The organism is Rhizobium sp. FG113, from assembly GCF_057809895.1.
This window is the reverse complement of sequence record NZ_JBMDKV010000001.1, coordinates 287,626-402,968: the sequence shown is the minus strand read 5'-3', so window position 1 is coordinate 402,968 and position 115,343 is coordinate 287,626. Positions and strand designations below refer to the sequence as shown.

The 115,343-nt window shown below is 61.9% G+C and carries 99 protein-coding genes, 1 pseudogene and 2 riboswitches (2 of these 102 only partly in view); of the genes and pseudogenes, 54 read left to right on the top strand and 46 right to left on the bottom strand.

All coding sequences use genetic code 11. The annotated features are described in order from the left end of the window. Window positions 1-485, top strand: the 3' portion of a protein-coding gene (gene dhaL / locus ACODTZ_RS01620) for a dihydroxyacetone kinase subunit DhaL (protein ID WP_489023271.1). Its footprint begins 160 nt before the window's first position; only the last 485 of its 645 coding nucleotides appear in the window; its start codon lies off the left edge, out of view; its stop codon occupies window positions 483-485. Between the two features lie 28 nt (window positions 486-513). Here the strand turns inward: dhaL and ACODTZ_RS01615 are convergent, their stop codons facing one another. After that, entirely contained in the window at window positions 514-1,713 is a 1,200-nt protein-coding gene (locus tag ACODTZ_RS01615) for an ROK family protein (RefSeq protein WP_489023270.1), read from the bottom strand. A gap of 232 nt (window positions 1,714-1,945) precedes the next feature. Between ACODTZ_RS01615 and ACODTZ_RS01610 the strand changes: the two genes are divergently transcribed. The 5 genes from ACODTZ_RS01610 to ACODTZ_RS01590 all read left to right on the top strand — a co-directional run bounded on the left by ACODTZ_RS01610 (window position 1,946) and on the right by ACODTZ_RS01590 (window position 7,713). Continuing rightward, window positions 1,946-3,184, top strand: coding sequence for an ABC transporter substrate-binding protein (locus tag ACODTZ_RS01610; protein ID WP_037185902.1), 1,239 nt, complete (start codon window positions 1,946-1,948; stop codon window positions 3,182-3,184). A gap of 99 nt (window positions 3,185-3,283) precedes the next feature. Then, window positions 3,284-4,180, top strand: coding sequence for a carbohydrate ABC transporter permease (locus ACODTZ_RS01605; RefSeq protein ID WP_132668223.1), 897 nt, complete (start codon window positions 3,284-3,286; stop codon window positions 4,178-4,180). A 5-nt stretch (window positions 4,181-4,185) separates the two neighbouring features. Continuing rightward, a complete protein-coding gene (locus ACODTZ_RS01600; protein ID WP_245206634.1) occupies window positions 4,186-5,067 on the top strand; it encodes a carbohydrate ABC transporter permease in 882 nt (293 codons plus the stop codon). Window positions 5,068-5,103: 36 nt separating this feature from the next. Next, on the top strand, window positions 5,104-6,624 hold the full coding sequence (locus tag ACODTZ_RS01595; protein WP_489023267.1) for a DUF5060 domain-containing protein: 1,521 nt from the start codon (window positions 5,104-5,106) through the stop codon (window positions 6,622-6,624). A 24-nt stretch (window positions 6,625-6,648) separates the two neighbouring features. Next, window positions 6,649-7,713: an ABC transporter ATP-binding protein gene (locus ACODTZ_RS01590; RefSeq protein ID WP_489023265.1), complete on the top strand. Its 1,065-nt coding sequence runs from the start codon at window positions 6,649-6,651 to the stop codon at window positions 7,711-7,713. A 319-nt stretch (window positions 7,714-8,032) separates the two neighbouring features. Here the strand turns inward: ACODTZ_RS01590 and ACODTZ_RS01585 are convergent, their stop codons facing one another. The 8 genes from ACODTZ_RS01585 to ACODTZ_RS01550 all read right to left on the bottom strand — a co-directional run bounded on the left by ACODTZ_RS01585 (window position 8,033) and on the right by ACODTZ_RS01550 (window position 18,032). After that, window positions 8,033-8,242 (bottom strand): hypothetical protein, encoded by a 210-nt coding sequence (locus tag ACODTZ_RS01585; RefSeq protein ID WP_489023263.1) that lies wholly within the window; start codon window positions 8,240-8,242, stop codon window positions 8,033-8,035. A 169-nt stretch (window positions 8,243-8,411) separates the two neighbouring features. Next, window positions 8,412-10,229 carry an allophanate hydrolase gene (gene atzF / locus ACODTZ_RS01580; protein WP_489023261.1) on the bottom strand — a complete coding sequence of 606 codons (1,818 nt, stop codon included), beginning with the start codon at window positions 10,227-10,229 and terminating at the stop codon, window positions 8,412-8,414. A gap of 1 nt (window position 10,230) precedes the next feature. Further along, the gene (gene uca, locus ACODTZ_RS01575; RefSeq protein ID WP_489023259.1) at window positions 10,231-13,770 is read right to left on the bottom strand and encodes an urea carboxylase; all 3,540 of its coding nucleotides are present in this window, start codon (window positions 13,768-13,770) and stop codon (window positions 10,231-10,233) included. Between the two features lie 3 nt (window positions 13,771-13,773). Further along, window positions 13,774-14,424 (bottom strand): urea amidolyase associated protein UAAP2, encoded by a 651-nt coding sequence (locus tag ACODTZ_RS01570; protein ID WP_209235963.1) that lies wholly within the window; start codon window positions 14,422-14,424, stop codon window positions 13,774-13,776. A gap of 12 nt (window positions 14,425-14,436) precedes the next feature. Next, on the bottom strand, window positions 14,437-15,258 hold the full coding sequence (locus ACODTZ_RS01565) for an urea amidolyase associated protein UAAP1 (protein WP_489023257.1): 822 nt from the start codon (window positions 15,256-15,258) through the stop codon (window positions 14,437-14,439). Further along, the gene (locus tag ACODTZ_RS01560; protein ID WP_111560670.1) at window positions 15,255-16,079 is read right to left on the bottom strand and encodes an ABC transporter ATP-binding protein; all 825 of its coding nucleotides are present in this window, start codon (window positions 16,077-16,079) and stop codon (window positions 15,255-15,257) included. Before ACODTZ_RS01560 ends, ACODTZ_RS01565 begins: the two co-directional genes overlap by 4 nt. Further along, window positions 16,076-16,894, bottom strand: coding sequence for an ABC transporter permease (locus ACODTZ_RS01555; RefSeq protein ID WP_489023255.1), 819 nt, complete (start codon window positions 16,892-16,894; stop codon window positions 16,076-16,078). Before ACODTZ_RS01555 ends, ACODTZ_RS01560 begins: the two co-directional genes overlap by 4 nt. Before the next feature lie 64 nt (window positions 16,895-16,958). Next, the gene (locus ACODTZ_RS01550; protein WP_313760268.1) at window positions 16,959-18,032 is read right to left on the bottom strand and encodes a putative urea ABC transporter substrate-binding protein; all 1,074 of its coding nucleotides are present in this window, start codon (window positions 18,030-18,032) and stop codon (window positions 16,959-16,961) included. A 73-nt stretch (window positions 18,033-18,105) separates the two neighbouring features. Then, window positions 18,106-18,215, bottom strand: a riboswitch (guanidine-I (ykkC/yxkD leader). A gap of 182 nt (window positions 18,216-18,397) precedes the next feature. Here ACODTZ_RS01550 and ACODTZ_RS01545 point away from each other — a divergent pair. The 9 genes from ACODTZ_RS01545 to ACODTZ_RS01505 all read left to right on the top strand — a co-directional run bounded on the left by ACODTZ_RS01545 (window position 18,398) and on the right by ACODTZ_RS01505 (window position 27,713). Beyond that, entirely contained in the window at window positions 18,398-19,201 is an 804-nt protein-coding gene (locus ACODTZ_RS01545; RefSeq protein WP_489023253.1) for a potassium channel family protein, read from the top strand. An 84-nt stretch (window positions 19,202-19,285) separates the two neighbouring features. Next, complete coding sequence (locus tag ACODTZ_RS01540; RefSeq protein ID WP_489023251.1) at window positions 19,286-20,056, top strand: SDR family NAD(P)-dependent oxidoreductase; 771 nt, start codon at window positions 19,286-19,288, stop codon at window positions 20,054-20,056. A gap of 228 nt (window positions 20,057-20,284) precedes the next feature. Further along, the gene (gene hisD, locus ACODTZ_RS01535; protein ID WP_489023249.1) at window positions 20,285-21,613 is read left to right on the top strand and encodes a histidinol dehydrogenase; all 1,329 of its coding nucleotides are present in this window, start codon (window positions 20,285-20,287) and stop codon (window positions 21,611-21,613) included. 4 nt (window positions 21,614-21,617) lie between these two features. Next, window positions 21,618-22,631 carry a zinc-dependent alcohol dehydrogenase gene (locus ACODTZ_RS01530; RefSeq protein ID WP_489023247.1) on the top strand — a complete coding sequence of 338 codons (1,014 nt, stop codon included), beginning with the start codon at window positions 21,618-21,620 and terminating at the stop codon, window positions 22,629-22,631. A 49-nt stretch (window positions 22,632-22,680) separates the two neighbouring features. Further along, on the top strand, window positions 22,681-23,418 hold the full coding sequence (gene hutC, locus ACODTZ_RS01525) for a histidine utilization transcriptional repressor HutC (protein WP_489023246.1): 738 nt from the start codon (window positions 22,681-22,683) through the stop codon (window positions 23,416-23,418). Between the two features lie 41 nt (window positions 23,419-23,459). Then, entirely contained in the window at window positions 23,460-24,752 is a 1,293-nt protein-coding gene (locus ACODTZ_RS01520) for a hypothetical protein (protein ID WP_489023244.1), read from the top strand. Between the two features lie 278 nt (window positions 24,753-25,030). Then, entirely contained in the window at window positions 25,031-26,047 is a 1,017-nt protein-coding gene (locus ACODTZ_RS01515) for an ABC transporter substrate-binding protein (RefSeq protein WP_489023242.1), read from the top strand. Between the two features lie 24 nt (window positions 26,048-26,071). After that, entirely contained in the window at window positions 26,072-26,929 is an 858-nt protein-coding gene (locus tag ACODTZ_RS01510) for an ABC transporter permease (protein WP_489023241.1), read from the top strand. A 1-nt stretch (window position 26,930) separates the two neighbouring features. Beyond that, window positions 26,931-27,713: an ABC transporter ATP-binding protein gene (locus ACODTZ_RS01505; protein WP_489023239.1), complete on the top strand. Its 783-nt coding sequence runs from the start codon at window positions 26,931-26,933 to the stop codon at window positions 27,711-27,713. On the opposite strand, the gene ACODTZ_RS01500 is transcribed toward ACODTZ_RS01505, so the two are convergent. Further along, window positions 27,710-29,716, bottom strand: coding sequence for a N,N-dimethylformamidase beta subunit family domain-containing protein (locus ACODTZ_RS01500; protein WP_489023237.1), 2,007 nt, complete (start codon window positions 29,714-29,716; stop codon window positions 27,710-27,712). The two genes, ACODTZ_RS01505 and ACODTZ_RS01500, sit on opposite strands and share 4 nt — an antisense overlap. Window positions 29,717-30,064: 348 nt before the next feature. On the opposite strand from ACODTZ_RS01500, the gene ACODTZ_RS01495 reads away from it, so the two are divergent. Continuing rightward, a complete protein-coding gene (locus ACODTZ_RS01495) occupies window positions 30,065-30,292 on the top strand; it encodes a hypothetical protein (RefSeq protein ID WP_489023235.1) in 228 nt (75 codons plus the stop codon). Window positions 30,293-30,338: 46 nt separating this feature from the next. On the opposite strand, the gene ACODTZ_RS01490 is transcribed toward ACODTZ_RS01495, so the two are convergent. Beyond that, window positions 30,339-30,953 (bottom strand): biliverdin-producing heme oxygenase, encoded by a 615-nt coding sequence (locus ACODTZ_RS01490; RefSeq protein WP_489023234.1) that lies wholly within the window; start codon window positions 30,951-30,953, stop codon window positions 30,339-30,341. 283 nt (window positions 30,954-31,236) lie between these two features. On the opposite strand from ACODTZ_RS01490, the gene ACODTZ_RS01485 reads away from it, so the two are divergent. Both ACODTZ_RS01485 and ACODTZ_RS01480 read left to right on the top strand, forming a co-directional pair. Continuing rightward, a complete protein-coding gene (locus ACODTZ_RS01485; RefSeq protein ID WP_113177276.1) occupies window positions 31,237-31,944 on the top strand; it encodes a GntR family transcriptional regulator in 708 nt (235 codons plus the stop codon). Window positions 31,945-32,070: 126 nt separating this feature from the next. Further along, window positions 32,071-33,012 (top strand): dihydrodipicolinate synthase family protein, encoded by a 942-nt coding sequence (locus ACODTZ_RS01480; RefSeq protein ID WP_111560683.1) that lies wholly within the window; start codon window positions 32,071-32,073, stop codon window positions 33,010-33,012. Window positions 33,013-33,077: 65 nt separating this feature from the next. Here ACODTZ_RS01480 and ACODTZ_RS01475 read toward each other — a convergent pair whose 3' ends face one another. Continuing rightward, the gene (locus tag ACODTZ_RS01475) at window positions 33,078-36,020 is read right to left on the bottom strand and encodes a hybrid sensor histidine kinase/response regulator (protein WP_489023231.1); all 2,943 of its coding nucleotides are present in this window, start codon (window positions 36,018-36,020) and stop codon (window positions 33,078-33,080) included. A 283-nt stretch (window positions 36,021-36,303) separates the two neighbouring features. Here ACODTZ_RS01475 and ACODTZ_RS01470 point away from each other — a divergent pair, with 283 nt between their 5' ends. After that, the gene (locus ACODTZ_RS01470) at window positions 36,304-36,450 is read left to right on the top strand and encodes a hypothetical protein (protein WP_018896790.1); all 147 of its coding nucleotides are present in this window, start codon (window positions 36,304-36,306) and stop codon (window positions 36,448-36,450) included. Between the two features lie 103 nt (window positions 36,451-36,553). Here ACODTZ_RS01470 and ACODTZ_RS01465 read toward each other — a convergent pair whose 3' ends face one another. From ACODTZ_RS01465 to ACODTZ_RS01455, 3 genes are all read right to left on the bottom strand, one after another. Further along, the gene (locus tag ACODTZ_RS01465; RefSeq protein ID WP_489023230.1) at window positions 36,554-38,746 is read right to left on the bottom strand and encodes a TonB-dependent siderophore receptor; all 2,193 of its coding nucleotides are present in this window, start codon (window positions 38,744-38,746) and stop codon (window positions 36,554-36,556) included. A 171-nt stretch (window positions 38,747-38,917) separates the two neighbouring features. Beyond that, entirely contained in the window at window positions 38,918-39,802 is an 885-nt protein-coding gene (locus tag ACODTZ_RS01460) for a helix-turn-helix domain-containing protein (RefSeq protein WP_489023228.1), read from the bottom strand. Between the two features lie 115 nt (window positions 39,803-39,917). Beyond that, complete coding sequence (locus ACODTZ_RS01455) at window positions 39,918-40,931, bottom strand: LacI family DNA-binding transcriptional regulator (RefSeq protein ID WP_489023226.1); 1,014 nt, start codon at window positions 40,929-40,931, stop codon at window positions 39,918-39,920. A 215-nt stretch (window positions 40,932-41,146) separates the two neighbouring features. Between ACODTZ_RS01455 and ACODTZ_RS01450 the strand changes: the two genes are divergently transcribed. From ACODTZ_RS01450 to ACODTZ_RS01425, 6 genes are all read left to right on the top strand, one after another. Beyond that, window positions 41,147-41,947: an inositol monophosphatase family protein gene (locus ACODTZ_RS01450; protein ID WP_489023224.1), complete on the top strand. Its 801-nt coding sequence runs from the start codon at window positions 41,147-41,149 to the stop codon at window positions 41,945-41,947. 126 nt (window positions 41,948-42,073) lie between these two features. Continuing rightward, the gene (locus ACODTZ_RS01445; protein ID WP_489023223.1) at window positions 42,074-42,991 is read left to right on the top strand and encodes a DnaJ C-terminal domain-containing protein; all 918 of its coding nucleotides are present in this window, start codon (window positions 42,074-42,076) and stop codon (window positions 42,989-42,991) included. Window positions 42,992-42,993: 2 nt separating this feature from the next. Further along, window positions 42,994-43,323, top strand: coding sequence for a chaperone modulator CbpM (locus ACODTZ_RS01440; RefSeq protein WP_209235908.1), 330 nt, complete (start codon window positions 42,994-42,996; stop codon window positions 43,321-43,323). Between the two features lie 54 nt (window positions 43,324-43,377). Next, window positions 43,378-43,872, top strand: a complete 495-nt coding sequence (locus ACODTZ_RS01435) for a cupin domain-containing protein (RefSeq protein ID WP_489023221.1) — start codon at window positions 43,378-43,380, stop codon at window positions 43,870-43,872. A gap of 445 nt (window positions 43,873-44,317) precedes the next feature. Then, window positions 44,318-44,467 carry a hypothetical protein gene (locus ACODTZ_RS01430; protein ID WP_162741282.1) on the top strand — a complete coding sequence of 50 codons (150 nt, stop codon included), beginning with the start codon at window positions 44,318-44,320 and terminating at the stop codon, window positions 44,465-44,467. A 4-nt stretch (window positions 44,468-44,471) separates the two neighbouring features. Then, entirely contained in the window at window positions 44,472-44,870 is a 399-nt protein-coding gene (locus ACODTZ_RS01425; RefSeq protein ID WP_018896782.1) for a helix-turn-helix domain-containing protein, read from the top strand. A 25-nt stretch (window positions 44,871-44,895) separates the two neighbouring features. Here ACODTZ_RS01425 and ACODTZ_RS01420 read toward each other — a convergent pair whose 3' ends face one another. From ACODTZ_RS01420 to ACODTZ_RS01395, 6 genes and pseudogenes are all read right to left on the bottom strand, one after another. Then, window positions 44,896-45,165, bottom strand: coding sequence for a hypothetical protein (locus ACODTZ_RS01420; RefSeq protein WP_018896781.1), 270 nt, complete (start codon window positions 45,163-45,165; stop codon window positions 44,896-44,898). Window positions 45,166-45,244: 79 nt separating this feature from the next. Next, the gene (locus ACODTZ_RS01415; protein WP_489023218.1) at window positions 45,245-45,988 is read right to left on the bottom strand and encodes a TfuA-like protein; all 744 of its coding nucleotides are present in this window, start codon (window positions 45,986-45,988) and stop codon (window positions 45,245-45,247) included. Then, the gene (locus tag ACODTZ_RS01410) at window positions 45,985-47,241 is read right to left on the bottom strand and encodes a YcaO-like family protein (protein ID WP_489023216.1); all 1,257 of its coding nucleotides are present in this window, start codon (window positions 47,239-47,241) and stop codon (window positions 45,985-45,987) included. Before ACODTZ_RS01410 ends, ACODTZ_RS01415 begins: the two co-directional genes overlap by 4 nt. Before the next feature lie 11 nt (window positions 47,242-47,252). Next, on the bottom strand, window positions 47,253-47,378 hold the full coding sequence (locus ACODTZ_RS01405) for a hypothetical protein (RefSeq protein ID WP_280637067.1): 126 nt from the start codon (window positions 47,376-47,378) through the stop codon (window positions 47,253-47,255). A 120-nt stretch (window positions 47,379-47,498) separates the two neighbouring features. Then, window positions 47,499-49,313: pseudogene (locus tag ACODTZ_RS01400) on the bottom strand (AfsR/SARP family transcriptional regulator). 395 nt (window positions 49,314-49,708) lie between these two features. After that, on the bottom strand, window positions 49,709-50,749 hold the full coding sequence (locus ACODTZ_RS01395) for a glutamine synthetase beta-grasp domain-containing protein (RefSeq protein ID WP_111560694.1): 1,041 nt from the start codon (window positions 50,747-50,749) through the stop codon (window positions 49,709-49,711). A gap of 481 nt (window positions 50,750-51,230) precedes the next feature. Between ACODTZ_RS01395 and ACODTZ_RS01390 the strand changes: the two genes are divergently transcribed. After that, window positions 51,231-51,434, top strand: a complete 204-nt coding sequence (locus ACODTZ_RS01390) for a DUF2735 domain-containing protein (protein WP_047504555.1) — start codon at window positions 51,231-51,233, stop codon at window positions 51,432-51,434. Window positions 51,435-51,574: 140 nt separating this feature from the next. Continuing rightward, window positions 51,575-52,783 (top strand): TIGR03862 family flavoprotein, encoded by a 1,209-nt coding sequence (locus ACODTZ_RS01385; protein WP_489023213.1) that lies wholly within the window; start codon window positions 51,575-51,577, stop codon window positions 52,781-52,783. Here ACODTZ_RS01385 and ACODTZ_RS01380 read toward each other — a convergent pair whose 3' ends face one another. From ACODTZ_RS01380 to panC, 5 genes are all read right to left on the bottom strand, one after another. Next, window positions 52,784-55,867 (bottom strand): efflux RND transporter permease subunit, encoded by a 3,084-nt coding sequence (locus ACODTZ_RS01380; RefSeq protein ID WP_489023211.1) that lies wholly within the window; start codon window positions 55,865-55,867, stop codon window positions 52,784-52,786. It abuts the gene before it with no gap. After that, window positions 55,864-56,940, bottom strand: coding sequence for an efflux RND transporter periplasmic adaptor subunit (locus tag ACODTZ_RS01375; protein ID WP_489023210.1), 1,077 nt, complete (start codon window positions 56,938-56,940; stop codon window positions 55,864-55,866). The genes ACODTZ_RS01380 and ACODTZ_RS01375 overlap by 4 nt, the downstream gene beginning before the upstream one ends. Continuing rightward, a complete protein-coding gene (locus tag ACODTZ_RS01370) occupies window positions 56,940-58,013 on the bottom strand; it encodes an efflux RND transporter periplasmic adaptor subunit (protein WP_489023208.1) in 1,074 nt (357 codons plus the stop codon). Before ACODTZ_RS01370 ends, ACODTZ_RS01375 begins: the two co-directional genes overlap by 1 nt. A gap of 320 nt (window positions 58,014-58,333) precedes the next feature. Beyond that, entirely contained in the window at window positions 58,334-59,155 is an 822-nt protein-coding gene (panB, locus tag ACODTZ_RS01365; protein WP_489023207.1) for a 3-methyl-2-oxobutanoate hydroxymethyltransferase, read from the bottom strand. Continuing rightward, window positions 59,155-60,024 carry a pantoate--beta-alanine ligase gene (panC, locus tag ACODTZ_RS01360; RefSeq protein WP_489023205.1) on the bottom strand — a complete coding sequence of 290 codons (870 nt, stop codon included), beginning with the start codon at window positions 60,022-60,024 and terminating at the stop codon, window positions 59,155-59,157. The genes panB and panC overlap by 1 nt, the downstream gene beginning before the upstream one ends. Before the next feature lie 350 nt (window positions 60,025-60,374). Here panC and ACODTZ_RS01355 point away from each other — a divergent pair, with 350 nt between their 5' ends. Beyond that, window positions 60,375-61,046, top strand: a complete 672-nt coding sequence (locus ACODTZ_RS01355; RefSeq protein WP_112436634.1) for a J domain-containing protein — start codon at window positions 60,375-60,377, stop codon at window positions 61,044-61,046. Window positions 61,047-61,070: 24 nt separating this feature from the next. Here the strand turns inward: ACODTZ_RS01355 and ACODTZ_RS01350 are convergent, their stop codons facing one another. The 3 genes from ACODTZ_RS01350 to ACODTZ_RS01340 form a co-directional block, all read right to left on the bottom strand. Further along, entirely contained in the window at window positions 61,071-62,105 is a 1,035-nt protein-coding gene (locus tag ACODTZ_RS01350) for a Tim44 domain-containing protein (protein WP_489023203.1), read from the bottom strand. A gap of 107 nt (window positions 62,106-62,212) precedes the next feature. Next, window positions 62,213-62,671: a YbaK/EbsC family protein gene (locus tag ACODTZ_RS01345; protein ID WP_489023202.1), complete on the bottom strand. Its 459-nt coding sequence runs from the start codon at window positions 62,669-62,671 to the stop codon at window positions 62,213-62,215. Window positions 62,672-62,714: 43 nt separating this feature from the next. Next, window positions 62,715-63,506: a DeoR/GlpR family DNA-binding transcription regulator gene (locus tag ACODTZ_RS01340; protein ID WP_489023200.1), complete on the bottom strand. Its 792-nt coding sequence runs from the start codon at window positions 63,504-63,506 to the stop codon at window positions 62,715-62,717. A 513-nt stretch (window positions 63,507-64,019) separates the two neighbouring features. Here ACODTZ_RS01340 and ACODTZ_RS01335 point away from each other — a divergent pair. Beyond that, window positions 64,020-65,513 carry a DegQ family serine endoprotease gene (locus tag ACODTZ_RS01335; protein ID WP_489023198.1) on the top strand — a complete coding sequence of 498 codons (1,494 nt, stop codon included), beginning with the start codon at window positions 64,020-64,022 and terminating at the stop codon, window positions 65,511-65,513. An 84-nt stretch (window positions 65,514-65,597) separates the two neighbouring features. Here the strand turns inward: ACODTZ_RS01335 and ACODTZ_RS01330 are convergent, their stop codons facing one another. Beyond that, complete coding sequence (locus ACODTZ_RS01330; protein WP_489023196.1) at window positions 65,598-66,764, bottom strand: dihydrodipicolinate synthase family protein; 1,167 nt, start codon at window positions 66,762-66,764, stop codon at window positions 65,598-65,600. A gap of 271 nt (window positions 66,765-67,035) precedes the next feature. Here ACODTZ_RS01330 and ACODTZ_RS01325 point away from each other — a divergent pair, with 271 nt between their 5' ends. From ACODTZ_RS01325 to ACODTZ_RS01270, 12 genes are all read left to right on the top strand, one after another. After that, window positions 67,036-68,082 carry a LacI family DNA-binding transcriptional regulator gene (locus ACODTZ_RS01325; RefSeq protein WP_489023194.1) on the top strand — a complete coding sequence of 349 codons (1,047 nt, stop codon included), beginning with the start codon at window positions 67,036-67,038 and terminating at the stop codon, window positions 68,080-68,082. Beyond that, on the top strand, window positions 68,079-69,083 hold the full coding sequence (locus ACODTZ_RS01320) for a Gfo/Idh/MocA family protein (RefSeq protein WP_489023192.1): 1,005 nt from the start codon (window positions 68,079-68,081) through the stop codon (window positions 69,081-69,083). The genes ACODTZ_RS01325 and ACODTZ_RS01320 overlap by 4 nt, the downstream gene beginning before the upstream one ends. 5 nt (window positions 69,084-69,088) lie before the next feature. Continuing rightward, window positions 69,089-70,702 carry an acyl CoA:acetate/3-ketoacid CoA transferase gene (locus tag ACODTZ_RS01315; protein WP_489023190.1) on the top strand — a complete coding sequence of 538 codons (1,614 nt, stop codon included), beginning with the start codon at window positions 69,089-69,091 and terminating at the stop codon, window positions 70,700-70,702. Beyond that, window positions 70,695-71,474: an enoyl-CoA hydratase/isomerase family protein gene (locus tag ACODTZ_RS01310; RefSeq protein ID WP_489023188.1), complete on the top strand. Its 780-nt coding sequence runs from the start codon at window positions 70,695-70,697 to the stop codon at window positions 71,472-71,474. Before ACODTZ_RS01315 ends, ACODTZ_RS01310 begins: the two co-directional genes overlap by 8 nt. After that, on the top strand, window positions 71,474-72,982 hold the full coding sequence (locus ACODTZ_RS01305) for an aldehyde dehydrogenase family protein (RefSeq protein ID WP_489023186.1): 1,509 nt from the start codon (window positions 71,474-71,476) through the stop codon (window positions 72,980-72,982). The genes ACODTZ_RS01310 and ACODTZ_RS01305 overlap by 1 nt, the downstream gene beginning before the upstream one ends. 104 nt (window positions 72,983-73,086) lie before the next feature. Then, entirely contained in the window at window positions 73,087-74,349 is a 1,263-nt protein-coding gene (locus tag ACODTZ_RS01300; protein WP_018896757.1) for an ABC transporter substrate-binding protein, read from the top strand. A gap of 85 nt (window positions 74,350-74,434) precedes the next feature. Next, window positions 74,435-75,388 (top strand): carbohydrate ABC transporter permease, encoded by a 954-nt coding sequence (locus tag ACODTZ_RS01295; RefSeq protein WP_112436635.1) that lies wholly within the window; start codon window positions 74,435-74,437, stop codon window positions 75,386-75,388. Then, complete coding sequence (locus ACODTZ_RS01290) at window positions 75,385-76,320, top strand: carbohydrate ABC transporter permease (RefSeq protein WP_489023183.1); 936 nt, start codon at window positions 75,385-75,387, stop codon at window positions 76,318-76,320. The genes ACODTZ_RS01295 and ACODTZ_RS01290 overlap by 4 nt, the downstream gene beginning before the upstream one ends. Before the next feature lie 4 nt (window positions 76,321-76,324). Next, window positions 76,325-77,440: an ABC transporter ATP-binding protein gene (locus tag ACODTZ_RS01285; protein WP_489023182.1), complete on the top strand. Its 1,116-nt coding sequence runs from the start codon at window positions 76,325-76,327 to the stop codon at window positions 77,438-77,440. 20 nt (window positions 77,441-77,460) lie between these two features. Further along, window positions 77,461-78,966, top strand: a complete 1,506-nt coding sequence (locus ACODTZ_RS01280; RefSeq protein ID WP_489023180.1) for an FAD-dependent oxidoreductase — start codon at window positions 77,461-77,463, stop codon at window positions 78,964-78,966. Next, window positions 78,963-79,742, top strand: a complete 780-nt coding sequence (locus tag ACODTZ_RS01275) for a 3-ketoacyl-ACP reductase (protein WP_489023179.1) — start codon at window positions 78,963-78,965, stop codon at window positions 79,740-79,742. The genes ACODTZ_RS01280 and ACODTZ_RS01275 overlap by 4 nt, the downstream gene beginning before the upstream one ends. A gap of 13 nt (window positions 79,743-79,755) precedes the next feature. Beyond that, complete coding sequence (locus ACODTZ_RS01270; RefSeq protein ID WP_489023178.1) at window positions 79,756-81,411, top strand: GMC family oxidoreductase; 1,656 nt, start codon at window positions 79,756-79,758, stop codon at window positions 81,409-81,411. A gap of 6 nt (window positions 81,412-81,417) precedes the next feature. Here ACODTZ_RS01270 and eutC read toward each other — a convergent pair whose 3' ends face one another. From eutC to ACODTZ_RS01215, 11 genes are all read right to left on the bottom strand, one after another. Beyond that, window positions 81,418-82,203 (bottom strand): ethanolamine ammonia-lyase subunit EutC, encoded by a 786-nt coding sequence (gene eutC, locus ACODTZ_RS01265; protein ID WP_489023176.1) that lies wholly within the window; start codon window positions 82,201-82,203, stop codon window positions 81,418-81,420. Then, window positions 82,196-83,581, bottom strand: coding sequence for an ethanolamine ammonia-lyase subunit EutB (locus ACODTZ_RS01260; RefSeq protein WP_489023175.1), 1,386 nt, complete (start codon window positions 83,579-83,581; stop codon window positions 82,196-82,198). The genes eutC and ACODTZ_RS01260 overlap by 8 nt, the downstream gene beginning before the upstream one ends. A gap of 237 nt (window positions 83,582-83,818) precedes the next feature. After that, window positions 83,819-84,607, bottom strand: coding sequence for a class I SAM-dependent methyltransferase (locus ACODTZ_RS01255; RefSeq protein ID WP_489024755.1), 789 nt, complete (start codon window positions 84,605-84,607; stop codon window positions 83,819-83,821). 12 nt (window positions 84,608-84,619) lie between these two features. After that, window positions 84,620-85,390: an ABC transporter ATP-binding protein gene (locus ACODTZ_RS01250; protein ID WP_489023173.1), complete on the bottom strand. Its 771-nt coding sequence runs from the start codon at window positions 85,388-85,390 to the stop codon at window positions 84,620-84,622. After that, the gene (locus tag ACODTZ_RS01245) at window positions 85,387-86,382 is read right to left on the bottom strand and encodes a FecCD family ABC transporter permease (RefSeq protein ID WP_489023171.1); all 996 of its coding nucleotides are present in this window, start codon (window positions 86,380-86,382) and stop codon (window positions 85,387-85,389) included. The genes ACODTZ_RS01250 and ACODTZ_RS01245 overlap by 4 nt, the downstream gene beginning before the upstream one ends. Window positions 86,383-86,423: 41 nt before the next feature. Next, window positions 86,424-87,455 (bottom strand): ABC transporter substrate-binding protein, encoded by a 1,032-nt coding sequence (locus ACODTZ_RS01240; protein ID WP_489023169.1) that lies wholly within the window; start codon window positions 87,453-87,455, stop codon window positions 86,424-86,426. Window positions 87,456-87,700: 245 nt separating this feature from the next. After that, a riboswitch (cobalamin riboswitch) is annotated at window positions 87,701-87,939 on the bottom strand. 48 nt (window positions 87,940-87,987) lie between these two features. Then, the gene (locus ACODTZ_RS01235; RefSeq protein ID WP_489023167.1) at window positions 87,988-88,374 is read right to left on the bottom strand and encodes a c-type cytochrome; all 387 of its coding nucleotides are present in this window, start codon (window positions 88,372-88,374) and stop codon (window positions 87,988-87,990) included. Between the two features lie 152 nt (window positions 88,375-88,526). Next, complete coding sequence (locus ACODTZ_RS01230; protein WP_489024754.1) at window positions 88,527-89,759, bottom strand: ABC transporter substrate-binding protein; 1,233 nt, start codon at window positions 89,757-89,759, stop codon at window positions 88,527-88,529. A 23-nt stretch (window positions 89,760-89,782) separates the two neighbouring features. Next, window positions 89,783-90,835, bottom strand: a complete 1,053-nt coding sequence (locus ACODTZ_RS01225) for an aldo/keto reductase (RefSeq protein WP_489023165.1) — start codon at window positions 90,833-90,835, stop codon at window positions 89,783-89,785. A gap of 10 nt (window positions 90,836-90,845) precedes the next feature. Further along, window positions 90,846-91,196 (bottom strand): TIGR04076 family protein, encoded by a 351-nt coding sequence (locus tag ACODTZ_RS01220; RefSeq protein ID WP_489023163.1) that lies wholly within the window; start codon window positions 91,194-91,196, stop codon window positions 90,846-90,848. After that, window positions 91,189-91,947 (bottom strand): GntR family transcriptional regulator, encoded by a 759-nt coding sequence (locus ACODTZ_RS01215; protein WP_489023161.1) that lies wholly within the window; start codon window positions 91,945-91,947, stop codon window positions 91,189-91,191. The genes ACODTZ_RS01220 and ACODTZ_RS01215 overlap by 8 nt, the downstream gene beginning before the upstream one ends. 100 nt (window positions 91,948-92,047) lie before the next feature. On the opposite strand from ACODTZ_RS01215, the gene ACODTZ_RS01210 reads away from it, so the two are divergent. The 5 genes from ACODTZ_RS01210 to ACODTZ_RS01190 are packed head-to-tail and all read left to right on the top strand — an operon-like array spanning window position 92,048 to window position 96,935. Beyond that, window positions 92,048-92,857 (top strand): ABC transporter ATP-binding protein, encoded by an 810-nt coding sequence (locus ACODTZ_RS01210; protein ID WP_489023159.1) that lies wholly within the window; start codon window positions 92,048-92,050, stop codon window positions 92,855-92,857. Beyond that, window positions 92,854-93,594 carry an ABC transporter ATP-binding protein gene (locus ACODTZ_RS01205; protein WP_489023158.1) on the top strand — a complete coding sequence of 247 codons (741 nt, stop codon included), beginning with the start codon at window positions 92,854-92,856 and terminating at the stop codon, window positions 93,592-93,594. Before ACODTZ_RS01210 ends, ACODTZ_RS01205 begins: the two co-directional genes overlap by 4 nt. Then, a complete protein-coding gene (locus ACODTZ_RS01200) occupies window positions 93,591-94,502 on the top strand; it encodes a branched-chain amino acid ABC transporter permease (RefSeq protein ID WP_489023156.1) in 912 nt (303 codons plus the stop codon). Before ACODTZ_RS01205 ends, ACODTZ_RS01200 begins: the two co-directional genes overlap by 4 nt. Beyond that, window positions 94,499-95,470, top strand: coding sequence for a branched-chain amino acid ABC transporter permease (locus tag ACODTZ_RS01195; protein ID WP_113235991.1), 972 nt, complete (start codon window positions 94,499-94,501; stop codon window positions 95,468-95,470). The genes ACODTZ_RS01200 and ACODTZ_RS01195 overlap by 4 nt, the downstream gene beginning before the upstream one ends. A 4-nt stretch (window positions 95,471-95,474) precedes the next feature. Then, entirely contained in the window at window positions 95,475-96,935 is a 1,461-nt protein-coding gene (locus ACODTZ_RS01190) for an aldo/keto reductase (protein WP_489023154.1), read from the top strand. 60 nt (window positions 96,936-96,995) lie between these two features. On the opposite strand, the gene ACODTZ_RS01185 is transcribed toward ACODTZ_RS01190, so the two are convergent. Next, window positions 96,996-97,523: a hypothetical protein gene (locus ACODTZ_RS01185; protein WP_489023152.1), complete on the bottom strand. Its 528-nt coding sequence runs from the start codon at window positions 97,521-97,523 to the stop codon at window positions 96,996-96,998. 162 nt (window positions 97,524-97,685) lie between these two features. Continuing rightward, window positions 97,686-97,943, bottom strand: coding sequence for a YMGG-like glycine zipper-containing protein (locus tag ACODTZ_RS01180; RefSeq protein WP_111560741.1), 258 nt, complete (start codon window positions 97,941-97,943; stop codon window positions 97,686-97,688). Window positions 97,944-98,132: 189 nt separating this feature from the next. Here ACODTZ_RS01180 and ACODTZ_RS01175 point away from each other — a divergent pair, with 189 nt between their 5' ends. Continuing rightward, the gene (locus tag ACODTZ_RS01175; RefSeq protein WP_489023151.1) at window positions 98,133-99,668 is read left to right on the top strand and encodes a phospholipase D-like domain-containing protein; all 1,536 of its coding nucleotides are present in this window, start codon (window positions 98,133-98,135) and stop codon (window positions 99,666-99,668) included. Here ACODTZ_RS01175 and ACODTZ_RS01170 read toward each other — a convergent pair. After that, window positions 99,618-100,589 carry a lysylphosphatidylglycerol synthase domain-containing protein gene (locus tag ACODTZ_RS01170; RefSeq protein ID WP_489023150.1) on the bottom strand — a complete coding sequence of 324 codons (972 nt, stop codon included), beginning with the start codon at window positions 100,587-100,589 and terminating at the stop codon, window positions 99,618-99,620. The two genes, ACODTZ_RS01175 and ACODTZ_RS01170, sit on opposite strands and share 51 nt — an antisense overlap. Before the next feature lie 45 nt (window positions 100,590-100,634). Between ACODTZ_RS01170 and ACODTZ_RS01165 the strand changes: the two genes are divergently transcribed. The 3 genes from ACODTZ_RS01165 to treZ all read left to right on the top strand — a co-directional run bounded on the left by ACODTZ_RS01165 (window position 100,635) and on the right by treZ (window position 105,851). Then, a complete protein-coding gene (locus ACODTZ_RS01165; RefSeq protein ID WP_489023149.1) occupies window positions 100,635-101,411 on the top strand; it encodes an endonuclease/exonuclease/phosphatase family protein in 777 nt (258 codons plus the stop codon). An 85-nt stretch (window positions 101,412-101,496) separates the two neighbouring features. Further along, on the top strand, window positions 101,497-103,962 hold the full coding sequence (gene treY, locus ACODTZ_RS01160; protein WP_489023148.1) for a malto-oligosyltrehalose synthase: 2,466 nt from the start codon (window positions 101,497-101,499) through the stop codon (window positions 103,960-103,962). Window positions 103,963-104,075: 113 nt separating this feature from the next. Beyond that, window positions 104,076-105,851, top strand: a complete 1,776-nt coding sequence (gene treZ, locus ACODTZ_RS01155; protein ID WP_489023146.1) for a malto-oligosyltrehalose trehalohydrolase — start codon at window positions 104,076-104,078, stop codon at window positions 105,849-105,851. A gap of 43 nt (window positions 105,852-105,894) precedes the next feature. Here treZ and ACODTZ_RS01150 read toward each other — a convergent pair whose 3' ends face one another. Together ACODTZ_RS01150 and ACODTZ_RS01145 are read right to left on the bottom strand one after the other, a co-directional pair. Further along, entirely contained in the window at window positions 105,895-106,953 is a 1,059-nt protein-coding gene (locus tag ACODTZ_RS01150; RefSeq protein WP_489023144.1) for a DNA topoisomerase IB, read from the bottom strand. A gap of 358 nt (window positions 106,954-107,311) precedes the next feature. Continuing rightward, on the bottom strand, window positions 107,312-107,839 hold the full coding sequence (locus ACODTZ_RS01145; protein WP_489023142.1) for a hypothetical protein: 528 nt from the start codon (window positions 107,837-107,839) through the stop codon (window positions 107,312-107,314). A 25-nt stretch (window positions 107,840-107,864) separates the two neighbouring features. Between ACODTZ_RS01145 and ACODTZ_RS01140 the strand changes: the two genes are divergently transcribed. The 4 genes in view from ACODTZ_RS01140 to ACODTZ_RS01125 are tightly spaced (at most 34 nt apart) and all read left to right on the top strand, a layout consistent with a single transcriptional unit that may run on beyond the window. Next, on the top strand, window positions 107,865-112,529 hold the full coding sequence (locus tag ACODTZ_RS01140; protein WP_489023141.1) for a DUF4082 domain-containing protein: 4,665 nt from the start codon (window positions 107,865-107,867) through the stop codon (window positions 112,527-112,529). 8 nt (window positions 112,530-112,537) lie between these two features. Further along, window positions 112,538-113,758, top strand: coding sequence for a GTP-binding protein (locus ACODTZ_RS01135; protein WP_489023139.1), 1,221 nt, complete (start codon window positions 112,538-112,540; stop codon window positions 113,756-113,758). A gap of 34 nt (window positions 113,759-113,792) precedes the next feature. Beyond that, window positions 113,793-114,086, top strand: a complete 294-nt coding sequence (locus ACODTZ_RS01130; protein ID WP_018896722.1) for a hypothetical protein — start codon at window positions 113,793-113,795, stop codon at window positions 114,084-114,086. Window positions 114,087-114,116: 30 nt separating this feature from the next. Next, window positions 114,117-115,343, top strand: the 5' portion of a protein-coding gene (locus ACODTZ_RS01125; protein WP_111560748.1) for a peptidase domain-containing ABC transporter. Its footprint extends 909 nt past the window's final position; only the first 1,227 of its 2,136 coding nucleotides appear in the window; the start codon lies at window positions 114,117-114,119; its stop codon lies off the right edge, out of view.

The window sequence follows — 115,343 nt, the reverse complement described above, 5'->3', positions numbered from 1 at the left end:
CCGACGCGCTTGACCCCGCCGCTACAGACCCCACCACGCTGTTCAACACGGCTGCCAAGGCGTTCCTAAATGCTGTCGGCGCCTCTTCCGGCCCGCTTTACGCGACCGCCTTCATGCGCGCCGGCGCAGCGGTGAAGGGCAAGGCTACTCTTAGCGATGAGGATCTGCTCGACGTCTTCGCCGCGCTGGCAAAAGGTATTCAGGACCGCGGCAAGGCCGAGATCGGCGAGAAGACGATGGTGGATGCCTGGGCACCGGCCGCCGCGGCTTGCGAAGAGGCCAGAGCACGCGGCGACAGCTTGCGGCAATGCCTTTCGCAGGCGTTGCAAGCGGCCGAACAGGGACGCGATGCGACCAAGGATATGGTTGCGAGCAAAGGGCGCTCGGCGCGGCTGGGCGAGCGGTCGCTCGGCCATATAGACCCCGGAGCGGCATCAGCCACCATGGTCATATCGAGCATCCGAAACACCCTATCGGCGGAATAAGGCATGCGCCGAACCGCCGTTTCGGCAATCAGGAAACGGGCGACGCTTCGTTGGTGATGCGTCCGTGTTGCCGCAACACGAGCGCCACCGCACCCATGACCGTGTCGTCATTGCCGCGGAAAGTGCCGACGACGAATCGAGGCCTGCGCTTTTCCGGCGAATGGGCGGGCGGCGCGACGGAGTGGCGGGCGAAACTTCGCTCGAGGCCATCGATGAAACTCTCCCCCACCTCCGCCAGCTTGCCGGCGATGATGAACAAGGGGGGATTGAGGATGGTGAAGGCGATCCCCATTCCCCAGCCCGCCATCTCGGCCGCGTCATCGACAAGCCGCGCATATCCTGGATCGCCATTGCGCGCGCGTTCGACAAACTGTTCGATGCTGACGGGCGCACCAAAAGATTGCTCGGCGTATCTCAGCAGCTGGAACCCACCGGCGAAGGTCTCCAGACAGCCGCGATTGCCACAGCGGCACAGCGGCCCGCGCGGATCGAGCGACATGTGGCCGAACTCGGCGGCATATCCATGAGCGCCGCGCTGCACCGTGCTGTCGATGACGATGGCGCCGCCGATGCCGAGATCGAACTTGAAGAGGACGAAATTCGTCTCCCCGACCGCGGCTCCCCAGGTCATTTCCGCAAGCGCGCCGCAATGGCTCTCGTTTTCGACATGGATCGGGCAACCGAGCTGCTCGGAAAACACATTGGCGATATTGGTGCCGCACCATGTCGGCAAGATCGAACCGTTGAGGATTTCACCGTCATAGGAGACGGGCGCGGAAATCGCCAAGCCCACGCCCAGTAGCTCGGACATATCCACACCGAGCAGAGCGCATTGCTGCTCAAGGCTCGCGCGCACGCATCTGGCGGCGTCATCAGGCGTATAGTCCGTATCCATCGCGAACCAGATGTCAGACAGCACGGTGTGCGCGAGGTCGCAGATCGCGATCCGAATTTCGCCGAGCCCGAGGAGCACGCCGGCGCAGCGACCCGCCGCCGGGTTCAGCGACAAGAGCTGCGACGGTCGCCCGAAGCCATTGCTCTTCGTGTCAACGTCCAGAACGACGCCACTGTCCTTCAACTCGGTGAGAAGCGTGGAGACGGTCGACCGCGCCAACCCCGTCGACTTCACCAGTTGCGTCGCGGTCGCCGACCCAATTGCCGCGATGGCGCGCACGATGCGCCCCGCCGGCGCGGTCTGATCCTCGAAAAGTTCCCTGATGCCAACCATTCATAGCTCCTCTCCATGAAATAGGCCTGACTCGCCACTCGGCGGCAACATATTTCTGATCAGAAAATAATCGCGCCTATTTCGTAAGCGATATCCGCCGTTTCGAAATATTAAGCCCGACTGTGGCCACTTATGCAATCGACTTTGTTCATTTACGAAATAAGTATTGACTCCAATCGGAATTTTCGAGAGTGTACACATTAGCGGAGAGGACCGCACAAGGGAGGGTTTAATGACGATCAAGACTACACTCATGGCCACGCTATCCGTGCTCGCGATCACTGCGACGAGCCTGAAGGCGGAAGACCTGACGCTCTGGACGCTGAACTTCGACAACAACGCCGCCAACGTCGCGCTCAAGAAGGTCGCAACCGACTTCGAAGCTGCAAATCCCGGCACCAAGGTTGAAATCGTTCAGCGCGCCATCGATGAGCACAAGACCGCGCTGCGTGTCGCGGCCGGCTCGAACAAAGGCCCCGACATCTACTTCAGCTGGGCAGGCCTTGGCCTGGGCGGCGAATATGTGAAGGCCGGCCTCTCGGCGCCGCTCGACAAGTATTACACCGAATACAAGTGGAACGATGAGCTGCTGCCGGCAGCCGCCGCATTCGCCGACCTCTATCCGGGTGGCAAGCACGGCGTTCCCTTCACCTTCAAGGGCGAAGCCGTCTATTACAACAAGAAGCTGTTCCAGCAGGCCGGCATCACCGAAGAGCCGAAGACCTATGAAGAATTTCTGGCCGACGCTGAAAAGCTGAAGGCCGCAGGCATTCCCGCTTTCACCTTCGGCGGATCGGTCAACTGGCATGTCATGCGCCTGATGGACGTCATCCTGGAAACGAAGTGCGGTGCCGAAAAGCACGACGCGCTGAAGGCCATGAAGGCGGATTGGTCCACGGAGCCTTGCGCCACCGACGCCTTCACCGAATTCGCCAAGTGGACGAAGGATTACACGCTGCAGCCTTTCATGGGCATCGACAACAAGCAGTCCTATAGCCTGTTCACGGCAGGACGCGCGGCGATGATGCTCGAAGGCGACTGGCTGGTCAGCCAGCTGGAAACCAGCGGCGCCAATCTGGACGACTACGGCATGTTCCCGTTCCCGACCAACACGCAGCGCCTCTACGGTTTTGCCGAGTATAACTACATCAGCACCAAGAGCCCGCATCCGGATCTCGCTGCGAAGTTCCTCGACTACTTCCTGTCGACCAAGGTCCAGCAGGATCTCGTCGGCCAGATCAGCTCGACATCGGTCAACAAGAATGTCCAGTACGCGAACCAGAAGCCGCTGGAAGCCGAATGGCTCGATGTCTTCAAGACCTACGGTAAGGTCTACATGAACGGCGACCAGGCCTTCCCGCTTGACGTTACGACCGAGTATTTCCGTGTGATCAACGACGTCGCCGCCGGCAACACCGAACCGGCCGATGCAGCAAAGCAGCTGCAGACGTTCATCGCCGGTCGCACCTAAGTCCTCCCAGGACATCGGTCGGTCCCGCATCCCGCTGGGACCGACCACCACTCAATCCAATGCCACTCGCCAGACACACGTCGCGCGGAGCAGATACCCATGTCATTGAAAAACCGAACACACGACCCGCGCTTCCAGGCGCTCCTGTTGCTCGCGCCTGCCATGGCGATCTACGCGGTCTTCGCGCTCTACCCGATGCTGAACGTCGTGGTCTTGAGCTTCCAGAAATGGAACGGGCTGGATCCGCAACGCCCATTCGTCGGCCTGGCGAACTACCAGTACATCTTCACGCGTGATCCGGTGTTCTGGGTCGCCTTCAAGAACACGGTCATCTGGACCATCATGTCGGTGGCCTTCCCGCCGATGGTCGGCCTGTTGCTGGCGCTGACGCTTAATCAGAAGATCTTCGGCCGCAACACGTTTCGCGCCATCTTCTATCTCCCCGTCATCATCGCGCCAATCGCGGTCGCGACGATGTGGAAGTGGATGTATGACCCCTTCTTCGGTCTGTTCAGCCAGCTCATGACCAACATGGGCCTGCAGATGTGGATCAAGGACTGGCTCGGCGACAAGAACATCGCGCTCTACTCGGTCTTCGTCGCCTATCTCTGGCAGTCGGTCGGCTTCTCGATGGTGCTGTTCCTGGCCGGCCTTCAGAACGTGTCGCAGACGCTGGTCGAAGCCGCCCGCATCGACGGCGCCGGCCGCTGGGCGATCTTCAAGCATGTGACCTTCCCGGCGCTGCGCACCACGATGACCATCGTCCTCGTTCTCTCGATCATCTCGTCGCTGAAGGCATTCGATATCGTCTACGGCCTCACCGGCGGCGGACCGGCGCAATCCACGCAGATGCTGGCGCTCTGGGCCTTCACGCAGGCGATGCAGATCTTCGACTTCGGTCGCGGCGCCGCCATCTCGGTCGTCCTGCTGCTGATCACCATCGCGATCGTCGTGCCGTACCTGCGCTGGACGCAGAAGCATGAGGACACCGAATAATGACGATGACATCATCAGGACCGATCTCTGTGTCTGAAACCATCACCACCACGAACAAGCCCGGCCGTGACCCCGTCCTGATCGGCCTGTGGATCGCGCTGATCATCGTCGCGCTTATCTGGTTCGCACCTTTCGTCTTCATCGTCTTCACATCGCTGAAGACGAAGGCGGCGGTGACAAGCACCGGCGCGTTCATGCCGCCGGTCGAGTTCGCCTTCGAGAACTATGCCAGTGCATGGAGCCGCGGCAACTTCGCCGAGTCGTTCATGAACAGCGTGATCATCACCGTCTTCAAGGTGCCGCTCGGCCTCGCCATGTCGGCGATGGCGGCCTACGCACTGGCGAAGATCAAGATGAAAGTGAGCAAGCTCCTGCTGCTCATCGTCGTCTTCGGAACCATGATCCCGTTCCAGGTGATGCTGGCGCCGCTCTTCACGCTCGTCAATTCGTTCGGCCTGATCGATACCTATCCCGGCGTCATCCTGCCCTATATCGCCTTTGGCGTTCCCTACCAGGTCTTCATCCTGCACGGCTTCTTCAAGGGCCTGCCGAAGGAGCTATCCGAGGCAGCACTGATCGACGGCGCTACCCACTTCACCATCTTCCGGCGCATCTTCCTGCCGGTCTGCCTGCCGGTTCTGGCCGCACTCCTCATCCTGGATTTCGTCTCAACCTGGAACGAATTTGCGATGGCGCTGGTGCTTCTTCAGGATCAGCACATGTGGACGCTGCCGCTCGGGCTGATGTCCTTCCAGGGCCAGTTCTCCAGCGATTACGGCCAGTTGAACGCCGCCATCGTCATGACGGTCCTGCCCGCCACGCTCGTCTATCTCATTTTCCAACGGTACTTCGTCTCCGGCCTCACCTCTGGTGCGGTCAAAGGCTGAGCGACCGAAATTTAAAGTCTTTCGAGGAGATCTTTCATGTCCATAGCAACAGTCGAAAAATGGGGTGTGTTCGAAGCGGCCTTCAACGGCCCGTCCGGCGGCAATCCCTATATCGACGTGAGCCTCGACGCCGTCTTCACCCACAAGAGCCGCGAAGTTCGCGTGCCGGGCTTTTATGATGGCGATGGCGTCTATCGCGTGCGCTTCATGCCCGATGTCGAAGGCGAGTGGTCTTTTCAGACGCGTTCGCAGACCGCCGAGCTCAACGGCAAGACCGGCGCATTCGTCGCCATCGCACCGTCTGCCGGCAACCATGGCCCGGTTCGCGTGCGCAACAAGTTCCATTTCGCCTATGCCGACGGCAAGCCGTTCCTCTCCTTCGGCACGACCTGCTATGCTTGGACGCACCAGCCGCTGGAGATGCAGGCGCAGACGCTCGAAACGCTGAAGACCGCAGGCTTCAACAAGATCCGCATGGGCATATTCCCCAAGGATTACCCCTATAACACCAACGAACCGCTCTACCCCTGTTTCGAAAACGGCGCCGACGGCAAGGAAGATTTTGATCGTCCGAACCCGGTCATGTTCCGCCATTTCGAACAGCAGGTCGCGGCCCTTTGCGAACTTGGCATCGAAGCCGACATCATCATGTTCCACCCCTACGATCGCTGGGGCTATGCCGACATGTCGGCCGAGCAGGACTTCCGGTATGTCGCCTATCTCGCGGCTCGCCTTGCCGCCTATCGTAACGTATGGTGGGCGCTCGCCAACGAATACGACTTCCTGCTAGACACCAAGCCGGTGGAGCAATGGGACCGCTATTTCCATATCCTGGAAGAGAACGATCCCTACCAGCACCTGAAGTCGATCCACAACGGCGAAGTGTCGATGAACTTCGATCATCGTAAGCCATGGGTTACACACACCTGCATTCAGAACCCCGATGTCAAGCTGACGCAGACCTGGCGCGACGCCTATGGCAAGCCCGTCGTCAACGACGAGCCGGAATATGAAGGCAACATCGTGCAGTGCTGGGGCAACCTGACGGCGCAGGAACTGGTGCACCGCTTCTGGATCACCGTGACGCGCGGCGGCTATGCCGGCCACGGCGAGACCTATTCGCACCCTGACGATCTGATCTGGTGGGCCAAGGGCGGCGAACTGCGCGGTGAAGCCTGGAAGCGCATCAGCTTCTTCCGTGGCCTCCTGGAGCAGGACGTGACACACGGCCTTGATCCCATGGGTGCTGTCGGCGAATGGCCGTGGACCCGCGTTTCCGGCGTGCGCGATGGCAGCACCGACCTGCGCTACATCTACCTCGGCGAGCATCAGCCCGTCGTCTGGTCCTCGGGCTTCCCGAAAGATGGCGACAACTATGAGGTCGACATCATCGACACGTGGAACATGACGATCACGCCCGCCAAGAAGGTGGAAGCGCCGATTCCGCACCCGACACGCCACGGCGCGATCGTGCGCGGCGGCAAGGCCGATGCCGCTTTCGGTGTCGAGCTGCCGGGCAAGCCATATCTGGCACTTCGCGTGCGCAGCGAGCGTTGAGCAGGTCTCACAGGGAGGAATTCTATGTCCGGATTGGCCATTAGAAACGTCAAGAAATCCTACGGTGCCGTCGACATCATTCACGGCGTGGACGTCGATATCGCCGATGGCGAGTTCGTCATTCTCGTTGGCCCGACCGGATGTGGAAAATCGACCCTGCTTAGGATGATCGCTGGGCTGGAGGAGATCACCGGCGGCGAGATTTCGATCGGCGGCCGCGTCGTCAACAATCTGCAGCCCAAGGATCGCGACATCGCGATGGTGTTCCAGAACTACGCGCTCTATCCGCAGATGACGGTAGCGCAGAACATGGGCTTCGCGCTGGAACTGGCCGGCGCGAAGAAGGCGGAGATCGACAAGAAGGTCGGCGAGGCCGCCGGGATCCTCGGCCTCCAGCCGCTGCTTGGCCGCAAACCGGCGCAGCTGTCCGGCGGCCAGCGCCAGCGCGTCGCCATGGGCCGCGCCATCGTGCGCGATCCAAAGGTGTTTCTCTTCGACGAGCCTCTCTCCAACCTCGACGCCAAACTGCGCGTCAAGATGCGCGCGGAAATCAAGGCTCTGCACCAGCGCCTGAAGACCACGATCGTTTACGTCACGCACGACCAGATCGAAGCCATGACCATGGCCGACAAGATCGTCGTGCTGCAGGGCGGCAAGGTCGAGCAGATCGGCACGCCGCTGGAGCTCTACGACCGGCCGCAGAATGTCTTCGTCGCGGGCTTCATGGGTTCGCCGGCGATGAACTTTCTCGAAGGCAAGTTGATGGGCGGCGACACACCGCGGCTGGTACTGCCATCAGGCCAGCAGGTCGAGCTCGCGCAGGGGACTGCAAACGCCGATGGCCGCGACGTCATCGTCGGCATTCGCCCTGAGGACCTCGCCTTCGCGCAAGACGGCGGCGTACCGGCGACAGTCAGCGTGGTCGAGCCGACTGGGTCTGAAACGCATGTCGCGCTCGAGGTCGAAGGCAAGGAGATCACCTGGGTCATGCGCGAACGCGCCGACCTGACGCCGGGCCAAGTCGTCAAGCTGTCGCTGAAATCGCCGAACGTGCATTTCTTCGACAAGGCCACGCAGCGCCGGATATAGACTGCAACGCGACGAACAAGATCTTGCATCCGTCGTCTAAGCGCGGTGGATGCAAGGCTTTGGCAGACAGTATTGCCTTCAAGGCAGGTATTGTCCCCATGGCACGGCTGGTAACCTTACCAGCTAACCAAGCAACGTACTTTCAGTTGCATGGCAGCACGAAGCAATGCCATCAAACGGACAGCGGTCCCAAACATCGTGGTCCGTGGGGTTACGGATCGGTAAACCCGTCCCTACGGGGCAGGGACGGGTCCATAACTTTCGATCATGCGATGAAATAGCTTTCAACGCCCGAAACCGGGCGTTGGCAGACGGCGGCTCAAGACGCCGTCTTGACCTGTGTTTCAGCCTGTTCGGCACGCATACCGGCACAAAATGCCGCCGTTCCGTTTGCCGAAAAGGCATGCGCACGCTTTTTGGCTGCCGTTTCGAGCAATTCGGCGAAAACGCCGAGGCTGATCCGATCGGCCCGCAGCATCTGGCGGATCATCGGATCCCTCAAGACTTCCGACATGGTCATGTCCTGCATGGCACACTCCTTTGTTGCAAGGAGGAATACTACGCGCATGTAACACCCAAATGTCGCCAGCGTGGCAGGATCAAGGCAAACGACACGTTGCAGTTGCTGGATGTCGCCGGTAGATAACCCGCCACACATAGCAGCGGAGCACTCTTTTAGTTGGCCGAACGTACCCCCGTCAGCTGACGGGAGCCGAGGCCCTGAGCGAGGCGATGTAGGCACGCCAGCCGCCATGCGATGTCACCTCGACGGCATTGGCGACGGCATGCGCTTCGCAGAGAAAGCCCGAAATACTGGCGCCATCATCAAGCGTGATTTTGCCGATCCCGAGCGGGGCCGGGATTTTCTGGACAAAGCGGCCAAAGCCGTCGGCGGGCAGCATCCAGACCTCGACCTCCAGCCCATTTCCTGCGAACCCCGGCTCGCGGATGAGGCCGGGCTTCGCGGGCACAGTACCGCTCAGCGCAAACAGCCTGTAATCGCCGGCCGTCCGGCAGGTCTTTACCAGCCGCCCGCCCAGCGTGGTGAGCTCGTGATTGAGCGGCATGCCGGTCAGATGCGCGCCGACCACGACGATCGGAATACCGGCGGGTGCGACTTCGATAGCCGGCGATTGCGGCAGCGCGGCCGACTTGTCCTTGCCCATCCCGCAGGGGGCCGCGCGATGCAGCGCGTCGGCAACGAGCGCCAGCGCGTCATCGGTGAACGCCCGCCCGACAAGCGTGACGCCGGCAGGCAGATGATCCGCGCTGTCGAAGCCGGCAGGAATGGCGATCGCGGCGCAATCGAGGAGGTTGACGAAGTTGGTGTACCGGCCAAACCGCCCATTGAGCTCCACCGGATTGGCGCGCATCTCTTCGACCTTGTAGGTCGTGGGCGATGTGGGAAGCAGCAGGATATCGACCTTCGCCCACTCCTCTTCGGTCGCCTGTTTCAGTTCCGCGAGACGATACTGACCGTTGAAGGCATCGACGGCAGTCTTGCCTCTCGCACCTTCGATGATCGACCGCACGGTTGGATCGAAATCGTCGGCGTTGGTGGCCAGGAACGCTTCGACGGCAGCGAGCCTCTCGGCAACCCATGGGCCATTGTAGAGCAATTCCGCCGCCTGGCGGAACGGCGCGTAGTCGAAGGTCACGATGTCGGCGCCAAGCGCCTTCGCCCGCTCGATTGCATGATCGTAGAGCCGCTCGACCTCGCGATCGCCGAAAAACTCACGTTCCGTTTCGCCGAGCACGCCGATCCGCAGACGATCGGTCGGCAGCGACACCTCGCGTGGGTGCCGCGAGAAGGCGTCCCCGCGATCGAAGCCCTGCAGGACCTTGCGAACGGCAACGCCATCGCCGACCGTTGCCGCAAACACCGTGACGCAATCCACGCTCTTGCAAGCGGGAACGACACCCGTATTCGGCACCAGCCCCGGCGTCGGCTTGATGCCGACAAGATTGTTGAAGGCCGCCGGTACGCGGCCGGAACCCGCGGTATCCGTCCCAAGACTGAATGCCGCCAAGCCTGACGCTACGGCCACGGCCGACCCCGAGCTGGAGCCGCCCGACACATAGTCGGCATCGAAGACCGAGCGCGGCGCACCGTGTGGCGAGCGCGTGCCGTTGAGACCTGTCGCGAACTGATCCAGATTGGTCTTTCCGATAAGGATCGCACCGGCTGCGAGCAACCGGGCGATGACGGTAGCGTCTTCATCAGGATCATAGGCATAGGCCGGGCATGCCGCCGTGGTCTGCAGGCCCTTCGCGTCGATATTGTCCTTGGCCGCGAAGGGGATGCCCCACAGCGGCAGGCTGTTGGCTTGAGGCGCCCGCGCCATCAGCGCCTTCGCCGCTTCGCGCAGCGCATCGTCTGTGACCTTGGTGATGAAGATCGCCGGATCAGTTGATGCGGCGCGCCTTGCGATCACCTCTTCGACCACATCGAGCGGCGTCGATCCAGACGCATAGGCGGCGCGCAACGTCGCGATATCGAGAATGGTTGGCAACATGTCAGATCTCCTCCAGCACAACGATAATATCACCCGCCTTTACGTTTCTTCCCGTTCCCGCGCGCAATTCGCGCACCCTGCCGGGGGCGTGGGCCGTGACGTTGATTTCCATTTTCATCGATTCAATGATGGCAAGCGTGTCGCCAGCGGCGACTGGCGTGCCGGGTTCGACCAGCAATTTCCAGATATTGCCGGGTACGGCGCTGGCAACGCCGAAGCAATCGGCGGGGATATCGCCATCCATGCTTTCGGCAGCACCCTCATCGGCCACGAACGTATCGAGCCCGGCTTCCTTCCAGCGATGGCGCTCGGCGTTGAACGCATCCTGCTGGCCGGCCTTGAAGTTGCCGATCGACGCCGCATTAGCCTGCAGCTCCCGTTCATATGCCGCGTAGGAGAATTCCGTCTCCTCGATCCTGATCGGGTATCCGCCGTGCGGAAAGGCGCTGCGCGCTTCCGTCAGCTCCTTGTGGTCAACAGGGAAGAACTTGATCTGATCGAAGAAGTTCAAGAGCCACGGCTTATCCTTGGCAAAGACCGGCGTCTGGCGCCAGGTGTTCCACACCTGGATCGTGCGGCCGAACAGCTGATAACCGCCCGGACCCTCCATGCCGTAGATGCACATGTACGCGCCACCGATGCCGACCGCGTTTTCCGGCGTCCAGGTCCGCGCCGGATTGTACTTGGTCGTGACCAGCCTGTGGCGTGGGTCGACCGGCGTCGCCACCGGCGCGCCGAGGTAGACGTCCCCGAGACCGAGCACCAAATAGTTGGCGTCGAAGACGACGTCGCGAACGGCCTGCTCGTCGGCCAGACCATTGATCCGGCGGATGAACTCGATGTTATCGGGGCACCACGGCGCATTCGGCCTGACGAGCTCCTGGTATTTACGCATGGCCAGTTCGGCATCCGGATCGTTCCAGGAGAGCGGCAGATGAACGATGCGGCTCGGCACCTTCACATCCTGGGCGGCGGGCAATGTCTTCTCGATCTCGCCAAGCAATCCCAACAGTCGCTTGCGGGTGATCGTCGTGCCATCATAGTGAATCTGAAGCGACCGGATGCCCGGCGTCAGATCGATGATCCCCGGCAGCCGGGACTGCGCGAGGGTCTCCATCAGCAGATGCACGCGAAGGCGAAGCGCGATATCAAGCGTCATCGGCCCGTATTCGACCAGCAGGTTGTCGTCCCCCTGGCGCCGATAGACAACGGAGACCGGCCCCTCATCGCTTGCGCCGACAATAGGCGAGCCGGCTTCGGCGCGTGGCCGGTGAACAGCGGGCGTCGCGATCGGATCGTCTGGACGTGCCACCGGCACGAAGCGAACGCGGTCGCCGGGCTTCAGCTGGCCCATCTTCCATTGTTCGTCGCGCGCGATGACGGCAGGGCAAACGAAGCCGCCGAGGCTCGGGCCATCAGGCCCGAGGATGATCGGCATGTCGCCGGTGAAGTCGATCGCGCCGATCGCGTATGCATTGTCATGCAGGTTCGACGGATGAAGCCCCGCCTCGCCCCCATCGGTGCGCGCCCATTTCGGCGTCGGTCCGATCAGGCGAACTCCCGTGCGGGCACTGTTGAAATGCACCTCGTAGGACGCCTGGAAAAGCTCGTCGATATCTCCATCCTGGAAGAAGTCGGGGGCCCCATGCGGACCATAGACGACACCGATCGTCCAATCGCTGGTCAAAACCGGCGCCTCGGCCTCAATTGCCTGCGAGACCGTATGCACTGCGCGCGCCAGGCGCAGCACATGGCCCGCCTTCAACGCTCCTGTCGCATTGCCGCCGAACTGGCCAAGGCCGAAGGTCGCGCGCGAGCCGAGGACGACGGGAGCGTCAAACCCGCCCGAGACGGCCAGATAAGAGCGCTGTCCCGCCCCCGATATGCTGCCGATCGACAGCACCGCGCCGGCCCCAACCGCAATTGCCTGGCCATGCGGCACCTCGACGCCATCAAGCATCATCGGCATTCTAGCGCCGGAGAGGGCGACCGTGACATCGCGAAAGAACTTCAGCGTCGGGCCCGATACGGTGAGCTCCAGCGCCGTCGTCGTTTCGTCGTTGCCAACAAGGCGGTTGGCATGGCGGAACGAACGCTCGTCCATCGGCCCGCTCGGCGGTACGCCGACATGCCAAAGCCCGAGCCGGCCCGGAAGCTCCTGCATGCTCGATTGCGCGCCGGGTGCGAGCACCTCAACGACATCCGGCACGAACTCGAGCGTGCGCAGCGCGGTCGTCGATACGTTGCCGCTTTCCAGCAACTCGGATTGCGCGATGACACGGAGATAATCGACATTGGTCTCGATGCCGTAGATCGAGGTCTCGTCGAGCGCCGCTTTCAGCTTCTCGATGGCCGCGGGCCGATCCTCGGCGGCGACGATGATCTTCGCGAGCATCGGATCATAAAAGGGGCTGACTTCGGTGCCCGTCTCGATCCAGCTATCGACGCGCGCCGTTTGCGGGAACTGCACCTGCGTCAGCAGACCGGCGCTCGGGCGGAAGCCGGCATGCGGCATCTCGGCGTAGACGCGCACCTCGATAGAAGCGCCCTGCGGCTTCAGATCGTTCGCGCGCGCCAGGATGTCTTCACCGGCCGCCTGCCGGATCATCCATTCGACGAGATCGATGCCATAGACTGCCTCGGTGACCGGATGCTCGACCTGCAGGCGCGTGTTGACCTCGAGGAAGTAGAACTCTTCGCGGGTCGGATCATAGATGAACTCGACCGTGCCGGCGGAGGCGTAGCATACCGAAGCGCCAAGCTCCGTTGCCGCGCGATGCAGGCGCTGGCGCACGCCATCGCTCAGTCCCGGGGCCGGCGTTTCCTCAAGCACCTTCTGATTGCGCCGCTGCAGCGAGCAATCCCGCTCGCCCAGCGCCACCACCCTACCCTTGCCATCGCCGAAGATTTGCACCTCGACATGGCGGGCATCGGCGACGAAGCGCTCGATGTAAACGCGCGCATCGCCGAAGCTTGCGGCAGCGGTGCGCTGCACGCTTTCGAACGATGCCTTGAGGCCTTCAGGATCGCCGCACAGCTGCATGCCGATGCCGCCGCCGCCTGCCGTGCTCTTCAGCATAACAGGGTAGCCTATCCGCTCGGCCGCCGCCAAAGCCTCGTCAGCGGACTTAAGCAACCCGCTGCCGGGGAGCAGCGGAACGCCGCTTTTCTCGGCAAGCTCGCGCGCCGTATGTTTGAGACCGAAGACGGAGAGATGTTCCGGCCGTGGGCCGATGAACGCGATGCCTTCATCGGCAAGCCGCTCGGCGAAGCCGATGTTTTCGGAGAGAAAGCCGTAGCCCGGATGCACTGCATCCGCGCCCGTCTCTCTGCAGGCGGCGATCACCGCGTCGACATTAAGGTAGCTATCGGTGGCCGGCGCCGGACCGAGGCGCACCGCCTCATCCGCCATCAGCGCCGGCATGGCGAAGCGGTCGGCATCGGAATAGACCGCTACCGAGGCAATGCCCATTTTTTGCAATGTGCGGATCACCCGGACGGCGATTTCGCCCCGGTTCGCAATCAGAACTTTCTTGAACATGGGTCAGCCCTCTGCGTCCCAGATCAAGACCCGGATCGGCGTCGGGTCGAAGCCGTTGCATGGGTTGTTGATCTGCGGGCAATTGGAGATGACGCAAAGCACGTCCATCTCCGCGACGAGTTCGACGTAGTCGCCGGGCGAAGAAATGCCGTCGACGATCGTCATCTCGCCATTCGGCTTGATCGGGACGTTCATGAAGAAATTGATGTTCGGCACGATGTCGCGCTTGCTCATGCCGTGCTTGGTCACTTCGAGCACGAAATTGTCGCGGCAGGCGTGGAGATACTTGGTCGCATGTCCGAAGCGAACGGTATTGCTCTCGCACGAGCAGGCGCCGGCGGAGGTATCATGGCGGCCGCAGCTATCGGCGGTCATGCGCAGCATCACGTTGCCTTCGCTCGACATCACCTTCGTGCCGACGCCGACATAGGCGGCACCCTGCGCGCGCATCGTGTCCTGATTGGAATAGCGTTCCGAGAAATCGTCGGCACGATAAAACAGCGTGTCGATCGCCTGCTGGCCGTAGCTGTCCTCGATGCGGATCGTCTGTCCTTTCCTGACGATGCCCGACCACGGCGCCTCGGCCGGGATGAAATGATCCTGCACGGCGTTATCGAGCGTGCGGGCATTGGATGTCTGAATAAAAATGCTCATGATCGCCCCTCCTTACGCCGATGCCATCGCGTTGTTTTCGAAGCCCCTAACGGCCTCAGCCGTCGCGGTGCGCGCCAGATCGTCGGGAGTAGGTGCTGCCGCGCGGAAGCGGGTGATCGTGACGGGCTGCGGCGCGTAGACCGGGCTCGGGTCCAACGGATGCGGGCAATTGGAGAAGCCGACGAGCATGTCCATCTCGGCGCGCAACTCGGTATAATCGCCGCTGTTGGAGCGCTTGGCGCGCCAGTGGAACCCGCCATTCTCGTCCAGGCTGACGGGTGCGAAGAGATTGATCATGCCGGGAATATCACGACGATCGAGCCCGAGCTTGCCCGTCAGAAGCACGAGATTGTCGCGGGTGTTGCGGGTCTTTTCGCCCGGATATTTCGCGGCGTTGGTTGCGGCCGTGGAGCCGCCCATCAGGCAATCGTGAGCGCCGGAGCTGTCTTCGGTGAGCGAAAACATCACGCGGCCCATATCGGAAAACAGCACGCGCCCTTTGCCGAGCGCCGTTGTCCATTGGACCTTCGCGGTATCGACCAGATTGAGCCGCTCGCTCGTATCATCGGCGTTCCAGGCAACTACGGCCACCGTTGAGCCACCCTCGCCCTGATCGACGCGAATGGCCTCGCCGCGCTTCAGCACGGTCGACCAGTACCAGCCACCCGGAATGACTTCCTGATGAATGACGGCGCTGCTCTCAAGCGCCGGCGCGGGTAGCGGGCTGGGCGTTGGGAGCGCCTTCGGCGCGAATTGCAGTCCTTTTTTCTGATGCTCTTCATAGCGGGCGCGGTTTGCCGCGATTTCTTCCGCAGAGCGGCTTACATGCATCATGCCTTATCTCCAGATGATGCCAGGTCGTCCTGGCGTTGCCCCGGAAATGCGATCGGGTCGTCCCGATCAGGGCTGAAAATGGATGGTGTACCCGCAAGGCGCGGGGGCCAGATCGAAATGTCGTTGGTGATCGACGCGCCGTAGCGCAGTTTCTCTTCCGGACGGTCGCGCCGCCGCTCGAAAGCAATGACGCGGCTGGCCAGCGTAAAGGCTTCGCGCATGTCGTGCGTGACCATGACGACGGTCATCTGTGTCTCGTTCCACAGCCGCTTCATCAGCGTATGGATTTCGGCGCGTATGCCGGGGTCGAGCGCGCCGAAGGGCTCGTCGAGCAACAGCACCTTGGGCTTCATGATCAATGCCTGCGCAAGCGCCAGGCGCTGCTGCATGCCGCCGGAGAGCTGCGACGGATACTTGCTCTCCGAGCCCGCCAGACCGACCTGCGCGATCAGATGCCGCGCTTCCTCCATCGCCTGCCTGCGCGCGGCGCCGAAAAGCTTGGCGCGATATCGGGCAGCGGTGAATTCCTTGCCCAGCATGACATTGCCGAGCACCGTCAGATGCGGAAACACGGAATAGCGCTGGAACACGACACCGCGATCCGGCCCCGGTTCAGCCGGCAACGGCTCGCCATCGAGCAGGATCGTTCCGCGCGTCGGCTGCTCCTGGCCAAGAAGCATGCGCAGGAAGGTCGTCTTGCCGCAGCCAGACGGGCCGACCAGCGCGACGAAGGCGCGCGATTGCACCGTCAGCGACACATCCTCGAGCACGATCTGGTCGCCATATTCCTTCCAGACCTTTTCAATCCTGAGCTCGCTCATGCCGGCTTCTCCAGCACGGACCAGGGGAAGACGGCGGCCGAGATGCGGTCGAGCACATAGTTCATCGCGACCGCCAAGATCGTGATCCAGATCACATAGGGGAAGATGATATCCATCGAGAGGTAGCGACGAACGAGGAAGATACGGTAGCCGAGGCCGGAATCCGACGAGATCGCTTCGGCGGCGATGAGAAACAGCCAGGCCGGACCGAGCTGCAGCCTGAGACAGGTGATCAGCCGTGGAAGCACCTGCGGCAGCACCACCCGCAAGGCGATCTGCCAGGATGAGCCGCCCAAGGTCTCCGCCTTGACGATCTGCTCGCGCGGCAGTTCGAGCGCCTTCAGCGCCAGGTCGCGGATCATCGTCGGCGCGACGCCGATGGCGATCAGCGTGATCTTCGACGTCTCGCCGAGCCCCATGACGATGAAGAGTATCGGCAGCAGGGCCAGAGGCGGCACCATCGATATCACCGCCACAAACGGCGCCAGCAGCGCCCTGAGATAGGGCAGCATGCCGATCAGCATGCCGACAACCAGTGCAATCACGGTCGAGATGCCAAGGCCTGACAGCAAGCGGATGAGGCTCGCCGATGTGTCCGACCAGAGCAGATACGCTCCCGTCCTCGGATCGGCGACGAAGGCCATGCGGTTGATCGCATCTCCAAGCACCGAGAGCGTGGGCAGAAGTTTGTCATTGGCGTTTTCCGCCAGCCGCGCCGCCGAGCCGAAGGCATAGGCGATCACCAGCAGCACGAACGGCAACAGCATCAGGGCGAGTTGCGCCCCTTTGGTCGGCCTCGTGTTTATCCAGCGCATGAAGATGCTCCGTTCACGTTAGACATCGAACCGGCGCGAGTTCCCGCGCCGGTGTCGGCATCGCTTAAAGCGCGCCGTCGGCGGCAGCCTTCATGTATGTTTCCGTGAAGCGAAGCTTGACGTTGCCTGCGTCGCCGAGAACCTTGCCATCGGGCATCTCGATGCCGATGACGTCGGCGGATGGCGCGCCATTGCCGAGCAGGCCCTTCTCGAACAGGAAGTTGCGCACGAGATCCATGGTCTTCGGCAGGTTCGGCGAAGCGGTGAAAGCCACGGCATCCGCCGCCTTGTCGAACAGACGAGTTACGGCCAGCTGCGCCTCGTATCCCTTGAGATCGGTACCGGACGCGGAGCCCATCGCCTCGCGCGCCGCCTTGCCTTCGGCGCTATCGGCGGTCATCAGGGCGGCCGTCTCGTACCAGATGCCGGCGAGTGCCTTGCCGAAATTCGGGTTGTCCTTGAGCACGCCGGTATTGGCGACCATGAGGTCGATGATTTCGCCCGGAATCTGCGAACTGTCGAACACCTTCTTGGCCGTCGGGTCTTCGAGAATGGTCGATACCAGCGGGTTCCAGGTCACGACAGCCGTCACTTCGGGCGTCTTGTAGGCGGCGACCATGTCGGCATCCGACGTATTGACCACCTTCACGTCGCGCTCCGTCAGCTTGATGCTCTCAAGCGCCCGCGCCATCAGGTAGTGCGAAACGGAGAACTCGACGAGATTGACGTTCTGTCCCTTGACGTCGGCGAGGCTCGCCTTGTCCTTGAGGATGACGGCGTCGTTGCCGTTCGAGAAGTCGCCGACGATGACGGCGGTGGTATCGACGCCGCCGGCCGCCGGAATGGACAGGCCGTCCATATTGGTCAGCGTGACCGCATCGAAGGCACCGGCCGTATACTGGTTCATCGACTCCACATAGTCGTTGAACTGCGTGACCTCGATCTTGATGCCGTATTTATCGGCCCATTTCTTGACGATGCCGTGGTCAGCGGCGTAGCCCCAGGGCATCCAGCCGACATAGATGGACCAGGCGACCTTGAAATCGGTCTTTTGCTCGGCTCGGGCGCCAGCGCCGAAGCCGAGTGCCAGCGCTGTCGAAAGTGCTGCGACTGAAATGATCTTCGAAAAAGTCTGCATTGAAATTCCCCTTTTGCGTATAGAAAAAGGGATTGGCACAGACCATCGCACCGCCAATCCCTTGGCTTACGAGGTCTCCCGGGCTTTTGTCCCGCCGTGCACCCGGTGGGATTTCTCCCCCAACCGGTGGCAGCTCTCGGACCAGTCACACATTTACGTGCCGGAACCCTAGCCACCAACTCTGCCCTTTCAAATGCAACATGCGTGCCAACTCGGAAAACGCGCCGTTTCCGCATGGCTTGCTCGCGCATGCCAAAAAAAGCGGCGGCAGAGGCGGTGATTTTAGGCAGCTGCACCGGGCTGGGATTTTTTGAGCGCGGCAGCTTGGCGGTTGAAAAGCTGAAAGCGATTGATAGTTCTGGCGCATGAGCAACGCGCATACCGATTCAGGCGACGCAGGCAGCATCGTCAAGAAACTCCGAAAACAACTGAACTGGCTGCAACGCGGCAGGGATATCCGCTCGCTTCAGCTGCAGGCTCTGCTTGCCTTTGTCGATCTCGCCATCCTGGCCTTCTTCCTGTTCGGGCCATATCTGCGGACCGGACCGTCTTATCTCATCATCGACTATATGATTGCCGTGTGGGTGGCGATCGAACTCATCGCCCAGGCCATCATCGCGGGAAGCGTAAAGGCCTTCGTGAAGCGGCCGATGAGTTGGATCGATCTCTTCATCTTGGCGACGCTGCTGCTTCCGGATCTCTTGTTCAACTTCACCTTCCTGCGGGCTATGCGGATCTGGGCGATCGGCAACAGCCCATTCCTGAAGGAGGGATTGCGGCGGCTCGGCTGCGCGCATCTGCTGGATGTCGTGCGAGCCTGCGTCAACCTCGTGGTCTTCCTCTTCATTGTCACCGGCTTCGTCTACACGACATTCTTCTACGGCCAGGGCGGCTGGGAAGGCTTCGTGGATGCCCTCTATTTCACCGTAGCGACGGTCACGACGACAGGCTTCGGCGACATCACCTTGCCCGGTGTCATGGGAAAACTGACATCGATCGTCACGATGATCGTCGGCATTTCGCTCTTCGTCCGCCTCGCGCAGGCGGTCGTGCGGCCCTACAAGGTCAACTTCCCCTGCCCGCAATGCGGCCTGCAGCGCCATGATGCCGACGCCGTGCATTGCAAGGCCTGCGGACATCTGCTGAACATCCCCGACGAAGGCCAGTAACCGCGACGCCATCAGCAAGACCGTTATATGTATAGATATGATCGCGGAAAGATGCTTTCCTCGGCGCAACATCGGAGGGATCACATGTCCGGACATTCATTCAATCTGAAGGGGCGGGTCGCCGTCGTCACCGGCGCCAGCCGCGGCCTTGGCCAGGCGATCGCCCTTGCGCTGGCGGACGCGGGCGCCGACCTCTGCATCACGGCGAGAGAGCTGGCGTCGCTGCAGGATACGAAGGCCAAGGTTGAAGGCCGGGGTGTGCTCTGCATTGCCATCGCGCAGGATGTCAGCGATCTCACTTCGATCGACGCCGCGCTGGAGCAGGCTTGCGCTTTGACCGGTAGGATCGACATTCTCGTCAACAATGCCGGCATCGAGCAGGTCGCGCCTTCGCTCGATGTGGACGAAGCGCTGTGGGACCGTATTGTCGGAACCAATCTCAAGGGCGCGTTTTTCTGGTCGCAGGCGGCGGCGAAGCGGATGTCCAAGCAGGAGACCGGCGGCAGCATCATCAATCTCTGCTCGCTCACGTCCTTTGTCGGCATTCCGACCGCCGTTCCCTACGGCTCATCCAAATCCGGCTTGCTCGGAATGACGCGTGCGCTCGCCGCCGAATGGGCTGAGGCCGGCATCCGCGTGAACGCGATCGCGCCCGGCTATTTCAGGACAGCGATGACCGACGGCTTCTATGAGGACGAGGACTGGCAGGCGCGCATGGTGGCAAGGATCCCGCAGCGCCGCTTTGGCGAAGCGGCCGATCTCGGGGGCGCCGTCGTGTTTCTCGCCAGCGATGCGGCCGGCTATATCACCGGCCATTGCCTGCCTGTTGACGGCGGTTTCTTGGCCTCCATCTGACGCATTCCTGTTGTCAGCTGCGGCGCGCAATTCTGGTCGTAAAGTGCGTTGACATGGCATGTATATACATGTTTCACTCGACCAAAATAATAAAGCGGAACATCAATCCTCGACCTGAGCCACTGGTTTGAGTAGACAGCCGATCGAACGGACATCGGCGGCGAAGCTGTGCCCATTGCTGGGCTTTCGCCGGCGCTTGCCCAAGACGCCAACAAGGTTACGTGCACAATGACTGAAGTCTCCTTTTACGAATATTCGAAGCTTTCTTCAGACGAGAAATCGGCCCTGCTTCGCCGGTCGGAGACCGACATTTCCGGCTTCATCGAGAAGGTAGGTCCGATCCTCGAGGCGGTTCGCACGGAAGGCGACCGGGCCGTTGCACGCTTCGGCCGCGAGCTTGACAAGGCAGACATGTCGGAAAGCTCGATCCAGGTGACCGAGGCCGAGTTCGATGCCGCCTTCAAGCTGGTCGAGGACGATGTCATCGAGGCGATCAAGTTCGGCATATCGAACATCCGCACCTTCCACGAAGAGCAGAAGCCCGAGGCCATGTGGCTGAAGGAAATTCGCCCGGGCGCATTCGCCGGTGACCGCTTCACGCCGATCCAGTCCGTCGCGCTCTACGTGCCGCGCGGAAAGGGCTCCTTCCCCTCGGTCACGATGATGACCTCGGTTCCGGCCGTGGTTGCCGGCGTGCCGAACCTTGCAATCGTCACCCCGCCGGCGCCGGATGGAAGCGTGGACGCTGCGACGCTGGTCGCGGCCCGTCTTGCTGGCGTCAACACCGTCTACAAGGTTGGCGGCGCACAGGCCGTTGCGGCCGTCGCCTATGGCACGGAAACAATCAAGCCGGCGCTGAAGATCGTCGGACCGGGCAGCCCGTGGGTCGTCGCCGCGAAGCGTCTTCTGTCGGGCGTGATCGACACCGGCCTGCCCGCCGGCCCCTCCGAAGCGATGATCTTCGCCGATGACACCGTGCATGGCGGGCTTGCAGCACTCGACCTCCTGATCGAAGCGGAGCACGGCCCGGATTCGTCCGCCTATCTCGTCACCCATAGCCGCCGCGTCGCTGAAGAAGCGATCGCAGCCCTTCCGGAGCATTGGGGCCGGATGACGGAACAGCGCGTCGGCTTCTCCAAGACAGTGCTGACCGGAAAGTGCGGCGGCATCGTGCTGACCTCTTCGATCGAGGAGAGCTACGCCTTCGTGAACGCCTATGCCCCCGAACACCTCGAAATTCTCTCGACAGACGCCTTTGCGCATCTCGGTCATATTACCGAGGCCGCCGAGATCCTGCTCGGACCACACACGCCTGTCAGCATCGGCAATTTCTGCCTGGGCCCGAACGCCGTTCTGCCGACCAGCCGGTGGGCGCGCACCTATGGCCCGCTTTCGGTGACCGACTTCGTCAAGCGCAGCTCGATCGGCTACGTCACGGCGCCTGCTTATCCCGAGTTTGCCGCGCATGCTCACAAGCTGGCGCTCTACGAAGGCTTCTCTTCGCACGCCAACGCCGTATCCGACGTGCGCGACGCCTACCTGAAGACGAAAGGCTGAGCCCTTGAAAGCGGTGCGCCTCCACGATGCTGGGGATTTGCGGGTCGAGACGATCGACCCTCCGTCGGCCCCACCCAGTGACTTCGTCAATGTGGAGGTCCGCGCCGCCGGCATCTGCGGCTCCGATCTGCACAACTACCGCACCGGCCAGTGGATCAGCAGACGCCCGTCGACGGCAGGCCACGAGTTTTGCGGCCGAGTGACCGATGTCGGCGAAGGTGTCGAAGATATCAAGGTCGGCGACTACGTGGCAGCCGACTCGCGCGTCTACTGCGGCACTTGCCCCGCCTGCATGTCCGGCCGCAGCAACATATGCGAGGCTCTGGGCTTTGTCGGCGAAGCATGCGACGGCGGGTTCGCCGAGCATGTTCAGCTGCCGGCAAAGCTGCTCTTCAAGCACGAGCCATCGCTGGCATCGAAGGTCGCGGCCATGGCCGAGCCACTGGCGGTGGCGCTACATGCGGTGAGACGCCTCAACGCAGCACAGAATGAAGCGGTTCTCGTCATAGGTTGCGGCACGATCGGCGGCTTGAGCGGCCTGCTGCTGTCTAAGCTCCACAAGGGCGAGCTTCTGTTTGCCGACACCAATGCAGAGCGCGCGGCGCTCGTCGCGCGCATCTGTGGCGGGACGGCGGTCACCCTGGACAAGGCCGCGATCGACAGCGCGCTGAATGGCGAACGGCTGCGCTATGCCATCGACGCGACAGGCAATATCCATGCGATTGCCGCCGGACTCGATCTACTTGCCGGTGGCGGCGCCTTGGCGCTTGTCGGCATCAGCCATGGCAAGCTGGACCTCGATCCGAATATCCTTGTCGAACGGGAAATATCGCTGGTCGGCTGCCACGCTTTCGCATCCGAGCTGCCGGAAGCAATCGCCCTGCTGCCTGAATTGGAGCCCGCCCTTATCGAGTTCAGCGAGGTCCTGACGTCGCTCGACGATGTCCCGGACGCCTATCAGCGGCTGCTTGAAGGCCGGAGCCAGAAACTGAAAACCATCGTCGAAATCGCGGATTGAGGTTCGCCACGCGATAGCCGTTCACGAGAACGAACTGGAGAGTTTGTCATTGAGTGCACTTTCGGATTCGGCATCGCCGCTCTACGAGAAGGTCAAGGACTTCGTGCTCGCCAACATCGGCAGCGGCAAGTGGGCGCAGAATGCCCGGCTGCCCTCCGAAAACGATCTCGTGAATTCGCTGGGCGTTTCCCGGATGACGGTCCATCGCGCGCTGCGCGAACTCACTTCGGAAGGCCATCTTCGCAGGGTGCAGGGCGTTGGCACCTTCGTCGCGCCGCCCAAGGCGCAGTCGACGTTGATTGAAGTCAGCAATATCATCAATGAGATCCGTGATCGCGGCGGCAAGCATCGCGCCGGCGTCATCCTGCTAGAGCGCATCGAACATCCCGCGCGCGCCATTGTCCGTGCATTCGAGTTCGATCAGGTCAAGCCAGTCGATCACTCGCTCGTCGTGCATTTCGAAAATGACATTCCGGTGCAGCTGGAAGAGCGGTACGTGAACCCCGCTCTCGTCCCACACTATCTCGATCAGGACTTCACCTCGATCGCGACGCTGGAATATCTGCAGCGCTGTACGCCGCTGACGGAGGTGGAACACCTGATCAGCGCGGTGCCGGCCGGCCCGGAGCAGGCGCGGCTGTTGCAGATGCCCGAGCGCGACAGCTGCCTTGTTCTGCACCGCAAGACCTGGACCGGAGCCACGGTCGCGACCGTCAACACCTTCACCCATGTCGGCAGCCGTTACTCTCTCGGCAGCCGATATCGCCCAACCCACAAGCCTGCCTGACAACACGCATCAACACCCTATTTATTCGAGAAGCGCATTCCATGAGCCAGACCAACAGCCGAACCGCCATTATCCGCGATCACGCCAAGAAGCGCGATGGCGTGGCCGAGACACTTCTCGCCGAGCTGCTCTTCGATCTGTTCGAGCTCGAAGCGCGGAACCTCGCGATCAATTTCGACCAGTACAGCCTGAACTCGCTGAACGGCTTCTTCGAAAGCGGCGAGGAGAAATACTTCTTCAAATTCCACCAGGAGGAAGGCGAGGAGAAGATGGGCGGCGAGTATTACCGCGCGGATATCCTGACGCGCGCGGGGCTTCCCGTCGACCAGCCGGTGATGATGTCGACGTTGCCCGGTGAACAGATCCTCGTCTACAAGCGCCGCTTCGACCCCAGGTTCTCCGACGTCCTGCGCGCCATCGATCTCGAGCCGGATGCAGCCGCAGCCGCTGAGGCGGTGAATGCCGAACGCAAGCTCAGCGAGGCCGTTTTAAAGGTCTACCTGGAGACGCTGCAGCCGGTAACGCCGGAACAGGTGGCTGAGGAGCCCGTGCACCGGCTGTTTTCCGCCCGCCTCGTCAGCGAACCCGGCGCGACATTCCCAGGCGGGCGCTACGAGAGCTTCTACATCGGCAAGCGCTTCGCTTTTCCCGGCGTTTCGCTCGATTGGAGCGAATTCGCGGCAGCGCGCTTCGTCATCAACGGCATTGCCTATGAAAAGACGGTCGGCGAACTGTTTGACGATACGCACAGGCGGCTGGCGCCGCTTCGCCTCGCGGATGCCGGCGGTGTCACGGCCCATGGTGACGCCCACAACGCGAACGTCTGGTATCGCAAGAACGAGGACGGCGCGTCGCTCGCCTTCTTCGACCCAGCTTTCGCCGGCGAGCATATTCCGACGCTCCTTGCAGAGGTCAAAACCACCTTCCACAACATCTTCGCCCACCCGCTCTGGCTCTACGAGCCTGATCTTGCCGAGCAGAAATTCGAAGCCCGGACGCGCTATGAAAATGGCACGCTGCATGCCGATTTCGACTGGCAGCCGAGCCCGGTCCGTCAGGCGCTTCTCGACGTCAAGGCAACAGCACTTTGGAAGCCGTTGCTTACGGAGCTGAAGAGCCGTGCGCTGCTTCCAGCGGATTGGCGAACGGTAATCCGACTCGGGCTGTTCCTCTGCCCGACGCTGGTGATGAACCTTCGCGCCGGCGCGGCCACGCATAATCCGACGTCTTCGCTGATCGGCTTTTCAACGGCCGTCATGGTGGGCAGCGAGCCGACAGCGGGCGCGGATATCGTGACCCGGTTCCTCGACGCGATCGATCCGGAGCACGCCTAAGATGAGCGCTTCCAGCCATCACGAATTCGCCAAAACGCGACATCGGCGATTGCCGAAATCGACAGGCACATTCATAGAGGGGTAGAGGTTTTCTGACTTTGCGCGGCGTCAATTGGCGTTGTCGCGCAGATTCAGATTTACAAGTTCGGGCAAAGAAATGACTATACATAATGCTGTTCCGCCGACCGCCCAAAATATAGGCTGAACATACAAAACACACGAATGACGTCTCGGCTTCGAGCCTAGCGCACACATCATCGTAGAAAAGAGGGGTTACCATGACATACGCATCGATCAAGTCTCACATGTCACGCCTGGCCATCGTCGCCGGCGTTATCGGCGCTCTCACGCAGGCCGTCCCGGCCGCAGCAGCCGACATTCCCGCCAAGCCGGAAGCCGGTACCTTCAAGCTCGGCATCGAACCGTGGCTTGGCTACGGCCAGTGGCATGTCGCCGCCAGCAAGGATCTGTTCAAGAAGTCCGGTCTGGAAGAGGTTGAACTCGTCAACTTCACTGAAGACAAGGATCTGAACGCAGCGCTCGCCAGCGGCCAGCTGGACGCAGCTAATATCGCGACCCACACCGCGATGGGCATGGTCGCCGCCGGCCTGCCGGTGAAGATCGTCTCGCTCCTCGATTTCAGCCTGACGGCCGACGCCATTCTCGCCGGCAGCGACATCAACAGCGTCGCCGACCTGAAGGGCAAGAGCGTCGCCTATGAAGAAGGCACGACCAGCGACATCCTGCTGAACTACGCGCTCGCCGCCAACGGCATGACCATCGACGACATCACCCGTGTTCCGATGCCGGCAGCCGATGCGGGCTCCGCTCTGATCGCCGGCCGGGTTCCGGTTGCCGTGACCTACGAGCCCTACATCTCCACTGCACGCGCGCAGGACAAGGCCATCAAGCTTCTCTTCGAAGCCGGCAAGGATCCGGGCCTCGTGTCTGACGTGCTGGTTGTTCGCGAGGACGTTCTGAAGTCCAAGCCGGGCCAGGTTCTTGCCATGCTGAAGGCCTGGGACGCAGCGCTTGCCGACTACAAGGCCAACACCGCCGAGGACCGCGCGATAATCGCCAAGGCTGTTGGCGCATCGCCTGAAGATCTCGCAACCGCATTCGACGGCGTGCAGTATTACACGACCGCCGAAGCGTCCAAGGCCTTCGCCGGCGAGTTCAAGACCAAGACATTCGTCGATGTCTTGAAGGCCGCCAAGCTCGCCAAGATTCTGACCCAGGACGTGACCGCCGAACAGATGATCGACTCGTCCTTCGTCGACGCGGCCAACAAGTAACGCGCTTACCAAGACGGATCATCCATGTCGGCATCACAATCCTCGTCTGCCAGCACCGACACCCGCGCGTCCTCGCGCGCGGGTGTCGGGCGACCGCCCAGTGCATTCCGCATCGGTGATCCGCTCGGCGCAAAAACGTTCCTCCTGATCGCGGTGTGCGTCTTCGCGCTGCTGTTTGCCTTTTGGTGGGCGGCGACCGCGACCGGCTGGGTCAAGCCCATCTTCCTTCCGAGCCCGAGCGCTGTCTGGACCAAGATGGTGGAGCTGGCACTCGACGGGACGTTGCTGAACGATGCCGGCATCAGCATCTACAGAATGCTCGTCGGCTTCGCGCTAGCGTCCTTGATGGCGATCCCGATAGGCATCATGATCGGCTGCTACCGCACCTGGGAAGCGGCGATCGAACCGTTTATCGACTTCGTCCGCTACATGCCTGTCGTCGCCTTCGTGCCGCTGACGATCCTGTGGGCAGGAACCAGCGATATCCAGAAATTCGTCATCATCTGGATCGGCACGTTCTTCCAGCAGGTGCTGATGGTGATGGACAGCGTCAAGCGCGTACCGCCAGACTTCGTTGGGCTTGGGCGAACGCTCGGTCTGTCGGAGCCGAAGATCCTCTGGCGCATCGTCCTGCCGTCGTCGCTGCCGGGCATATGGGATACGCTCAGGATCAGCATGGGCTGGGCCTGGACCTGGCTTGTTCTGGCCGAACTTGTCGCGGCCACCTCGGGGCTTGGCTACCGCATCGTGGTGTCCCAGCGCTATTTCCAGACGCAGACGATCATCGGCTACATCCTGCTTCTTGGCATACTTGGTCTGATCACCGATCAGAGCATGAAGGCTCTCGAGCGTGTTTTCTTCCGTTATACGTCGAGACATTGATATGACTGAACCGAAACTCAAGATCCAATCGCTCAACAAGTGGTACGGATCGGGCAAGCGAAGCGTTCACGCCCTCAGCGACATCGATCTGGAACTTGCCGACAACGAGTTCGTGTCGCTGGTCGGCGCTTCCGGCTGCGGCAAGAGCACGCTTCTGTCGATCGTCGCCGGCCTGCAGAAATTCAACGACGGAGTGCTCCTGACCGATGGCGCGCCGATCGTCGGCCCCGGCCTCGACCGTGGCGTCGTCTTCCAGTCCTATACGCTGCTGCCCTGGCTGACCGCGCAGCAGAACGTCGAATTCGCGCTTCAGGCGGCAGGCCTGTCGTCCGCTGAGCGCAGAGAAGTCGCACGGCACCATATCAACCTGGTCAAGCTCGACCGTTTCGCAGATGCCTTTCCCTCGCAGCTGTCAGGCGGCATGAAGCAGCGCGTCGCTATCGCGCGCGCGCTGTCTTATAGACCGAAGATGCTGCTTATGGACGAGCCCTTTGGGGCGCTGGACGCTCTGACGCGCCATCAAATGCAGGAGTTGCTGACGCAGATCTGGGAAGAACATCGCCTGACGGTGTTGTTCGTCACCCATGACGTCGAAGAAGCCGTCTACCTCTCCGACCGCATCATTTCGATGAGCATCAATCCCGGCCGGATCAACGCTACCTTCCACGTCGGCCTGGCGCGCCCGCGACATCAGGACATGATCTCGACCTCGGACTTCATTTCCATTCAGAAGGAAGTGTTGGCGGCGATCCGCGCTGGTTCGCAACAGGAAGATGCGCTTTAAGCTCTGAACCGGCCAACGAGATTGAGCATGATACGGCCGACATCATTGTCTTCTCCCGGCGCCGGCAGCGCGCCGATCCACGCGACAGAGCTGGCGGAAAACACCAATCCGCCGGCCTCGTGCCGATAGATCGTCATATCCGATCGCCGCATTGCGGCCCGCTCGGCCTCACCATCGGCAAGCCAGAGATCGGGGCGCACCTGAAAGCTGTCGTCGAAACCATCCGCGACCGCCAGCCGAACGAGGTTGGCGGGCGTTTCCTCCGAGCGCAGCACCGCATCCACCTCGTATCCCGCCGCGCCGCCGAGCACCGTGCCGCTATCGCCGAAAGCCTCGCCGACGCCATCGAACAGCCATGCATATTCGGCGCCGTAACTCCCTTCCAGCCGGCGGTAGGGGCGTGACGGGCCGAAGCTCATGATCACATAGGTGACACCAACAAGCGCCTGGGGGTGGCGATTGCCGCGATCTTCCCAGTTTCCGCCCGGCTCGCCTGTCATCGAGAGGTGCATCTCGCCCGGCCGGCCGCTCCAGATATCGTTCTTTCCGCGCCGCAGTTCCATCTTGTCGCCGTCAAAGGCGACTACCCAGTAAAAGCCGTTGCCACCGAGATAGCCGAGGCTGCCGCCGGAACCGAGATAGCGATCCAGCCCGCTCATCATCGCGGACGACCAGTATTCCGGATGACTGCCCGTCAACGCCAGCCGATAGGGCGAGAGGCTGTCCGCACCATCGTCGTGAAGATCGCGATCGGTCAGCACATCGACCGCGATGCCATGGCGCGCGTAGAATTTCAGCAGTTGCAGATCGACAGAGAGCAGATGCGGAGAGTTCGACAGAGGGTAGTGATAGTCGTCCCTCAATGTCGCGCGCGGGCGCCGGCTCGAGGTCAGGCTGACGCCGCTGAGATCGCTGTGCGTGTCGTAGAGGCTGAGGAAATTGTTGTCGATCGCAAACAGGTGCGAGCGGTCGCTGCCATGCCAGGGGTAGCGATGCGGCGGCAGTTGTTCGTCAGCGTAGGCGAGATAGGTCGCGGTCGGCAGCAGGACCGCCACGTTCGATTGAGGCTTGCGTGGGCGGACGAAGAAAGGCAGCCTCTCCACGCCGCGATCGGTCCTTATCTCAAGCGCATAGACGCCGGATCGGGCATCCTCGGGGATGTGAACCGTCATATCCGCCGCCCAGTCGAAACCGCCGAAATCATCGTTGTGCAGGTGGATGGCATCGAAATGATCGGGGGCCAGACGGGGATCATGGATCTCGCCGGTAAAGCGCGGCGAGGCGACCGCAAAAGTCGGCGCATTGTGGAGAATGATCGCCGGACCGCCTTGCTGCACGGGCGGAATCTCGCTTGCCGGGCCGCGGGTGGGAAAGCGCCATTCCGTCTCGTGGTCGGCGCTGGTTAGCCGGATACGGCCGAGCCTGGCGTTCAAGGTCTGATGTGAACGATCCGAGACGCCGCCGATGCAGATCGGCCCGGTGATATCCGCCGCGACGCGCGGGATCGTGCATTCCGCTACGACCTGCTGGTCAGCACGCCTGACCCCGTAATCTACCGCGCTCGGCGAAACGGAAACGTCGAGCTGATACCATCGCTCGTTGCGGACTTCAGCGACGACGTGGCTTTCGCCCTCGACCACGGCAACCAGACTGCCATCCGGCTCCAGGTTCAAGAGCAGCGGACCGATCGCGATCACCGGCTTCGTTGTCTCGTTCCTGGTGAAGAGGATTTCGAGGGATAGTTCGTAGGCTTCAGACCGAAAAGCGGTAGCCGGGATCTCGGCCCAGGAGCCGAGCTCGTACTCGCGGATCGAAAGTTCGGAATGCCGTGCGATCTCCCATTCGACTGCCACCGCCTCGTCGCGATCAAGTGTGACGATCCTGACGCTTGCCTTTGGATCGACGCAGGAGAGAAAGGCACCCGTGGCGGAGCCTGCTTTCACGCTCCACGGCTCGATGAAACCAACCGCAGCCATTGCGTCGTGGTTCAATCGCTTTCGCATGCCGGCACCCCGCATTCTCAAAGTCGGGGCGGCAATCCGATAGCGACCCGGTTATCAGCGGGAATTTTGTCTATACATCTTCGTGCCGTCAACCGCTGCGCCGGCCGAGATATTCTTGCGATGCGTACCAAACCGACAGTTTCTGGCCTGTTAACGACGCGGGCAATGGGCTAAGAGCGCTTTGGTCGCATTCGTTTTCCCCGATGCGGTCGAAACTTCAGCCTCGCCCTTCGCGAGGCTTTTTCTTTGTCCGCCACCCATTCTTCAAAAGGTGGACAACCCGTTCAGCACATTGAACTTTTCATCCCCCTAATGCACGATATATGGAATGCGAGGGAGGTTCATATAATGCGTTCAGGATTGGGGACGATCACTATTGCCGATGACGGGCATAACGGCCATGTCGCCTACGAAATGACCGAGAAAGACGGCCTGTTGTTTGCCGGCGAAGAATTGCTGCAGCGCGCGAAGGCGGCAAAGAAGGTTGTCTTCCGGCCGCTTGCCGCTGCAACCGAACACCGTATCCGCATCGGAAGCGTCGATGCGAGTTGCGCCAATTTCCTCATCCTGACCTGAGCCGGCTGGACGCCGGCACAGGCGGGGTTATCAGAGTGCCGCGACTTTAATGGCCGGCGAAAGCAAGCTCAGCGAACTCATAGACGCGCGCGAAGGCGGCGTCCGCACCGGCGATAGCCGCCCGTTCCTCATCATCGCTCAGCTCGACGCTATCAAGCGCTGCCGTGAACGTACGCCAATGCAGGCCACGCCCTTCCGGCGCACCGGCGAGATGGCGCGCGCCCATGTTCTCGTCGAGGCCGAGCTTGGCCGCGTATTTCAACAGGAAGGCGGCGCCGAGATTGGAGCCTTCGATCACGTAGAGCCACCCGAGGGCTTCGCCGAGCGCGACCTTCTCTCCCCTGGCGAATATCGGTGCGCTATCCGTTTGCGGCATCGCGACGCCGAGATCGGCAAAATCCTGCTCGATCAGCGCCAGCCTCCGGCGCCCGGTGAGATCGGGAAGCAAAGCGTCGAGCTCTTCGTTGAAGAACAGGGCATCGAGATCCCGGTGAAACAGGTACTGCATGGTGACGAGGCGAGCGTAGCTCTCCCGGTCCGCGAAGGGATTGAGCTGCATGATGCGCTTGTCCAGGCGCTCATGCGCTGCATGCGTCGCGGCTTTCAGTCGCTTGGTGCGCGTGTCCTCGGTTACCGGCGAGATCTCAGTCGCAATCGACATACATTCAATCCTTCAATCAGTTTCGGCCTTCAAACGGGCCGTAGCGGATAAATCTATAACGGCATTATCGTCCATCCACCCCACAAGACCAAAGATCTCATGGAGACGGACCGAGCCATATCACGACGCCAGCATGGCCGCTTGATTCATGACAATAACCCTCATCTTTTTATGAGTGATGCATGGGGCATTGTCGACATAGAATATATTATTTGCTGCTTCATCGTTTTCCCTGATATGCAGCAAAAGACAAGAATTTGCAGCAGCCTTTGGAGGACGACAGTTGGCGGACGACACGGAGAAGCAGCCGGTACACAAGCGAGGCTACGGGGTCTCCACGGTCTATGAAACCCTGCGCAACGAGATCATCGAGCTCAAGCTGGCGCCCGGCAGCCCCGTTGATGAGCAGCAGCTTTCGGACCGTTTTGCGCTTTCGCGTACCCCTATCCGCGAGGCGCTGGTGCGGCTGGCGGCCGAGGGGCTGATCACCACGCTCACCAATCGCACAACAATCGTCTCCAACATCGACTTTCTCGGGCTGGGCGAGTTCTTCGATGCGCTGACGCTGATGTACCGCGTGACGACGCGGCTCGCGGCCGCCAATCATCAGGCATCCGACATCGACGGCATCCGGGCGCTGCAGTTGCAGTTTCAGACCGCCGTCGAGGCCCGCGACGTGCTGGGGATGATCGCCACCAACCGCGATTTCCACGTCGCCATCGCCGAGGCCGGCCGCAACCGCTATTACACGGATCTCTTCACGCGATTGCTCGACCAAGGCCGCAGGATCCTCAGGCTCTACTATTCGTCCTTCAACGACGTGCTGCCGCGCCAATATGTTGGCGAGCACGAGGACATGATCCAGGCGATCATCAATCGCGACATCGACGGCGCCGACAAGCTTGCCGCCGCCCATGCCGACCAGATCGTCAGCCAGATCCGCTCCTACATCACCGCCGACAACCGGCAGACGGCACGGCTGCCGCTCTAATTCTCGAAGCGATCCGCTCTTGTATTTTTATTGTCGACAAGAAGTCGGCATAGTGATAGATACGGTCTCGGCAAATGGGCGGAGCTTCGCGCTAGCCCTCGTTCGGCAATCAAAGAGGAAAAACAGATGGCTGATTCAGTTTTCAAAGGTTGCATCCCGGCGCTGATGACGCCATGCAATCCCGACCGCAGCCCGAATTTCGACGCGCTTGTGGAAAAGGGTAAGGAACTCGTCGCGGCCGGCATGTCGGGCGTCGTCTATTGCGGCTCGATGGGCGATTGGCCGCTTCTGACCGACGAACAGCGCCAGGAAGGCGTCAAGCGTCTGGCCGAAGCCGGTGTTCCTGTTGTCGTCGGCACCGGCGCGATCAACACGCAGTCGGCCGTCAGCCATGCCGCGCACGCCGCCAAGGTCGGCGCCAAGGGCCTGATGGTCATTCCGCGCGTCCTGTCGCGCGGCTCATCCGTCGCAGCACAGCGTGATCACTTCTCGGCCGTTCTTGCCGCCGGCAAGGACCTGCCCGCCGTCATCTACAACAGCCCCTACTACGGTTTCGCGACCCGCGCCGACCTGTTCTTCGACCTGCGCTCGCGCTTCTCCAACCTTGTCGGCTTCAAGGAGTTCGGCGGCAAGGCGGATATGACCTATGCGGCCGAAAACATCACCGCCGGCGATGACGCGCTGACCCTGATGGTCGGCGTCGACACCGGCGTCTACCACGGCTTCGTCAACTGCGGCGCCGGCGGCGCGATCACCGGCATCGGTAACGCGCTTCCCAAAGAAGTTCTGCACCTCGTCTCGCTCTGCGAAAAGGCCGCCAAGGGCGACGCCCAGGCACGCCGCGATGCGCGCGAACTGGAAGAAGCACTGATGGTGCTCTCGACCTACGACGAAGGCCCGGATCTCGTGCTGCACTACAAGTATCTCTTGGTGCTGAACGGCGACGATCGCTATTCGCTGCACTTCAACGAGAGCGACAAGCTCAGCGCCTCGCAGCGCCGCCATCTCGAGAAGCAGTACGAACTCTTCCGCAACTGGTACGCTTCGCGCTACCCGAAGGCTGCCTGAGCTTTACGACAACAGCATATACGCCGGCCAATCCTTTGGCCGGCGTAATTGTTATCTGGATCGGGCTACGTTTGACGCTTGGTTGCCCAGGCCCGCTCGACAGCCGATTTCAGCTCCGTCTCAGAATAGGGCTTCCTGAGCAGGAAGGCTTTGGTGGGCGCTCCCGCCGGCAGACTGTGTTCGCCCGTCGCGAACACGACGGCGACGTCGGCCTGCTGGCGAAGCACAGCAATGGCAAGGTCGATACCGTTGATATCGGGCAAGCCGATATCCGCGACCAGCACGTCGATCTCGTTAGCCTGCAGGAACTCCAGCGCCTCCGCGCCATCCGCCGCTTCCGTCACCTGATGCCCCAGATCGAGCAGCATTTCCGCCGTATTGGAACGGATCAGGAAATCGTCCTCGACCAGCAAAATGCGCGGACCCACCGCCGTAACGGGCTGATCGATCGGTGCCGCGTTGCGCGGCGAGGAGGCATGGCTGACCTGCTTCTGGTTCGCGATCACGTGGCGAAGCCGGCGTGCCAGCGCTTCTCTCGTATAGGGCTTGGACAGCAGCTCGACGCCCGGGTCGAGCCTTCCGCCGTGAACGATCGAGTTTTCCGTATAGCCTGACGTGAAGAGCACGGCGACACCGGGCAGCCGCTCCTTCGCACGCCGCGCCATCTCGCTGCTCTTCAGCGGTCCGGGCATGACGACGTCGGTGAAGATCACGTCGATCTGCATGCCGCTTTCGATGACATTAAGTCCGGCCTGCGCGTCCTTGGCGGTCAATACGCTATAGCCGAGATCGGACAGCGTCTCGACGACGATCGCGCGGACTTCCTCGTCATCCTCGACCACAAGCACCGTCTCCGTGCCGCCGACCACCGGCCCGCCATGCACGGTCACTTCACGGTCCTCGTCGGCGACGGAACGCGGCAGATAGATGCGCACCGTCGTTCCCTGATCCACTTCGCTGTAGATCTTCACATGTCCGCCCGACTGCTTGACGAAGCCATAGACCATGGACAGTCCGAGCCCGGTTCCCTTGCCCTCTGGCTTGGTCGAGAAGAACGGCTCGAACACCTTGTTCAAGATATCAGGCGACATGCCCGTGCCGGTATCGGTGACCGCGAGCATCACGTACTGGCCGGGCATGACCTCCTGATGGCTGCGCGCATATTCCTGGTCGAGCGCCGCGTTGCCCATCTCGATCGTCAGCTTGCCGGAACCGCTCATCGCGTCGCGCGCGTTGATCGCGAGGTTGAGCAGTGCGTTTTCCACCTGCGTGGGGTCGGCATAGGTGTTCCACAGCCCGCCACTGGTGATAACTTCGATCTCGACCGCTTCGCCCAGCGAACGCCGCAACAGATCGTCCATTCCGCCGATGAAGCGGGCGATATTGATCACCCGAGGTTCGAGCGCCTGCCGGCGGCCGAAAGCGAGCAGCTGGCTTGCGAGCTTCGCGCCGCGATTGACGCCGGCCAGCGCGTTCGCCAATCGGCGCTCCGCCCGCTCGTTGCCCATCAGATCCTTGGACAGGAGCTGCAGGTTGCCAGAGACAACCTGGAGGAGATTGTTGAAATCGTGGGCCACACCGCCCGTCAGCTGGCCGATCGCTTCCATCTTCTGCGCCTGCTGCAGCGCGCGCTCGGTCTGATGGCGCTCGGCGATTTCGGCCTCAACGCGCGCCTCGAGGCTTTCGTTGAGCTGTCGTAGCTGCTCTTCGGCCCGCACGCGGTGGCGCACCTGCCGTTCGAGGCTGGTGGCGTGTTCCTGAAGGCTGGCCTCGGCCTCGCGCTGTTCAGTGATATCGGTGTGAACGCCGACCCATTCTTCGATCTCGCCCGAAGCGTCGAAGATCGGAACGCCGCGAATGGCAAACGTCCTGTAGACGCCATCGGCGCGCCGAACCCTGTGCTCATGGACATAGGTCGCTTTCGCGGCAACCGCCGCCTTCCAGCTTTCGACCGAGCCATCCTGATCATCCGGGTGAACGGCATCCGCCCAGCCATAACCCTGGTAGCTCTCGAAGGGTTGCCCCGTCAGCGCCGACCATGCCGGCTGTTCGCCGAGCATGCGTCCGTCGGCGGCGTTCGTCCAGATCACCCCGTGAACGGCGTTCACCGCCGCGCGGAAGCGGCCGTTGCTCCGCTGCAGGGCGACTTCGGAACGTTTGCGATCCTCGATGTCGATCATCACCACGTAGATGCCTTCGACATCGCCGCCCGATGTTCGTCGGGGCACATAGCGTATCTCGACGTTACGGTCGGTTCCATCAGGCCGGACGATCGACGTGTCGGTGATGATGCGGTCGCCGGCCATCGCCTGCTCGACAAGCGGAAGACGTGTCTGGTAGCTCGCCTGGCCGATCACCTCGGACACATGCTTGCCGACGACATCGGCAGCATCCAGGCCGAACCATTCCATGTAGCCCTGGTTGGCAAAGCGGTAGATATGGCCGCGATCGATGAAACCGACGAGGATGGGGAGCGCATCCGTCAGCCGTTTCAGCTCCTCGCGGCTTTCCGCGAGCTCAGCCACCGCTTTCACCTTGTCGGTGTTTTCAAGCACGGTGCAGAGAACGCCGTTCACCTTGCCGTCGTCGTCGTAGATCGGCGTGTAGAACAGGTCGAAGACGACTTCCTCAGGCACGCCGTGGCGATGCAGGACCATCTTCTGGTCGCGGTAGGACTGGACCTCACCGCGAAAGCCGGCCTCGAGAATCTTGCTGTTCCAGTCCCAGATCTCCGGCCATATCCCGGGGACCGTCGCGCCAAGCGCGCGCGGATGATAATTGCCGGCAATTTCGACGTAGCCGTCGTTATAGATCATCACATGATCATCGCCCCACATCAGCACCTGCGGGATGGGCGAATTGACGATGGAATTGACCTTGATTCTCAGGTTCTGCGGCCACGCGCTGATCGGGCCAAGCGAGGTTGCCGCCCAATCGAAACGGCGAACAAGTTCTCCGGTCTCGCCGCCGCCGATGGGCCAATGGCCGGACGTGAACTGATAAGTCATAAAGCCACCAAATGAACCAGAAATTCTCTTGTTTCATAGGGGACAGGAATGGCCCTGTCCATGGCGCTGGGGCGAGAACAAACACCCCGGCAGACATAATATGCTGGCGCTGACACGTGCCGGAAAACCGCAAAATGTAGAAGCTGATATGACGGCCGCTGGAGTTGCACTTCGGTTGCCATAAGAAGAAAAAAGACATGCGGCGCGATCGCCGGCTTTTTGATTTAGGTTGACGCTGCTATGGGAGCATGATGTCGTCCGTTAGAACGAGGAAACAGGCGAGATGAGCGATAACGTCATCCAGTTCCGCAAGCCCGCGCCGCAGAAGACCCCGAAGCCGCCACGCCCATGGCTGCGCAAGCTGATCTCGATCGTCGTGGTGATCGCTGCCTTTGTCGCGGCCTGGATTTATTTCACACTGGCTGGCTGATCAGGCCGCCCGCAAGTCGCATTTAAGTTTCGACCGCACTAAACGACAACGGCTGGGGAGCGAAGCAAATCGCCCTCCAGCCGTAGTCGCAAGTACGGTCAGCTTACCACTTCTTAGCAAGCTTGAAGGTGAAGGTTCGCGCATCGCCGTAGCCGCAGGCGCCGTTGGTGCGGCAAGCCTCGACATATTCCTTGTCGAACAGGTTGGCGACGTTGAGCGATGCCGTCCAGTTTTCCTTTTCGTAGCGGATCGCCGCATCGAACACAGTCGATTCTGGGACCCGAAGCGTGTTGGCTTCATCCGCCCAGGAACGGCCCTTGTGGCGAACGCCGGCGCCGAGGCTGAGGCCCTCGAGCGGGCCATTCGTCACGGTGTAATCGACCCACATGGACGCTGTGTAGTCGGGAACGACATAAGGCGTCTTGCCGATCAGGCCGGGGTTCGGATCATTCTGGATGACGGTGACATCGGTTGCTGCGAAGGCGCCGAGCAGCTTCCAGTTATCGTCGATATTGACCTTGGCCTCAAGCTCGAAGCCCTTCGATTCCACTTCGCCGAGCTGGTCCGTCCACGGCGCGACCGGGATCGAAACAGAGTTGTTGCGCTTGTTGATGTGGAAGACGGAGGCGGTGAAGGACGCATCCATGAAGGTCGGCTCATACTTGATACCGGCTTCATACTGTTCGCCCTCTTCCGGCTTCAGCGGTCCGTGTCCGCCACGGCCGACGAGCGGGTTGAAGAAGGTCGCGGCGCTGACATAAGGCGTCAGGCCGTTGTCGAACTCGTAAGCGAGACCGGCGCGACCGCTCCAGGCGCCGTCGGATTTGTCGAAGCTCTTGGAAGCATCCAGGCGGTCGGTGAAGTCGGTGTTGACGTAATCGTAGCGGCCGTTGAGCGTTGCCAGCCAGCCATCGCCGAAATGGATTTGATCCTGAGCATAGACGCCCAGCTGGTTCATGGTGACGTCTTCGCTGTAAAGCGCTCCGGGCGTCGGCTGGGGCTGGCCATAGATCGGGTTCAGCACGTCAAGATTGCCGTTGTAGGGCTGGACCGGGTAGCCGGCGCCGAAGACGGAATTCTGCACGTTGTCGATGCGGTACAGCCGGTAATCAACACCAACCATCACCTTGTGCTCAGTGGCACCGAGGTCGAACGTGTTTTCAATCCGATTATCCCAGGCCAATGTATTGACCCCGGTGTCGCCCTCGAAGTTCAGGCGCTGGAGTTCCGTCTGGCTGGCATAGAGCGAGGGATAGACAAGGTACTCATATTTATCGAGATGGCCGTAGCGGGCATTCGATGAGTATTTCCAACCGCCTTCGAACTCGTGCTCGAATTCGTAGCCGATCATCTGCTGATCGTAACGTCCGGTATCCAAATCCGGCTCGCCGGGGAAGAAGCGGCGCGAAATCTTGCCGATACCCGGCCGGTCAACGACCGTGCCTTCGTAAGGCAGGAAGCCATTGCCCGTGTGAACCTGATCGAGACCACCGGCATAGGCCCAGACGGTCAGGCTCGTCGTATCATCCGGCGAGATGGTGAGCTGCGGCATGATGAAGCCGCGCAGGTCATGCGTGTAGTCGGTATAGCCATCACCGCCAGCGATCTTGCCGGTCAGGCGATAGGTCATCGTGTCGCTCGACCCGACCTTGTCGGAGACGTCGAAGCCGGTAAACGCGTTGCCGTTCGAGTTGATGCCGATCTCGGTGTAATATAGCGGATCGTCGGTCGGGCGTTTTCTAATCATGTCGATGATACCGCCGGCATTGGCGCCGCCGTAAAGAACCGAAGCCGGTCCCTTCAGGATATCGACGCGCTCCAGCATGAAGGGGTCGATCTGGAAGTTGCCGAAACCATAGGAAAACAGGTTGAGGCCATCGAGATAAACACCGCTCTGCCCGGCGTCGAAACCACGAATGTAGAACCAGTCGGTATCCGGATCGGTGCCGAAGGTCTGCGTGGCGACGCCCGCCGTGTAACGCAGGGCCTCATCGACCTTGTTGACGACAGCGCGATCATCTAGCTCCTGGCGACCGACGACGGAGACGGACTGCGGTATTTCGTTGATTGGGGTATCCGTCTTCGAGCCCGCCGTGCTCTTCTTGGCCACATAGCCCTTCACGGGGCCGGTCGCCTCGCTGGCGCCTTCGGCCGCCGAATTGCCTGCACCCTGGATAACAACCGGTTTCAGCTCGGTCGCATCCTGCGCCACCGCGAATGTGGCGCTCGCGCCGAAGATGGCGACTCCCGCCAAAAGCTTTGCCTTGAAGATCACTCGATCTGCTCTCGTACCCATATTTGTCGTCACCCTACTCACGCCACCGTCATCCCAACGGCCCGGCCAACATCACGAATAAGATGAGTGATTAACTCAATTTTAACGGCCCAGCTTGTCGCGATCCCGGACGAATTGAATGTTTTTGGGCAATTTTTCAACACGCAGCCAAACGCTCACATCGTGTGTCGTTCAGGCAACGCGCGCTTTCTTCCAGGTGGCGGGCGTCGTGCCGATGTTCTTGCGGAAGACGCGCGTGAAATGCGCCTGATCCGAGAAGCCGGTCTCGGCGGCGATGACCATGAGCGGCTGATCGCCGTGCAGCAGAAGCTCTTTGGCGCGCTCCAGCCGGGCGTTCATCTGCCACTGATGCGGCGCCATGCCGGTGGAGGCCTTGAAGGCGTGGCTGAAGTGGGATTGCGAGAGCCCGGCCAGCGTCGCAAGCTCCTCCAGCCGGATATTGCGCATGCAGTTGTCGGTGATGAAATCCGTTGCCTTGCGCAGCTGCCATGAAGCGAGCTTGCTGCGCTTGCGGACCTCGCTTTTCCCAAGCTTCATGACGTCGATGATCAGCGCCAGTGCCAGACCGTCGCCATAGAGATCGTGCAGCGGCGCCGGATTCATGCATTCGGCCGCGATCATGCGCGACAGCGTCAGCACGCGCTCGTCGGAAAACAGCAAGCGTGGGCTCGTCAGCCGATCGGGATCGAGCTCCTCCATCAATCGGCGCGCCACGATCTCGGCGTCGAAATGCAGATCGAGATGACGAAGAAACTGGACATTCTTCAGGTTAGCCCAGAGCTCCATTCCCGCAGGCACATAGGAAATCGGCTGGTTCTCGTCCTCTTCCGCGGCGCCCGCGCCTTTCGAGCTCAGCTTCATCGTCGATCGGCCGGCGCCATTCATATCGAGCAGGATGAAAAGCCTGGGATCATTGGACACATAATAGCCACCGGCATAAGGCGCGCATTCCACATCCCAAACATCCGCAACGATGCCATTCCAGGATCGCCTGTGAAGGCCACCGACGACGGAGAAGCCTTCGATCTTGTTTTGCATGCGGGGTTGAAATGTCATGGATGGCGCACTATACCTTCTTAGTAAACTCAAGTTTAAGGCAAGCGCTGATATAACGCAATCCTGCGCTGAAAAAGCCCCCATATTTTAGGGCATGCTGGCCGTACGACCTCGATCAGCCCTTGCGGATGGACCCGCGCCAGATCAGTTCGGCTTTCAAGCGGACAGAATGAGCTTCTTCCGGCTCTTCCTCATGGCCACCGGTGGCAAGCCACTTTACCGCCTGCGTGGCGATCGCAATGACCGGCTGCGCGAAAGTCGTGAGATTGAAGGACGACCACGACGCCTGCTCGATATCGTCGAAGCCGGCAACGCACAGCTGATCCGGGATCGACAGCCCGAACTGGTGGCGCGCGGCATCCATGAAACCGCAGGCGAGCAGATCGGTCGCGCAGAACACGCCATCCGGCCGCTCGGCGCGCGTCAGCATGCGCTGCGCCAGCACCCGGCCTGCCTCGTACCCCGTCGATCCATAGCGCTCGACGACGACCTCGAGACCAAGCTTCGTGGCGGCGGCGATAAAGCCGCGCTCGCGACCCATCAGGCTCGGAGTCCCCGCTTCGGAGTTCGCGAAGGCGAGCGTCTTGCACCCCGCGCGCACGAATGCAGTCGCGATCCTGCCGCCGGACTCATAGTCGTCGAGATTGATCTTCAACGGACCGGGCTGGTCGTCATCGCGGTTGATCAGCACAAGGCGCTGGCCGCTGCGCAGGCAAAGTTGGGTGATCGACTTGTCCGGTAGGCCGGAAAGAATGATCGACGCATCGGCCCGGTAGCGGATCGCCTGCTGCAACGCGCGGTCGACGCTGCCATCCGAACGATCGGTATTGACGAACATCGCGACCTTGCCGGCATTCTGCAACTGGATGGTCAGTTCCCGCAAAAGCGCCGAGCGATAGGGCGTCGCGACATCGGACACGATCAGGCACACGATGCCGCTCTCGTTGCGCATCAGGCCACGCGCCAGATGATTGACGTGATAGCCAAGCGCCTCGGCCGCCTCCAGCACGCGCCTGCGGGTATCAGCGGATACGCTGGCTCCGGGCGTGAAGGTTCGCGATACGGCGGAACGCGATACCCCTGCCCTCTCGGCAACTTCCTGCGCGCTGACGAATAATTTAGACGGCATGGCAATCCTTTTGTTGCACGCACCTTTGCATCGAGTTGCACTTGCGTGCAATCCGTAACGACCTCAGCCAATATGAAGTTTTCATGACGAATATTGACATCGCGCGCGGCGAAGTGTTCGTTTTGCACGCGCTTGCAATAGTGCCCCAAGCGGCTTGCGAGCGCGACTTTCAGCGGCTGTATCCAGCCATCGTTTCCGATAAAGGACATGTTGCGATGACATTGCGCGTTATTCCAGGGCTTGAAGCACGTCTGGCCCTAGCCGAGGCCGTTGCCCGCGAGGCAGGCGCCGTGGCGCTCGACTATTTCAAGCGCCGCGACACGCTCGTGATCGAGACGAAGCGCGATCCCCAGGACGTCGTGTCGATCGCCGACCGGAAGGTCGAGAACCTGATCCGCGCGCGGTTCGCGGAAGCCTATCCCGGAGATGGCGTTCTCGGCGAAGAATATGGCCTGACACTAGGTACGTCGGGCTTCACCTGGGTAATCGATCCGATCGACGGCACCAGCCCCTTCGTCAACGGCATGCCGAACTGGTGCGTCTCGATCGGCCTGCTGCATGACGACGTGCCTGTCGTCGGCGTCATTGCCTCGCCTTGTCATGATGAGCTCTACGCCGCTGCCCTCGGCATGGGCGCCACCTTGAACGGCAAGAGGCTCGAGCTCAGCCCTGAACGCACTATCCGCAACGCGGTGACCGGCATCGGCGCGAACAGCCATGTTTCGCCAGCCACTGTCGCCAAGATGGTCGAGGAGCTGCTGGAAGCGGGCGGCAATTTCATTCGCAACGGCTCCGGCGCGCTCATGCTCGCCTATGTCGCCGCTGGCCGCCTCGTCGGATATTACGAGCCCTACATGCATGCCTGGGACTGCCTGGCCGGATATTGCCTTGTCAAGGAAGCCGGCGGCTGGTTCCATCCCTTCCCGACCAATGGGGAGGGATTGACCAAGGGTGCCAAGGTGCTCGCGGCGGGACCCGGCGCGATCGACGATCTCCGCAAAATCGCCGGCGTCTAGGTACGCTCGCCTCGGCGGCGGGCTTGAGAACAGGAGCGACATCGCGCCTCTCGTCCCGCGCGATTTTGCAACCTATATATATGTCAAAGAATGCCGGCGATCCGCGCCGGCTGAACGGAGACATGTATGAGCCGAGATCCGTACGAGCTTCTGGGCGTCAAGAAGGACGCTACGCAAAAAGAGATCCAGAGCGCGTTCCGCAAGCTCGCCAAGAAACTGCACCCCGACCTGAACCCCGGCGACAAGCAGGCCGAAGACCGTTTCAAGGAAATCTCCGCCGCTTACGAGATCGTCGGCGACGAGGACAAGCGCAAGCGCTTCGATAGAGGCGAGATCGACATGACCGGCGCCGAGCAGGCGCAGCGCAACTATTATCGCGACTACGCCTCACAGGCCGGCGCCGGCAGCCGCTACCAGAACAATGCCGGCTTCGCCGACTTCGGCGACAGCGACGACATATTCTCAAGCTTCTTCTCCGGGCGCGGACGCGGCGGCGGGCAGTTCCGTTCGCAGGGGCAGAACCGCCAATATTCGATGGAGGTCGATTTTCTCGACGCCATCAACGGCACCAAGACGCAGATACGCCTGCCGGATGGCCCGGCACTCGACTTGCAGATCCCGGCCGGAACCCGTGACGGCCAGACGCTGCGCCTGAAGGGCAAGGGTGAGCCGGGGATCGGCGGCGGCCCGCCAGGAGACGCGCTAGTGGAGATCCGCGTTCGTCCGCACAAATTCTATGTTCGCGATGGCGACGATATACGCATCGATCTGCCGATATCACTGCCCGAGGCGGTGCTCGGCGGCAAGGTACGTGTGCCGACGCCATCGGGCGCGGTCAATCTGACGCTGCCCGCGAATTCCAGCACCGGCAAGGTCTTGCGCTTGAAGGGCAAGGGCGCGCCGAAGCGCGGTGGCGGCGCCGGCGATATCTATGTGTCGCTGAAAGTCGTCTTGCCGGATGAGCCGGATCCGAAGCTTGCCGAATTCATGAGCGAGTGGACGCCGGCCAATCCGCAGAATCCGAGAAAAGGCATGGAGGAGTAGCCATGAATGATCTTGAATTCCGCCGAACCCTGAAGATCGACGTGACCGTGGTCGACGTGTGGATCGAGCAGGGCTGGCTGATCCCCGAAGCGCATGACGGCGACCGCGAGTTCCGTGACGACGATGTCGCGCGGGCGCGGCTGATCCTCGACCTCACCCGCGATATGGGCGTCAACGAAGCCGGCGTCGATCTGATCATGGATCTCGTCGACCAGATACACGGGCTGCGCGGCACTGTCCGCGACATGCTCGGCGCCATGGAGCAGCAGGACGACGACGTCCGCCGCCGGCTGCGCCACAAGCTTGACGCGCTTTCCACGCGAGCAGGCTGAGCGGCTCCGGCTTGCGGGCCACATAAGCGACCTGACAAGGGAAGGAGACCCGACTTGAGCAACGATCACGGCTCCCACGACGGCGATCATTCGCATCAACCCATCGACTGGCGCGAGCACGGCGTGAAGGTCATCCCGGGTAATGCGCTCGACCCTAATACAGCGCAGACCCCAGGCATGAACCGCGCGACGGCGATCAACAATGCCCGCGCCGGCGCTGAGAAGATCTGGGCCGGTAAGGTCACGATCCACGCCAACGCAAAGACCGGAGCGCATCATCATGGCGACCTTGAAAGCATCATCTATGTCGTGAAGGGCAAGGCGCGCATGCGCTGGGGCGACAATCTCGAATTTACCGCCGAGGCCGGGCCCGGCGATTTCATTTTCGTGCCGCCTTACGTGCCGCATCAAGAGATCAATGCGAGCCAAAACGAGACGCTGGAATGCGTGCTCGTTCGGTCCGGACAGGAGCCCGTGGTGGTCAATCTCGATATTGAACCGGTTGAAAAGCCTGAGGACGTTCGGTGGATCGATCCGATACACAAATAATCCACTCTCGGTAGTGTGCTAATGAAGAATTGATCAGCGACGGCATCCGAAATTCGCTTCGAATAATTCCTTGCCACCAGGAGCACCTGATATCGGCACCCGAGCACGAAAATCACGACAAAACGACAGCCGGATTCATGTTACTATCCGGCACCTTACGTCAAAGGCCTTGCACAGCAAGGCTTTTGGCTACCAGGCGCGAACAAATGCAGACCACAACAATAAGTTCAGCAGCTACTAATCCAATCCTCAATCCGGCGCGTACACCGTTTTGTTACCGCCCGGAAAAGACCTCAAAATGCCCTTTCTGGCGGATAGCATGGCCTTCGATGCTAATCTCAAATTCCGGCGAATTATCTACCGGAGGATGTATATAAGCCCCGTTTGGTCAAAATGAACTGGAATACTTACTTATGATTGCATTCGACGCCGCACAAATTTGCTGATGCAAGGGCTGTTTTCAGTTGAAAGTCAGGGTCTTCAGGCACATGAGTTGGCGGGAATAAAAATGGGCGGCACAATTGATCCGTTCAAATATCTTGGTAAGGTTGCCGCAGGGAATAATAAGCACGCCGCACTGGCGTTAGAAGGATAAGGCCATGAAAGAAGCACCGCATACCGTCGACGTCCATGTAGGCAAGACAATCCGCATCAAGCGCCTGATGCGCAAGGTTTCGCAGACCGAACTGGGTGATCGCGTCGGCGTCACGTTCCAGCAGATTCAGAAATACGAGAAGGGCTCGAACCGCGTTTCGGCAAGCATGCTGGTCGAAATCGCCGGTGCGCTCGATGTCGACGTCCGCTCATTCTTCGAAGATATTTCGGCCAACGCCAACGACAATCCTACCCCGAGCGACGAATTCGTCGTATCGCGCGACGGCGTGCTCCTGAACGCTGCCTTCCTGTCGATCAAGAACGAGCAGGTTCGCAAGAAGATCGTCAAGCTGGTGCAGGCAATTGCCGGCATGGAGCAGATCGAAAGCGAAGCCGCCGAATAAAGCGGCTTCGCGGATACCATCGCGATTAGTGGCGCTCCAGGACGACGAGGTTTTCTCGCGCGTCTTTCATTGCCACTTTCGTCTTGGTACCGATCAGCTTTTCCAGATTCACGTCCAGCTCACGCTCCGGGTCGATTCCATCCCAATCGATGACGACCTGCAGCAGAGCCATGTTCGTCAGATGCGTCAGGTTGTTCAACTTGAGCTTCTGCGCTTCGTCCTTGGCGGCCGACAGCAAGCGGAATATCCTCGCATATTCGCTTCCGCTTCCCTCGTCCATCGTCTGAATGTTCATCTCGTCCGCTCCGCCTCTCTGAGATGCCCCAAACACCACTTTGGGGCTCCAGTGCTTCCATCATTCAGGCGTGGCGTTATTAGAGCGTTACAGGCGTTACCGGGGTGCTGATTTCCGCATGCAGCAACTCCCAGTGTGACGTTGCCGCGAAGCCCCAGCTGCGCTTTCCAGCGGTGAATTTCACGCTTTCGAGGTAATCCAGAACCATACCGGCGTCGGCGCGCTTGCGCTCGATCTTATTCGCGCGAATCAAACGCACGATTTCCTTGGCGCGCGCGGCGTTGTCGAAGGCGCAACGTTCCACCGCCTTCGGGTAGGTCCGCTCGGAAAAATGCAGCGCCCGGCCCGCCAGCAGAAGCTTCTTGTATTCGCCCGACAGGAGCAGGCCCCGGCTATTCAGCGCGTCGATAGTCGGCTGATAATCGACCCACGGAACAGAGAGCGGCAGCCAACCCAGCTCGGCCGGCGCGTGAACCAGCGCAACCGCCTCATCGTCGATGAGCCGACCATCGGCGTAGTCGTCATAGATCGAGCCGATGCCGACCATGCCGAACGCCGAGCACTCGGCCGCCCTGAGCGCACCCATGCTGGCGCCGCCGGCGACGACGACGTTCTGCTCGAGCGCGAAGAGGATCTCCTTGTGCCAGACGGACGGCATCTCGCCGAAATAGCCATCGACGATGCCAATGGCGCGCGCGCCGTCACGCACCGCCTGCAGGATATCGCCCCGAGCGGCGGGCCCCCGAAACTCGATCGATGGATGCTCGGCCTGAAGTCTGTCGAGATCTCGGCCGAAGCTTGGTCCTGCGAAAATTACTCTCATGCCTGGGCTCCCTGCATGGCGCCGATCGCGCGCAAGCCAAGTTGGATGAATTCGCCGCTGACATCGACCTCAAGGCCGGGCACGATGACGCGGACGACGGAGACCGGAAGGCGCGGATGCGGGATCGGCACGGCAACGACCTGCTCGATACCGCGCGCGCGCAGCCGATCCAGAATATGACGGATGGTCTGCTGGATGCTGCGCTTGGCAGGCTCGGCAAAGCGCGGCGCGACCGGCGTCTCGTCGCAGAGCTCGATCAGCTGCTGCATCGGTCCGTCGCCATCGAGGCGCTGGTAGACGCGCGGCGAGAAATCGTCACGGCTGCCGGCGATCGCCGTCAACCGGCTCTGCGCCGCCTCGGTGATGGCGCGCAATGCTGCGCGGACCGGATCGGGATGACAACCGCAGCCGCCACAGACATTCGTCCAGCGCGCATCGACGCGGTCGCCGAGGTCGCCGGGAACGATGACGGCGAGGAAGCTCGGCACCCCGATATCGGTCGTCATGTCGAGCAGCAGCAGCCGCATGCCGGCGCGGGCGATGCGGTCGGTGATGATGTCGATGACGGGATCGCCGAAGCCGGCCGGATCGATGCGCGAGCCGCGCAGTTCATCGAAGGGGCGCAGCTGCGTCAGCGCCCATGCGTCGCGCTCGACCAGTTCGCACAGGCCGTGAAGCACGGCTTCGGCAGGGCGATTGCCCGATGCCAGGCCGTCGCTGGACTGCTCGAATCCGGAAGGGCGCGTGCCACGATGGTCGAGGCCGACAAGCGACCACGGCACGAAAACCGGCTGGTCGTTCATGATGTCGAGGCCTTCGCTCCAGGCGAGCGGGCCGGCATCGATATCCGACGGCACGCAGCGCGCAACGGAATCGAGATCGATCAGCGGCGCGCGCTCAGCCTTCATGCCGGCGAGCGTTGATATGACCAGATCATCCGGCTGCATCTCGGCAACGCGGGTTTCGACCGCTTCCATGGCAGCCGAGGTCATCGCGGCGTCCTCGTCGATGCCTTTGCCCTGGAAGACTGACAGCGTGTAGCTGTTCGGGCGGGTCGCGAAGGCGACCGGAATTTCAAGAAGATCGAGCGCCGTCAACAAGCCGACGCGCGTTATTCCAAGCTCGGCAAAGTGCGGCTTGATCGCCGCGAATGTCTGTCCAGGCGTCAGGGAGCGGTCGTGGTAGGCGCTGACGCCCGCCGCGGAAAGACTTAGATCCCCAGCCAGATCCGTGAGTGCTGCCTGAACAGACATTCGCAAAAACCTCAACGGAACTTCAGAGCGTGAACGATGTTCGCGGTCGCGTTGGTGTCGAGCTGAACGGCGTTCTGCTTCAGGACGGCCTGGGCAGCAGCGGAAAGGCGAACGGTGGACTTGATTGCGTTGGTCATTGTTTTCTCCTTTTGGTGGCAGCATTTGCTGCGAACAGGAGAGACTGTGAACGGCCGGCGTTATTCCGGTGTGACTGGAAATTTCGCTAATTAACGGCCAAAATCGCCATGTGTAGCACTTCAGGACAGGCCAGCCATCCTGAGTCCGTCTATCAGCTGGCGAGTATCGTCAGGGTTGCGATCCGGTACGAAACGCCAGACATCTTCCGTGCGAAAATCCGGAAAATTCTCGAGGACAACCGAGGCATAATGCGCTGCGGTGGCCTTATCGCCGTTCTTGGCATGCGCTGCAGCGAGCAGACGCGAGGTCGCCGGCCGGTCCTTGACGCGGTCAAGCACCTCGATCGCCTTGGCGTAATTTTCCTGGACGAAATGAATACCGCCCAGGTTCCAATAGTAGTAATCCGGCGGCAGCGGATTGAGCTTCAGCGCGGCGTGGCTGAGTTCCAGCGCCCGATCACTTTGCCCGTCGTGCAAAAGTGCATCCGCGTGGTCGGCCAGAATATCCGCGTCATTCGGATTGAGCATCTGCGCTTCGGCGAAGAAATCGAGGCTATCGGCAAAGCGGCGGCGATAGAGCGCGACGAAGCCGAGCTCGCGCATGGCTCGTCCGCTGTTCGGATCGCTGTCGCGCGCCTGCCATGCCGACCGATCGGCCTCTTCCAGAAGTGCGGTGTCCTTCATGCCGCGAACGAGCCATTCCATGCCCAACACGCGAGCCATTCCGGCATGGGCGGAGGAGAAGCGGTCATGTCTCGATAGCGCCGACTTGAACCATTTACGCGCCTACCGTAGATGCTGCAGATCAGTCTTCGATACGAGCCGCTTGCCCTCGAGATAGAGCCGATAGGCCGAAGGCGAGACATCATGCATCATATCCGTCAGCTCGCGCCGCTCGATCGTATCGGCGAGCGTCATGACGATGCGCCGCGCCAATTGGCCGAAGGACTGGTTGACCTTCTGCATGGCAAGCGGCAGGTCGATCGCCCAAAGCACTTCGGCGGTCGAGGTCTTGGTCAGCCTGCAGGTCGCGTAGATCTCGTCCTCGCGGCCGTGGATCGTCACATAGACGGTGTAATCGAAACGCAATTCCGGCGGCATGGGCTGCAGTTCGCCGCTGGCGAGGCTGCGGTTCAGAATCTCGACGCTCGTATGCGCCGCAATGACCTTGAAGCCACGCTGCTGGCTGAGGCCGATCGTGACATCCTCGAGCAAAGCTCTGCCGACACGCTGCAGCAGCGGCTCTGATAGCATCGTTTCCGGCGGAAGGATGAGCACGCGCGGCTGGCCAACCGGGTCGGCGGTCGCGGGCCTAACGGGGGCAGTTTCCGACACGGCAGGTGCCGCCGGTGCAATGATGCCGAGTTCCAGCGCGAGCGCCTGGGTTGCCGCATCCGGCTCGGCACCATACTCAGCCTTCAATTCGTTGCGGCAGCGGAAATAGGCTTGCCGCGCCGAGCCAAGATCGCCCGCCGTCGCATGCGCCTTCATCAGCGCGCGGCAGGCCGCCTCGTTCGCCGGATCCGTGGCCACAAGCAGCCCGGCTAGCAATACGGTATCGGCGAGCGTCAGCTTTTCGGGCGAATCAAGCAGCGTCATCAGATGCGCGTCGCGGCATTCGGCGATGCGGCGGCGCTCGATCGTGACCCACTCGTCCGCTTCCATCGTCGGCGCGCGGAACCCTTCGAGCAGCTCACCCTGAAGCAGGGCCCAATCGCTCCGCGCCAGCGGGTGCGTGGCATCGCGCAGCAGCAAGACATCAGTTGCCCAGTGCTCGGCATTGAGTGTGATGTGGGTGTTGGTGGCGGTGATCAGGCGGGGAAGGCCTTCCGGCACGCTGCGATCGATGCGGGCAAGGAGCTGCCGAAGGCTGCCGGCGCGCTGTTTCGACACATCGGACTGCCAGAGCATGCCCCGCAACGTCTCGCGCTCCATCGAGAACTGCGATGATGCAGCCACGAAGGCCAGGAGCGGATAGGCTTTTTCCGGAAGCACGATTTCGCCGTCATTGGCGAAAAGCGCGGGCTTTCCGAGCAAGCGAAGCAGGAGGCTGTGCTTAGCCACTGACACCAAGGGTAACTCGCGTTTGGATGATCCAACACAAGTATAGTGAAAAGAGACTATAACGCAAAAGGAATGCGGCCGTTCGGTTGAGTTTTTCAACCGTTAGACGATGGCGATCTCAAACAGGGTTTAGAAAAATCGAGATCGGCGGGAAGAAATCGCGACCATCGTCGCTCGCCGTGCCAATGCGAGGCACATCAGCCGTGATCCAAAAGAAATGGCGCCGGTCTTTCGACCAGCGCCATCACAATCAGTCAGGATTTGGCTTAAGCGGCAGCCGAAGCGAAACCAGCTGTCGGAACTTCCGAGATCGTCTTCAGAACCTGGGAAGCGATCTGGTAAGGGCAACCCTGCGAGTTCGGGCGGCGATCTTCCAGGTAACCCTTGTAGTCGTTCTTGACGAAGGAGTGCGGAACGCGGATCGAAGCGCCACGGTCTGCAACGCCGTAGGAGAACTTGTTCCACGGAGCAGTCTCGTGCTTGCCGGTCAGACGCTTGTCGTTGTCAGGACCGTAGACAGCGATATGAGCTTCCAGGTTCTTGTCGAACTGGGCCATCAGAGCTTCGAAGTAGGCCTTACCGCCAACTTCGCGCATGAACTTGGTCGAAAAGTTGCAGTGCATGCCCGAACCGTTCCAGTCAGTGTCGCCGAGCGGCTTGCAATGATACTCGATGTCGATCCCGTACTTTTCAGTCAGGCGCTGCAGCAGGTAGCGTGCCATCCAGATCTGGTCAGCTGCGCGCTTCGAGCCCTTGCCGAAAATCTGGAATTCCCACTGGCCCTTGGCCACTTCGGCGTTGATGCCTTCGTGGTTGATGCCGGCAGCGAGGCAGAGGTCGAGATGCTCTTCGACGATTTCGCGTGCGATCGAGCCAACATTCGAGTAGCCAACGCCGGTGTAATAAGGACCCTGCGGAGCCGGGTAGCCCTGCTCCGGGAAGCCGAGCGGACGGCCGTTTTCGTAGAAGAAGTATTCCTGCTCGAAGCCGAACCAAGCATCTTCGTCGTCGAGGATGGTTGCGCGGGCGTTGGAAGCATGCGGGGTAACGCCATCAGGCATCATGACTTCGCACATGACGAGTACGCCGTTGGTACGAGCCGGGTCCGGATAAACGGCGACGGGCTTCAGCACGCAATCGGAGCTGCGGCCTTCGGCCTGCATCGTGGAGGAGCCATCGAAGCCCCAGAGCGGCAGCTGCTCGAGCGTCGGGAATTCTGCAAATTCCTTGACCTGCGTCTTGCCACGAAGGTTCGGTACCGGGGTGTATCCATCGAGCCAGATGTACTCGAGCTTATACTTGGTCATTTGCGAGTCTCTCAAAACAAAGGTGTCAGCAGGTCCCAAGGACGCGGAGGCCGAGGCCGCCTTGCCCGTGGAGGGATGCCAAAGAGTATGCATGTAGCGTGCCAGTTCGCGACGAGGGGTGAAACGACCACGCGGAAGGGCGCCTTTAAAGTGCTGTTCAGGCAGGCACTCATCAATCGCAGCAGGCACTGAAGTGCCAGTGGACTCAAGCGGTTACGCTGCCTATTGATCGAACACTCCGCTGGAAAAAGATGAATAAGACGGCGGTCGATTTTTTCCGCACAGCGGCCACAATGATCATTTATTGTGCAATTGCATATTTTATGTATTCTGTGAATTTCTGATATAAAGCTGTTCAAATCGCGATTGCCCATGATTCAAACATTTGTTGCACTTTTTTCAATCAAATAGCGCATTCTCTGTGCAACTGTGTTATTGTCCCTCTTAACGCTTTAGGGCGGACTCAATTTGGAGGCATGACATGGTTACTGGTGTGCATCACGAGTCGGCAACGATTTACGCTTTCCCGACGAAGCGCTTCGCTTCATCGGCGCTTCGCCAGAAGGTTGACCTGGAAAAAGATCTGGAACCCTGCGTCTACGACAGCTGCTGGTACCACGAAGACGCCATGAAAGAGGAAGAAGCCTCGGCCCAGCCGCGCTTTACCCCGCGTTTCGTGGACTGACGCCATCTTGTCGGCGAGGCTTGGTGCGCGCTGTTTGCATCGGCATCTAACGTGATTGCATGCGGCTCCGCCTTGGCGGGGTTGCGTATATTGAGCGCACGCGTCATGACGGGCCTGCGAATTTAATTGCGGGCGAATATATGTCGGACAAAGAGGTAGCCATCATCGGCGGTGGGCCGGCGGGGCTTATGGCGGCGGAGATCCTGTCTTCAGCCGGGCATAGGGTCACGGTCTACGAGGCCATGCCGACGGTCGCTCGAAAATTCCTGCTCGCCGGAAAATCCGGTCTCAACATCACCCATTCCGAAGACTATCAACGCTTTGCGACGCGCTTCGGCAGCGCGAACGATCGGCTGCGCGATGGGCTCGACGCCTTTCGCCCTGACGACATCAGGCAATGGGCCGCCGATCTGGAGACCGAGACCTTCGTCGGGACCTCCGGACGCGTCTTCCCCGTGGCGATGAAGGCATCGCCTTTGTTGCGCGCGTGGATCAGGCGGCTGGACGCGCAGGGGGTTACAATCCGGACGCGGCACCGCTGGCAGGGCTTTTCCGACGGTGGCTATCTATTCCAGACGCCCGAAGGCGACCTCGTCGTGCAGCCCGATGCCACCCTGCTCGCACTCGGCGGCCAGAGCTGGCCGCGCCTTGGCTCGGACGGTCGCTGGGTCGATTGGTTGCGAAATGAGGCCATTGCGGTTCAAGATTTCCAACCGGCCAATTGCGGCTTCGATGTCAACTGGAGCGCGGTGTTTCGCGAGCGCTTCGCCGGCGCTGCGGTCAAGTCCGTGGTGGCGACCTCGCCGGCGGGATCGACGCAGGGAGAGTTCGTCGTCACCAAACACGGCATCGAGGGTAGCCTGGTCTACGCCCAGGCAGCCGCATTGCGAGACGCGCTGGCATCTGGACAGCCTGCCGAACTCATCGTCGACCTAATGCCCGGGCGGACGCTGGAGCGGATCGAGCGCGATCTCGCGAAGCAAGACGCCAAGACGAGCCTCGCCAACCGGCTGCGCAAAGGCGCCGGCCTCGATGGCGTGAAGGCGAACCTCGTTCGCGAATGCGGCGATGACGCCGATCTGCGCGACCCCGCTCGGCTGGCGCGGTTGATCAAGGCGCTGCGGATCCACGTCGTCGCCCCGCGCCCGATCACTGAAGCCATTTCATCGGCGGGCGGCGTCGCATGGGACGAGATCGACGAGCACTACATGCTGAAGCAGCGCCCCGGCCTGTTCGTCGCCGGTGAGATGATCGATTGGGAAGCCCCAACGGGTGGCTATCTGCTCACCGCGTGCTTCGCCACCGGTCGCGCCGCCGCGCGCGGAATTGCAGACTGGCTGCGGGCCTGATCAACCCGCGCTTCCAGTCACTTCTCCTTCCCTTGCATGCTCGTCTTCCGGCCGCTTGATCCGGAACCAGGCGAGATAGAGCGCGGGCAGGAAAAGCAGTGTCAGCACCGTGCCGACGATGATGCCGCCCATCATGGCGTAGGCCATCGGCCCCCAGAACACCTCGCGTGAAATCGGGATGAGCGCAAGGCTCGCCGCCGCCGCCGTCAGCAGGATCGGACGCATTCGATGCTGCGTCGCCTCCCGCACCGCATCCCAGGGATGATGCCCCTCTCGCCTGAGTTCCTCCACCTGCACGACAAGGATCACCGAGTTGCGGATCAGGATGCCGATAAGGGCAAGGATGCCGAGGATCGCCACGAAGCCCATCGGCGCGCCGCTCGACAGAAGCGCGATCACGACGCCGATCAGCGCCAGAGGCGCGACCGCGAAGACTAGAAACAGCCGAGAGAAGCTCTGAAGCTGGATCATCAGGATCGTCGCCATCGTAAACAGCATCATCGGCACCACGGCGGCGATCGGCGCCTGGCTTTTGGCGCTCTGCTCCACGCTGCCGCCCACCTCGACGGTAAAGCCTGTTGGCAGCTGGGCGGTGTAGGCATCGATATCCTTGGCCAGCTGATCGACAACCGTCGCCGGCTGCTTGTTGTCGATGACGGCGGCCTTGAGGGTAACGGTCGGCAGACGGTCGCGGCGCCAGATTCGTGGCGGCTCGGTCTCGTAGCGGAAATTCGCGATCGCCGCCAAGGGAACGGAGTTGCCATTGCTGGTACGCAGCTGCAGGTCGCGCAGCGTCTCGATCGACCGCCGCTCGGATGCCTGAGCGCGCGCAAGAACGGTGATCAGGTAGATATCATCGCGCACCTGCGTCACCGACGCACCACCAACGATGCCGTTCAACGCCGACGCGATATCCTCCGAGGTGACACCAAGCTGGCGCGCCTTGTCCTGGAGGACATCGACCTTCACGACACGCTGCGGCTCGTTCCAGTCGTAAACCACATCGCCAAGCGACCGGTTCTGACTCATCACCGCGCCGAGTTCCAGCGCGCGCTGGCGGACCTGTTCGATATCAGGACCGCTGAGGCGGTAGGCAACCGGGCGGCCGACCGGCGGACCGATGTCGAGCAGCTTCACATAGGCATCGGTGCCGACGAATGTCTTGGTAAGATACTCCTGAAGATCCACGCGAAGCTTGTCGCGCACTTCAAGGCTCTTGGTGATGATCACCACCTGGCCGAAAGACGGGCTCGCCGGCTGCACGTCGAAAGACAGAACGAAGCGTTGCGCGCCCTGCCCGACATAGGTGGACCAGCGCTCGATATCCGGATTGCCCTGCAGCTTCTCCTTCTCGAACTGCGCCATCTGCTTGTCGGTTTCGCTGATCGAGGCGTTGTTGGGCAGCGCAAAATCGACGATCAGCTCCAGTCGGTCGGACGATGGGAAGAATTGTTCCTGGACGAAGCGCATCCCGTAGACCGCGCAGGCAAAGGCGATGACCGTCGCCGCGATGGTGATCCAGCGGAAACGCATGCAGACATCGAGGATCTTCGCGAAGCCGTTTGCGAACCAACCGCTCTTCTCCTCATGCCGCTTCATCGTCTTGGGCAGGATGGTCACCCCGAGCAATGGCGCGAACACCACCGCCACGATCCACGACACGACCAGCGACACAGCAATGACCACGAAGAGCGAGAAGGTGAACTCGCCTGCCGCGCTGTTGTTGAGGCCGACCGGCATGAAGCTCGAGACGGTGACCAAGGTTCCCGTCAACATCGGGAAGGCGGTATGCGAGTAGACGTAGGTCGCAGCCTTGGTGATCGGATCGCCAGCCTCGAGCCGCGCGACCATCATTTCCACGGCGATCATGGCGTCATCGACAAGCAAGCCGAGCGCGATGATCAGCGCGCCAAGCGAGATGCGCTGCAGCGAGATGCCGTCATATTCCATGAAGACAAAGGTGATCGCCAAGGTCAGCGGGATCGCAAACGCGACGACCAGCCCCGCACGCCAGCCGAGACTGACGAAGCTCACCAGGAGCACGATAATGATCGCTTCCGCCAGCGCCCGCGTGAACCCCGACACCGCCTCCTCGACGATGACGGGCTGGTCGGCCACGAGATGCGGTTCGATGCCGATCGGCAGCGTCGCATGCACCTTGCGCAATTCGGTCTGCAGCGCCTTGCCGAACTCGAGCAGATTGGCGCCCTGCTTCATGCCGATGGCGAGTGCGATTGCCGGCATGCCGTTGACCCGAAAGAGCGCGGTGGGTGGATCGGTGTAGCCGCGCGTGATCGTCGCGATATCGCTCAGCCGGAAGAAGCGGTTGTTCACCTGCAGATTGACGCTGCGCAGGCTGTCTTCCGAGGTGAACTGGCCGCTGACCCGCAGACTGACGCGTTCGCCCTGTGCCTGCAGCACACCCGATGGCGTGATGGCGTTCTGCGATTGCAACGTGTTGAGCACATCCGCCTGGCTGATGCCGAGGGCTGCGAGCTGGCGGGTCGAGAATTCGAGGAAGATCACCTCATCCTGCGCACCGACCAGATCGACCTTCCCGACATTCGGGACAGTCAGGATGCTGCGGCGCACGCTCTCGACATAATCCCGCAGCTGGCGCTGCGTGAACCCATCGGCAGTGAAGGCGTAGATGTTGCCGAAAACGTCGCCGAAGCGATCGTTGAAGGTCGGCGTCTGCACGCCCGAGGGGAATTGCCCCTCGATATCGCTGATCATGTTGCGAACGTCGACCCAAATCCCCGGCACGTCGCGCGCCTTGGTCGAATCCTTGAGGTAGACGAACACCGTCGTCTGGCCCGCGATCGTCAGCGAGTTGGTATAGTCGAGCGAGTCCAGCTCCTCGAGCTTGCGCTCGATGCGCTCGGTGACCTGCCGCGTCGTCTCCTCGGCGGAAGCGCCGGGCCACTGCGTGGAGATCGTCATCGTCTTGATGGTGAAGTTTGGATCTTCCTCGCGCCCGAGGTTCATGTAGGAGAAAATCCCCAGCAGCGCGAAGACGATCATGAAGTACCAGATCATCGACCGGTGTTCGAGCGCCCAGTCGGAGAGGTTGAACTTGTTCATGAGCGCGCCCCACCCTCGACCTTGATCTTCTGCCCCTCTTTCAGGCTATGGACGCCGGCGATGACGACGCGCGTCCCCGGCTCCAGACCCGAGACGACCTCCGGATGCGCCGACGTCTTGTCGCGTAGCTTCACCTCCTGCGATCGAACGGTTTCGGCCTTCTCATCCACGATCCACACCAGCGTCTTGCCGTCCTGATTGAGGACTGCCGAAGCCGGCAGGAACAGCTTTTTGATATCGCGAGCCTGCCGGATGGCCGTGATCGTTGTTCCTATCCTGAAGGCGTCGGGCGGGTTCTGCAGCGCGATCTTGACGCGGCGCGTGCGGGTCGCGGCATCGGCGGCCGGCGCCACCTCGCGCACGACACCCGCCGATGTGATCGACGGATTGATCTGCAGCAGGATGGAATAGGCATCCCCTATCGCGGGGATCAGTTCGCCCTCGGGAATGTCGATGACCGCATCACGCTCACCTGGCATGGCGACGGTCAGCACGGATTCGCCGGCCGATACCACCTGCCCCACCTCGACGGAGGTGGCGGTTACGACCCCGTCGAAGGTCGCGAGAAGCTGCGCGTAGGAAAGATCCTCGTTCGACTTGTCGAGCGCGGTCTGTGCCTGCACCACGGCCGATTGCGCGGTCTGGGTTGCCTGCACGCTGCTCTCAAGGCTGGACTTGGTACCCGTTCCGCCTTGGAAAATCGCGCGGGCGCGCTCCTCGGAGGACCTTGCATTGGCGAGCTGCGCCTGCGCATTGGCAAGCTCAGCCTGCGCCGATCTCACCGCAAGCTCCAGCGAGGTGGGTTCAAGTGACGCCAGGAGCTCGCCCTTCGTCACGACATCGCCCGCATTCACATCGCGCGCCACCATAAGGCCGCCGACGCGAAAGCCGAGGGGCGTCTCCGTCTTCGGCGCAACCGTTCCGGCGAAGCTCGGCGTCGGCAGGTTCGAGAGCTCGATGATGCTCGACAGGACTGGCCGTATCGGGGGAGCGGTCTCCTTTTCTTCGCTGCATGCGCTGAGCGCGATGATCATCGGGATAACAAGAAGCTTCGGGATAGAAGACCGCCGCATCAGCTCTGCCCTCCTTCGACCGTCACCTTCTGTCCCGGCCGCAGCATCTTGCCTCCATCGGTAACGACCATTTCGCCGACATCGAGCCCGCCCGATATGATCACGCGGCCGGTCTCGTAGGTCGCGACCTTGACCGGCTTCAGGCTAACGGTTTCATCCTTCTGATCAATCACCCAGACCGCCGGTTTGCCGTCGATGGCAAACAATGCCGTCCAGGGCAGGATGATCATCTTCGTCGGTGCCGATTGAGCGAAGCCCGTCACCGGCGCGCCCAGCGTCATCCTCGCAGGCGTCTCCTCAAGCGTGATCTTGACGCGCACGGTGCCAGTGGAGGTATCGATCGTCGGCGAGATTTCGCTGACCTTGCCGAAGGCAGTGACACTGGGATCGCTGACCAGCGCAATCTCGACCCTCGGTGTATCGGGTTTCGACTGCAGCAGCGTCTCGTAGATGTAAAACACCGCGTCGCGCGGCCCGTCCTGCGCCAGGGTGAACGCCGTCTGCGCCGCCTGCATCACCTGACCGACCTCGACGTTACGGGCGGTAATGATGCCATCGGCATCCGTCTTCAGCTCGGTGTAGCCGAGCGCATCCTGGGTCGTGCCGAGCTGTGCCTTCGCGTTATCGAGCGAACCTTTTGATGTATCGAGGGCCGTTGCCGCCTGATCATAGGATTCCTTGGAGATCGAACCGCTGGCGAGCAGCGTCTTGCGCCGCTCGAACTCCGAGGTTGCCTGCTCGACATCGGCCTGCGCGGCGACGAGCGCTGCCTGCGCGGCCTCGACATCGGCCTTCTGCTGCTGCGGATCCACCCTCGCGATCACCTGTCCGGCGGTCACATGCGCGCCGACATCGGCGGTCCACTCGGTGACCTTGCCGCTGACGCGGAACGAAAGGTTGGATTCGATATGCGCGGCGATCTCGCCGGTGAGTTTGATGCTGTAGCGGAAATCCTGAAGCGCGACAGGCTCGGCACGCACGGGAATGGTCAGTTCGGCGGGCTCGCCGCCCTCTCTTTGGCAGGATACGAACGAAAGGCATAAAAGAAGCAGGCTGAACGTCTTGATGTGCATCTTAGGAGTTCCCCCGAATTCCAAAACTGACACAAGCTGAGTAGGCCTTAAAGGCGCTGCGGACCCGTCGGCGGATGGCCTAAGGCTACAGCATGAAATCACTCCTAAAAATCTTATCTCCGCCGCGAACGCGCGGGTATAGACATCATGCCGTCACTGCTTCACGAAAAGGCGGTATGCGTTCGATATCAGCTGAACGCAACTCGCCCATGAAGCAAGTCGAGTGTAGCGCACTTCCGCAAAGATGCAATTAAGCGCAGGTTTTCGCTACCAAAGCGCGACCAAACATCGCGGGGACACGCCCATGGCATAAACCTCGTCTACTTGCGCGGCTGGAAGGTGTGCTCGGCGCCCGGAAACCGGCCGGCGCGGACGTCTTCGGCATAGGTCTCCACCGCTTGCGACACGAGCGGACCCAGCTCGGCGAAGCGCTTGACGAAGCGCGGCTTGAAATCGCTGAACAGGCCCAGCATGTCATCCGACACCAGCACCTGGCCATCGCAGGCGACCGACGCACCGATGCCGATAGTGGGGATAGACAGAGATGCCGTGATCTCGCGCGCCAGTGGCTCGACCGTTCCCTCGATGACGACGGCAAAGGCGCCGGCATCGGCGACCGCCGCCGCATCGCGGCGGATCTTCGTCGCCTCCTGCTCGGAATGCCCCAGCGAGCGGAAACCGCCCGCCGTGTTGACCAGCTGCGGCATCAGGCCAACATGAGCGAAGACTGGCACGCCGCGCGATGTCAGGAAAGCGATTGTCTCGGCCATCTCTTCGCCACCCTCGAGCTTGACCCCGTCGCAGCCCGTTTCCTGCAGGATGCGGACAGCGTTTCGGTAGGCCTGCTCCTTGGATTCCTGGTAGCTGCCGAACGGCAGATCGACGATGACGCAGGCATGCGACACGCCGCGCATGACGGCGCGGCCATGGGCAATCATCATGTCGAGCGTGACGCCGACCGTCGTCTCCATGCCGTAAAGCACCATGCCCAGGGAATCGCCGACCAAAAGCAGATCGCAATGCGGGTCCAGCAGGCGCGCGATGGGTGTCGTGTAAGCGGTGAGGCAGACGACGCGACTTCCTCCCTTCATCGAGCGGATCGAGGCCGTGGTCAGTCGCTTCTGCTTGCCCTGCGCGCTCATCAGGCGGCCCTCGACTGTGCCGTCAGGCCGATGACGCGGTTATCAAGCAGCCGCGTGCTGCCTACGCGCACGAAAAGCGCCACGAGCGCCGGCGCCGATTGCAGCGAGGTCAGCGGTTCGAGCGTCTCGGGATGCCTGACGGCGACAACCTCCGCACTCGCGAGCGGTTCGGATGCGACAAATCGGGTCAATGCGGCTTCCAGTTCCACGGGATCATCGCAGCCCTCGGCATAGAGCCGGGCCGCTTCGTCGAGCGTCCGCGGCACGATGACGGCAGCGGCGCGCTCCGTCTCGCTCAGATAGACATTTCGAGAAGAGCAGGCCAGGCCATCGGCTTCGCGCACCGTCGGCACCGCGACCACGTCGACCGGCTGCGCGAGATCCTCGACCATCCGCTTGATCAGCACCACCTGCTGATAATCCTTCTCGCCGAAATAGGCAGCATGCGGCTGGACGATATTGAAGAGCTTGGTGACGACAGTGGCGACACCGGCAAAATGGCCCGGACGGACCTCGCCCTCCAGCTGCCGGCCAATCTCCGGCACATCGACAACCGTCAGCATTGGGCGCGGATACATGTCCGTCACCTCGGGCGCGAACAGAAAGTCGACGCCGGCATTCTTGAGAAGCGCAGAATCCCGCTCGAGATCGCGCGGATAACGCGCCAGATCCTCGTTGGCGCCGAACTGCAGCGGATTGACGAAAATCGACACCACGGTCACGTCGTTTTCAGCCTTGGCGCGTGAGACAAGCTCCATGTGACCGATATGCAGAAAGCCCATGGTCGGCACCAGGCCGATCTTCTTGCCCTCACGCCGATAGATCTCCAGGCACGCCCTAAGATCCGCTATCGATTTGATAATACGCACGAAACCGTCCTCCGAAGCTCTCCGCCAGCGGGGCTGGCGCAAGAAGGTGGCGGATAGAACTCGATTTGACTGACAGCGTCAACGCAAGCGGCGCCATTATATCGATTAAGCTTCATTGCGACATGCGATTTTCCTATTGCTTTGATTTGCGCGCGGAAAACGACGTGGCAAGCAGGTGCGTCAAATCAAACTGTGGACAGACGGTGGATGCCTTCAGGCAATCCGGGCCTTCACGCAAACTTATGCATTCTTTTGTCCAAACTCTGCCCCAGTGATGGTAGAAGAACGGCATTGATAGACGAATGCCCTTCACGGGTGTCACGACGATGTCCGACAGCAGCGGAGGGACAGTGACCAATCCATACGAGATTCTCGGTGTCCGCAGGGACGCGAGCGATGACCAGATCAAGTCGGCCTACCGCAGGCGCGCGAAGACGACGCATCCGGATTCCGGTGGCGATCCCAGTGCCTTCGGGCGGGTGCAGAAGGCCTATGAACTGCTGCTCGATCCCGTTCGCCGCAAGGTGTTCGACGATACCGGCTATGACGTCGAACTCGCCGATCCCGTCGATCTGCAGGCGCTGATCGTTATCGAGAAGCTCGTCAATGAATTGACGCTGGACGAGCGCGAGCCCGGCACCTTCGATCCGCTCGCGCGCATGCGCGACGATCTCTCCGAGGACATGCGCAAGGCGCGCTTTTCCAAGCGGGAACTCGAGCGCCACGCCGCGCGTATCGAGCATCACCTGGAACGACTGGAAAAGCGGCCTTCGACCGATATTCTCGGCTCGATGCTGCGCGCCCGCGTCAAGGCGATCGCCTCTGCGATCAGCGAAACGGAGGCCAAGATCAAGGCCAGCGAGCGCGCCTGCGAGATGCTTTACGACTATGCCTATGAAGTGGACGTCAGCGAAAACGAAGACGGCCTCCTCACAGAAGAGGAAGCCGCTCCAACCATTGCCGCGCCACGGCGCGAAGATCGGCCGCTTTGGGTCGTGCCTGCCGCAGCCCAGGAGGGCTGAGGCAGGGGTTCAACTACATAGATCTCAGGCTGCGCGCTGTTCGGTGCCCTGAATAGCTGCAAGCTTCCAGTCGGTGCCGGATTTACGCACGAAGGTCCAGACCTCGGTGCTCTCGGTCGGCGAGCGCGTGTCGCCGCTCACCACCCGGCCGCCATCGCGCTCGATGACAGCATCGATGGACTGATAGCGCATCGCAAGCGTCGCGTAGTCGGAACCATCTTCACGCCAGGCTTCAGCGACATCGCCCTGCAGCAGCTTGACGTCGCTGACCTGGTTGCGAACACCGTTGGTGGCGTTTTCGCCCAGTTCCTCGGCGAGATAGGACATCGCTTCCGGCGTCGTCAGCTTGCGTAGCGTGCCGTAATCTTCAGCACCGTAAGCGGTCTGAACCTCGGTCAGGAGCTGCTCGAACCGGTCGAGGTCATCAGGCTTGATGCCGATTTCATCGCTCGGCTGATCGTTGCGCGGCTGCTGCGGGGCGGCATTAGAGCCGCCGAGGCCAAAGCCGGCTGCACCCGAACCGATGCTCGGGATACGGAAGGACGAGTTGCCGTTCGATGCCATCGGGCTGACGCCGCTCGGACGCGCCGAGCCATAGGCCGGCTGCTGGCCGCGATTGGCGAAGAAGCGGACAGCGAGCATGATGGCGCCGGCGATCAGAGCGAACTGCAAGAGCATGCCGAGGAAACCGAAGCCGCCGCCGAACCCGTGGCCGAGCAGCATGCCGAGCAAGCCTCCGGCAACCAGGCCGCCGATCATCGAACGGCCGAAGCCGCCAAACAGGCCACCACGCTGCTGAGCACCACCGAAAGCCGGCTGCGTCGCGGCGCCAGGCGCGTTGGTTTCAGGGCGCTGGCTCATCGAACGATCCATCGGAGCGGCAAGGGCCGGCGCGGTGCGGGTGACCGGTGGCGCCTGGAACGTGCGTGTACCGCGGCTGCCGAAACCGGAGCCTCCTGCCCGCCGCGCATCCGCATCCCCGATGGACGCAAATACGGTAACGCCTGTCAGGGCGGCGATCGCCGCAACCTTGGCAAAACGTGAAACGGCACGAGGCATCTAAAGTCTCCCATATGGCAACAGTTGAGTTTCGACCCCTTATATAGGTTTCTTTTTCCGCGTTTTAAGCTTTGCGTTGAATCTGGTTCAATTGTTCGTGTGTTGGCCTACTGGCAGACGTCGACCCACGTCGCTTTCGTCAGCTCCGCCAGGCGATCCGTTGCGATCCTGACGGCCGAATTCGTCGATCCCGCGGCGGGCACCACCACGTCGAATTGCTTGAGGGAGACGTCGCAATAAATGCGCAACGGCGACGGAAGCCCGAACGGGCAGACGCCGCCAACAGGATGGCTGGTCGCCTCGACGACCTCTTCGGCATTCAGCAGCCGCGCCTTGGTGCCGAACGTGTCCTTGAACTTGCGATTGTCCAGCCGCGCCAGACCGCCAGCAACCACCAGGATCGGCGCGTCATCTAGCCGCAGGCAGATCGTCTTGGCGATCTGCGCGGGATCGACGCCATGCGCCTCGGCCGCCTGCGCGACGGTCGCCGAGCTCATTTCGGTTTCGATGATGTCGATATCGGGAGCGGATTCGCTAAGGAACGCACGGACGGTCTCTAGGCTCATGGGCAACAATCATCCTTGATGTAGGTATTTGAAATCGTGCGTGTCACGTGAGCTCGGTCTGCGGCGGCCTTTGCGTGCTGGTCTCGATCAACCGCACATCGTTCTCAAGACAGAACTGCCGCACGGATGGAACCGGGCAGCGATCGGTAATGAAGGTGTGCACCTGGGAAAGCTGGGCAATTCTGACCGGCGCCGTGCGCTCGAACTTGGTGGAATCGGCGACAAGGATGACATGGCGCGCATTGGCGATGATCGCCTGCGCCACCTTCACCTCGCGGAAATCATAATCGAGAAGCGCGCCGTCTTCATCCAGCGCGGAGGCGCCGATCACGGCATAATCCACCTTGAATTGCCGGATGAAATCGACCGCCGCCTCGCCGACGATGCCGCCATCGGCGCTGCGCACGACGCCGCCGGCAATCACCACCTCGATGGCCGGCAACAGCCTCAGCCGGTTGGCGACGTTGATGTTGTTGGTGATCACCATGAGCTCATGGTGATTGATGAGGGCCTCGCCGACCGCCTCGGTCGTCGTGCCGATATTGATGAACAACGACGCATTGTTGGGAATGAGGCTTGCTGCGGCCAGGCCGATGGCCTGCTTTTCGCTTGAGGCGATCTGGCGTCGCGCCTCGTATTTGACGTTCTCGGTGCCGCTCGGGAAGACCGCGCCACCATGCACCCGGGTCAGGATCTGAGCGTCGCAGATGTCGTTGAGATCCTTGCGAATGGTCTGCGGCGTCACGGAGAAATGCGCTGCCAGATCCTCGACGAATATCCGGCCTTTCGACTTGGCCATATCGACGATTTCGGTTTGACGGTCGCTCAGGAACATTGTGCGAGTGCTTTCGCTTCAGTTTCGTTTTCTGCCCGAATATCCATAACAGAGCCGAAGCCGCCACGCAAAATGCGGTGATGACTTTCATTTATGACAAAAATTCGCGGCTCGGGTCACTTTACTGTGTATCGACGCGCCGGTGGTGCCGGGCTAGTGAAGCGCCGCGTCCCAGCCCTGCGGCGGACCACGCAATGCCTCCCAAGGCTCTTCCGCGATCGGCGGCTTGTCCGAGGACAAGCACGGCCGATCGCGGTCGAAATTCCCCCTCAAAACCACCCGGATACCAGCCCGGAGAAGAGCATCAGGCCTGAGGTAGACGCCGGCTCAGCGAGCACGAAATATACTTCGTATCACATCATTAAACTCTTGTAATAAATGACGAAAACGTAACAATTACCTTATCTATATTTAATTTGAAAATACAGTTCTGCCGGCAGATATGTATCTCACGCGTCTACTACTGGTGAAAGCCATCACGCGATCGAGCAACACATCCAAAGGACAGACATCATGTCAAACATCCTCAATCGCCGCCGGTCAGCAGCCCTTCTCGGCGCGGCAATCATCGTTGGCGCGGCCTCGCTGCCCTATGCGTTCGAAACGTCATCGGCCGTAGCGTCGCCGGCGTCGGTCGCCACCTCCCCCAACGGCAGCGGTTCGTTTGCCGATGTCGTCGATGCCGACAAGCCCGCGGTCGTGACCATCGTCACGACGATGAAGGCATCGGGCGCCGACGACGGCACCGACAATTCCGAGATGCAGCAGCAGTTCAAGCAGTTCTTCGAGCAGCAGGGCATTCCGGTCCCGCATCAGGCACCGCAATCGGGTGAGCATGCGCAGGCCCTCGGCTCCGGCTTCATTGTCAGCCCGGACGGCTACATCGTCACCAACAACCACGTCATCGCCAACGCCACCGATATCAAGGTGACGCTCGACGACGGCACGGAACTGCCCGGCAAGCTGATCGGCGCCGACGCCAAGGCCGATCTGGCCGTGGTGAAGATCGAGGCTCCGAAGGCCCTGCCGACGATCGCCTGGGGCGATTCCGGAAAGCTCAAGCTCGGCGACCAGATTCTGGCGATCGGCAACCCCTTCGGCATCGGCACGACCGTGACGGCCGGCATCGTCTCGGCACGCGGCAGGGATCTGCACAGCGGCCCTTATGACGACTTCATCCAGATCGATGCGCCGATCAACCATGGCAATTCGGGTGGCCCGCTCGTCGATCGCGACGGTCATGTCGTCGGCATCAACACCGCCATCTATTCGCCGAACGGCGGCAGCGTCGGCGTCGGCTTCGCGATCCCATCCGATGAAGCCAAGACGATCGTCGCCAAGCTGCAGAAGAACGGCTCCATCGAGCACGGCTATCTCGGCGTTCAGATCCAGGGCGTTACACAGGATGTCGCCGATGCGATCGGCCTTGCCAAGCCGCAAGGCGCGCTGGTCGCCGACGTCTCGGAAGGCTCGCCCGCTGCCAAGGCCGGCCTCAAGGCCGGTGACGTTGTCACCAACGTCGGAAGCGACAGCGTGACATCGCCGAAGGATCTCTCGCGCCTCGTGGCCGACCTCTCGCCCGGCGACAAGCAGACCGTAACGGTCTGGCGCGGCGGCAAGAGCGTCGAGCTCAAGGTTGCGATCGGCGGTGGCGACGATGGACAGCAGCTCGCAAGCGCCGGCGGTACTGAAAAGCATGCGCAGAGCGGACCGAGGATCGGCGTCGCACTGGCCGACCTCACCCCCGATATCCGCGCGCAGCTTGGCCTGTCGCAGAAAGTCGAAGGCGCTGTCATCGCCAACGTGGCGCCAGACAAGCCTGCGGCGAAGGCCGGCCTGCAGACCGGCGACATCATCCTGTCGGTGAACGACAAGACCGTTCATGACGCGAGTGAAGCTAAGAACGCGGTGGCGGATGCAGCAAAGACCGAGAAGAAGTCCGTGCTGCTCCTCGTACAGCGAGGCGGCAACAAGACCTTCGTGGCTGTTCCCTTCGCTGCGGCCTAGCGTTCGGAAGGACCGGCGTCACCACACGCCGGTCCTTTTATTCATTGATATGATCATCATAAGCCGCGCGGCCTCCCGCCCGGCTTATTGCACGCCGAAGACACCCACGAAGTTCTTCATGCGCTCAGTCGCCAGCTCCGGCTTATCGAGCACATTTGCCTTGTCGGCCAGGCGGAAGATATCCGCGTAATGATTGACGCCGCGTGCCGATTGCATGCCGGCGGGCAGGCTGAAGTGGTTCTGGTGGCCGTTCAGCCACGCCAGGAAGACCACGCCCGCCTTGTAATATTGCGTCGGCGCCTCGAAGATCTTGCGCGAAAGCGGCACCGTCGGCTCGATCACCGAGCGGAACGTCGTGGTATCGCCCGCAGCCAGCGACGCAAGCGCCTTCGAAGCTGATGGCGCCACGGCATCGAAAATGCCGAGAAGCGCGTGGCTGTAGCGCTTGCCATCACCCTCTATCAGTTCCGCATAATTGAAGTCGTCACCGGTGAAGCACATCACGCCCTCGGGCAGCCGGTCGCGAAGCTGCACTTCCTTGGCGTTATCGAGCAACGAGATCTTGATGCCTTCGACCTTGCTCCGGTTTTCCTTGATGATATCAAGCGCGCACGCAAGCGCCGGCTCGAAATCAGCGCTTCCCCAATAGCCGGCAAGGTTGGGATCGAACATGTCGCCCAACCAGTGCAGGACGACCTTGTCCTTCGCCTGCGAGAGAATGCGGCTATAGACCTTGATGTAATCGTCGGGCGATTTGGCGACGCGAGCAAGCGCGCGGCTCGCCATCATGATGGCGCGACCACCGTTCTTCTCCACAAATTCGATCTGCGTCTCGTAGGCGTTGATCACGTCATCCAGCGAGCGTGCATCGGCGGCCGCGAGATGGTCCGTGCCGGCACCGCAGGCAAGATCGGCACCTTCGACATGGCGCGCCTCTTCGAGCGAACGGCGAATGAGCTCCTGCGCGCCCGCCCAATCGAGCCCCATCCCGCGCTGCGAGGTGTCCATGGCTTCGGCGATCTTGAAACCCAGGCTCCAGAGATGGCGCCTGAAAGCGATCGTCGTATCCCAGTCGATCGCCGGCTTGCCCCAGGGGTCCAAATCTCGGCGCGGATCGGAGACGACGTGGGCCGCGGCATAGGCAATCCGATTGAATACCGGTGGCTTGGACGGCCGCTCGATCGGTGTTCCGACAAGGCGATATTCGCGAACGGCACCATCGGCGTCAGGCAGATTCAAGGTCAAGCTCATGGGGTCCTCCTCAAGATGTGGACAATGCAATAATTTGGATCGTTCCAAATTGCAAGCCTGTTTTCGACATCAAAAGCAAGGCGTCACTTACCGCTTTCGACACGAAAGTCAGTGAAGAAATTGATTGTTTTGCACTGTTTTGCACCGCAACAGATGCTTTCCGGTGAATTCGCCCACAGACACCGGCGCCGTCCGATTAACTCCGCTTGACAAAGTTGGAACGTTCCAATTATTAACAGTGAAAATTGGCGCAGACCAAGGGAGGACATTCATGGGCAAGGGACGGGTCACCGTCATCGACATCGCGAAGGCTGCCGGCGTTTCCAAGTCGACAGTTTCGCTGGTGCTGCAAGCCTCGCCCCTGGTGAATGAGAGCACCCGTACGAAGGTCAACGCCGTGATGCGGGAGCTGGGCTATGTGTATAATCGCGGCGCGGCGAACCTTCGCCAGGCGAATGCGCGCTCGAAGATCATCGGCATCGTCGTCAACGACCTGACCAACAGCTTCTTTGCCGAACTCGCCGTGGGCGTCGACACGGTGGTGCAGTCGGCCGGCTTCGTCCAATTCCTGTCGAACACCAGCGAGAGCATCGATCGCCAGCGCGAGGTCATCGCCTCGATGCGCGAGCATGGCGTCTCGGGCCTGATCATCTCGCCGGCGCGCGGCACCGAAGCTATCGACCTGAAGCCGCTTGTCATGGCCGGCATTCCCGTCGTGCTCGTCGTCCGCAACATTCCCGGCGCCAAGGTGTCGTCGCTCGTCTCCGACAACCATGCCGGTACCTTTGCCGCCGTCGAACATTTGGCCGCACTCGGCCACAGCCGTATTGCCTTCGTGGGCGGCTTTCCCGACACGGCCGTCTTCGACGAACGCCTGAGCGGCTATCGCGACGCCATGTCGAAAACCGGCACCGGCTTTCGCGAGGAGCTGGTCGTCTCGTCCGCACCATCTCGCGCGGGCGGCGTCGATGCGCTTGCCCGCGCCATGGCCATGCCCGAGCCGCCGACGGCCGCCGTCTGCTTCAACGATGCGGTTGCCTTCGGCGTCTGTGACGGGCTGAGAGCGCGCCGCATCGAACCCGGCAAGGACTTCGCCGTCGTCGGCTTCGACGATGTGATCGAGGCGAAGACCACGGTGCCGGCACTGACCACCATCTCGGTCGATCCGCAGGGGATTGGCCAACGCGCAGCACAGATGCTGCTGAAGCAAATCAACGCCGGAAAACCGGAAGCGGAATCGGCCGTGAGCTCGGTGCGCCTGATCGTGCGCGAAAGCTGCGGCGCCGCGATGAACAAGCCTGGGAGGAGAATGGCATGACGGTTCGTTGGGGTCTCATCGGCGCGAGTACGATCGCGCGCGAATGGGTGATCGGGGCAATTCGCGCCACTGGCGGCGAGGTCGTCTCCGTCATGAGCACCAGCCCGGAGCGCGCCCGCTCCTATGCCACCGAGAACAATATCGGCAAGCATGTCTCCGATCTCGACACTCTGCTCTCCGACCCCGAGATCGATGCCGTCTATATCTCGACCACCAACGAGTTGCACTGCGCCCAGGCAATCGCCGCAGCGCGCGCGGGCAAGCACATCCTCTGCGAGAAGCCGCTGGCCCTGTCGCTCGACGATGCCCACGCGATGGCCAAGGCTGCCGATGAGGCGGGCGTGGTTCTCGCCACCAACCACCACCTGCGCAACGCCTCGACCCATACTGCAATGCGTGATGCGATCGCAGCCGGCAAGATCGGAAAGCCGCTCTCTGCGCGCGTGTTCCACGCCGTTTACCTGCCTCCGCATCTGCAGGCCTGGCGGCTCGACAAGCCGCAGGCTGGCGGCGGCGTCATTCTCGACATCACCGTCCATGACACGGACACGCTGCGCTACGTGCTTGGACGAAACCCGGTCGAGGTGATCGCGTTCTCGCAGGCGGGCGGCATGGGCAAGGAAGGTCTGGAGGACGCCGTGATGGGCGTCATGCGCTTCGAAGACGGCATCATCGCGCAGTTCCACGACGGCTTCACCACGAAATACGCCGAGACCGGTCTGGAGGTGCACGGCACCGAGGGCTCACTGATCGGCCGCAATGTGATGACCCAGCGACCGGATGGCACGGTGACCTTGCGGACTGCCGAAGGCGAACAGTCCCTGCCTGTCACCGGCGGCAATCTCTACGAGACCGCACTCACTGCGTTCCATGGCGCCGTCGCGGGCAATGGCAAGCCATCGGCAACGGCCAAGGATGGCATATGGTCGCTGGCGACAGGCCTGGCGGTCGCGCAAGCCGCGCGCACGGGTGCTGCAGTGCCGGTCAAGACAGGACTTTGACAGAGATGAACAAGCATATCACCCCATCGCAAGCCGCTGACCTGATCCCCGACGGCGCCGTCGTTTCGGTCTCCTCGTCCAGCGGCCTCGGCTGCCCCGATCTGATGCTGAAAGCCATCGGCGAACGTTTCGAGGCCACCGGCCATCCGCGCGACATCACCACGCTGCACCCGATCGCCGCCGGCGACATGAGCGGGATCAAGGGCATCGATCACATCGCCCGAAAGGGCTTGCTGAAGCGGATCATCGGCGGCTCCTACCCTTCCGGCCCGTCGACCGCCGAACCTCCGCTGATTTGGCAGATGATATCAGGCAACGAAATCCCGGCCTACAACATACCGTCCGGCGTGATGTTCGACATGCATCGCGAGGCGGCCGCCAAGCGACCCGGCGTTCTGACGAAAGTCGGAATGGACACGTTCGTGGACCCGAAGCGCCAGGGCTGCGCGATGAACGCCGCCGCTCAGGAAACGCCCGTGGTCAAGCGCGTCTCCTTCGAGGGAGACGACTGGCTGTATTTCCCGGCGATCACGCCCGATGTCACGATCGTCAGGGCGACGACGGCCGACGAGCATGGCAACCTGACCTATGAGCACGAGGGCGCCTATCTCGGCGGGCTCGATCAGGCGCTTGCGGCCCGCAACAATGGCGGCATCGTCATCGCGCAGGTCAAGCGCATCACCAAGCAGGGCTCGCTGAAGCCGCATGACGTGCGCGTGCCGGGCATGCTGGTGGACTACGTCATCGTCGATCCCGAACAGAAGCAGACGACACAGACGCTCTACGACCCGGCGATCTCAGGCGAGATCTTCCGCCCGCTCGATACGTTCCGTGTGCCCGAATTCAATATCCAGAAGGTGATCGCGCGTCGCGTCGCGCAGGAGCTTCAGGCCAACAGCTGCGTCAACCTCGGCTTCGGCATCTCGGCGAATGTGCCGCGTATCCTGATGGAAGAGGGTCAGCACGGGGCCGTCACCTGGGTGATCGAGCAAGGTGCGGTCGGTGGGGTTCCGCTGCTCGACTTCGCCTTCGGCTGCGCCTCCAACGCTGACGCGTACATGCCATCGCCCTACCAGTTCACCTATTTCCAGGGCGGTGGTTTCGATGCATCGCTCCTCTCCTTCCTCGAGATCGGCCGGGATGGCTCGGTCAACGTCTCCAAGCTCTCCTTCCGCCCGCATGTAACGGCCGGTGCCGGCGGCTTCGTCGATATCACCGCACGCGCCCGCAAGATCGTCTTCTCCGGCATGTTCAATGCAGGCGCCAAGCTCGGCATCGCCGATGGCAAGCTTGTGATCGAGAAGGAAGGCAAGCTGAAGAAGCTGGTCAACGAGGTCGAACACGTGACCTTCTCCGGCCGCCGGGCGATCGAGCAGGGGCAGGATATTACCTACGTCACCGAGCGCTGCGTGATGAAGCTCACCGCCGACGGTATCGTGCTGACCGAAATCGCGCCCGGCATCGACCTGCAGACGCATATTCTGGATCAATCGGAATTCCCGCTGATGGTCGCCAAGGACCTAAAGGTGATGGACGCCAGGCTGTTTGCGGAAGAGCCCATCGGATTGTCGCTGCCGGTGAAAGGCGCGCGTGTTCTGGAGGGCACCTTCCATGACTAGCGGAACAGTGCGCGTCGATATCGACGGCTCACTTGCCATCATGACCGTATCGCGGCCCGAGAAGCTGAACGCGCTCGACCTCGATATGCTGAAGGCCCTTTCGGAAGCCGCCGACGCAGTGGAAGCCAATCCGGATGTGCATGTCGCCATCCTCACTGGTGACGGCAAGGCCTTTTCGGCCGGCGGAGACATCAAGGCCTGGGGGCATATGGCGCCGCAGGAGTTCGGGCATGCCTGGGTGCGTTACGGCCATCGCGTTTTCGAGCGGCTCGCCACGCTTCGCGTTCCCCTGATCGCGGCGCTGAACGGCCATGCGCTCGGTGGCGGGCTGGAGCTTGCGGGCCTTGCCGACATCAGGATCGCCGAAGAGCAGATCAAGATCGGCCTTCCGGAAACAGGCCTTGGAATGATCCCCGGCTGGTCGGGCACACAGCGTCTCGTCAAGCGGTTCGGCGCACAGATCGTCCGCCGCATGGCGCTGGGCGGCGAAATCTTCACCGCCGAGGAAGCCCGCCAGTTCGGCGTGGTCGACATAGTCGTCGCCACGGGTACAGCTGTCGATGCGGCAAAAGACTACGCACGCCGCGTCGCGACGCGCGGACCCGCCGCACTCGAGATCACCAAGCTGATGATCGCGTCGGCCAATGGCGAAGATAACGGCACCGCGGTTGAGGCGCTCGGCTCGATCCTGGTCGCCAAAACCGGCGACCTCAAGGAAGGCGTGACCGCATTCAGCGAGAAACGCCCGGCACAGTTCAAGGGAGAATGGTAATGACGGTTCTGGTCACCCCGAAGGCGCTTGCCAATCAGACGGTTCGCGACTTCAAGATGCTGATCGACGGCAAATGGATTTCCGGCAATGCCGCGCCGATCGAGCGTGTCGCGCCAAGCCATGGCGTCGTCGTCAGCCGCTTTCAGACTGGTTCCAAGGCCGACGCCGAGCGTGCGATTGCCGCAGCCCGCAAGGCGTTCGACACCGGCCCTTGGCCGCGCATGACGGCATCGGAGCGCTCCGCCATCCTGCTCAAGGCCGCCGACCTCATTGCCGCCAGGGCCGATGAACTCGCCTATCTCGATGCAATCGAGGCCGGCAAGCCGATCTCTCAGGTCAAGGGCGAGATCGCAGGATCGGTCGACATCTGGCGCTATGCCGCAGCCCTTGCCCGCGATCTGCATGGCGAAAGCTACAACACGCTCGGCGACGGAACGTTGGGTGTCGTGCTGCGCGAAGCGATCGGTGTCGTCTCGATCATCACGCCCTGGAATTTCCCGTTCCTGATCGTCGGCCAGAAGCTGCCATTCGCGCTCGCGGCAGGCTGCACCTGCGTGGTCAAGCCATCGGAACTGACATCGGGCTCGACGGTCATGCTCGGTGAAATCCTGCAAGAAGCCGGCGTTCCCGATGGCGCCGTCAATATCGTGACCGGCACGGGCGCCGAAGTCGGCGCGATCATGACGTTGCATCCCGACGTCGACATGGTTTCGTTCACCGGCTCGACCGGCGTTGGTAAGCTGACGATGACCAATGCGGCGCAAACGCTGAAGAAGGTTTCGCTGGAGCTCGGCGGCAAGAACCCGCAGGTCGTGTTCCCGGATGCCGACCTCGACGCCTTTATCGACGCGGCCGTGTTCGGCGCATATTTCAACGCCGGCGAATGCTGCAATGCAGGCTCCCGTCTGATCCTTCACAAGTCCATCGCCAGCGATGTGGTGGCGCGCGTGGCGGCGCTCGCCAAGCATGTGAAGGTCGGCGATCCCCTCGACCCGACCACGCAGGTCGGCGCGATCATCACGCCGCAGCATTTCGACAAGATCGCCGGCTACGTCGCGGCGGCAAAGAGCGCCGGCGCCGAAGTCGCCCATGGCGGTGGCGCACTTGATCTGGGCATGGGCCAGTTCATGGCACCGACTATTCTCTCTCAGGTTACGCCGGGGATGACGGTCGCGCGCGAGGAGGTGTTCGGCCCCGTTCTTTCCGTCCTCACCTTCGAGACCACCGAGGAGGCGATCGAAATCGCCAACTCCATCGATTACGGCCTCTCGGCCGGCGTCTGGAGCAAGGATTTCGATACATGCCTGACAATCGGGCGTAGAGTACGCGCGGGAACCGTCTGGATGAACACATTCATGGACGGCGCATCGGAGCTGCCGTTCGGGGGATACAAGCAGTCCGGCCTCGGACGCGAACTCGGCCGCCATGCGGTGGAGGATTACACCGAGACGAAGACGCTCAACATGCATATCGGCAGCCGCACCAACTGGTGGATGCCCAGGAGCTGAGGACCGGCGGGGAGCCGGTCTACAGAAACCACGCTCGAGGAGGGCGGGGGATACGGAACGAGAATGGGTCTCGTTTCGCGAACTTGAAAACGGGAGGTTTTCAAATGCGCAGATTTCTAACGGCGACCGCCGTGGTCGCATTGGCAGTTGGTGCTGTGGGCGGTTTGGCCCGCGCTGCCGACGTCAAGGAAGTGCAGATGCTGCATTGGTGGACGTCGGGTGGCGAAGCCGCCGCGCTCAACGTGCTGAAGGGCGACCTGGCGAAGGAAGGCTACGCGTGGAAAGACGTGCCCGTCGCCGGCGGTGGCGGCGACGCCGCGATGACCGCGCTGAAGGCGATGGTTGCGGCAGGCACTTACCCGACCGCTTCGCAGATGCTCGGCTACACCGTTCTCGACTACGCGCAGGCTGGTGTGATGGGCGATCTCACCGAAACCGCGAAGAAGGAAGGCTGGGACAAGTCTGTTCCGGCAGCGCTGCAGAAGTTCTCCGTCTATGACGGCAAGTGGGTCGCGGCTCCCGTCAACGTTCACTCCGTCAACTGGCTGTGGATCAACAAGGCCGTGATGGACAAGATCGGCGGCACGCAGCCGAAGACGTTCGAAGACCTCGTTGCCCTGCTCGACAAGGCGAAGGCTGCAGGCGTCACGCCGCTCGCTCTCGGTGGTCAGAACTGGCAGGAAGCCACCATGTTCGACAGCGTCGTACTGTCGACCGGCGGACCGGAGTTCTACAAGAAGGCCTTCAACGAACTCGATGAGGAGTCGCTGAAGTCCGACACGATGAAGAAGTCGTTCGACAACCTTGCCACGCTGATCAAGTATGTCGATCCGAACTTCTCCGGCCGTGACTGGAACCTTGCGACCGCCATGGTCATCAAGGGTGATGCGCTGGTGCAGGTCATGGGTGACTGGGCAAAGGGCGAATTCGTTGCCGCCAAAAAGACCCCTGACACCGACTTCCTTTGCTACCGCTTCCCGGGCACCGACGGCAGCGTGATCTACAACTCCGACATGTTCGGCATGTTCAACGTTCCCGACGATCGCAAGGCCGCCCAGGTGGCGCTTGCGACGGCAACGCTGTCGAAGAGCTTCCAGTCGGCCTTCAACGTCGTCAAGGGCTCGGTTCCCGCCCGTACCGACGTCCCGGATACCGACTTCGACGCCTGCGGCAAGAAGGGTATCGCCGACCTGAAGGCAGCCAACGAAGGCGGCACGCTGTTCGGCTCGCTGGCACAAGGCTATGGCGCGCCTCCGGCTGTTGCCAACGCCTACAAGGACGTCGTCTCGAAGTTCGTTCACGGCCAGATCAAGACCTCCGACCAGGCCGTCGAGGAACTCGTGAAGGCAATCGACGACGCCAAGTAATCGGCTCCAAGCATGGTCTTCCCCGCCTCAGCTGGCGGGGAAGATGTCGACTGCCAACGTCACCCTTGGGAGGGGGATGAATGTTATGAGCACTATCGCTACCACCAAACCAGAAGTCACAGCGCAGCGCGGAACCTCGTTTTCCCTGCGCGGCTGGCTGCAGGACGCGCTGCCGAAAATCGTGCTCGCGCCGAGCTTCGCCATCACGCTGGTCTTCGTCTACGGTTTCATCCTCTGGACGGTCTATCTGTCCTTCACCAATTCAAAGACCTTTCCGTCCTACGCGCTGACCGGGCCTCGCGCCTATCAACGGCTCTGGCGCTGGACCTTCGAAAGCGATCCGCCGTCGTCCTGGTACACGTCGATCACCAATATGGGGATCTTCGGCTTCCTCTATATCGCGATCTGCCTCGGGCTCGGGCTGCTGCTTGCCATCCTGCTCGACCAGAAGATCCGCGGTGAAGGCATTCTGCGTCCGATCTTCCTCTATCCGATGGCCCTCTCCTTCATCGTCACCGGCGTCGCCTGGAAATGGTTCCTCGATCCGGGCCTTGGGCTGGAACAGACGCTCCACCATTTCGGCTGGACGAGCTTTCACTTCGACTGGATCAAGAACAAGGACTTCGTGATCTACACCGTCGTCATCGCCGGCGTCTGGCAGGCTTCGGGCTTCGTCATGGCAATGTTCCTGGCGGGCCTTCGCGGCATCGACAGCGAGATCATGAAGGCGGCGCAGATCGATGGCGCCTCGACGGTGCAGCTCTACCGCCGCATCATCATTCCGCTTCTGAGACCCGTCTTCCTCTCGGCCTTCATCGTGCTCGCGCACATGGCGATCAAGTCCTACGACCTTGTAGTCGCGCTGACCTCCGGCGGCCCCGGCGGCTCGGCCTGGCTGCCGTCCAACTTCATGTACGAATACACCTTCAAGCGCAACGAAATGGCCGTGGGCTCGGCCAGCGCCGTGATCATGCTGATGACCATCTCGGCGATCATCATTCCCTATCTCTATTCGGAACTGCGGGAGAAATCGCGATGAGCACGATCACATCGGATGCCTCCAGCATGGCACGCATGCGGATGCTCAACCGCATCTTCATCTACGGCGTACTGGCGATCTTCGCGATCATCTACCTGATGCCGCTTTTCGTCATGCTGGTCACCTCGTTCAAGACGATGGACGAGATCCAGGGCGGCAACATGTTGTCGCTACCGGCGGCGCCGACCTTCGAGCCATGGATCAAGGCCTGGGGCGAGACCTGCGTCGGCCTCACCTGCGCCGGCATCAAGGGTTACTTCTGGAACTCGATCAAGATGGTGGTGCCCGCCGTCGCGATCTCGACCATCCTCGGCGCGTTGAACGGCTACGTGCTGACAAAGTGGCGCTTCCCCGGCCATACACTGGTCTTCGGGCTGATGCTCTTTGCCTGCTTCATTCCGTTCCAGTCGGTGCTGCTGCCGATGGCGACCATTCTCGGTAGCCTCGGTCGCTTTGGCAACATGCTCACCAACGATATCGGCATGTCGCTCGGCTTCGGCAATCCGACCGTCAACCTCGTCATCGTCCACGTCGTCTACGGTCTCGGCTTCACGACGCTGTTCTTCCGCAACTACTACGAGGCATTCCCGACGGAACTGGTGCGCGCGGCGCAGGTGGATGGCGCGAGCTTCTTCCAGATCTTCCGCCGCATCATGCTGCCGAACTCGCTGCCGATCATCGTCGTGACCGTCATCTACCAGTTCACCAACATCTGGAACGACTTCCTGTTCGCATCCGCTTATGCGGGAACCGGCGAGTCCATGCCGATGACGGTGGCGCTGAACAACGTCGTCAACACCTCGACCGGTGTGGTCGAATACAATGTCAACATGGCCGCCGCGATGATCGCCGCCATGCCCACGCTTCTCGTTTACATCCTCGCCGGCCGCTACTTCGTTCGCGGTCTGATGGCGGGCGCGGTCAAAGGATAATCCCATGGCTTTTCTCGAAATCTCAAGCCTCAGAAAGCGCTTCGGCGCACTGGAAATCCTCAAGGGCATCGATCTTGAGCTGGAAAAGGGCGGCTTCCTGGTGCTGGTCGGTCCGTCCGGCTGCGGCAAGTCCACGCTGCTCAACACCATCGCCGGGCTGGAAGCCATCACCGAGGGCGACATCAGCGTCGATGGCCGCAGCATCTCGGATCTGCATCCATCCAAACGCGACATCGCCATGGTGTTCCAGAGCTACGCGCTCTATCCGAACATGACAGTCGCCGGAAACATCTCCTTCGGCATGGAGATGCGCGGCGTGCCGGCCGACGAGCGCAAGGCGGCGATCGACAAGGTCGCCAAGGTGCTGCAGATCGGCCATCTGCTGGACCGCAAGCCGAGCCAGCTTTCGGGTGGCCAGCGGCAACGCGTCGCCATGGGCCGGGCGCTGGTGCGCGATCCCAAGCTCTTCCTGTTCGACGAGCCGCTCTCCAACCTCGATGCCAAGCTACGCGTCGACATGCGCATCGAGATCAAGCGCCTGCACCAGGCGACCGGCAAGACGATCGTCTATGTCACCCACGACCAGATCGAGGCGATGACGCTGGCAACCAAGATCGCCGTGATGAAGGACGGCGAGGTGCAGCAGTTCGGCACGCCGGCCGAAATCTACAACAACCCCGCCAACATGTTCGTCGCCGACTTCATGGGTTCTCCGGCCATGAACCTGCTCTCCGGCACCATCGAACAGGGCGCGACGGGCCTCTCTGTCTCGCTCGCCCGCCCCAGCGGCGAGCCGATCCGCTTGCCGATCGCGCCGGGCCGCGAAGCGCTGCAGGCGCATGCCGGCCGGCAGATCGTCTTCGGCATCCGGCCGGAAGCGCTGACCGACCCCGACGGCGCCGACCGCAACGCGCGTACACTTGCGGAAGGCGATTGCCTGATCGACGTGGTCGAGCCGGCCGGGTCCGACACCTTCGCGGTGACGAAACTTGGCGGCAAGGAGGTCGTCGCCCGCCTGCGCGCCGATGCCCGCATTCAGCCCGGCCAGAACGCGCGATTGGCATTCAACCTCGACAAGGTGGTCTTCTTCGACCCGCAGAGCCAGGCGCGTATCGCGTGATCTGACGGCGGGACAGCAACATGAACAGAACACCTGATATCGTCATCATCGGCTCGGGCATCGGTGGCGCGACCGTCGCTGCCGGGCTCGCGCCTACCGGAGCCGAGATCCTCATCCTCGAAGCCGGCGAACGGATCGCCGACCACCCCGTCAACCGCGACCAGCGGGCGATCTTCCAGCGCGGCCATTTCCGCCCGAAGGAGACCTGGTACGAGGCTGATGGCACCGGCTTCAATCCCGGCAACTACTACAATGTCGGCGGCAATTCGAAATTCTTCGGCGCCGTGCTCTCGCGCTACCGCCGCGAGGATTTCGAGGAAATCCATCACCGCGAAGGCGTCTCGCCCGCATGGCCGTTTCCCTATGAGGAGCTGGAGCCTTGGTATGGCCGCGCCGAGAAGCTGTACCGGGTGCGGGGCGCGCTCGGCGACGATCCGACGGAGCCCTCTCACTCGACACCCTATGATTACCCGCCGGTACGCGAGGAACCCGCCATCGCCGACGTCAGGGCGCGGCTGAAGGCAAAGGGTCTGCACCCTTTCTCTCTCCCCCTGGGTGTCGATATCGACAAGTGGCTGGCCAAGGCGCAGACCCCATGGGACGCGCATCCGAACTCCGATGACGGCAAGATGGATGCGGAAACGGCGGCCCTGTCGCAAGCGCTGAAACACGACAATGTCCGCCTTCAGACTGGATCTCGCGTCATCAAGCTGGAAGCGGATGCGGACGGCCTCATCTCTGGCGTCACCTACCACCAGGGCGGCGAAACCCGCACACTTCATCCAAAGCTCGTGATCCTGAGCGCCGGCGCCGTCCAGTCAGCGGTTCTGTTGTTGCGCTCGGCAAGTAAACGGTTTCCCGAGGGGCTCGCCAATTCGTCGGGCCAGGTCGGGCGCAACTTCATGAACCATAACTCCTCGGCCGTGATCGGCGTCTCGCCCCGATATCGCAACACTTCGATCTACCAGAAGACATTTGCCTTCAACGATTTCTATCTGTCCGATGGCAATGGCGGACCGCCGCTCGGCAATGTCCAACTGCTCGGCCGCATCTCCGGCCAGGTATTGAAGGGATCGCTGCCGAATGTCCCGGAATGGCTGCTCAATCGGATCACCGGCCATGCGATCGACTTTTACGCGATGAGCGAAGACGTTCCCAATCCGGAAAGCCGGGTGATGGTCGATGGCGACCGCATCGTCTTGAAATGGCATCGTACCAATTGGGATGCCCACCTTTCGCTCGTCTCCAAGCTCAAGGACATCCTGAAGTCGATCGGCTTTCCGCTGGTGCTCAGCCGGCCCTTCGACAAGCGCACGCCCTCGCACCAGTGCGGGACCATCAGGATCGGCCGCGACCCGGCGTCGGCTCCCCTCGACATCTATTGCCGCGCCTTCGATCACCAGAACCTCTTCGTCGTCGATGCAAGCTTCCTGCCGACCTCGGCGGCCGTCAACCCGGCCCTGACGGTGGCGAGCCAGGCATTGCGTGTCGCCGACCACATCGCATCAAAGGATTTGAGAGCATGACGACGCATTCGGACAAGCCCGTCGCCGTGGTCACCGGCGGCCGTCGCGGCATCGGGCTCGGCATTGCCGGAGCGCTAGCCAAATCAGGCTTCAATGTCGTGATAACAGGCGTCGGCGCAGCGGAGACCGCGGACGAGACCGTCGCGCAGCTGAAGCAACACGGCGGCGACGCGATCTACCTGCAGGCAGATATCTCGGCTGTCGAAAAGCACGAGGAAACGGTTCACGCGATCCTGCAGGCGTTCGGGCGCATCGATTGCCTGGTCAACAACGCCGGCATGGCGGCCGTGGTCAGGGGCGATTTCCTTGGACTGACGCCTGACAATTTCGACACGATCATGGCCACGAACCTGCGCGGCACCGTGTTCTTCACCCAGGCGGTGGTGAAGGCGATGCTAGTCTCCGGCGACAAGCCGCACCCGCGCTCGATCATCAACATCACCTCGGTATCGGCCGAGGCGAGTTCGCCGGAGCGCCTGGACTATTGCATCAGCAAGGCGGGTCTTGCCGCCTTCTCGCAAGGTCTAGCGCTGCGCCTGGCGGAATCGGGCATTTCCGTCTTCGAACTCCGACCGGGCATCATCCGCACCGACATGACGGCAGGGGTAACCTCGAAATACGACGCGCTGATCGAAGGCGGCCTCGTGCCGATGAAGCGCTGGGGCGAGGCCGACGACATCGGCCGGATTTGCTCGGCCCTCGCCTCAGGCGCCTTCGCCTTTGCGACCGGCACCGTCATCGATGCCGATGGCGGCCTTTCCATTCCCCGCTTGTGACAGGATAGAACCAATGGGCTTTGACTATATCATAACGGGCGCGGGTCCCGCCGGCTGCGTGCTCGCCAGCAGGCTGAGCGAAGATCCAGAGGTCAGCGTGCTGCTTCTGGAAGCTGGTGGCGGCGACTGGAATCCGCTGTTCCACATGCCGGCCGGCTTTGCCAAGATGACCAAGGGCGTGGCCAGCTGGGGATGGGAAACCGTCCCGCAGAAACACATGAAAGGCCGGGTGCTGCGCTATACGCAGGCAAAGGTGATCGGCGGCGGCTCGTCCATCAATGCCCAGCTCTACACCCGGGGCAATGCCGCCGATTATGATCTCTGGGCCAGCGAGGATGGCTGCGAGGGCTGGGACTACCGCTCGATCCTGCCCTACTTCAAGCGCGCCGAGGACAATCAGCGCTTCGCCGACGACTACCACGCCTATGGCGGACCGCTCGGTGTCTCGATGCCTGTCTCCGCGCTGCCGATCTGCGACGCCTATATCCGCGCCGGCCAGGAGCTCGGCATTCCCTACAATCACGACTTCAACGGCAAGCAGCAGGCGGGCGTCGGCTTCTACCAGCTGACCCAGCGCAACCGCCGCCGCTCATCCGCATCACTCGCCTATCTCTCGCCCATCAAGGGCCGAAAGAACCTGACGATCCGCACCGGCGCCCGGGTGAGCAGGATCGTGATCGAGGGAACGCGGGCCGTCGGCGTCGAAGTCGTGACGGACAAGGGCTCCGAGGTGATCCGCGCCGAGCGCGAAGTGCTGGTGTCATCAGGCGCGATCGGCTCGCCGAAGCTCCTGCTGCAATCCGGCATCGGCCCGGCCGACCATCTGACATCGGTCGGCGTCAAGGTTCACCACGATCTCCCAGGCGTCGGCGGCAACCTGCAGGACCACCTCGACCTTTTCGTCATTTGCGAATGCACCGGCGACCACACCTATGACGGCGTCGCCAAATTGCACCGGACCGTCTGGGCGGGGCTGGAATACATTCTCTTCCGCACGGGTCCGGTTGCCTCCTCGCTCTTCGAGACGGGCGGCTTCTGGTACGCGGACCCGAATGCGCGTTCCCCCGATATCCAGTTCCACCTCGGCCTCGGTTCCGGCATCGAGGCGGGCGTGGAGCGGCTGAGGAACGCCGGCGTGACACTGAATTCCGCCTATCTCCACCCACACTCGCGCGGCACCGTCAGGCTCAAATCATCCGATCCGGCGGCGGCACCGCTGATCGATCCGAACTATTGGTCCGACCCGCATGACCGGACGATGTCGCTGGAAGGCCTGAAGATCGCGCGCGAAATCATGCAGCAGGCGGCGCTGAAGCCCTTCGTGCTGGCCGAGCGGCTTCCCGGGCCCAAGGTGATGACCGACGACGAGCTCTTCGATTATGGCTGCGCCAACGCCAAGACCGACCACCATCCCGTCGGCACCTGCAAGATGGGCACGGGCGCCGACGCGGTGGTCGGGCTCGATCTCAAGGTGCACGGACTGGAAGGGCTGCGCGTCTGCGATTCCTCCGTCATGCCGCGTGTTCCCTCCTGCAACACCAACGCGCCGACGATCATGGTGGGCGAGAAGGGCTCGGACATCATTCGCGGCAAGCTGCCGCTTCCCGGCGCGATCTTCGAGCACGAGCGCAACGACACACGGCCGCGCGCAAGGGCGGGCATCCGGTGAAGTCGATTACGAAGCGCTGGGCAGCCTGACCAGCGCTTCCTTCAGGCCAACGCCGCTGACACCTGTTCTCGTCATGTCGGCGATGAGGCTAGCGATAGTCTTCGCCGCCTGCTCCATCGACAGACCACCCTCGCGCATGTTCGAGACGCAGTTGCGCCGGGAATCCGGCGTGCCGACGGATGGCTCGTAGGTGATATAGGCGCCGAGACTGTCGGCCGCCGAGAGACCGGGCCTCTCTCCGATCAGCACGATTGTCATCCGCGCCCCGAGAATTTCGCCGACCTCGTCGGCAAGCGCCACCCGCGCCTGCCGCGCGACGGCGACCGGGCCGATCGACAAGCCGGCTAAGCGCAACAGGCCCGAAAGCTCGCGCACGAGCGCGACCGCATTGATATCGACCGCACTCGACGAGAGGCCGTCGGCAATGGTGATAACGACGTCGCAGCCTTTCGCGTCAGACGGCAGAGCATGCAGCCGCTCGACCGAAGCGTGCGACAACTTGCGGCCAAGATCGGGCCGGCGCAGGTAGCTGCCGCGATCCTCGGCCATGCTCTCCACCGAGACGACATCCAGCCCAAGCGCCGTGAGATCGTTCTTCAGCCTGTTCTCGTCGACGGTCGACCATACCGCTTCGCGGGCCCGTGCGTGATCGAGCAGGAAGGCCAGCTGCGCCTTGGTCGGCGCGCCGGATCCGAAGCGCCCCAGTGCGACGCGCGCATCGGTCATCTCGGCGAGATCGACGGTGGCCGGCTGGTAATCGGCTCTGAGTTCGGTGGCGGTGAATTTAGACAAGAGCAGCCCTCGACAGGTAATCGGTCAGCATGGCGGGAGCACCGGATAGCGCGCCTGCATCATTGGTCAGCCCCACGTCGCGCAGCCACGTCTCGAACTCCGGCGCCGGTGGGCGGCCGAGGGTCTCGCGGCAGAAGACGGCGTCGTGGTGAGACAGCGACTGGTAGTTCAGCATGATGTCGTCGGCACCGGGTACGGTGATGACGAAATTGACGTTTGCCGCGCAGAGCAGCGTCAGCAGCGTGTCCATGTCTTCCTGGTCGGCATCGGCGTGGTTGGTGTAGCAAACGTCGACACCCATCGGCAGGCCGAGCAGCTTGCCGCAGAAATGATCCTCGATACCGGCGCGGATGATCTGTTTCCCGTTGAAGAGATATTCCGGCCCGATGAAGCCGACGACAGTGTTGACCAACAGCGGATCGAACTCGCGCGCGACGGCGTAGGCTCTGGTTTCCATCGTCTGCTGGTCGACGCCGAAATGCGCGTCGGCCGAGAGTGCTGCTCCCTGCCCGGTTTCGAAGTACATCAGATTGGCGCCCGGCATGCCGCGCTTCAGCGATCGTCCGGCATCCTGCGCCTCCTTCAGCAGCGCGAGATCGATGCCGAAGCCTTCATTGGCCTTCTGCGATCCCGCGACCGACTGGAACATCAGATCAACCGGCGCCCGCGCCTCGACGGCGCGAATGGCGGTGGTAACATGGCCGAGACAGCATGTCTGGGTGGGGATGGCGAGGCGCTCGCGGATCTCGTCGAGCAGCGAGACGATCCGCACATAGTCCTCGACACTGTCAGTCGCCGGATTGACGCCGATGACGGCGTCGCCGGAGCCCATCAATAGACCGTCGATCGCCGAAGCGGCAATGCCGCGGCTGTCGTCGGTCGGATGGTTCGGCTGGTTGCGGGTCGACAAGCGGCCGGTCAGGCCCAGCGTGTTGCGAAAGCGCGTGACGACCTGCCGTTTGGCGGCGACGGCGATCAGATCCTGCAGCCGCATGATTTTCGAAACGGCTGCCAGCATCTCCGGCGTGATGCCATAGGTGATCGCTTCGAGCGTCTGCTGGTCTGTTTCCGGCTTCAGCAACCACTCGCGAAACTCGCCTACAGTGAACGAACTGATCGGCGCGAAGGCTTGCGCGTCGAATTGCTTCGCGATCAGCGCCGAGACCTCGTCGCTCTCGGACGGAATGACCTCTTCAGCCAAAAACGCCTTCAGCGGCAGATCTGCAAGCGCCATCTGCGCGGCCAAGCGCTCGACCGGTCCGCTAGCCGCGATGCCGGCGAGCTGATCGCCGGAGCGTTCCGGCGTCGCTTTTGCGAGGAGGTCCTTGAGATCGCGAAAGCCGAAGCGCGTTCGTTCGATCGTCGTGCTGTATGCCATTGCGGGAGTCCTAGCGTTCAAGGGTGTCAGCTCATCCCGATCCGATCGGGCTGACTGACAGGCGTATTCCTCCCTTGAGACTGCCGGCGCTCGGCCTTTCGAGACGGTGATCCGGCCTCCCGTGCCGATCACCGCAAGCATGAGCGCCATGCCGTTATCCGCAGATGACCTCGTCTAGCCGATCACGTCAACATGCTGTGATGGCAACAGGCTGCAAAATTCGCAATTCAGCTATTCCTAGTCTTGCGAAACGCCACCGGATTTGGCGACGAGAATGAAGCGCCGATAGACCAGTGTCCTGAGCTTGTTGCGCAGATTGGCGCCACGCCGCTGCGCTCTGGCGATCGGACTGTGGGACGTGATTTCGAAGCTCACGAAGCCGGCTTGCTTCAGTTGTGGGATGAGATCATCCGGCCGCAGCCCGGCGCCGAAGGGGAGCGCCGACATGATCGCCGAATGGCGCTCGCTCATCGCGCCATCATAGTGCCGGTCCGCGCCGCAGAAACGATCGATCCGGCGGATGAGCCATGCAGCGGCGCTTCCAAGGCGCGTTGGCTTTGCCCAATCGCCGTCGAATACCAGAAGCGTGCCACCCGGCTTCAAGACCCGATGCCACTCGCCGAATGCCTTTGCGGGATCGGTCAGCGTCCAGACCAGATGGCGGCAGATGATGGCGTCGTAGCAGCCATCCGGCTCCATCGAGTTTTCCGCGTCCGCCAGCACGAAGCGCAACCGTTCCTTGCCTGCATGCTTCGCCTTGGCGATCGACAGCATGGCCTCGGAGAAATCCAGCGCGGTCACATCGTGGCCGAGATCGTGGATCACCGCCGTGACCTCACCAGTGCCGCAGGCAAGTTCCAGAACGCGCAAAGGCGTCGGCCGCAGATGGTCGCGCATCGGCTGCTGCCAGGCGTCAAATTCCGGACCGCGCGGTATTCTGTGGCCGAAGGCAAGATCGAATGTCTGCGAGCGCTTGGACCAATAGTCCCGGATCTCTTCCTTCAAATCGAAATTGGTTTGTCTGATGGACATCGGACCTCAAGAAATACAGCCAAGGAAATGGATATGCTGCCGACCATGATGCGGCGAGCGCTCGATATGGGCGCGCACCCCGAACACATCGGCGATCAGGCCTTCGGTCAATACCTCGTCCGCCGGTCCGACCGCAACAAGCCGACCCTGGCTAAGCACAGCAATCCTGTCGCAAAACATGGCGGCGAGGTTCAGATCATGCAGCGCGACGATGCTGGTGATCGGCAGCTTGGCAACCAGCGACAGGATTTCGAGCTGATGCTGAATGTCGAGATGGTTGGTCGGCTCGTCGAGAAGAAGCTCGGTCGGCGTCTGCGCCAGCGCGCGGGCGATATGCACCCGCTGCCGCTCGCCGCCCGACAGCGTATGCCAGAGCTGCCGCGCCTTCCCAACCATGCCCACCTGCCGCAACGCGTTCTCGACCGCCTCTTCATCATTGGCGCTCCACGGCGCCAGCGGACCGCGATGCGGCGTGCGCCCGAGACGGACGACCTCGGTGACCGTCACCTGCGTCTCGGTCGTGGCCTGCTGTTCGACAAAGGCGACGCGCCGGGCGATATCGCGGCGCGCCAGCGTATCGATGCCGGTATCGCCGAGCGCGATGACGCCGCTCTTCACCTTTCGCAGCCCGCCGATCAACCGCAGCAGGCTGGACTTTCCCGAACCGTTCGGCCCGATCAGGCCGAGCGTCTGGCCGGTGGGAACCTCAAGGCTGACACCCTTGACGACAAGCACGCCTGACGTTGCCCAATGCACATCGCTGATGGAAATGCTCATGCGGGCCGCCTCGCCTTGTAGAGAATGAGCGCGAATGCCGGCGCACCGAAGAGCGCGGTGACGACGCCGATCGGCAACACCTGCTGCGGGATGATGACGCGCGAGACGATATCGGCGACCACCATGAAGATGGCGCCGGATATCGCCGTTGCCGGCAACAGGCGCCCATGCCCCGGCCCGACCACGAAACGCGCCGCATGCGGAATGACCAGACCGACAAAGCCGATCGAGCCGACGATGCTGACCATCGTCGCTGTAAGAAGGGCCGTGAGCGCGAGCAGCACGATCCTGATACCGGCAACGGGAATGCCAAGCGCTGCGGCCGCATCGGTGCCGAAGGTGAAGGCGTCGAGCGCACGGGCATAGAGCATGCAGACGAGAAAGCCGGCGATGGCCACGGGAGCGGCAAGATAGACATCCGGCCAGCGCACACCGGACAGGCTGCCGAGAAGCCAGAACATGACGCCGCGCGCCTGCTCGGCATTGGCCGATGTCGTGACAATATAGGATGTCAGCGCGTTGAAGAGCTGCGAACCGGCGACACCCGCGAGAATGATACGGTCCGTGCCGCCACCCGAGCCCGCCGCGAGCAACGACACCAGCAGGAACGCCGCGACTGCGCCGACGAAGGCGCCGGCCGAAAGCGTCAGGACGCCATAGCCGAAGCCGAGGATCATGACCGCGACAGCCCCGGTGGAGGCGCCGGCCGAGATGCCGAGCACATAAGGCTCGGCCAGCGGATTGCGCAGCAACGCCTGCAGCACCGCGCCGCATAGGGCCAAAGCCGCTCCGGCGCTGGCGGCGACGAGGGCGCGGCTCAGGCGGTAATCCCAGATGATGCCTTCATGGATGCGGCTGAGTTCAAAGCCGGTGCCGAACACACGGTTCGCCACGGCCTTCGCTGTCGTGTCGACAGGAATGGAGATCTCGCCGATGGACACGGCGAGACTGATGACAAAGCCCAATGCCACGATGGCAAGGACGAAGAGCACGAGCAGCGCTCTCCATCCACGGTGGGCTATCGACGCGTGCCTCACTTGGAAAGACCGAAGGACTTGATGCCGGCGGCGAGGCGTTCCAGGCCGTCGATGGTGCGGATCGTCGGGTTCATCGACTGCGCATCCATCTCGACGAAATGCCTGTTCTTGACGGCATCGAGCTGGCTGGTGACCGGGTCCTTTTCAAGGAAATCGATCTTCACCTTCGGATCGTCCGCGGCATAGCGGCGGCGGTCCATGGTGGCGATGACGATGACGGCGGGATTGGCCTGCGCGATGGTTTCCCAGCCGACCAGCGGCCACTCTTCCTCGGTGCTGACGACGTTGCGGGCGCCGAGCGTCTTCAGAATATAGGCCGGAGCGCTGTTCTTGCCGGCGATAAAGGCATCGCCCTGCACTTCCTTGCTGGAAAACCAGAAGGCAACGGGCAGATCCTTCGCCGACCCGCCAAGCGATGCCACGGCATCCGCTTCACGCTTCTTCAAGTCCGCGATCAGGGCCGCGCCGCGATCCTGGATGTCGTAGATCTCCGCCAACTCGGCGATCTCCTGATAGATCAGCTCCATGGTGAAGAGCTCGCTGCGCACACCGTCGCCGCCATCCGTGTTGACCTTCGCGACGCAATCGGCCGGCGAGACATAGGTCTTGATGCCGAGACCGGCGAACTGCTCGCGCTTGCCGACCGACCCTTGCGTGCCGACATGCCATTCGAACTCGGCCGCAACCAAGTCCGGCTCCTGGCCGACGACGGATTCGAAACTCGGATCATTGTCGGCGAGCCGCTTAATCTTCTGGTTGACATCGGCATAGGTGGGCAGCACCGGCCCGACCCAGACCGCCGTCCGCACTATCTTGTCGGCAAGGCCGAGCGAGTAGAGAATTTCGGTCATGCCCTGGCCGATCGACACCGTCTTCTTCGGCGCGCTATCGAATGTCACTTGCTGACCGCAATTGGTGATCGTCAGCGGGTAGGTCGTTGCCGCTGCATGGGCGGCGGGGAGAAAGGTGGTGAAAACGCAAGCCGTCGCGATCGAAAGCAGCGCGGTTCGCAGGATGATGCGGTTCATATTGGTCCTCATGTATGGCTGAAGCCCGCAGCCGACTGGCCGTGGCTGTGAAACTCGAAGCGGGGACCGCTGCGGATGATGCAGGACGAAACAGCAAAGCGCTCGCCTGACATCATGCGGCGGCGAACGCTAGCGCGGGATCACGGACATGAGATTTGCGGAGGGGAATAAAGCGGGACCGCGCCAGCGGTTGACGTCAAAAACCATCATATGATGCTCCTCTCCGGACAACCCCGTCCGGGATGGTGGACACTGTTTTGACGGCAGGTCTCCTGGCTTGCGAATATGCACCTGACATCTGCCTTCCCACGAAAAGCTTCGCAGTGGCATGGCGTTCGAGACGAACACCACAAGGACATCAGGCAATCCGCTTACAGTTGCGGGGGCAGCCACGGTCTTGGCCCCATTCGGGTCATCCGCACCGTGTTCCCTATTAATCCCGTCGGAAGTCATCCCTTCGGGAACCATCGAGGCTGACTTAGGCGATCCGGCGCCAAGACGTCAAGCCGTGACGAACCGACATTTGGCGCGCCTAGGGATTGGCTCGGAGATAGGCGATCAAGTCGGTGATCTCCGACGTCGTCCAGAGGCCGCCGAAGCTCATCTTCGTTCCCGGCACTTTCTTCTTGGGGCTGGATAGAAATTCCGACAGCGCCGCCTCATCCCAGACAAGCCCACCGGCGCCCGCCGCCTTCATCGCGTCTGAATATCTGTAATCAGGCAAGCTTCCGGCCGGACGACCGACGACACCCTTCAGATGCGGGCCGAAGCCGTTGCGATCGGAATCGACCGTGTGACAGGAAACGCACAGTCTGAACACCCGCCGCCCGTGCTCGAGGTCCTCCGCGGATGCCGCGGATGTCATGACGAGCAGGCTGGCGATCGAACAGATCGACGGAAGGACTGAGCGCTTTTTCATGTGTCGATGGCCTTGGCTGTTGTTTGCCAGATACATCGTACCGTTTTTACACGGCGCGATCCGCGAACAACATTGCTTACCCAACAAAGCACATATGCGCCCAGACCAGACTGGTGCGACATGGGAGCACAGCTCCCATGTCGCTTGGCTTCTTACTGCGCGGTCTTGATCTTGGTGACCTCTTCGGCGCTCAATTCGCCGACCGTCGTCACCTCGCCATTGCTGATCTTCCACAGGCGGAAGGGACCGGTGATGTCGCCATACGTGTCGAAGCTGACAGGACCGATGACACCCTCATACTTCACCGGCTTGCCATCCTTGATGAGCTGCAACGCCTTGGCGAACTCTTCCTTGCCAGCATGAATAGGCGTGCCACCCTCGGCAACGACCTCAGGCATGGCTGCCTTGATGGCTGCCGCATCGGCCTTGCCGGCCTTGGCGATCGCCAGCGCCACGATTGCACCGGCGTCATAAGAGCGGTCGGCGGCCGGGGCCGAAGGCGAGATGCCGCCGGAGAAGGCCTCGTAATTGCCGTTGAAATATTCGGTGGACGCCGTCGGGCTGGTGCCCGAGGAGGTGCCGTAGGCGTTCTCCAGATACTGCGCGCCGACGCTCTCGATGAAGTCCTTGGAGTTCATGCCGTCGTTCAACAGGAACGTCTGCTTGCCACCACCGGAGACCCAGGCGCGGGCGATGGTGGCACCATCGACGGGGGTGCTGACGAGATAGAGCGCATCGGGATCGCCAGCCATGGCGGCGCTGGCTTCGGACGCGTAGCTCGACTGCTTCTCGTTATAGGGCGTCGTCGAGGTGATCGTGCCGCCGAGCTTCTGATAGGCGGTCGCGAACTCCTTGACCATGTTCACGCCGAAGTCGTTGTTGACGTTGATGATCGCGATCTTCTTCAGGCCCTGATCCATCGCGAATTTCGCGGCCGCCGTGCCTTGCAGCGCATCCGAGGTGATGGTCCGGAAGAAGACGCCGTTGGTCTTGCCGCTGCGGCCAAGCTCGGTCAGTGTGGGCGAAGAGGATGCGGGCGAGACCTGCACGACGCCGGCCGGCGCCGTCACCGATGTCAGGATCGGGATCGAGACGGACGAGATGATGCCGCCGATGATGACGGGCACCTTCTTGATGTTGACGAGCTGGGTCGCCTGATCGACGGCGACGTTGCCCTGGCTCTGGCTGTCGCGCGTGTCGGCAACGATCTTGCAACCATTGACGCCACCGGCGTCGTTGATATCCCGGAAAGCCATCTCGACGGACTTCGCGCCCGCCTGGCCATATTCACCGGCCGGGCCGGTGAGTTCCATGACGAGGCCGACGGTGATGTCGCAATCGGCCGCGAATGTCGGCGCCGTGGACGCCGCAAGGGCAGCAACCATGGCGGAAAGCAGGAATGTCGTTCTCATTTTTGTTCCCCTTTGTTGAGATTGTACTTCATGATGCTGCCGTGGCGGCCTTCCCTGTCCCGCTCCAGCGTATAGACGTCGCCGTCGAGCGGCTTTGATTGCGCAAGGATCGCATCGACCTCGGCTCTATCCGTTTCGCTGAGCGCGATATCGGCGATGGCGAGATTGGACTTCAGATGCTCCCTGTTGCGGGCGCCGACGATGACGGCCGCGACGCCTGGCTTGGTCAGCATGGCGGCGCTTGCGATGGTGGCGATATCGGTGTCGTGCCGGTCGGCGATCCCGCGCAGCGTCGACAGCAGCGCCTGGAACAGATCCCAGCCGCCGAAGTCGTCGATGATCAGCTTATACTTCGTCAGAGAGCGGTTTTCGAGCGGATGCTCCGGCTCCTTTTGGCCGAGCCAGCGATCACCAAGGAAGCCGCCGGCCACGGTGCCGTAGCAGAACAGCGCGAAGTTCTTCTCCTGAGCAAGCGCCACCATGCGCTTTTCCGGGCGCCGGTCGAGCAGCGAATATTGCAGCTGCAGCGAGGTGAAGGGCACGCCCGAGCCGATGATCGCCTCGATATGATCGGTATCGAAGTTGGTGCCGCTGATCTTGCTGATCTTGCCGGCCTCATGCAGCTCCTTCAGCCAGCCCGCCGTCTCCAGCCAGCCCTCGATATCATAGGCCCACCAGTGGAACTGCACGAGATCGAGGCAATCGAGGTTTAGGCGCTTACGCGAGGTATCGATGACGCCTTCGACATAAGCCTTGCTGATGTTTGGCAGGACCGTGAGATCGGGCACGAACTTGGTGTGGACGCGGATGCGCGACAGCGCCTCGGCGCCACGCAGGTTCTTGTAGGCGACGCGGAAACGGCCGATCAGCTCTTCGACACCGGTATAGATGTCGGCGCAGTCGAAGGTGGTGATCCCGGCATCGGCGAATGCGATCATGTCCTCGATGGCGCTGTCGCCATCGATCGCGCCGTGCCCGCCGGCCAGCTGCCAGCCGCCGCGAATGACGCGGGAGATTTCGTAACCGGGGGCGATGGTGATGCGCTGCATATCTTTCGGCCTATTCGTCATTCAAGGGGACCGCCGTGGTGGCGGCATGGCTGAAACGGCGGATACCCGTGCGGGTGATCCTCAGCCGTGTCGAGCAATTGGGGTCAGGGCAAGCGATGTCGGCGTCCGTCGTCATCCAGTCGTTACGATCCGTCGGGCGCTGCTTGGCCGCGAGCAGCGGCAGCACGGAGGAGAGCGAGTAGATTGAGATCCCCTGCCCTTCCGGCAGCTGCAGCATTTCGCCCTTGAGCTCGAAATGATCGCCGGGTTTCGCGCCGCAATAGACCGCGCCGCCCTCTGGAATGATCACGTCGACCCTGAGATCAAACAGGTCGAAGCCGTCGTCGATTGGTTCAGCCATGATGGCCTCCCGAGGCGTTGCCTTCAGGATCAACATCCAGCCGCCCACGGATGAGATCGAAGGAGCGGCTGATGTCGTTGGAGAGCGATTGCATCGCGGCCTCGACATCGCGCTTTTCGAGCGCATCGATCAGCGCCCAGTGATGATTGGTGGCGGCGAGGCCGCCCTGTTCGTCATGAATATGCGCGGCTTTGCGGATGATCGCGCCCGATTGCAGCCACAGGCTTTCGACGATCGGGATCAGCACCTGCGAGCGCGCCGCATGATAGATGTGGAAATGGAACTGCTGGTTCAGCGCCGAGGTCACATGGCCGATATCCTTGCCATGTTGCTCGAAAGCGAGATCGCAATCGACATTGATCTGCTTCAGCACCGCGAAATCGTCATCCGTCAGATTGGGCAGCGCCAGCGCCACCATCCGCCCCTCGATCAGGATGCGGGCACGGGCGAGATCGTCGAGACGTTCGCGGGTGATCAGCGGCACGCGCACCGAGCGATTGGGCAGCGATTCCAGCGCCTGTTCGGACACGAGACGGCCAAGCGCCTCGCGCACCGGCATGGTGCTGGTCTGCAGCCGTTCAGCCAGATCGACGATGCGCAGCACGTCGCCGGCATCGAACATGCCGTTGATCAGTGAGTTGCGCAGCTGAGCGTAGACGCGGTCCTGCAGCGTTTCGCGTCCGACCGGCGACAGCGCGTCGTCGCGATCGGCCGGCTTGCTCGCATAGGCTCCTGCAGAGGGGACTACCATCGAGCCTGCTCCGTGGAACGCTGCTTTTTTCGGTTGCTTTTCACCATGGGGTGAAGTTTGATCAAACATCACCAATCAAATCAAGAGACTTCTTTTCTCCATGCCTTTGCCAGTGCCAGACGCCCCACCGAAAGCGGCAGACCCCGCCAGTGCCGTGATCGACGCGCATGATCTGGTGAAGTCGTTTCAGGGCAATGTGGCTGTCGGCGGCATGTCGCTCAGGCTCGGCGAAGGCGAAATGGTCGGCCTTATCGGCCCGAATGGCGCCGGCAAGACGACGCTGTTCAACCTGATCGCCGGAAGCCTGAAGCCGACGTCGGGCGAGATCTGGATCGGCGGTCGCGAGGTCTCGCAAGAGAGCCCGGAACAGAGAATTGGCCGCGGCGTCGGCCGCACCTTCCAGATCCCGAAGCCGTTTCTCGAGATGACCGTGCTTGAAAACGTGCTCGTCGGCGCGCAGGGGCAGAACGGCGAACGGCTGTTTGCCAACTTCCTCCGCTTCGGTCATGTCAGACAACAAGAGCGTCTGGCGATCGAGAAGGCGCGCGCGCTGCTGGAGTTCGTCACCTTGTCGGGCCTCGAAGGACAACCTGCCAAGGTTCTCTCAGGCGGACAGCGCAAGCTGCTGGAGTTGGCGCGCATCCTGATGGCCGATCCGCAGGCGATCTTGCTCGACGAACCGGCTGCCGGCGTCAACCCGGCGCTGCTCGAAACGATCATAGAGCGCGTGTTGGAGCTCAATGCGCAGGGCAAGTCGATCCTGCTGATCGAGCACAATATGGATATGGTGTCGCGGCTCTGCACCCGCGTCGTCGCCATGGCGCTCGGCAAGCCGCTGGCCGAGGGTACGCCTGCCGACGTCGCCTCCAATCCGGATGTCATCGAAGCCTATCTCGGAGCGGCCGCATGACCGCGCCGGCGCTGGAAACCCGCGCGCTGGTCGCCGGATACGAACCCGATCTGCCGATCGTGCGCGGCGTCGATCTCTTGGTGGCACCGGGCGAGCTTCTGGTCCTGCTCGGGCCGAACGGGGCCGGGAAATCGACCTTCGTCAAGGCGATCGCCGGCGTGGTGCCGATCCACTCGGGGAGCGTCCTGCTCGGCGAGCGGGAGATCACCCGCGTCGCGTCCCACCGCAAGATCGGTGAAGGCCTCGCCTTCGTGCCGCAGACGGAAAACATCTTCGCGACGCTGACCATTCACGAAAACCTGCAGCTTGCCGCAGCCGTCCTGCCGAAGGCGCAGCGGTCAGACAGGATCGCCGCGCTCTATCGTCGTTTCCCCGATCTCGCCAGCAAGCCTTCGCGCCTCGCCGGCGCGCTATCGGGCGGACAGCGGCAGATGCTGGCGGTCGCCCGCGCGCTGATCGTCGATCCCTCCGTGCTCATCCTCGACGAGCCCTCCGCCGGTCTTTCGCCGAAGATCGTCGGCGAGGTGTTTTCGATGTTGAAAGAGATCAACGCCGGCGGTGTCACCGTCATTCTCGTCGAGCAGAATGTCAAGGCAGCGCTCGCAATCGCCAGCCGCGCCGTCATCCTGGTCGAAGGCAGGATCAGGCACGAGGGCGAGGCCTCTTCACTGCTCGGCGATCCGCTGATCGCCAAGCTCTATCTCGGCACCACCAAGCAGGCGTCGGAGGCACCATGAACCCGCAATTTCTCATGGACGGTCTGGTTGCCGGCGCGATGATCGGCCTTGGCGCCATCGGCGTCACGCTCACCTATTCGATCCTGCGCTTCGCCAATTTCGCGCATGGCGAGATGCTTTCCTGGGGCGCCTATCTGGCGCTCGCCGTCAGCGGCGGCCTCGGCCTCCTGTCCACGTCGCTGACGAAGCCGATCGGCCCCTTCTCGTTCGGCTGGTCGCTGCCGCTTGCGGCCGTTGTCGCGATCCTGCTCACGGGTCTGCTGGCGCTTGCGATGGATGCGGCGCTGTTCGGGCGCCTGCGGGCGCGCGGCGGCGCGATCATCATCCTCGTCATGGCGAGCTTCGGCGCCTCGCTTGCGCTTCGCAGCCTGCTCGAATTCATCTTCACCTCCAAGCCCGCCTATTACACCAAGGCGCTGCAGATCGCCGTGAAGATCGGCGGCGGCCTGCGCGCCACGCCCGATCAGCTCCTGTCGCTCGGCCTGTCATTGGTCGCGGTCGTCGCCATCCACCTGCTGATGACCCGCACCGATATCGGCCGCTCGATGCGGGCGGTCAGTGAAAATCCGGCTCTCGCGGGCATTGCGGGCGTCGACGTGCGCCGCGTGATCCGCGTCGTCTGGTTCGTCGGCGCTGCCCTTGCCTGCATCGCCGGCATCATGACCGGGCTTCTGGTACAGATCCGCCCCTATCTCGGCCATGACCTGCTGCTGCCGCTGTTTGCCGCCGCGATCCTCGGCGGGATCGGCAGCGTTCCCGGCGCGATGATCGCTGGATTGATCGTCGGCCTGTCGGAGGCCGCGGCCGTTCAGATCGTCGGCGCCGAATGGCGGGCGGCTGTTTCCTTCGTCATCCTTGTGGCGGTCCTGCTTCTTCGCCCGCGCGGCCTTTTCGGGAGAGCGGCATGAGCCTTGATCTGATCGCCTACGCCGCCTTCTTCCTCACGATGGCGCTCACCTATGCCATCATGTGCCTCGGGCTCAATGTGCAGTGGGGCCAGACCGGCCTCTTCAACGTCGGCATCGCCGCCTTCGTCGCGATCGGCGCTTATGTATCGGCGCTTTTGACGACGCCCGATGCGCCCGGCCGCTTCGGCGGCTTCGACATGCCGATCGCCATCGGCTGGCTCGGCGGCGCACTGTTTGCCGGCCTTGCCGCCTGGCTGGTCGGCGCGCTGACCATCCGGCTGCGCTCCGATTATCTCGCCATCGCCACCTTCGGCGTTGCGGTCACGGTACAGCTCTGCGTGCTCAACCTGCAGCCCCTGACCGGCGGCGCCTTCGGCATCGGCTTCATTCCGCGCCCCTTCGGCAGCCTTGCCGCCGATCCGCTGGAATTTTCCCTTTCCAATCTCGCTTTGATGACGGCCGTCGTGCTGGCGCTCTATCTGGCGCTCCAGCATCTCGCCAAGAGCCCCTGGGGCCGCGTGCTGCGCGCGATCCGCGAGGATGAGAGCGCGGCGCAGGCACTCGGCAAGCGGCCGATCCGCTTTCGCCTGCAGGCCTTCACCATCGGCGGCGCCATCATGGGGCTGGCGGGTGCCGCGCAAGGACATTTCATCGGCTTTATCGCGCCCGACAACTATCTGCCGATCCTGACCTTCCAGGTCTGGGCGATGCTGATCGTCGGCGGCTCTGGCAACAATCGCGGCGCTATCCTCGGCGCGGTGTTGGTCTGGGGTCTTTGGGCGCTGTCAGCCGCCGCCGTCTCCGCATTCGTGCCGCCCGAACAGCAGGCGCGCGCGGCATCGCTACAGATCGTCATGATCGGCGTCGGGCTCTGCCTCATCCTGCTCCTGCGCCCCCGCGGCATTCTCGGCGCTTCCAACGCGCTGGCCTCGCTGACGGGCAAACGCAAACAGACATCCAGGGAATAGAAACATGTCCACCACGCCCCCACGCACAGCGCTCACCAAGGATCTCTCCATCAGCCGCATCGTCTGCGGTCTCTGGCAGGTTGCCGACATCGAGAAGAACGGCACGGTGATCGATGCCGACAAGGGCGCCGATGTGCTGCAGGCCTATGCGCGTGATGGTTTCGACACGTTCGACATGGCCGATCACTACGGTTCGGCGGAACTGATCACGGGTCGACTGCTCTCGCGCTATCAGAATGGCCAGCGGCCCGTCGCCTTCACCAAATGGTGCCCGGAGCCGGGACCGATGACGGCTGACGTCGTGCGTCGCGGCGTTGAGGAGCGGCTGACGCGGCTTGGTGTCGACAAGGTCGATCTCCTGCAATTCCACTGGTGGAGCTTCGAGCATCCGGCATGGCTCGATGCCCTGCACGAGATGCAGCGCCTGCGCGAAGAAGGTCTCATCGGTGCGCTCGGCCTCACCAATTTCGACGCCGGACATCTGGCGCTGGCGCTCGCAGACGGCATCGAGATCGCCAGTAATCAGGTCTCGTTCTCGCTGGTAGACCGCCGGGCTGCGGGTGCGCTCTCGGCGCTCTGCGCCGAAAGCGGCGTCAAGCTTCTCGCCTATGGGACGCTCTGCGGCGGCTTCCTCTCCGAGAAATGGCTGGGCCAGCCCGAGCCGGAATCGATCGTCGATTGGAGCCGCTCGAAATACAAGCGCTTCATCGACACCGCCGGCGGCTGGGAGGCCTTCCAGGGCATTCTCAGCGCCGCCCAAACCATCGCGGCCAAGCATGGCGTGTCGATCTCCAACATCGCGAGCCGCTGGGTTCTGGAACACGAGGCCGTCGCTGCCACGATCGTCGGCGCGCGCATCGGCGAGAACGAGCATCGCGGCGACAATCTGAACGTCTTCTCCTTTGCGCTCGACGAAGAGGATCACGCCGCGCTGAACGCCGCCTTCGCCAACACGCAACCCATCCCCGGCGACTGCGGCGACGAATATCGAAAGCCGCCGTTCCTTACCGCATCCGGCGATCTCAGCCACCATCTGGATGCCATTCCATCCATTTACACCGCCCAGCCGATGCCCGGTCGTCCGGGCCGGTCGCGCGTCTCATCCGGCAGCATCTGGGAGCCGATCGCCGGCTATAGCCGCGCCGTAAGGGTAGGGGATCGCATACTTGTTTCCGGCACGACCGCGACGCACGGCACGAACCGCTGCGTCGCATCAGGCGACGCCGGCGCACAAGCGACCTACATCCTCGACAAGATCGCCGCCTCCATCTCGGCGCTCGGCGGCAAGATGGAAGACGTCGTCAGAACGCGCATCTATCTGCGCGATGCCAATCAGTGGGAGCCGGTGTCGCGCGCGCACGGACGCGTCTTCGCTGATGTTCTGCCCGCCAACACGCTGATCGAGGTCGGCAATCTGGTCGGCGATTACGAGGTCGAGATCGAGGCGGAAGCGATCTGCGATTGATGGGCGAGAAAGCACGGAGGCCCGTCGCAGGTGTCCGCGATGGGCCTTTGCTGTGGGAACTTACGCCGCCGAGCCCAGCGCGGGGCGAACCAGACGATCGCCCTCATCCGGCGCCGGCGGTTCGGCCGCGTTCAGATAGAACCGTGCAGGCGCCGTCAGCGAGAACCAGAGGCACGCGCCGAGCATGAAATAAGCGCTCGTGACATCGTCGACCGGCTTGGCGAGCGGCAAGACCAGCGCGCCAACGAGTACCGCGAGCCTGAGAGCCCACTCGTTTTCGCGCTTCTGCAAGGCGGTCGCTCGCAGCGCCTTGTAGTCTTTCAAATCATAATCGGCCGATGCCGCGTTCGCCTTATAGAGCTTCAGCACCGATGGCAGCGCGAGCATGACGAGGGCAGCCTCGCTCAGCCACAGCGCTTCGCCTGCCAAGCACTGCATGGCTGCGATCAGCAGAAACGCGACGGAGAGAAGGTTCCAGACCGGTTCGAGAAGATCAGGTCGCTGGCCGGTGTGGCCGTGCCAGAGTTTCATGACCGTTGCGGCGCCCTGCAGCAGCGGTTCATCAATATAACGATTTATCCAGTTCATGCGCTCGCCCAAGACGCGTTGCCGACGATTTCTCATCAGCAAAAGAATGGGTCGGCATCATGGCGTTGGCATCATGTTTGCGCAGATCGCACAAGATTCGACGCACGCGATGCCGGCAGGCATCACGCACGTCGAAAACTCAAATCAATCCCGCTCAAACGGTTATCGGCAACGCGCCTCGTAGGTGCGGCCATAGCGGTCGCGATAGACGCAGTAGCCGCGACGTTCCTGTGATTGGCCGATCAAGGCACCGACCGCACCACCGGCAACAGCACCGACGGCCGCGCCGCCCCAGCTATTGGTGGCCACGCCGCCAATGACAGCGCCGGTCCCCGCACCGATCGCCGTGCCTTGTTCGGTCGCGGTGCACGACGCAAGACTACCCGCCACCGCGGTTACCAACAGAATAGCTCTGATCATGATTTTACTCCTCGGCTCATCCTTTACCGTGAAGTAAACAATTGAAATGGCTTTTCGTTCCCTGATTGCTTTCAGGTGAGGCGACCATGCCGATACCGGACCACGGAATACGGTGCGCCATGACGGAACAAGTCACGCCTTCGAGCGTTACGGCCACGTCAAATACCAAGCGGGGCGCCGGACAGCAGAATGACAGAATTTCAACCCATCGCCGATCGACTGAAGGCGTCCAAGGCAACCGAGTTCCTGAAACGCGCAACCCGCAAAGCAGAAGCTTCTCTTCCCGCCTTGCCCGGCGGCATCATTCGCCAGAGACGCAACGCCTGGCAAGTGGGCAAGGTCGAGAAGGCCGCTTTCCTGATCGACGGCGCCGCCTATTTCCTGGCGCTCGATCAAGCGCTTCGCAAGGCGGTTCATACGATCTGGATCGTCGGCTGGGACTTCAACCCGGATATCAGGCTTAGGCCGCATCAAAGCTCCGAAACGCTTGGCGAACTTCTCCTGTCGCTCGCCGATGAGAAGCCGGACCTTCGTATCCGTATACTGGTCTGGGGCATGGGGCCGATCTATTCCGGCAAATCGCTGCGCCTCTTCCGCGAGAGCGAGTTCTCAGCCCATCCGCAGATCAGCATGCGTTTCGATCTGCGCCACCCGATCCGCGGATGCCATCACCAGAAGCTCGTCTCGATCGACGACAGCCTGGCTTTCCTCGGCGGCATCGATCTGACCGCCAGACGGTGGGACGAGCCGGACCACAAAATGAGCAATACGCTGCGGAAATCGCCGGATGGCACGCCTTATGACCCCGTACACGACATGCAGTCGATGGTATCGGGCGACGCGGCCCGGCTGATTGGCGATGTTGCCCGCAGGCGATGGAAGCGCGCCACGGGCGAGCGCCCGGAGCCTGCTCCGGCAGGCGGCGCATCATGGCCCACAGGCGTCAGCGCCGACGTTGCGGACGCAACCGCCGCAATCGCGCTGACGGAGCCCGGGCTTATCGGCAAGCGCGGCCACTATGAGGCCTTCCGGCTGACGCGCGATGCGATAAAGGCCGCGCGACGGTTGATTTACATCGAGACGCAGTATCTCGCTTCCTTCGGCGTCGCGCGCACCATCGCCAAGCGGTTGAAGGAGAGCGATGGGCCGGAAATCACCGTGCTCGTCACCAAGAGCTCTCACGGCTTTCTCGAGAAGTTGACGATGGGCAACAACCGGGACAGGCTGATCCGCCGGTTGAAGCGCATCGACCACTATGATCGGCTGCGGGTCATGTACGCCGTCGTTCCCGACAGGCAGGGCGGCGAGAAGGAGCTGGTCATTCACTCCAAGCTGCTGATCGTCGACGACCATTTCATCCGCATCGGCTCCTCCAACCTCAACAACCGCTCCGAGGGGCTGGATACGGAATGCGATCTGGCGATCGAAGCGTCCACCGATGCGCATCGTTTGGCCATTTCGACGCTGCGCTACCGGCTGCTCGCCGAGCATCTGGAGACGACGCCCGAGATCGTAGGCGAGACCGAGCGCAGCATGCGGTCGCTGAATGCCGCAGTGGACGCGCTGAATGTCGGCAAGCGCGGGCTGAGGCACTTCGCGATCGATGTCTCGAAAGGCGAGACGTCGCCGCTGACGGGCACCACGCTCGTCGACCCGCGACGTCCCTACTGGCCGCTACAGAAGCTGCGCCTGCGCGTCGGACGGCTGGCCGCCGCGATCTTCTGACGCGGCTTTGCCGCGCTTGCGCAGCACCACCTCGCTGATCGCGAAGACGGGAATGCCGATCAACAGCGGCACAATGAAATAGATCACGCGGAACGCCACGAGCGCGCCGATCGACGCAGCACCCGGCAGGACATGGCTGACAGTTGCCTCAAGCACGCCGAGGCCACCCGGAACATGGGTGACGAGGATGGCGATGTTGGCGAGCACGAAGGCCGTCGCCGTCTGCACGAAGCTGACATCACCCTGGGCCGCCAGCATCTGGTGAAGGCAAGCGGCGACAAAGATAAAGTTCAGCGTACCGATGACGACCTGACCGATCGCAAGCTCGAGACGCGGCATCTCGAAGCTCCACTTCCACAGGCGCAGCGGCGCGCGCACGGTGGCAGCGAGAAGGACATAGGCGGCCGGGACGGCGAGACAAGCGAGGCCCAGGATGAACAGGCCCTCGGCGCTCATGGCGAGCAGGTTGGCCGCATCGCTTGGATTGATCAGCAGCGCCAACCCGGCAAGAACCGAGAGCCCGATGCCCACAGTGACACCGCAGAACAGGATAACCTTCGCCACTGCCTCGGCGCTCAGGCCCCACCGCGCATAGTAGCGATAGCGAACAGCACCGCTGCTCAAGGCGGCCACGCCGAGATTATGGCCGATGGAAAGGCCGGTGAAGGAGGCAATCGCCGCCTTCGGATAGCTCAGCGGCTTTCCGGCATAGCGCAACCCCATCCAATCGAAGCCGGTCAGGCAGAGATAGGAGAGTGCGGCGAAGCCCAGGCCGGACAGCAGCCGTGAGACGGGGATGGCGGCGATCGAGCGTGTGATCTCATCAATCGAGTAGCGACTGAAGACCTTGTAAAGGAGATAGGCCGCGAGCAGCAGTCCGAGAACCAGGGTTGCATTGATGAGGACACGCTTCGCCGACATGAAGATTCCATTCCGATTGATCTTTCAGTAATGGAACGAAACAGGATGAAATCGGGTTCCCTGTCGATGAGCGCATCGACAGACACTTCGCATCAGGCTGAGCAGCAGGAACTGAGAATCCTCACCTACAATGTGCATAGCTGCATCGGCACTGACCGGCTGCTCGACCCTGGCAGGGTCGCCGACGTGATCGCGCAATCGGGTGCCGACATCATCGCGCTTCAAGAGCTCGATGTCGGCCGCAAGCGAACCGGCGGCATCGACCAGGCGCATATGATCGCAACGCTTTTGAAGATGGAGGCCCATTTTCACCCGGCGCTGCATGTTCAGGAGGAAAAATACGGCGATGCAATACTGACCGCTCTGCCGACACGGCTGATGAAGGCCGGTCCCCTGCCCTCGGTCGGCGAGACAAGGGGGGCGATCTGGACGCAGGTGGATGCCGGCGGACGGAAGCTCAACGTGCTCAACACCCATCTCGGCCTCCGTAACATAGACCGCATCAAGCAGGTGCGGACGCTGCTCTCGGACGAGTGGATCGGGAGCCCGGATTTTCACGCGGCACCATCTATCATCTGCGGCGACCTCAATGCGCGACCATCATCGCCGGCCTACAGGATGCTGGGCGGCCAGTTTCGTGACGCTCAGCTCAGCGCGGCGGAACGGCCGAGGTCGACTTTTCCGTCGCGATTTCCGCTGCTGCGGATCGATCATGTGTTTCTATCGCAAGACCTCAAAGTCAGCGCCGCCAACGTCATTTCCACCCCCTTGGCAAAGCGCGCCTCCGATCACCTGCCGTTGCTGATCACGCTGAAATTCTGACTGCCTTAAAGGCCTCAGGAAATTGCGGGGGAACAAAAGGTGCGTTAGCGCTGTTGCTGTGTCGCGATCCCACCAGAGGCGACAGATGCACATACCGACATCGACCTACAGGCTGCAATTTCGCGATGGCATGACCTTCGACACCGCCATCGAGTTCATCCCCTATCTGAAATCGCTCGGCATCAGCCATCTCTATGCCTCGCCGATCTTTACCGCCACCTCGGGATCGACGCATGGCTATGACGTCAGCGATTGCAACGAGATCGAGCCGGCGATAGGCGGACGCGAGGGTTTCAAGCGCCTCAGCGCCACCTTGAAAGCCGCCGGCCTCGGCCTGATCCTCGATATCGTGCCGAACCACATGGCCGCCGCGACCGAAAATGCCTGGTGGGCCGATGTTCTGAAGTTCGGCGCGGACAGCAAATATGCCGGCCACTTTGATATCGACTGGAGCCAGCGGCTGACGCTGCCGATCCTCGGAAAGAGCTTCGATGAGGCGCTCGCCGACGGCGAGTTCGAATTGCAGCGCGATCCGCGAACCGGCGACTGGTCGCTCGCCTATTTCGACACCCGATTGCCGCTCAATCCGGATAGCACCGAACGGATATCCGGAGACCTCAAGGATCGATCGCTGATATCGACCATCCACGATCAGCAAGCCTGGCGGCTGATATTCTGGCAGGATGCGGCGAAGACGCTGAGCTATCGGCGCTTCTTCGAGGTCACCGGGCTGGTCGGGCTGCGGGTCGAGGACGAGCACGTCTTTGCCGACAGTCATGCCCTGGTGCTCGAGCTTATACGCGCCGGCCACGTGCAGGGGCTGCGGCTCGATCACATAGATGGGCTCGCCGATCCCTCTGCCTATCTCGACCGCCTGAATGAGGCCGTTGGCCCCGAGATCTATATCGTCGCCGAGAAGATCGTCGGGCATGGCGAGACACTGCCCGCCGAATGGCCGATCGAGGGCACGACCGGATATGAGTTCATCTCGGCGCTCAGCAATCTCTTCATCGATCCCGATGGCATGCGCGAACTTAGCCATGCCTATGCCAATCTCTCGCCGGATGCGGCCGATTTCGCCGCCGGCCTGCGCCAGGCCAAGCTGCTGATGATCGAGCGCAACTTCAAAGGCGAGACAAGCCGACTGGTGGCGATCGCGCATTCGCTTCTGGCCGATACGGATGAACAGCGGATTGCATCCGCGATCAAGGAACTGCTCATCGCGTTTCCCTTTTATCGCACCTATGGCCGTGCGGGTAAATTGCCGGAAAGCGATCGAAGTCTCATTGAGCAGGCCCTTGGCGAAGCCGCGCGGCAAACCGGAGACCGCGATGCGCTGGACGCCGTAGCGGGGCTCCTCGATGGCGGCCCTCGCGCCGAAGAGTTCCAGCGACGCTTCCAGCAATTGAGTGGCCCGATCATGGCCAAGGCCATGGAAGACACGCTGTTTTATCGCCACAACCTGCTGCTTGGCGCCAACGAAGTCGGCGGCGAGCCGGACAGGCCGGTGGGCGGTGTCGATGCATTTCACGATTTGATGCAGCAAAGGGCAAAACAGCAGCCACACGGCCTGTCGGCCACCTCCACCCACGACACCAAGCGCGGCGAGGATGCCCGCGCCCGCCTTTACGTGCTGAGCGAGGAACCTGATGTATGGAGGCTCGGGGTGGAGCGCTGGCGGGACATGAACCGCAACCACCTGACCGAGTTGCCGGCGGGCCTGACGCCCGACGCCAATGTCGAATGGATGCTCTACCAGGCATTGGCCGGCATATGGCCGGAGGAGTTTCGCGATGGCGCTGCCGCAGGCCTGACGGATCGTTTCGTCGCCTATGCCGAGAAGGCGGTGCGCGAGGCAAAGCTCGTGACGGACTGGAACGCGCCGCATGAGCAATACGAGGCAGCGGTCAAAAGCTACGCGGCGGCGCTCACCGCATCCTCCAGCCTGACCTTCCACGAGGACTTCGCCGAAACGCTCCGGCCGGTGATGGCCGCAGGCTACCTGAACAGCCTGTCGCAGACGCTGATCAAGCTGACGGCCCCTGGTGTGCCCGATATCTATCAGGGCTCGGAAGCTTGCGACTTCAGCCTCGTCGACCCCGACAACCGGCGCCCGATCGACATCAAGGAACTCGCCCGCCTGCTGGCAACGCGGGACCCGATTTCGGAGCTCACCGTTCCAACCCTCAAACAGCGCATCATCAGCATTGGCCTCAACCTGCGCAAACGCCTGCCTGCCCTGTTTGCCGCGGGAGATTATGTGCCGCTGTCGGTGAGAGGCAGCCGCAGCCGCCATGTCGTCGCATACGCTCGGCTGCTGGGCCATGCGTTCACCATCACGGTGACCCCGCGCATGATGATGGGGCAGCTGGAGCCTGGAAGGCTTTATGCCAGTCCCGAATTCTGGGGCGACACCGCCATCGTCTTGCCTGCGGAATTAGAGGGCCCGAAACATGATCTTCTGACGGAGCGATCGATCGACGCTGCGACATCTGTTCCCGTCGCGCAGTTGCTGGGAACGCAACCGGTCGCGCTTCTACAGGGCAAATAATCAGCCGAAGACGACCGATGAGACATCCGCGACAAACTGCCTTCCAACCGCCGCGAACTTTTCGGCCCCGGCTGCGTTGAGTGCAGCCAATCATATTTGTCGAAAGGCCTCACGTGACTGACTTGCAATTCGGACCCGTCATTTCCGACAGGGGTGTCACCTTCCGCCTTTGGGCGCCTCTTATCGACAACATCCGCTTGAAGCTGGAAGACCATGAGCCGCTACCCATGCGTCAGCTTGCGGACGGGTGGCACGAGCTGGAGGTTGTGGGCATCGGCGCCGCGCTTTACCGGTTTGTTCTGCCTGATGGATTACAGGTGCCCGACCCGGCCTCGCGCTTTCAGCCGCACGACGTGCATGGGTTCAGCGAGGTCGAAGATCTCGCGAACTATGATTGGAAGGAAGAAGCCTGGCGCGGGCGCCCATGGGAAGAGACCGTACTCTACGAATTGCATATCGGCACCTTCACCGAGGAGGGCACCTTTCTCGCGGCGATCGGGCGCCTCGATCACCTCGCACGGCTGGGCGTGACGGCGATCCAGATAATGCCGGTTTCCGATTTTCCGGGACGTTACGGCTGGGGCTATGACGGCGTGCTGCCCTATGCGCCCGACAGCAGCTACGGCAGGCCCGAGCATTTGATGGCGCTGGTGGATGCTGCCCACGAACGCGGGATCTCGGTCTTCCTTGACGTCGTCTACAATCACTTCGGCCCCGATGGCAATTATCTGCCCCTCTATGCGCCTGTCTTCACCGACCGGCATAAGACACCGTGGGGCAAAGGCATCGATTACGATGGCGCGATGGCGCGGCCGATGCGCGAATTCGTCATCCAGAATGCTATCTACTGGATCACCGTCTTCAGGCTCGACGGGCTGCGGCTGGATGCCGTTCACGCCATCAATGACGACAGCGAGGAACATCTGCTGCCGGAACTCGCACGGCGCGTGCGCGCAGCCGCCGGCGATCGCCATGTTCACCTGATTGTCGAGAACGAGGAAAACGACAGCGATCTCCTGAAGCGCACGAGCGATGACGAAACAGGTCTGTTCACGGCACAATGGAACGACGACATCCACCACACGCTGCATGTCGCCGCCACCGGAGAGCATTTCGGCTATTACGCCGATTACGCTGATGATAGCGAAGCGCTCGCCCGGTCGCTCGCGGAGGGATTTGTCTTTCAGGGCCAGCACATGCCCTATCGCGGCGAAAGCAGGGGCAAGAGCACCAACGAATTGCCACCTACGGCCTTCGTCTCCTTCATCCAGAACCATGATCAGATCGGCAACCGCGCGATGGGCGACCGGATCATCGCCGCGCAACCGGTTCATGTCTCGAAAGCAATGGCCGCCGTCTATCTACTCGCACCGCAAATACCGATGTTGTTCATGGGCGAGGAATGGGGTGCGCGGGATGCGTTCCCCTATTTCTGCGACCTCAATGAAGCGCTGAACGAGATGGTACGAAACGGACGCCGCGAGGAGCTCTCGCGTCTGCCGGGCTTCGACACGGATGATCTGCTGGACCCGACCGCGCCATCGACATTCGAGATGGCAAAGCTCGATTGGTCCAATCTCACCGAGCCCGAAGGCGCCGACATGCATGATTTTTACACCTCGCTGCTTGCGACCCGCCACCAGAAGATCGTTCCGCTTCTGGCCGGGATGCGCCGCGGCGACATCGTCGCCGAATCCGGCTTCACGGCAGTCGCGGTCGATTGGCCGTTGGCGAGCGGCGGCCGGTTGTGTCTCAGAGCGAACCTCGGGAACGAGACGGCTACGATCACCCCTACAGCGGACGACGCCCAGGTCCTCTTCAACCTGGGTTCCCCGTCTCCCGGAAACCTCTCGCCGTGGTCGGTTTACTGGAGCGTTCGCCGCGAGTGACAATACCTCGTCACGCTATCCATCGGCGCGAAAGAGCGTCGGTTCAAGACACCGACTTCAGCCACCCCAACACACGGGCCTCCTCCGCATCCATCCACTTCAAGAGCCGCTTGCTTCGTGTTGGCCTCGTGCGCAGCAACTGGCCCAATCTGCCGGCCTTGAACTCGTCGAACACGGCGGGATGGATATAGGACGAGCGACAGACCGCGCGCGTATTGACGAGCATGGCCGCAATGGCGTCGATCACTTCGTTCATCTGTCGCGCGACTGCGGCCTCGGTCGCGGCGACTTCCAAAGGCGTGAAGGCAGTGACGGCCGCACAGGTCGCGCCCCATGTCCGAAACTGGCGGGAACTGAATTCGGCGCCCGATACCTCCCGGATATACTCGTTGACGTCCTGCGACGATATTTGCCGACGGGTCCCGTCCTCGCAGACATACTGGAACAATTGCTGCCCCGGCAATTCCTGCAGGCTGCGGACAACACGCGCAATGCGCCGGTCCGTATGCACCAGATTCCACTCCTTGCCGGATTTTCCCTTGAAGCGGAACTTCACCTTGGAGCCGTCGATCTTGACGTGCCGCCGCCGCAGGGTCGTGAGGCCGAAAGAACCGTTATCCTCTGCATATGCGGCATTTCCGATGCGGATATAGAGGTTGTCGAGCATCCAGACGATGGTGGCCAAGGCCTTGTCCATCGTCGGCGCGCGGCCCCGCAGATCGGCATCGACACGCTGGCGTATATCCGGCAGGCGTTCTCCGAACTCCAATAGTTGGTCGAACTTGGCGCGTGCGCGCTCTAAATGCCATTCCGGATGATAGCGATACTGCCTGCGTCCACGCGCATCGATGCCGATCGCCTGCAGGTGCGAGAGAGGATTGGGCGATATGCGAACGTCGACATAGGCGGGCGGGATCGCCAGTGCGTTCAGCCGTGAAATTTCCGCGCTATCCGTGATCCTGCGCCCATCGGGAGCATAATAGAGAAAGCCATTTTTTCCCGCCTTGCGCGTGATGCCGCTCTCGATATCCGTGGTGTAAACCAGTCGAGACGACGCTAAGGCTGCGACGGTGATTTCCGGTTGATTGATCGCTTGGTCCATGTCGCAGAAACACCCCGACAGAGGATTCAGTTCCCGCCGCAAGTTCAAAGGGTTGGGCGGATTGTCGCCGCTCCTTTCGGGTGATGCATCTGGCCACTATTCGCATTGTTCGATGGCGGCTGAATGCCCGCGGCGGCGATCTTCAAATCGTTATATGCGAAGCAACGCAAACACATCGGCACAGATATTCAAATAAAATCCAGATATAACACTTCCCACTAAGTAATCAAAACGAAGTACAAACCGCTTTTCTGCGTACCACTGATTGCCGTCGTTTCCTGCAGCGCGAAAAATGGCACCATGGCCACTCGTTTGGGGATGGGTGGCAGATGATTAAAATACGCGGTCGCAATAACAGTTATCTCAGTGCGTTCGGTGGCGCCACGGCAGTGTATACCGCAGCCCAGAACTGGAGCATTGGCGCCGCACCCACCGCTTCCGATGCCACCAGCGGCCAGCCGAGCACAGCGGCCGCGGCATTCCAAGTATCCGCAGGCGTCGCCGCGACCAGCACGGCAGCCGTACTCAGTTCCGCCAGCGATGCCGCGTCAACCTCGGTTTCGCAAACCGCAGCGCTTATCGACACCCCCACGACCACAGTTTCGACGACCGAGCCGCGGACGGTCTTGCCGGTCGACGCGGCGCCGATCACCCCTCGCCTGGTAACAGCAGGCTCCAGCATCGTTCTTCCGGACAGCAGCACCAGTGCGTCATCGGTCGACGCACCCTCGTCCATTGACGCTGCAACAGCCGCCGTTTCGGCGACCCTGCGGGTCGCTTCGGCGGCAGCGGCATCGACGGCCGTGGCGTCGGCGGAGAGCGCGAGCGAGCCCACCGCGACGGCAACCGCGCTGGTAGCGCCGGCGGCCGCAGCGGTTGCCGCCACGCCGAACAAGATCGCCCTTGAGAACATGCAGCAGGGCACAGCGCGCAGCGAGTGGACGCTCGATGGAGACGGCAACGGCACCATTCAGGGCTTTGCGACGGAAATCAGCACCAACATCGGGCAGACCGTCGATTTCAAGATCGCGACGGATTCGACGCATTACCGCATCGATATCTATCGCATGGGCTATTATGGCGGCGATGGCGCCCGCAAGGTCGCCTCGATCGACAAATCGCTGACGACGGCGCAGATCCAACCGCACCCGATCGTCGACATGTCGCTTGGGCTGATCGACTGTGGCAACTGGTCGGTATCGGCCAGCTGGGAGATCCCAGCGGACGCTGTCTCCGGCGTCTACTTCGCAAAGCTCGTGCGCGAGGATGGCGTCGAGGACGCGGGCATCATTCCGTTTATCGTGCGGGACGACGCCTCGACCAGCGACATCGTCTTCCAGACATCGGACACGACGTGGCAGGCCTATAACGCATGGGGCGGCGCCAGCCTCTATTACGGCGAAGTGCCGGTCGATCCGGCCGACATGATCGGTTATCTGCCGCCGAACTGCAGCTGTGGCCTGACCGCGATCGGCCGTGCCTCGGCCGTCAGCTACAACCGTCCGATCATCACCAATACCAGCCCGATCGGCGGCACTCACGATTACATCTTTGGCGTCGAAGCCTCGGCGATCTCCTGGCTGGAGCAGAACGGCTACGACGTCTCCTACATCTCAGGCGTCGATTCCGCACGAAGCGGTAGCCTGCTTCTGAACCACGACGCCTTCCTCTCCGTCGGCCACGACGAATACTGGTCGGCCGAGCAGCGCGCCAACGTGGAAGCGGCGCGCGACAGCGGCGTCAACCTGGCCTTCTGGAGCGGCAACGAGGTCTATTGGAAGATCCGTTGGGAAACCAGCATCGACGGCAACGGCACGCCTTATCGCACGATGGTCTGCTACAAGGAGACCTGGGGCACCAGCAGCGATCCGAGCAATATCGGCACCGGCACCTGGCGCGATCCGCGCTATGCCGATCCGGGCCAGGAACCGGAAAATTCGCTGACGGGCACGATGTTCACCGTGGACAGCTACCGGCAGGACACGATCACCATCCCTTACGACTATTCGAACCTGCGCTTCTGGCGCAACACCGATGTCGCCAACCTGCAGCCGGGTGAAACCTACAGCCTGGTGCAGAACCTTCTCGGCTACGAGTGGGACTCCGATGTGGAGAACGGCTTCCGGCCGGCCGGCCTGATCAACCTGTCTCTCTCCAGCGTGTCCGTGGACACGTATCTGCGGGACTACGGAACGACCGTCGGCAGCGCCATCGCTACGCACAGCCTGACCATGTATCGCGCCGAAAGCGGCGCGCTGGTCTTCGGCGCCGGAACGGTCTTCTGGTCATGGGGCCTCAATGCCGACCATGAGGGTCCGGCCACGCCGACCGATCCGAATGTCCAACAGGCCATGGTCAACATGTTCGCCGACATGGGCATCCAGCCGACGACGCTGGACGCCAGCCTGGTGCTCGCCACGCAATCGACCGACACCCTCAAACCGACGTCAACGATCACGTCGCCGACGCTCGGCGGCAGCTTCCTCGAAGGTCAGCATGTCACCGTGACTGGAACCGCGATCGATTTCGGCGGTGGCATCATTGCCGGCGTCGAGGTCTCGACCGATGGCGGGCAGCACTGGTTCAAGGCGACCGGCCGCGAAAACTGGAGCTACAACTGGGTTGTCCAGGCAAGCGGCACTTACACGATCATGTCGCGCGCAGTCGATGATAGCGTCAATCTGGAGACGCCATCGGCCGGCACCCAGGTAACCGTGTCACTGCCGCAGACGCAAGGTCTCTGGACGCTTGCATCGAAGCCGACGACCGAAACGGCTATCGACCGTGATCCAGTCGAGCTGGGCGTCCGCTTTCAGTCCACCACAGGCGGCTTCGTTCAGGGAATCCGCTTCTACAAGGGCTTCTACAATGTCGGCGAACATGTCGTCAGCCTCTGGAACGCCGACGGAACGCTGCTCGCAACAGGCATTTCCACGAATGAATCGCTTTCGGGCTGGCAGACCGTCATGTTCTCGATCCCCGTGCAGATCACGGCGGGAACGACATATACCGCCTCTTACCACAGCAACGGCTACTTCTCAGTCACCGAGAACTATTTCGGATCGACGTACAGCAGCGGACTGTTGAAGACCGTCGATGGCGGCGGCGTCTTTGCCTACAGCTCCAACTCCATCTTCCCGAACCTCAGCCCCGGCGGCTCGAACTACTGGGTGGACGTCGTATTTGACGCTGGTGCCAACACCGCCCCGGTCGCGCATGACGACGGCGGCTTCACGATCGGGCGCAACGGTGCGCTTACCGTCTCCATCGCGGCACTCATCGCGAACGACACGGATGCGAATGGCGATGCTCTGACGATAACCGCTGTCGGGAATGCCGTGAACGGGACGGTAGCCCTAAACACCCAGGCCGGTACGGTGACTTTCACACCGACCGCTGGATACAGCGGCCCAGCGACATTTAGCTACACGCTGTCGGACGGACGCAATGGCACCAGCCAAGGCAATGTCAGCCTGACGGTTCAGGAGGCCCCGGCAGGGGTCGGGCTGTTTACCGCTGGCGAAGGACCAACCGGTTCGGCAATTCACGACGCGATGCCAGTGGAACTCGGGATGAAGTTCGTCTCGTCGGCCAGTGGCACTATAACAGGTATCAGCTTCTACAAGGCCGACGGTGACACGGGCGCCCATACAGGATCCATCTGGACCGCGGACGGGCAGCTGGTGGGAAGCGTAACCTTCACCAATGAATCGCTGAGCGGCTGGCAAACCGCGACGTTCGGCAGCGCGATCCAGATTACTGCCGGCGTCACCTATATCGCATCCTATCATACGACCGGCTCCTACGTCGCAACCACCAACTATTTCGCGACCGACCACACAAACGGCGTGCTGACGGGGCTTTCGAGTGCTGCAAGCGGCGGCAATGGCCTCTATGCCTATGGTGCGAACCCGCTTTTCCCGACCTCCAGCTATCAGGCGTCCAATTACTGGGTCGATATCGTCTTCAACCAGTCGACGGTCAGCAATACGGCACCGGTCGCGGCAAACGACAACGGGCTCCAAGCCTATTCAAACACGGCTCTATCGATTGCCGCTGCTACGCTTCTTGCAAACGATACGGACGCGGATGGGGATGCGCTTTCGATAACGGGCGTGAGCGGGGCGACGAACGGTACCGCTACCTTCAATAGTCAGACGAACTCCGTCATCTTTACCGCGGCGAGCGGCTATGTCGGCGCCGCAAGCTTCACCTACACGATCTCGGACGGGCATGGCGGCACCGCGTCGGCGCAGGTCAACCTGACGGTCAGCCAGCCAACCACTCCGCCAACGACATCAAGCCTGTTTTCCTCGTCTCAAACGCCGACCATCGCGGCCGATAGCGATCCAAGTTCGGTCGAACTCGGCGTCAGGTTCGTTGCGTCCGCTGGCGGGCAAATCACGGCTATTCGCTATTACAAGAGCGCTCAAGACACCGGCACCCATGTCGGCTCGCTCTGGAGCAGCACGGGCGCCCTCCTCGCCTCCGCGGTCTTTACCAACGAGACGGCAAGCGGATGGCAGACGGTCACGCTCAATGCACCGATCACCATCACCGCAGGCACGACCTACGTCGCAAGCTATCATTCGAACGGCTACTACGCCGCCACGCCGAACTATTTCACGGCCGACTATTCGAATGGCGGCCTGACTGTGCCGAGCGGCAGCAACGGCGTTTATGCTTATGGTTCCACAAGCCTGTTCCCAACGGCTAGCTACAACGCGACCAACTACTGGGTCGACGTGGTCTACCAGAGCGGTGCACAGGCCGTGGCGAACACGGCGCCGGTCGCGGTGAACGACACAGGCTTCCAAACGACGACAGGCGCCGCTTTGACGATCCAGGCATCGGCGCTGCTTGCCAACGACACGGATGCCGATGGCAACACGCTGTCTGTCACCAGCGTCAGCAACGCCGTGAACGGCACCGTCGCCTTCAACAGCCAGACGAACGCCATCACGTTCACCCCGACGGCAGGCTATTCGGGTTCGGCGAGCTTCTCTTACGCGATTTCAGACGGCGCAGGCGGAACGGCGTCGGCGCAGGTGTCGCTATCAGTCAATCCGCAATCGACGACACCCACACAAAGCGTCTTTGCCGCAAACGCGACGCCGTCGGTTGTTTCGGTCAACGACAATTCGCCCGTCAATCTCGGGATGAAGTTCCAGGCCGATGCTGCAGGCTGGATCACCGGCATCAGCTTTTACAAGGGCGCCACGAACACCGGCACGCACACCGGCTATCTCTGGACCGCGACCGGCGATCTGCTTGCCAGCGCGACCTTCACCAATGAAAGCGCCAGCGGTTGGCAATCCGTCACGCTGTCGGACCAGGTGGTGGTCTCCGCAAACACGACCTACGTCGTGTCCTACAGCACCAACGGCAACTACTCGGCGACCGCCAACTACTTCGACAACAGCGTATCCAATGGCAATCTCGAGGCAATGTCATCTGCTCTAAGCAGCGGCAATGGCGTCTATGCCTATGGCGCGGCCGGGCTGTTCCCGACCAGCACCTACAACAACACCAACTACTATGTCGACGTGGCCTTCCGGCCGCAGTTGGCGGCTTAGGGATCAACATGGAACGGGGCGCGAACGAAAACAGGCTTCCGGTCACGGTTTTGGCGGGCTTCCTCGGCGCCGGCAAAACCACCCTGCTCAACCATGTCCTGCGCAATCGCGAGGGACGTCGCGTGGCGGTCATCGTCAACGACATGAGCGAGGTCAACATCGACGCCGATCTCGTTCGCGGCGGCGACGCCAACCTCTCGCGCACCAACGAGACGCTGGTGGAGCTCAGCAATGGCTGCATCTGCTGCACGCTGCGCGACGACCTGTTGACGGAGGTCCGGCGGCTCGCCGCCGAGGGCCGCTTCGACTACCTGCTGATCGAAGGCACCGGCATTGCCGAGCCGCTGCCGATCGCCGCCACTTTCTCGTTTCGCGACGAAAACGGCGCGGCACTCTGCGATATCGCCCGGCTGGACACGATGGTGTCGGTTGTCGATGCGGCCAATCTCCTGGCTGACTTTTCCAGCACGGATTTCCTTAGTGATCGTGGCGAGGTGCGCGATGCGGAGGACAACCGCTCGCTGATCGACCTCTTGGTCGACCAGATCGAATTTGCCGACATCATCGTGATCAACAAGATCTCGGAGGTCGATGCGGCAACGCGCATGATGATCCGGCAGATCGTGGCGTCGCTGAACCCGGACGCGCGCGTGGTCGAGACGGATTTCGGTGACCTGCCGCTCGGCTCGATCCTCGATACGCGCCTCTTCAGCGAAGCCAAGTCCGCCCGCCATCCGCTGTGGCACAAGGAGCTCTACGGTTGGGGCGACCATGTTCCGGAGACGGAGGAATATGGCATTTCAAGTTTCGTTTATCGCGCGCGCCGGCCGTTCGATCCGGTGAAGCTGGAGCGTTTCCTTGCCATGGAATGGCCGGGCCTGATCCGCGCGAAGGGCCATTTCTGGCTCGCGACGCGCCCCTCGGAAATCGGCCAGCTGTCGATCGCCGGCGTTCAGCGCCAGATCACCGCCAAGGGTTACTGGTGGGCGACGGTGCCGAAGGCGCAATGGCCGCGCTACCCGCAATTTCGGCAGCTGCTCGACAAGCACTGGAACGAGACCTGGGGCGACCGTCGGCAGGAGCTCGTCTTCATCGGCGCGGGGCTTGACCAGGATGCCGTCTGCGCGGCGCTCGACGACTGCCTTGTCGGCAACGAGACCAACTTCGATCAGCACTTGGCACAGGGCATGCACGATCCCTTTCCAGCATGGCAGCACGGCCATGCGTGACACTTTCTGAAACAACCAAACCAGAGGGCACACAATGAGCAGCGAACTTTATTCCGATGGCATCGGCGAAATCACGGTAACCGGATCGATCGTCAGGATCGACCTGATGTCGCTTTCGGCGACCGAGCGCGACGCCAGCAACAACCCGAAGCCTGAATTCCGCCAGCGCATCATCATGCCGGTCGAGGCATTCGCGAACGCGGTGGATCTGATGCAGAAGGCGCTTGGCGGCCTCGTCGAGGCGGGTGCCGTTCGCCGCATCAGCGACATGCAGGCTCCAGCGGCGGATGCGGCTCAGTCGCAGAACGCTTCTCCGAATTTCAACTAAACGCTATCGGTATCCGGGTGGGCCACGCGTATGTTTTTGCACACCAATCTCCACTGTCTCGCTCTCGTCGCGCGTCACCACGGCGTCGATCTCTCGCCTGAGCGCCTGCAGCATGACTATGCCGTGGGTGAGGAACCTGTCGCCGTGCGCCAGCTTCTGCGCATGGCAAAAGACTCCGGGCTGAAGGCCAAGCATTTGACGCTGACCTGGCCATCGCTCTTCCAGCTGGGCAACGCCTATCCCATTCTTGCCGAGCTTGAGAACGGCAACTGGGTAGTGGTGGCCGGCGCGGTCGATGGCGAGGAAAAGCAGGTTCGCGTGCTCGACCCCTTGGCGACCCGACCCGAATTCATACTGCTCAACGAAGAGCAGTTCACCAAGTCTTGGCGCGGCTCCGTCGTCCTGATGAAGCGCAGCCACCGCATGAGCGACGACGACCAGCCATTCGGCTTCCGCTGGTTCATTCCTGAGGTCATCAAGCAGCGCAGCTTCTTTCGCGATGTCGCGCTCGCCGCCTTCGTGCTCTACGGCCTCGGGCTGACGACGCCGATGTTCTTCCAGCTGGTCATCGACAAGGTGCTGGTGCACCAAAGCTATGCCACGCTGACGGTGCTGACGATCGGCATCGCCGTCGCCCTGATCTTCGACGCGACCTTCAGCTTCCTCAGGCGCTATCTGCTGCTTTACGCGACAAACCGGATCGACATCCGCATCGCCACCCGCACCTTCGGCCACCTGCTCAATCTTCCGATCGCGCTGTTCGAGCAGGCCTCCGCCGGCGTCATCGTCAAGCATATGCAGCAGACCGGGCGCATCCGCGAATTCCTGACCGGCCGCCTGTTCCTGACGCTTCTCGACGGGCTGTCGCTGTTGGTCTTTATCCCGATCCTGCTTCTCTATAGCGTCAAGCTCACCTTCGTCGTGCTCGGCTTCGCCGCTCTCGTCGGTCTCGTGGTGATGCTGCTCGTCGGCCCGTTTCAGCGGCGCCTGCAGGCGCTCTACAAGGCTGAAGGAGATCGACAGGCACTTCTAGTCGAGACCGTGCACGGCATGCGCACCGTCAAATCGCTCGCGCTCGAGCCGCGCCAGCGCAAGGTCTGGGACGACCATTCCGCCCAGGCGATCTCGGTGCGTTTCCGCGTCGACAAGATATCGACAGTTGCCCAGTCGCTGACCGGTCTTCTGGAAAAGCTGATGGGCGTGGCAATCATCGGGCTCGGCGCGCTCGACGTCTTCAACGGCTCGATGACGGTCGGT

Excerpts from the sequence above, each read along its gene's own strand:
- ACODTZ_RS01615 (WP_489023270.1), bottom strand. The coding sequence starts at position 1,713 with ATGGTTGGCATCAGGGAACTTTTCGAGGATCAGACCGCGCCGGCGGGG.
- ACODTZ_RS01610 (WP_037185902.1), top strand. The coding sequence starts at position 1,946 with ATGACGATCAAGACTACACTCATGGCCACGCTATCCGTGCTCGCGATC.
- ACODTZ_RS01605 (WP_132668223.1), top strand. The coding sequence starts at position 3,284 with ATGTCATTGAAAAACCGAACACACGACCCGCGCTTCCAGGCGCTCCTG.
- ACODTZ_RS01600 (WP_245206634.1), top strand. The coding sequence starts at position 4,186 with ATGACATCATCAGGACCGATCTCTGTGTCTGAAACCATCACCACCACG.
- ACODTZ_RS01595 (WP_489023267.1), top strand. The coding sequence starts at position 5,104 with ATGTCCATAGCAACAGTCGAAAAATGGGGTGTGTTCGAAGCGGCCTTC.
- ACODTZ_RS01590 (WP_489023265.1), top strand. The coding sequence starts at position 6,649 with ATGTCCGGATTGGCCATTAGAAACGTCAAGAAATCCTACGGTGCCGTC.
- ACODTZ_RS01585 (WP_489023263.1), bottom strand. The coding sequence starts at position 8,242 with ATGCAGGACATGACCATGTCGGAAGTCTTGAGGGATCCGATGATCCGC.
- atzF (WP_489023261.1), bottom strand. The coding sequence starts at position 10,229 with ATGTTGCCAACCATTCTCGATATCGCGACGTTGCGCGCCGCCTATGCG.
- uca (WP_489023259.1), bottom strand. The coding sequence starts at position 13,770 with ATGTTCAAGAAAGTTCTGATTGCGAACCGGGGCGAAATCGCCGTCCGG.
- ACODTZ_RS01570 (WP_209235963.1), bottom strand. The coding sequence starts at position 14,424 with ATGAGCATTTTTATTCAGACATCCAATGCCCGCACGCTCGATAACGCC.
- ACODTZ_RS01565 (WP_489023257.1), bottom strand. The coding sequence starts at position 15,258 with ATGATGCATGTAAGCCGCTCTGCGGAAGAAATCGCGGCAAACCGCGCC.
- ACODTZ_RS01560 (WP_111560670.1), bottom strand. The coding sequence starts at position 16,079 with ATGAGCGAGCTCAGGATTGAAAAGGTCTGGAAGGAATATGGCGACCAG.
- ACODTZ_RS01555 (WP_489023255.1), bottom strand. The coding sequence starts at position 16,894 with ATGCGCTGGATAAACACGAGGCCGACCAAAGGGGCGCAACTCGCCCTG.
- ACODTZ_RS01550 (WP_313760268.1), bottom strand. The coding sequence starts at position 18,032 with ATGCAGACTTTTTCGAAGATCATTTCAGTCGCAGCACTTTCGACAGCG.
- ACODTZ_RS01545 (WP_489023253.1), top strand. The coding sequence starts at position 18,398 with ATGAGCAACGCGCATACCGATTCAGGCGACGCAGGCAGCATCGTCAAG.
- ACODTZ_RS01540 (WP_489023251.1), top strand. The coding sequence starts at position 19,286 with ATGTCCGGACATTCATTCAATCTGAAGGGGCGGGTCGCCGTCGTCACC.
- hisD (WP_489023249.1), top strand. The coding sequence starts at position 20,285 with ATGACTGAAGTCTCCTTTTACGAATATTCGAAGCTTTCTTCAGACGAG.
- ACODTZ_RS01520 (WP_489023244.1), top strand. The coding sequence starts at position 23,460 with ATGAGCCAGACCAACAGCCGAACCGCCATTATCCGCGATCACGCCAAG.
- ACODTZ_RS01515 (WP_489023242.1), top strand. The coding sequence starts at position 25,031 with ATGACATACGCATCGATCAAGTCTCACATGTCACGCCTGGCCATCGTC.
- ACODTZ_RS01510 (WP_489023241.1), top strand. The coding sequence starts at position 26,072 with ATGTCGGCATCACAATCCTCGTCTGCCAGCACCGACACCCGCGCGTCC.
- ACODTZ_RS01505 (WP_489023239.1), top strand. The coding sequence starts at position 26,931 with ATGACTGAACCGAAACTCAAGATCCAATCGCTCAACAAGTGGTACGGA.
- ACODTZ_RS01500 (WP_489023237.1), bottom strand. The coding sequence starts at position 29,716 with ATGCGAAAGCGATTGAACCACGACGCAATGGCTGCGGTTGGTTTCATC.
- ACODTZ_RS01495 (WP_489023235.1), top strand. The coding sequence starts at position 30,065 with ATGCGTTCAGGATTGGGGACGATCACTATTGCCGATGACGGGCATAAC.
- ACODTZ_RS01490 (WP_489023234.1), bottom strand. The coding sequence starts at position 30,953 with ATGTCGATTGCGACTGAGATCTCGCCGGTAACCGAGGACACGCGCACC.
- ACODTZ_RS01480 (WP_111560683.1), top strand. The coding sequence starts at position 32,071 with ATGGCTGATTCAGTTTTCAAAGGTTGCATCCCGGCGCTGATGACGCCA.
- ACODTZ_RS01475 (WP_489023231.1), bottom strand. The coding sequence starts at position 36,020 with ATGACTTATCAGTTCACGTCCGGCCATTGGCCCATCGGCGGCGGCGAG.
- ACODTZ_RS01470 (WP_018896790.1), top strand. The coding sequence starts at position 36,304 with ATGAGCGATAACGTCATCCAGTTCCGCAAGCCCGCGCCGCAGAAGACC.
- ACODTZ_RS01465 (WP_489023230.1), bottom strand. The coding sequence starts at position 38,746 with ATGGGTACGAGAGCAGATCGAGTGATCTTCAAGGCAAAGCTTTTGGCG.
- ACODTZ_RS01460 (WP_489023228.1), bottom strand. The coding sequence starts at position 39,802 with ATGACATTTCAACCCCGCATGCAAAACAAGATCGAAGGCTTCTCCGTC.
- ACODTZ_RS01455 (WP_489023226.1), bottom strand. The coding sequence starts at position 40,931 with ATGCCGTCTAAATTATTCGTCAGCGCGCAGGAAGTTGCCGAGAGGGCA.
- ACODTZ_RS01450 (WP_489023224.1), top strand. The coding sequence starts at position 41,147 with ATGACATTGCGCGTTATTCCAGGGCTTGAAGCACGTCTGGCCCTAGCC.
- ACODTZ_RS01445 (WP_489023223.1), top strand. The coding sequence starts at position 42,074 with ATGAGCCGAGATCCGTACGAGCTTCTGGGCGTCAAGAAGGACGCTACG.
- ACODTZ_RS01440 (WP_209235908.1), top strand. The coding sequence starts at position 42,994 with ATGAATGATCTTGAATTCCGCCGAACCCTGAAGATCGACGTGACCGTG.
- ACODTZ_RS01430 (WP_162741282.1), top strand. The coding sequence starts at position 44,318 with ATGCAAGGGCTGTTTTCAGTTGAAAGTCAGGGTCTTCAGGCACATGAG.
- ACODTZ_RS01425 (WP_018896782.1), top strand. The coding sequence starts at position 44,472 with ATGAAAGAAGCACCGCATACCGTCGACGTCCATGTAGGCAAGACAATC.
- ACODTZ_RS01420 (WP_018896781.1), bottom strand. The coding sequence starts at position 45,165 with ATGAACATTCAGACGATGGACGAGGGAAGCGGAAGCGAATATGCGAGG.
- ACODTZ_RS01415 (WP_489023218.1), bottom strand. The coding sequence starts at position 45,988 with ATGAGAGTAATTTTCGCAGGACCAAGCTTCGGCCGAGATCTCGACAGA.
- ACODTZ_RS01410 (WP_489023216.1), bottom strand. The coding sequence starts at position 47,241 with ATGTCTGTTCAGGCAGCACTCACGGATCTGGCTGGGGATCTAAGTCTT.
- ACODTZ_RS01405 (WP_280637067.1), bottom strand. The coding sequence starts at position 47,378 with ATGACCAACGCAATCAAGTCCACCGTTCGCCTTTCCGCTGCTGCCCAG.
- ACODTZ_RS01395 (WP_111560694.1), bottom strand. The coding sequence starts at position 50,749 with ATGACCAAGTATAAGCTCGAGTACATCTGGCTCGATGGATACACCCCG.
- ACODTZ_RS01390 (WP_047504555.1), top strand. The coding sequence starts at position 51,231 with ATGGTTACTGGTGTGCATCACGAGTCGGCAACGATTTACGCTTTCCCG.
- ACODTZ_RS01385 (WP_489023213.1), top strand. The coding sequence starts at position 51,575 with ATGTCGGACAAAGAGGTAGCCATCATCGGCGGTGGGCCGGCGGGGCTT.
- ACODTZ_RS01380 (WP_489023211.1), bottom strand. The coding sequence starts at position 55,867 with ATGAACAAGTTCAACCTCTCCGACTGGGCGCTCGAACACCGGTCGATG.
- ACODTZ_RS01375 (WP_489023210.1), bottom strand. The coding sequence starts at position 56,940 with ATGCGGCGGTCTTCTATCCCGAAGCTTCTTGTTATCCCGATGATCATC.
- ACODTZ_RS01370 (WP_489023208.1), bottom strand. The coding sequence starts at position 58,013 with ATGCACATCAAGACGTTCAGCCTGCTTCTTTTATGCCTTTCGTTCGTA.
- panB (WP_489023207.1), bottom strand. The coding sequence starts at position 59,155 with ATGAGCGCGCAGGGCAAGCAGAAGCGACTGACCACGGCCTCGATCCGC.
- ACODTZ_RS01350 (WP_489023203.1), bottom strand. The coding sequence starts at position 62,105 with ATGCCTCGTGCCGTTTCACGTTTTGCCAAGGTTGCGGCGATCGCCGCC.
- ACODTZ_RS01345 (WP_489023202.1), bottom strand. The coding sequence starts at position 62,671 with ATGAGCCTAGAGACCGTCCGTGCGTTCCTTAGCGAATCCGCTCCCGAT.
- ACODTZ_RS01340 (WP_489023200.1), bottom strand. The coding sequence starts at position 63,506 with ATGTTCCTGAGCGACCGTCAAACCGAAATCGTCGATATGGCCAAGTCG.
- ACODTZ_RS01335 (WP_489023198.1), top strand. The coding sequence starts at position 64,020 with ATGTCAAACATCCTCAATCGCCGCCGGTCAGCAGCCCTTCTCGGCGCG.
- ACODTZ_RS01330 (WP_489023196.1), bottom strand. The coding sequence starts at position 66,764 with ATGAGCTTGACCTTGAATCTGCCTGACGCCGATGGTGCCGTTCGCGAA.
- ACODTZ_RS01325 (WP_489023194.1), top strand. The coding sequence starts at position 67,036 with ATGGGCAAGGGACGGGTCACCGTCATCGACATCGCGAAGGCTGCCGGC.
- ACODTZ_RS01320 (WP_489023192.1), top strand. The coding sequence starts at position 68,079 with ATGACGGTTCGTTGGGGTCTCATCGGCGCGAGTACGATCGCGCGCGAA.
- ACODTZ_RS01315 (WP_489023190.1), top strand. The coding sequence starts at position 69,089 with ATGAACAAGCATATCACCCCATCGCAAGCCGCTGACCTGATCCCCGAC.
- ACODTZ_RS01310 (WP_489023188.1), top strand. The coding sequence starts at position 70,695 with ATGACTAGCGGAACAGTGCGCGTCGATATCGACGGCTCACTTGCCATC.
- ACODTZ_RS01305 (WP_489023186.1), top strand. The coding sequence starts at position 71,474 with ATGACGGTTCTGGTCACCCCGAAGGCGCTTGCCAATCAGACGGTTCGC.
- ACODTZ_RS01300 (WP_018896757.1), top strand. The coding sequence starts at position 73,087 with ATGCGCAGATTTCTAACGGCGACCGCCGTGGTCGCATTGGCAGTTGGT.
- ACODTZ_RS01295 (WP_112436635.1), top strand. The coding sequence starts at position 74,435 with ATGAGCACTATCGCTACCACCAAACCAGAAGTCACAGCGCAGCGCGGA.
- ACODTZ_RS01290 (WP_489023183.1), top strand. The coding sequence starts at position 75,385 with ATGAGCACGATCACATCGGATGCCTCCAGCATGGCACGCATGCGGATG.
- ACODTZ_RS01285 (WP_489023182.1), top strand. The coding sequence starts at position 76,325 with ATGGCTTTTCTCGAAATCTCAAGCCTCAGAAAGCGCTTCGGCGCACTG.
- ACODTZ_RS01280 (WP_489023180.1), top strand. The coding sequence starts at position 77,461 with ATGAACAGAACACCTGATATCGTCATCATCGGCTCGGGCATCGGTGGC.
- ACODTZ_RS01275 (WP_489023179.1), top strand. The coding sequence starts at position 78,963 with ATGACGACGCATTCGGACAAGCCCGTCGCCGTGGTCACCGGCGGCCGT.
- ACODTZ_RS01270 (WP_489023178.1), top strand. The coding sequence starts at position 79,756 with ATGGGCTTTGACTATATCATAACGGGCGCGGGTCCCGCCGGCTGCGTG.
- ACODTZ_RS01260 (WP_489023175.1), bottom strand. The coding sequence starts at position 83,581 with ATGGCATACAGCACGACGATCGAACGAACGCGCTTCGGCTTTCGCGAT.
- ACODTZ_RS01250 (WP_489023173.1), bottom strand. The coding sequence starts at position 85,390 with ATGAGCATTTCCATCAGCGATGTGCATTGGGCAACGTCAGGCGTGCTT.
- ACODTZ_RS01240 (WP_489023169.1), bottom strand. The coding sequence starts at position 87,455 with ATGAACCGCATCATCCTGCGAACCGCGCTGCTTTCGATCGCGACGGCT.
- ACODTZ_RS01235 (WP_489023167.1), bottom strand. The coding sequence starts at position 88,374 with ATGAAAAAGCGCTCAGTCCTTCCGTCGATCTGTTCGATCGCCAGCCTG.
- ACODTZ_RS01230 (WP_489024754.1), bottom strand. The coding sequence starts at position 89,759 with ATGGTTGCTGCCCTTGCGGCGTCCACGGCGCCGACATTCGCGGCCGAT.
- ACODTZ_RS01225 (WP_489023165.1), bottom strand. The coding sequence starts at position 90,835 with ATGCAGCGCATCACCATCGCCCCCGGTTACGAAATCTCCCGCGTCATT.
- ACODTZ_RS01220 (WP_489023163.1), bottom strand. The coding sequence starts at position 91,196 with ATGGCTGAACCAATCGACGACGGCTTCGACCTGTTTGATCTCAGGGTC.
- ACODTZ_RS01215 (WP_489023161.1), bottom strand. The coding sequence starts at position 91,947 with ATGGTAGTCCCCTCTGCAGGAGCCTATGCGAGCAAGCCGGCCGATCGC.
- ACODTZ_RS01210 (WP_489023159.1), top strand. The coding sequence starts at position 92,048 with ATGCCTTTGCCAGTGCCAGACGCCCCACCGAAAGCGGCAGACCCCGCC.
- ACODTZ_RS01205 (WP_489023158.1), top strand. The coding sequence starts at position 92,854 with ATGACCGCGCCGGCGCTGGAAACCCGCGCGCTGGTCGCCGGATACGAA.
- ACODTZ_RS01200 (WP_489023156.1), top strand. The coding sequence starts at position 93,591 with ATGAACCCGCAATTTCTCATGGACGGTCTGGTTGCCGGCGCGATGATC.
- ACODTZ_RS01195 (WP_113235991.1), top strand. The coding sequence starts at position 94,499 with ATGAGCCTTGATCTGATCGCCTACGCCGCCTTCTTCCTCACGATGGCG.
- ACODTZ_RS01190 (WP_489023154.1), top strand. The coding sequence starts at position 95,475 with ATGTCCACCACGCCCCCACGCACAGCGCTCACCAAGGATCTCTCCATC.
- ACODTZ_RS01185 (WP_489023152.1), bottom strand. The coding sequence starts at position 97,523 with ATGAACTGGATAAATCGTTATATTGATGAACCGCTGCTGCAGGGCGCC.
- ACODTZ_RS01180 (WP_111560741.1), bottom strand. The coding sequence starts at position 97,943 with ATGATCAGAGCTATTCTGTTGGTAACCGCGGTGGCGGGTAGTCTTGCG.
- ACODTZ_RS01175 (WP_489023151.1), top strand. The coding sequence starts at position 98,133 with ATGACAGAATTTCAACCCATCGCCGATCGACTGAAGGCGTCCAAGGCA.
- ACODTZ_RS01170 (WP_489023150.1), bottom strand. The coding sequence starts at position 100,589 with ATGTCGGCGAAGCGTGTCCTCATCAATGCAACCCTGGTTCTCGGACTG.
- ACODTZ_RS01165 (WP_489023149.1), top strand. The coding sequence starts at position 100,635 with ATGAAATCGGGTTCCCTGTCGATGAGCGCATCGACAGACACTTCGCAT.
- treY (WP_489023148.1), top strand. The coding sequence starts at position 101,497 with ATGCACATACCGACATCGACCTACAGGCTGCAATTTCGCGATGGCATG.
- ACODTZ_RS01150 (WP_489023144.1), bottom strand. The coding sequence starts at position 106,953 with ATGGACCAAGCGATCAATCAACCGGAAATCACCGTCGCAGCCTTAGCG.
- ACODTZ_RS01140 (WP_489023141.1), top strand. The coding sequence starts at position 107,865 with ATGCAGCAGGGCACAGCGCGCAGCGAGTGGACGCTCGATGGAGACGGC.
- ACODTZ_RS01135 (WP_489023139.1), top strand. The coding sequence starts at position 112,538 with ATGGAACGGGGCGCGAACGAAAACAGGCTTCCGGTCACGGTTTTGGCG.
- ACODTZ_RS01130 (WP_018896722.1), top strand. The coding sequence starts at position 113,793 with ATGAGCAGCGAACTTTATTCCGATGGCATCGGCGAAATCACGGTAACC.